The sequence below is a fragment of the Streptomyces sp. NPDC001880 genome, from assembly GCF_053594575.1.
Map to the genome: position 1 here is coordinate 1 of NZ_JBSFET010000021.1, position 98,756 is coordinate 98,756.

Annotated in this window: 90 protein-coding genes, 1 pseudogene and 2 riboswitches; of the genes and pseudogenes, 46 read left to right on the forward strand and 45 right to left on the reverse strand. The window is 70.9% G+C overall.

The window, feature by feature from the left end; translation table 11 throughout:
* Positions 1–923 (reverse strand): annotated as a pseudogene (locus ACWCQ6_RS14910) (hypothetical protein); the annotation flags it as partial.
* 208 nt (positions 924–1,131) lie between these two features.
* Between ACWCQ6_RS14910 and ACWCQ6_RS14915 the strand changes: the two are divergent.
* Entirely contained in the window at positions 1,132–2,043 is a 912-nt protein-coding gene (locus ACWCQ6_RS14915; RefSeq protein ID WP_451089131.1) for a Gfo/Idh/MocA family protein, read from the forward strand.
* A 113-nt stretch (positions 2,044–2,156) separates the two neighbouring features.
* Here the strand turns inward: ACWCQ6_RS14915 and ACWCQ6_RS14920 are convergent, their stop codons facing one another.
* On the reverse strand, positions 2,157–2,516 hold the full coding sequence (locus tag ACWCQ6_RS14920) for an arsenate reductase family protein (protein ID WP_326765197.1): 360 nt from the start codon (positions 2,514–2,516) through the stop codon (positions 2,157–2,159).
* A gap of 120 nt (positions 2,517–2,636) precedes the next feature.
* Between ACWCQ6_RS14920 and ACWCQ6_RS14925 the strand changes: the two genes are divergently transcribed.
* On the forward strand, positions 2,637–2,906 hold the full coding sequence (locus tag ACWCQ6_RS14925) for a hypothetical protein (protein WP_451089133.1): 270 nt from the start codon (positions 2,637–2,639) through the stop codon (positions 2,904–2,906).
* Positions 2,907–3,184: 278 nt separating this feature from the next.
* Positions 3,185–3,670, forward strand: coding sequence for a hypothetical protein (locus ACWCQ6_RS14930; RefSeq protein WP_451089135.1), 486 nt, complete (start codon positions 3,185–3,187; stop codon positions 3,668–3,670).
* 92 nt (positions 3,671–3,762) lie between these two features.
* On the opposite strand, the gene ACWCQ6_RS14935 is transcribed toward ACWCQ6_RS14930, so the two are convergent.
* Positions 3,763–4,101 carry a hypothetical protein gene (locus ACWCQ6_RS14935; protein WP_451089137.1) on the reverse strand — a complete coding sequence of 113 codons (339 nt, stop codon included), beginning with the start codon at positions 4,099–4,101 and terminating at the stop codon, positions 3,763–3,765.
* A 1,276-nt stretch (positions 4,102–5,377) separates the two neighbouring features.
* Positions 5,378–6,787 (reverse strand): type I glutamate--ammonia ligase, encoded by a 1,410-nt coding sequence (gene glnA / locus ACWCQ6_RS14940; RefSeq protein WP_451089139.1) that lies wholly within the window; start codon positions 6,785–6,787, stop codon positions 5,378–5,380.
* A gap of 253 nt (positions 6,788–7,040) precedes the next feature.
* Here glnA and ACWCQ6_RS14945 point away from each other — a divergent pair, with 253 nt between their 5' ends.
* Complete coding sequence (locus ACWCQ6_RS14945) at positions 7,041–7,508, forward strand: RDD family protein (RefSeq protein ID WP_451089141.1); 468 nt, start codon at positions 7,041–7,043, stop codon at positions 7,506–7,508.
* 153 nt (positions 7,509–7,661) lie between these two features.
* Here ACWCQ6_RS14945 and ACWCQ6_RS14950 read toward each other — a convergent pair whose 3' ends face one another.
* From ACWCQ6_RS14950 to lipB, 4 genes are all read right to left on the reverse strand, one after another.
* Positions 7,662–8,369, reverse strand: coding sequence for a DUF4191 domain-containing protein (locus tag ACWCQ6_RS14950; protein WP_451089143.1), 708 nt, complete (start codon positions 8,367–8,369; stop codon positions 7,662–7,664).
* Between the two features lie 19 nt (positions 8,370–8,388).
* The gene (locus tag ACWCQ6_RS14955; protein ID WP_451089145.1) at positions 8,389–8,589 is read right to left on the reverse strand and encodes an SCO2195 family GlnR-regulated protein; all 201 of its coding nucleotides are present in this window, start codon (positions 8,587–8,589) and stop codon (positions 8,389–8,391) included.
* Positions 8,590–8,929: 340 nt separating this feature from the next.
* Positions 8,930–9,895, reverse strand: a complete 966-nt coding sequence (lipA, locus tag ACWCQ6_RS14960; protein ID WP_451089147.1) for a lipoyl synthase — start codon at positions 9,893–9,895, stop codon at positions 8,930–8,932.
* A gap of 132 nt (positions 9,896–10,027) precedes the next feature.
* A complete protein-coding gene (gene lipB, locus ACWCQ6_RS14965) occupies positions 10,028–10,840 on the reverse strand; it encodes a lipoyl(octanoyl) transferase LipB (protein ID WP_451089149.1) in 813 nt (270 codons plus the stop codon).
* A gap of 264 nt (positions 10,841–11,104) precedes the next feature.
* On the opposite strand from lipB, the gene ACWCQ6_RS14970 reads away from it, so the two are divergent.
* Positions 11,105–12,823, forward strand: a complete 1,719-nt coding sequence (locus ACWCQ6_RS14970; protein ID WP_451089151.1) for a regulator — start codon at positions 11,105–11,107, stop codon at positions 12,821–12,823.
* Between the two features lie 36 nt (positions 12,824–12,859).
* On the opposite strand, the gene ACWCQ6_RS14975 is transcribed toward ACWCQ6_RS14970, so the two are convergent.
* Both ACWCQ6_RS14975 and ACWCQ6_RS14980 read right to left on the reverse strand, forming a co-directional pair.
* Positions 12,860–14,167, reverse strand: coding sequence for an NAD(P)/FAD-dependent oxidoreductase (locus ACWCQ6_RS14975; protein WP_451089153.1), 1,308 nt, complete (start codon positions 14,165–14,167; stop codon positions 12,860–12,862).
* A 205-nt stretch (positions 14,168–14,372) separates the two neighbouring features.
* Complete coding sequence (locus ACWCQ6_RS14980; RefSeq protein WP_451089155.1) at positions 14,373–15,272, reverse strand: TIGR01777 family oxidoreductase; 900 nt, start codon at positions 15,270–15,272, stop codon at positions 14,373–14,375.
* Between the two features lie 106 nt (positions 15,273–15,378).
* On the opposite strand from ACWCQ6_RS14980, the gene ACWCQ6_RS14985 reads away from it, so the two are divergent.
* Complete coding sequence (locus tag ACWCQ6_RS14985; protein WP_451089157.1) at positions 15,379–15,906, forward strand: N-acetyltransferase family protein; 528 nt, start codon at positions 15,379–15,381, stop codon at positions 15,904–15,906.
* A gap of 346 nt (positions 15,907–16,252) precedes the next feature.
* Here ACWCQ6_RS14985 and ACWCQ6_RS14990 read toward each other — a convergent pair whose 3' ends face one another.
* The 8 genes from ACWCQ6_RS14990 to ACWCQ6_RS15025 all read right to left on the reverse strand — a co-directional run bounded on the left by ACWCQ6_RS14990 (position 16,253) and on the right by ACWCQ6_RS15025 (position 27,958).
* Entirely contained in the window at positions 16,253–16,774 is a 522-nt protein-coding gene (locus tag ACWCQ6_RS14990; protein ID WP_451089289.1) for a DUF4240 domain-containing protein, read from the reverse strand.
* Positions 16,775–16,835: 61 nt separating this feature from the next.
* Positions 16,836–17,807: a helix-turn-helix transcriptional regulator gene (locus ACWCQ6_RS14995; RefSeq protein ID WP_451089159.1), complete on the reverse strand. Its 972-nt coding sequence runs from the start codon at positions 17,805–17,807 to the stop codon at positions 16,836–16,838.
* A gap of 60 nt (positions 17,808–17,867) precedes the next feature.
* Positions 17,868–20,537: a pyruvate dehydrogenase (acetyl-transferring), homodimeric type gene (aceE, locus tag ACWCQ6_RS15000; RefSeq protein WP_451089161.1), complete on the reverse strand. Its 2,670-nt coding sequence runs from the start codon at positions 20,535–20,537 to the stop codon at positions 17,868–17,870.
* 256 nt (positions 20,538–20,793) lie between these two features.
* Positions 20,794–21,417 (reverse strand): GntR family transcriptional regulator, encoded by a 624-nt coding sequence (locus ACWCQ6_RS15005; protein ID WP_451089163.1) that lies wholly within the window; start codon positions 21,415–21,417, stop codon positions 20,794–20,796.
* A 311-nt stretch (positions 21,418–21,728) separates the two neighbouring features.
* Positions 21,729–23,528, reverse strand: coding sequence for a 2-oxoglutarate dehydrogenase, E2 component, dihydrolipoamide succinyltransferase (gene sucB, locus ACWCQ6_RS15010; RefSeq protein WP_451089165.1), 1,800 nt, complete (start codon positions 23,526–23,528; stop codon positions 21,729–21,731).
* Between the two features lie 62 nt (positions 23,529–23,590).
* Positions 23,591–24,979, reverse strand: a complete 1,389-nt coding sequence (lpdA, locus tag ACWCQ6_RS15015; protein ID WP_451089167.1) for a dihydrolipoyl dehydrogenase — start codon at positions 24,977–24,979, stop codon at positions 23,591–23,593.
* A gap of 329 nt (positions 24,980–25,308) precedes the next feature.
* Positions 25,309–26,868 carry a leucyl aminopeptidase gene (locus tag ACWCQ6_RS15020; protein ID WP_451089169.1) on the reverse strand — a complete coding sequence of 520 codons (1,560 nt, stop codon included), beginning with the start codon at positions 26,866–26,868 and terminating at the stop codon, positions 25,309–25,311.
* Between the two features lie 310 nt (positions 26,869–27,178).
* Complete coding sequence (locus ACWCQ6_RS15025; protein ID WP_451089171.1) at positions 27,179–27,958, reverse strand: adenosylcobinamide-GDP ribazoletransferase; 780 nt, start codon at positions 27,956–27,958, stop codon at positions 27,179–27,181.
* A gap of 88 nt (positions 27,959–28,046) precedes the next feature.
* On the opposite strand from ACWCQ6_RS15025, the gene ACWCQ6_RS15030 reads away from it, so the two are divergent.
* Positions 28,047–28,808: a hypothetical protein gene (locus ACWCQ6_RS15030; RefSeq protein ID WP_451089173.1), complete on the forward strand. Its 762-nt coding sequence runs from the start codon at positions 28,047–28,049 to the stop codon at positions 28,806–28,808.
* On the opposite strand, the gene ACWCQ6_RS15035 is transcribed toward ACWCQ6_RS15030, so the two are convergent.
* From ACWCQ6_RS15035 to ACWCQ6_RS15055, 5 genes are all read right to left on the reverse strand, one after another.
* Entirely contained in the window at positions 28,715–29,470 is a 756-nt protein-coding gene (locus ACWCQ6_RS15035) for a hypothetical protein (RefSeq protein ID WP_451089175.1), read from the reverse strand. The two genes, ACWCQ6_RS15030 and ACWCQ6_RS15035, sit on opposite strands and share 94 nt — an antisense overlap.
* Positions 29,467–31,272, reverse strand: coding sequence for a phosphatidylglycerol lysyltransferase domain-containing protein (locus tag ACWCQ6_RS15040; protein ID WP_451089177.1), 1,806 nt, complete (start codon positions 31,270–31,272; stop codon positions 29,467–29,469). Before ACWCQ6_RS15040 ends, ACWCQ6_RS15035 begins: the two co-directional genes overlap by 4 nt.
* 87 nt (positions 31,273–31,359) lie before the next feature.
* Positions 31,360–32,466 (reverse strand): nicotinate-nucleotide--dimethylbenzimidazole phosphoribosyltransferase, encoded by a 1,107-nt coding sequence (gene cobT, locus ACWCQ6_RS15045; protein ID WP_451089179.1) that lies wholly within the window; start codon positions 32,464–32,466, stop codon positions 31,360–31,362.
* Between the two features lie 95 nt (positions 32,467–32,561).
* Positions 32,562–33,401, reverse strand: a complete 840-nt coding sequence (locus ACWCQ6_RS15050; RefSeq protein WP_451089181.1) for a class I SAM-dependent methyltransferase — start codon at positions 33,399–33,401, stop codon at positions 32,562–32,564.
* 32 nt (positions 33,402–33,433) lie between these two features.
* On the reverse strand, positions 33,434–34,636 hold the full coding sequence (locus ACWCQ6_RS15055; protein ID WP_451089183.1) for a bifunctional adenosylcobinamide kinase/adenosylcobinamide-phosphate guanylyltransferase: 1,203 nt from the start codon (positions 34,634–34,636) through the stop codon (positions 33,434–33,436).
* Between the two features lie 117 nt (positions 34,637–34,753).
* Here ACWCQ6_RS15055 and ACWCQ6_RS15060 point away from each other — a divergent pair, with 117 nt between their 5' ends.
* Positions 34,754–34,963, forward strand: coding sequence for a hypothetical protein (locus ACWCQ6_RS15060; RefSeq protein WP_072483289.1), 210 nt, complete (start codon positions 34,754–34,756; stop codon positions 34,961–34,963).
* A gap of 192 nt (positions 34,964–35,155) precedes the next feature.
* Here ACWCQ6_RS15060 and ACWCQ6_RS15065 read toward each other — a convergent pair whose 3' ends face one another.
* The 3 genes from ACWCQ6_RS15065 to ACWCQ6_RS15075 form a co-directional block, all read right to left on the reverse strand.
* The gene (locus ACWCQ6_RS15065; RefSeq protein ID WP_451089185.1) at positions 35,156–36,232 is read right to left on the reverse strand and encodes a S1C family serine protease; all 1,077 of its coding nucleotides are present in this window, start codon (positions 36,230–36,232) and stop codon (positions 35,156–35,158) included.
* 97 nt (positions 36,233–36,329) lie between these two features.
* A complete protein-coding gene (locus ACWCQ6_RS15070) occupies positions 36,330–37,064 on the reverse strand; it encodes a class I SAM-dependent methyltransferase (RefSeq protein ID WP_451089291.1) in 735 nt (244 codons plus the stop codon).
* 113 nt (positions 37,065–37,177) lie between these two features.
* Positions 37,178–37,777, reverse strand: coding sequence for a DUF3043 domain-containing protein (locus ACWCQ6_RS15075; RefSeq protein WP_451089293.1), 600 nt, complete (start codon positions 37,775–37,777; stop codon positions 37,178–37,180).
* A 297-nt stretch (positions 37,778–38,074) separates the two neighbouring features.
* Between ACWCQ6_RS15075 and ACWCQ6_RS15080 the strand changes: the two genes are divergently transcribed.
* From ACWCQ6_RS15080 to ACWCQ6_RS15100, 5 genes are all read left to right on the forward strand, one after another.
* Positions 38,075–38,857, forward strand: a complete 783-nt coding sequence (locus tag ACWCQ6_RS15080) for a PspA/IM30 family protein (RefSeq protein WP_451089187.1) — start codon at positions 38,075–38,077, stop codon at positions 38,855–38,857.
* A gap of 9 nt (positions 38,858–38,866) precedes the next feature.
* Positions 38,867–39,145 carry a PspA-associated protein PspAA gene (pspAA, locus tag ACWCQ6_RS15085; RefSeq protein WP_451089189.1) on the forward strand — a complete coding sequence of 93 codons (279 nt, stop codon included), beginning with the start codon at positions 38,867–38,869 and terminating at the stop codon, positions 39,143–39,145.
* A 136-nt stretch (positions 39,146–39,281) separates the two neighbouring features.
* The gene (locus ACWCQ6_RS15090) at positions 39,282–40,499 is read left to right on the forward strand and encodes a sensor histidine kinase (RefSeq protein WP_451089191.1); all 1,218 of its coding nucleotides are present in this window, start codon (positions 39,282–39,284) and stop codon (positions 40,497–40,499) included.
* A gap of 52 nt (positions 40,500–40,551) precedes the next feature.
* Entirely contained in the window at positions 40,552–41,247 is a 696-nt protein-coding gene (locus ACWCQ6_RS15095; RefSeq protein ID WP_451089193.1) for a response regulator, read from the forward strand.
* Between the two features lie 327 nt (positions 41,248–41,574).
* Positions 41,575–44,730, forward strand: a complete 3,156-nt coding sequence (locus tag ACWCQ6_RS15100; RefSeq protein WP_451089195.1) for an efflux RND transporter permease subunit — start codon at positions 41,575–41,577, stop codon at positions 44,728–44,730.
* A gap of 137 nt (positions 44,731–44,867) precedes the next feature.
* Here the strand turns inward: ACWCQ6_RS15100 and nadA are convergent, their stop codons facing one another.
* Positions 44,868–46,076 (reverse strand): quinolinate synthase NadA, encoded by a 1,209-nt coding sequence (nadA, locus tag ACWCQ6_RS15105; RefSeq protein WP_451089197.1) that lies wholly within the window; start codon positions 46,074–46,076, stop codon positions 44,868–44,870.
* Between the two features lie 235 nt (positions 46,077–46,311).
* On the opposite strand from nadA, the gene ACWCQ6_RS15110 reads away from it, so the two are divergent.
* On the forward strand, positions 46,312–46,668 hold the full coding sequence (locus ACWCQ6_RS15110; RefSeq protein ID WP_005318559.1) for a HesB/IscA family protein: 357 nt from the start codon (positions 46,312–46,314) through the stop codon (positions 46,666–46,668).
* Positions 46,669–46,773: 105 nt separating this feature from the next.
* Here ACWCQ6_RS15110 and ACWCQ6_RS15115 read toward each other — a convergent pair whose 3' ends face one another.
* The gene (locus ACWCQ6_RS15115; RefSeq protein ID WP_451089199.1) at positions 46,774–48,258 is read right to left on the reverse strand and encodes a hypothetical protein; all 1,485 of its coding nucleotides are present in this window, start codon (positions 48,256–48,258) and stop codon (positions 46,774–46,776) included.
* Positions 48,259–48,420: 162 nt separating this feature from the next.
* On the reverse strand, positions 48,421–48,618 hold the full coding sequence (locus ACWCQ6_RS15120; protein WP_451089201.1) for a hypothetical protein: 198 nt from the start codon (positions 48,616–48,618) through the stop codon (positions 48,421–48,423).
* Positions 48,619–48,776: 158 nt separating this feature from the next.
* On the opposite strand from ACWCQ6_RS15120, the gene ACWCQ6_RS15125 reads away from it, so the two are divergent.
* Positions 48,777–49,751: a carbohydrate kinase family protein gene (locus ACWCQ6_RS15125; protein WP_451089203.1), complete on the forward strand. Its 975-nt coding sequence runs from the start codon at positions 48,777–48,779 to the stop codon at positions 49,749–49,751.
* Between the two features lie 14 nt (positions 49,752–49,765).
* On the opposite strand, the gene ACWCQ6_RS15130 is transcribed toward ACWCQ6_RS15125, so the two are convergent.
* Entirely contained in the window at positions 49,766–51,148 is a 1,383-nt protein-coding gene (locus ACWCQ6_RS15130) for an aminotransferase class V-fold PLP-dependent enzyme (protein WP_451089205.1), read from the reverse strand.
* A gap of 270 nt (positions 51,149–51,418) precedes the next feature.
* Here ACWCQ6_RS15130 and ctaC point away from each other — a divergent pair, with 270 nt between their 5' ends.
* From ctaC to ACWCQ6_RS15150, 4 genes are all read left to right on the forward strand, one after another.
* Entirely contained in the window at positions 51,419–52,381 is a 963-nt protein-coding gene (gene ctaC / locus ACWCQ6_RS15135) for an aa3-type cytochrome oxidase subunit II (protein ID WP_451089207.1), read from the forward strand.
* Entirely contained in the window at positions 52,378–54,114 is a 1,737-nt protein-coding gene (ctaD, locus tag ACWCQ6_RS15140; protein WP_451089209.1) for an aa3-type cytochrome oxidase subunit I, read from the forward strand. Before ctaC ends, ctaD begins: the two co-directional genes overlap by 4 nt.
* The gene (locus tag ACWCQ6_RS15145) at positions 54,111–54,509 is read left to right on the forward strand and encodes a cytochrome c oxidase subunit 4 (RefSeq protein ID WP_451089211.1); all 399 of its coding nucleotides are present in this window, start codon (positions 54,111–54,113) and stop codon (positions 54,507–54,509) included. Before ctaD ends, ACWCQ6_RS15145 begins: the two co-directional genes overlap by 4 nt.
* Positions 54,510–54,628: 119 nt before the next feature.
* On the forward strand, positions 54,629–55,885 hold the full coding sequence (locus ACWCQ6_RS15150) for an Ig-like domain-containing protein (RefSeq protein ID WP_451089213.1): 1,257 nt from the start codon (positions 54,629–54,631) through the stop codon (positions 55,883–55,885).
* Positions 55,886–55,943: 58 nt separating this feature from the next.
* Here ACWCQ6_RS15150 and ACWCQ6_RS15155 read toward each other — a convergent pair whose 3' ends face one another.
* Entirely contained in the window at positions 55,944–56,345 is a 402-nt protein-coding gene (locus ACWCQ6_RS15155; RefSeq protein WP_189540696.1) for a response regulator transcription factor, read from the reverse strand.
* 187 nt (positions 56,346–56,532) lie between these two features.
* Between ACWCQ6_RS15155 and ctaE the strand changes: the two genes are divergently transcribed.
* From ctaE to ACWCQ6_RS15185, 6 genes are all read left to right on the forward strand, one after another.
* Positions 56,533–57,153, forward strand: a complete 621-nt coding sequence (gene ctaE / locus ACWCQ6_RS15160; protein ID WP_451089215.1) for an aa3-type cytochrome oxidase subunit III — start codon at positions 56,533–56,535, stop codon at positions 57,151–57,153.
* A gap of 62 nt (positions 57,154–57,215) precedes the next feature.
* Positions 57,216–58,025 (forward strand): cytochrome bc1 complex diheme cytochrome c subunit, encoded by an 810-nt coding sequence (qcrC, locus tag ACWCQ6_RS15165; protein ID WP_451089217.1) that lies wholly within the window; start codon positions 57,216–57,218, stop codon positions 58,023–58,025.
* A complete protein-coding gene (qcrA, locus tag ACWCQ6_RS15170; protein WP_451089219.1) occupies positions 58,022–59,074 on the forward strand; it encodes a cytochrome bc1 complex Rieske iron-sulfur subunit in 1,053 nt (350 codons plus the stop codon). The genes qcrC and qcrA overlap by 4 nt, the downstream gene beginning before the upstream one ends.
* A complete protein-coding gene (gene qcrB, locus ACWCQ6_RS15175; protein ID WP_451089221.1) occupies positions 59,071–60,696 on the forward strand; it encodes a cytochrome bc1 complex cytochrome b subunit in 1,626 nt (541 codons plus the stop codon). The genes qcrA and qcrB overlap by 4 nt, the downstream gene beginning before the upstream one ends.
* Before the next feature lie 125 nt (positions 60,697–60,821).
* Entirely contained in the window at positions 60,822–61,886 is a 1,065-nt protein-coding gene (trpD, locus tag ACWCQ6_RS15180) for an anthranilate phosphoribosyltransferase (protein ID WP_451089223.1), read from the forward strand.
* Between the two features lie 85 nt (positions 61,887–61,971).
* A riboswitch (SAM riboswitch) is annotated at positions 61,972–62,089 on the forward strand.
* A 176-nt stretch (positions 62,090–62,265) separates the two neighbouring features.
* A complete protein-coding gene (locus tag ACWCQ6_RS15185; RefSeq protein ID WP_451089225.1) occupies positions 62,266–63,678 on the forward strand; it encodes an aminotransferase class V-fold PLP-dependent enzyme in 1,413 nt (470 codons plus the stop codon).
* Positions 63,679–63,756: 78 nt separating this feature from the next.
* Here the strand turns inward: ACWCQ6_RS15185 and ACWCQ6_RS15190 are convergent, their stop codons facing one another.
* Positions 63,757–64,038 carry an Lrp/AsnC family transcriptional regulator gene (locus tag ACWCQ6_RS15190; RefSeq protein ID WP_093543818.1) on the reverse strand — a complete coding sequence of 94 codons (282 nt, stop codon included), beginning with the start codon at positions 64,036–64,038 and terminating at the stop codon, positions 63,757–63,759.
* Entirely contained in the window at positions 64,035–64,787 is a 753-nt protein-coding gene (locus tag ACWCQ6_RS15195; RefSeq protein WP_451089227.1) for a rhomboid family intramembrane serine protease, read from the reverse strand. The genes ACWCQ6_RS15190 and ACWCQ6_RS15195 overlap by 4 nt, the downstream gene beginning before the upstream one ends.
* A 164-nt stretch (positions 64,788–64,951) precedes the next feature.
* Here ACWCQ6_RS15195 and ACWCQ6_RS15200 point away from each other — a divergent pair, with 164 nt between their 5' ends.
* The 5 genes from ACWCQ6_RS15200 to ACWCQ6_RS15220 all read left to right on the forward strand — a co-directional run bounded on the left by ACWCQ6_RS15200 (position 64,952) and on the right by ACWCQ6_RS15220 (position 70,446).
* Complete coding sequence (locus ACWCQ6_RS15200; protein WP_014156692.1) at positions 64,952–65,194, forward strand: hypothetical protein; 243 nt, start codon at positions 64,952–64,954, stop codon at positions 65,192–65,194.
* A 36-nt stretch (positions 65,195–65,230) separates the two neighbouring features.
* Positions 65,231–66,592: an NYN domain-containing protein gene (locus ACWCQ6_RS15205; RefSeq protein WP_451089229.1), complete on the forward strand. Its 1,362-nt coding sequence runs from the start codon at positions 65,231–65,233 to the stop codon at positions 66,590–66,592.
* A 284-nt stretch (positions 66,593–66,876) separates the two neighbouring features.
* Positions 66,877–67,905, forward strand: a complete 1,029-nt coding sequence (locus ACWCQ6_RS15210; RefSeq protein WP_451089231.1) for an NlpC/P60 family protein — start codon at positions 66,877–66,879, stop codon at positions 67,903–67,905.
* A 236-nt stretch (positions 67,906–68,141) separates the two neighbouring features.
* Positions 68,142–69,173 (forward strand): NlpC/P60 family protein, encoded by a 1,032-nt coding sequence (locus ACWCQ6_RS15215; protein WP_451089233.1) that lies wholly within the window; start codon positions 68,142–68,144, stop codon positions 69,171–69,173.
* A gap of 16 nt (positions 69,174–69,189) precedes the next feature.
* Complete coding sequence (locus ACWCQ6_RS15220; RefSeq protein WP_451089235.1) at positions 69,190–70,446, forward strand: hypothetical protein; 1,257 nt, start codon at positions 69,190–69,192, stop codon at positions 70,444–70,446.
* A 462-nt stretch (positions 70,447–70,908) separates the two neighbouring features.
* On the opposite strand, the gene ACWCQ6_RS15225 is transcribed toward ACWCQ6_RS15220, so the two are convergent.
* Positions 70,909–72,156, reverse strand: a complete 1,248-nt coding sequence (locus ACWCQ6_RS15225) for a glycosyltransferase 87 family protein (RefSeq protein ID WP_451089237.1) — start codon at positions 72,154–72,156, stop codon at positions 70,909–70,911.
* A 118-nt stretch (positions 72,157–72,274) separates the two neighbouring features.
* Here ACWCQ6_RS15225 and ACWCQ6_RS15230 point away from each other — a divergent pair, with 118 nt between their 5' ends.
* Entirely contained in the window at positions 72,275–73,417 is a 1,143-nt protein-coding gene (locus ACWCQ6_RS15230) for a glycosyltransferase family 4 protein (protein ID WP_451089239.1), read from the forward strand.
* Positions 73,418–73,476: 59 nt separating this feature from the next.
* Here ACWCQ6_RS15230 and ACWCQ6_RS15235 read toward each other — a convergent pair whose 3' ends face one another.
* Positions 73,477–75,273: an AMP-dependent synthetase/ligase gene (locus tag ACWCQ6_RS15235; RefSeq protein ID WP_451089241.1), complete on the reverse strand. Its 1,797-nt coding sequence runs from the start codon at positions 75,271–75,273 to the stop codon at positions 73,477–73,479.
* Positions 75,274–75,553: 280 nt separating this feature from the next.
* Between ACWCQ6_RS15235 and ACWCQ6_RS15240 the strand changes: the two genes are divergently transcribed.
* The 6 genes from ACWCQ6_RS15240 to ACWCQ6_RS15265 all read left to right on the forward strand — a co-directional run bounded on the left by ACWCQ6_RS15240 (position 75,554) and on the right by ACWCQ6_RS15265 (position 80,860).
* Positions 75,554–76,348, forward strand: coding sequence for a metallophosphoesterase family protein (locus tag ACWCQ6_RS15240; protein ID WP_451089243.1), 795 nt, complete (start codon positions 75,554–75,556; stop codon positions 76,346–76,348).
* A gap of 112 nt (positions 76,349–76,460) precedes the next feature.
* Positions 76,461–76,910 (forward strand): SRPBCC family protein, encoded by a 450-nt coding sequence (locus ACWCQ6_RS15245; protein WP_451089245.1) that lies wholly within the window; start codon positions 76,461–76,463, stop codon positions 76,908–76,910.
* A 4-nt stretch (positions 76,911–76,914) separates the two neighbouring features.
* Positions 76,915–78,231, forward strand: coding sequence for an ArsA-related P-loop ATPase (locus ACWCQ6_RS15250; protein ID WP_451089247.1), 1,317 nt, complete (start codon positions 76,915–76,917; stop codon positions 78,229–78,231).
* 83 nt (positions 78,232–78,314) lie between these two features.
* Positions 78,315–78,773, forward strand: coding sequence for a DUF5304 domain-containing protein (locus ACWCQ6_RS15255; RefSeq protein WP_451089249.1), 459 nt, complete (start codon positions 78,315–78,317; stop codon positions 78,771–78,773).
* A gap of 74 nt (positions 78,774–78,847) precedes the next feature.
* On the forward strand, positions 78,848–79,789 hold the full coding sequence (locus ACWCQ6_RS15260) for an ROK family glucokinase (RefSeq protein WP_451089252.1): 942 nt from the start codon (positions 78,848–78,850) through the stop codon (positions 79,787–79,789).
* A gap of 312 nt (positions 79,790–80,101) precedes the next feature.
* The gene (locus ACWCQ6_RS15265) at positions 80,102–80,860 is read left to right on the forward strand and encodes an endonuclease/exonuclease/phosphatase family protein (RefSeq protein ID WP_451089254.1); all 759 of its coding nucleotides are present in this window, start codon (positions 80,102–80,104) and stop codon (positions 80,858–80,860) included.
* A 36-nt stretch (positions 80,861–80,896) separates the two neighbouring features.
* Here the strand turns inward: ACWCQ6_RS15265 and ACWCQ6_RS15270 are convergent, their stop codons facing one another.
* Entirely contained in the window at positions 80,897–81,577 is a 681-nt protein-coding gene (locus ACWCQ6_RS15270) for a hypothetical protein (RefSeq protein ID WP_451089256.1), read from the reverse strand.
* On the reverse strand, positions 81,570–82,349 hold the full coding sequence (locus ACWCQ6_RS15275) for an alpha/beta hydrolase (RefSeq protein ID WP_451089258.1): 780 nt from the start codon (positions 82,347–82,349) through the stop codon (positions 81,570–81,572). The genes ACWCQ6_RS15270 and ACWCQ6_RS15275 overlap by 8 nt, the downstream gene beginning before the upstream one ends.
* Positions 82,350–82,544: 195 nt before the next feature.
* Here ACWCQ6_RS15275 and ACWCQ6_RS15280 point away from each other — a divergent pair, with 195 nt between their 5' ends.
* From ACWCQ6_RS15280 to ACWCQ6_RS15290, 3 genes are read left to right on the forward strand one after another with little or no spacing between them, the layout of a single operon-like run.
* Complete coding sequence (locus ACWCQ6_RS15280) at positions 82,545–83,288, forward strand: lysophospholipid acyltransferase family protein (protein WP_451089260.1); 744 nt, start codon at positions 82,545–82,547, stop codon at positions 83,286–83,288.
* Positions 83,289–83,339: 51 nt separating this feature from the next.
* A complete protein-coding gene (gene macS, locus ACWCQ6_RS15285; RefSeq protein ID WP_451089262.1) occupies positions 83,340–84,563 on the forward strand; it encodes a MacS family sensor histidine kinase in 1,224 nt (407 codons plus the stop codon).
* Positions 84,560–85,252, forward strand: a complete 693-nt coding sequence (locus ACWCQ6_RS15290) for a response regulator (RefSeq protein ID WP_451089264.1) — start codon at positions 84,560–84,562, stop codon at positions 85,250–85,252. Before macS ends, ACWCQ6_RS15290 begins: the two co-directional genes overlap by 4 nt.
* Before the next feature lie 46 nt (positions 85,253–85,298).
* On the opposite strand, the gene ACWCQ6_RS15295 is transcribed toward ACWCQ6_RS15290, so the two are convergent.
* Positions 85,299–87,287: an anthranilate synthase family protein gene (locus ACWCQ6_RS15295; RefSeq protein WP_451089266.1), complete on the reverse strand. Its 1,989-nt coding sequence runs from the start codon at positions 87,285–87,287 to the stop codon at positions 85,299–85,301.
* Between the two features lie 93 nt (positions 87,288–87,380).
* Positions 87,381–87,437 carry a trp operon leader peptide gene (locus ACWCQ6_RS15300; RefSeq protein ID WP_148835614.1) on the reverse strand — a complete coding sequence of 19 codons (57 nt, stop codon included), beginning with the start codon at positions 87,435–87,437 and terminating at the stop codon, positions 87,381–87,383.
* Between the two features lie 103 nt (positions 87,438–87,540).
* Here ACWCQ6_RS15300 and ACWCQ6_RS15305 point away from each other — a divergent pair, with 103 nt between their 5' ends.
* Entirely contained in the window at positions 87,541–88,887 is a 1,347-nt protein-coding gene (locus ACWCQ6_RS15305; RefSeq protein ID WP_451089295.1) for a class II 3-deoxy-7-phosphoheptulonate synthase, read from the forward strand.
* 169 nt (positions 88,888–89,056) lie between these two features.
* Positions 89,057–89,365 (forward strand): (2Fe-2S)-binding protein, encoded by a 309-nt coding sequence (locus ACWCQ6_RS15310; protein ID WP_451089268.1) that lies wholly within the window; start codon positions 89,057–89,059, stop codon positions 89,363–89,365.
* An 88-nt stretch (positions 89,366–89,453) separates the two neighbouring features.
* Here the strand turns inward: ACWCQ6_RS15310 and bfr are convergent, their stop codons facing one another.
* Positions 89,454–89,933: a bacterioferritin gene (gene bfr / locus ACWCQ6_RS15315; protein ID WP_451089270.1), complete on the reverse strand. Its 480-nt coding sequence runs from the start codon at positions 89,931–89,933 to the stop codon at positions 89,454–89,456.
* 155 nt (positions 89,934–90,088) lie between these two features.
* Between bfr and ACWCQ6_RS15320 the strand changes: the two genes are divergently transcribed.
* On the forward strand, positions 90,089–90,721 hold the full coding sequence (locus ACWCQ6_RS15320) for a sulfite oxidase-like oxidoreductase (RefSeq protein WP_451089272.1): 633 nt from the start codon (positions 90,089–90,091) through the stop codon (positions 90,719–90,721).
* 37 nt (positions 90,722–90,758) lie between these two features.
* On the opposite strand, the gene ACWCQ6_RS15325 is transcribed toward ACWCQ6_RS15320, so the two are convergent.
* The 5 genes from ACWCQ6_RS15325 to thiO form a co-directional block, all read right to left on the reverse strand.
* Complete coding sequence (locus ACWCQ6_RS15325) at positions 90,759–91,613, reverse strand: deoxyribonuclease IV (protein ID WP_451089274.1); 855 nt, start codon at positions 91,611–91,613, stop codon at positions 90,759–90,761.
* Between the two features lie 6 nt (positions 91,614–91,619).
* On the reverse strand, positions 91,620–93,536 hold the full coding sequence (gene pknB, locus ACWCQ6_RS15330; RefSeq protein WP_451089276.1) for a Stk1 family PASTA domain-containing Ser/Thr kinase: 1,917 nt from the start codon (positions 93,534–93,536) through the stop codon (positions 91,620–91,622).
* A gap of 111 nt (positions 93,537–93,647) precedes the next feature.
* On the reverse strand, positions 93,648–94,442 hold the full coding sequence (locus tag ACWCQ6_RS15335; protein WP_451089278.1) for a thiazole synthase: 795 nt from the start codon (positions 94,440–94,442) through the stop codon (positions 93,648–93,650).
* 3 nt (positions 94,443–94,445) lie between these two features.
* Positions 94,446–94,697 (reverse strand): sulfur carrier protein ThiS, encoded by a 252-nt coding sequence (gene thiS, locus ACWCQ6_RS15340; RefSeq protein WP_451089280.1) that lies wholly within the window; start codon positions 94,695–94,697, stop codon positions 94,446–94,448.
* Positions 94,694–95,878, reverse strand: coding sequence for a glycine oxidase ThiO (gene thiO, locus ACWCQ6_RS15345; protein WP_451089282.1), 1,185 nt, complete (start codon positions 95,876–95,878; stop codon positions 94,694–94,696). The genes thiS and thiO overlap by 4 nt, the downstream gene beginning before the upstream one ends.
* Positions 95,876–95,987, reverse strand: a riboswitch (TPP riboswitch). (Overlaps the previous gene by 3 nt.)
* Positions 95,988–96,037: 50 nt before the next feature.
* Between thiO and ACWCQ6_RS15350 the strand changes: the two genes are divergently transcribed.
* From ACWCQ6_RS15350 to ACWCQ6_RS15360, 3 genes are all read left to right on the forward strand, one after another.
* A complete protein-coding gene (locus tag ACWCQ6_RS15350; RefSeq protein ID WP_451089284.1) occupies positions 96,038–96,382 on the forward strand; it encodes a hypothetical protein in 345 nt (114 codons plus the stop codon).
* A gap of 28 nt (positions 96,383–96,410) precedes the next feature.
* Positions 96,411–97,667: an NAD(P)/FAD-dependent oxidoreductase gene (locus ACWCQ6_RS15355; protein WP_451089286.1), complete on the forward strand. Its 1,257-nt coding sequence runs from the start codon at positions 96,411–96,413 to the stop codon at positions 97,665–97,667.
* A gap of 595 nt (positions 97,668–98,262) precedes the next feature.
* Entirely contained in the window at positions 98,263–98,628 is a 366-nt protein-coding gene (locus ACWCQ6_RS15360) for an Rv2175c family DNA-binding protein (RefSeq protein ID WP_451089287.1), read from the forward strand.
* The last annotated feature ends 128 nt before the right edge of the window (positions 98,629–98,756 follow it).

A 98,756-nucleotide genomic window follows, 5' to 3' on the forward strand; every position in this document is an offset into this window, starting at 1 on the left:
GAGGCCCGCGGCTGGGCACGCGAGATCGAACGACACCAGCGGATCGCCGACCGCATCTCCAGACTCCTCGACGACCTCGATGAGCCCTCGGGCTCGAAGCCGAGCGACAGGACGTACAGGGCGAGCCGGGTCAGCGGCATCACGGTCAGGTCCACATCCGCGGGCAGCCGCGCGTCGTCTCCGGCACCGCGCTGCCCCAGGGTCCGCAGCCGCTCCAGCCGGGTCATCCGCGGTGCCATCCGCTCCAGGAACACCTCACGCTTCATCCCGCGCCGGGCGGCGAAGCCCTCGGCGACGGTGAACGGCAGCTCCTCGACGGCCCCCTGCTCGTAGTGGGCGCGCCGCCAGGCGTCGAGCAGGCCGTGCCGGTAGCTGGTCCGGTGTCCCGGCCGGAACAGGAAGTCCCCCGTCTCGCCCGCACCTCCGGTCCCGTCGAACCGGAGGTGGACATGGCGGGCGGCGGTCTTCAGCCCGGAGCGGTACTTCACCGCGTCGTGCGCCGGGTCGGGACGGGCGGTCAGCCATTCCCGCATGATCGCGCGGGTGCGCCGGTTGTTCACCCCGGCCGCGCGCAGCGCCCGGAACATCCGGTACACGCGCTGCGGCGGAAGCTTCGCCAGCCGGGCGGCGATCAGCCGGCCCTCGGTGCGCTTCTCCTCGGCGCTCGCGTCGGCGGCGTGCTCCAGCAGGCCCCGGACGATGAGCGCGGCATTGTGGTCGTTGATGTCCAGGGCGAGCGCGGCGGCGTACACCCGGCGGTAGTTGACCCGTACGTACTCGTGGAGGAAGTCCAGCGAGAGCTGCTGCTGATACGCGGTCGAGCGGAACTCGCGCTGCCCGGTCGCGGTGATCGCGGCGTTGACGAAGAGCAGCACGTCCTCGGCGGCCACGAGGCCGGCGTCGGTTCCGGTGCTGGTGGTCATGGTTCCCCCGTGGAGTCGCGCGCCGCCGTACGCCCGGACGGAGCGCCGGCCGGGGAATGGGGGCGCGAACAGCGAAATCAGTGCTTCAGAGGCAAGTCCCGGAAGTCGCAGCCGGAGTCCCGCGGCCGGCCCCGCAAACGTAGCCATCGACAGCGCCCCGCGCCAACTCAATACGAGGCAGGCCCGGCCGACCCGGCAGACTTGCCCCATGACGACACTTCCCCCGACCCCCCTGCGCATCGGCCTCGTCGGTACGGGCCCCTGGGCCCGGAACACCCAGGCCCCCGCCCTCGCCGCCCACCCCGGCGTCGTACTGAGCGGTGTCTGGGGCCGCCGCCCCGAGGCCGCACAGGAGTTGGCCGCCGCGCATGGCACCACGGCGTACAGCGGCGAGGCGGGCATCGACGAACTCTTCGCCGCCAGCGACGCCGTCGCGTTCGCCCTGCCGCCGGACGTCCAGGCCCCGCTCGCCGCCCGCGCCGCGGCCACCGGCCGTCATCTGTTGCTGGACAAGCCGGTCGCGACCACCGTCGCGGGCGCCCGCGAGGTCGTCCGGGCCGCCGAGCAGAGCGGGGTCGCCTCCGTCGTCTTCTGCACCCTGCGGTTCACGGCCGAGACTTCCGCCTGGATCGACGAACAGGCCGCCGTGGACGGCTGGTTCACCGCCCGTGCCGAGTGGATCGGGGCACTGTTCGCCCCGGGCACGACCAACGAGTACGCCGCCTCGCCGTGGCGCCGCGAGAAGGGCGGCCTGTGGGACATCGGCCCCCACGCCCTGTCGGTCCTGATCCCGGTGCTGGGCGACGTGACCCGGCTGACCGCGGCCCGTGGCCCGTCCGACACCACACATCTCGTCCTGCGCCACTCCTCCGGCGCGTCCAGCACGGTGACGCTCGCACTGGGCGCGCCCGTGGGCGCGGCCGGCACGGAGATCGAGCTCAGGGGCGAACAGGGAAGGGCCACCCTGCCGCGGTGGACCGACCCGGTCGGCGGTTTCCGGGCGGCGGTCGACGCGCTGATCCACTCGGTGCGTACGGGTGACCCGCACCCCTGCGACGTACGGTTCGGGCTGCGCCTGACGGAGCTGCTGGCGGAGGCGGAGAAGCAGACGAGGGCGTAGATCGGTAACGGTTCCGCCGCCGCGCCCGCCATACCGGCGTCCGGCGGAGCTCCAGCCGACCCCGGCCTCGGGCGCATGGTCGTGGGGCCGTCGCACGGGCCGCCCGTGGACGCTCAGCGTTCCAACGCGTCGCGTACCGCCTCGTCCGTGCGCGCCACGACGGCGGTTCCGTCGTCCGCGGTGATGATCGGCCGCTGGATGAGCTTCGGGTGCTCGGCGAGGGCCGAGATCCACCGCTCACGCGAACCGGCCTCGCGCGGCCACTCCTTGAGCCCGAGCTCCTTCGCATCGGCTTCCTGCGTGCGCGTGATGTCCCACGGTTCCAGCCCGAGCCGGTCGAGCACGGCCCGGATCTCGTCCGGCGACGGCACGTCCTCCAGATAACGGCGCACGGTGTATTCGGCACCCTCCGCATCGAGCAACTGCACCGCACTGCGGCACTTGGAACAGGCGGGATTGATCCAGATCTCCATGGGGCCAAAGGTACGCGAGGGACGGCCCGAAAGCCCTTCTGGCCAGCTCCGATTGTCAGTGCCGGGCAGTAAAATAAGGGCAGTTGGTGAGGGTTCCACAACCATGCCAGGAGGTTGCCCATGGCCGTTGCCGCAGTCACGACCGAGCCGCTGCACAAGCCCCTGATGAAGAAGCCGCTCCCCGCGGGCCGGCCCCGCGAGTGGTACATCTCCCACAACCGCCGTCTGAAGGCCATGCGCCTGGCGATCGCCCTGCTCGACACGGGCGTCTACTACCCGTCGACCGCGACCAACGACAGGATATGCGCGACTGCCGAGAGCATCGGTATCCACCCTCCGTCCGACACGACCTGCCGCATGGTCCGCGCCCTGATCCGCAACGGCCGCTGACGGCCGGAGCACCCGATGACCGTGTCCCCGAGCCCTCCGCGGCCCGGGGACACGGCCACGTACGGGACGGCCACGCACGGGCAGCGGGACGTCACCGGGGCACCGCCCGGCCTCTGGTCGCTCATGCCCCCAGCCTCGTCCGCCCCGTGCCGCACCGCGAATCGCCGCCACCCCCGCGCTCACCCGTCCGGCATACACCGCATGCGGCCCGCGCCGCCGCCCCTTTGACTGAAGCGATGGGCGAAGGAGGGGGGAAGTGGCGAGTGCTGGGAGGCACGATGACGAGGAAAGCCGCGCGAGGTCTGTGGGCCGTACTGCTGACGGCGACCGTGATGTCCACGGCTGCCGCCTGCTCCGACGACGGCGGCAGCGCCTCCAGTACGGCGTCCAAGGCCGCGTCCGCCGCAGCGTCGGCGGCGTCCCGGGGCGCCGAGGTGCTGGCATCGGCGACGGCCTCCGCGGGCGAGAAGCTGAACAACTTCAAGAACGGCGTGAACGCCAAGGGCGACGTCACGCTGGGCAAGCCGAGCACCGACGGCGACGGCCGCGTCATGGTGAAGGTCACCGTGAAGAACAGCTCCGACTCGGCGAAGTCGTACGCGGTGCAGGTCAACTTCGATGACGCGAGCGGTAATTTGCTCGACACGGTCGTGGTGACAGTCGACGGCGTCGGCCCCAAGGCGTCCAAGGACGCCACGGCCCGCAGCAACCGCAAGCTGTCCGGAGACGTCAAGGCAGACGTGGCAAACGCCCTGCGGCACTGATCGCTCCGCGACAGCGCTCCTCGGCCCGCCGTGGGCGCACGCCAAGGCGGTCTCAGCCAGTTGCGACTGGAGCGACTGTCGCGTGCCGACGACTATCGCGTGCTGTTGAAGGGAACCCCTGGAGGTAGATCCGGAGGCAGAACATTCACGATGACCGGAGCCGGGGGATTCGAAGGCGTGGGCACCTGGATGAGGAAGGGGAAGAACACGATCTGGCTGCCCGTATTCAGAGCCCGCTGCGAAAGCTGATAGCAAACGATCTCGCTCGGATCGTCAATGAGTGTGTAGCACTTGAGCACCGACGGCGCGACCTGGGAATTCTGCTGCGAGGCAATGGAGGAACTCGCTGATGCACCCAGGACGCCGGCCGCCAAAAAGGAAGCCGCCGCTGCGACACGGATTTTCCGCAAGGTTGTCTTCGTCATGTTCATCAGCCCAAAGGCTCGAGGTGAACTGGAGTGCCCCATCAGCGTGCTGGGGCTTCAGCGGCCCCAGCATCATGACTCGACGGGGACGATTCTCGTAGAACGAGAACTGGGCATTGACCACCATCGTATCGTTCGGCCCGGTCTGCTGCCGGTTCGTCTCGTTCAACTGCGTCAGGTTCTCCGGAGTGCGTCTCGTGCGGCACCTGTCTCAGAAACTCTTCAGTCATCACTGCTTGAATCCGGAAATTCTTTCGGCGCGACAACCGCAAGGAGAACGCGCAAGGTGGATGACGAGGCTCCGGGATTCCACCCGGAGTTGCTGCTGCCAGTCCCGTCATCGCGTCGGCGTCACGCCGGAGTCACGCCGTGGCCATGGCCTGCGGCTCACGATGACACCTGACTGGAACGGCAAGAAAGCACAGTGCCCGAAAGGGGAAAACCGTGAGAGGAAAAGTCGTCCTGAGTTCTGCCGCGACAGTGGCGCTTGTCGGGGGTCTGGCTGCGACCGCTGTCGCGCCTGCTTCCGCTGCCCCGGCACAGACGTGTCGGGTAGTGGCAAACACCTTGACAGGGGAGAACTTCGACCCCAACGCGACCTTCACAGTCTCCCCCGGGGGGATGACGCTGCGCCCCGGTGCTGACGGTCGTATAGGACCGTTCGCTGTAACGGGCACAGGTAGCGTCGCCGTGGGCTCTGTGGCCTGCGCCGGAGGGGAATCATCGGCCGGAGGTGCAGCCGCTGCTGCGGCTGCCGGAACGAACGCAGCACGAGCGGCGATAAGCAGGGGTGCCACCCCGCAACAGGCGGCGGCGCAGAGCGCGGCGGCCGTGCAAGCCACGGGGAGAAGCCTCGGTCTGTCGCAGACGGTGATAAACCAAGTCAGCAATCAGACAATCAACAACCTGAACCAAGTCATTGGTTCCACCGTCGGTGGCTCCGTCACCGCGGGCAGTGGTAACACGGTTCCTGCGGGCCAGCCGCCGGCAGGTCAGCCGCCGGCAGGTCAGCCGCCTGCGGGCCAGCCGCCTGCGGGCCAGCCGCCGGCAGGTCAGCCGCCTGCGGGTACGTCCACGACGGGTACGTCCACGACGCCGACAACGACGGGCCAGACGCCGACAACGGCTAGCACCATGCCGACGAACCTGTAGCCCGGCGAGCGATTAGTGACATGACGAGAGCCGCTGCCCCGAGGTATGGGGCAGCGGCCCTCGCTGCTGTTTGTGAGATCAAGTTGATCCCATTTCCGAGCCCTGGGGCCGGCTCGGCCAACCCCGTCTCCTAGAGGTCGAAGTACAGCTCGAACTCGTGCGGGTGCGGGCGCAGCTGGATCGGGGCGATCTCGTTGGTGCGCTTGTAGTCGATCCAGGTCTCGATCAGGTCCGACGTGAAGACGCCACCGGCCTGGAGGTACTCGTTGTCCGCCTCCAGCGCGTCCAGGACGGCCGGGAGCGAGGTCGGGACCTGCTGGACGTTCGCGTGCTCCTCGGGAGCCAGCTCGTACAGGTCCTTGTCGATCGGCTCGGCGGGCTCGATCTTGTTCTTGATGCCGTCGAGGCCCGCCATCAGCAGCGCGGAGAAGGCCAGGTACGGGTTGGACGACGGGTCCGGGGCGCGGAACTCGACGCGCTTGGCCTTCGGGTTGGAACCCGTGATCGGGATACGCATCGCGGCCGAGCGGTTGCGCTGCGAGTACACCATGTTGACCGGGGCCTCGAAGCCGGGGACCAGGCGGTGGTAGGAGTTCACCGTCGGGTTGGTGAACGCCAGCAGCGACGGGGCGTGCTTGAGGATGCCGCCGATGTAGTAGCGGGCGAGGTCCGAGAGGCCCGCGTAGCCCTGCTCGTCGTAGAACAGCGGGTCGCCGCCGGCCCACAGGGACTGGTGGACGTGCATGCCCGAGCCGTTGTCGCCGAAGATCGGCTTCGGCATGAAGGTCGCGGTCTTGCCGTTGCGCCAGGCGACGTTCTTCACGATGTACTTGAAGAGCATCAGGTCGTCGGCCGCGGCGAGCAGCGTGTTGAACTTGTAGTTGATCTCGGCCTGGCCGGCGGTGCCGACCTCGTGGTGCTGGCGCTCGATCTGCAGGCCGCTGTTCTCCAGCTCCAGGGACATCTCGGCACGCAGGTCGGCGAAGTGGTCGACCGGCGGGACCGGGAAGTAACCGCCCTTGTAGCGGACCTTGTAGCCGCGGTTGTTCTCGATCGCACCGGTGTTCCAGGCTCCGGCCTCGGAGTCGATGTGGTAGAAGCTCTCGTTCGCCGACGTCTGGAAACGGACGTTGTCGAAGACGTAGAACTCGGCCTCGGGACCGAAGTACGCGGTGTCGGCGATGCCGGTGGAGGTGAGGTACGCCTCGGCCTTCCTGGCCACGTTCCGCGGGTCACGGCTGTACTGCTCGCCGGTGATCGGGTCGTGGATGAAGAAGTTGATGTTGATGGTCTTGTCGCGGCGGAAAGGGTCGACACGGGCGGTCGACAGGTCTGCGCGCAGCGCCATGTCGGACTCGTGGATGGCCTGGAAGCCGCGGATCGACGAGCCGTCGAAGGCAAGCTCCTCGGCCGGGTCGAAGGTCGCCGCCGGGACGGTGACGTGCTGCATCACACCGGGCAGGTCACAGAACCGGACATCGATGAACTTGACGTCATTGTCGGCGATGTACTTCTTCGCGTCGTCGGCGTTCTGGAACATCCAACTCCTCCTACTCCCGGCCCGGAGGGACGGGGTTGTGGCTCGTGGTGCGGCCGGTGCGGTGGCACACGCTGGACCCGACCATAGGCAGACCGGATTTCTCAAGCATGACCCATTTGTTTCGCAGAAGTTAACCGAGCCGGGTGTGACCGGCGCCTCACGACCGGTTATGGGCCCGTGATCCGGCCGTTCCGGGGGCCTGTAGCGGCACCCGCCCGGCCGGTTCGGAAGGCTGGCGCAGTACCGTGTTCGGGTGGACAACAGGCAAGCAATCGGATCGTGGCTCTCCGGGCCGCGCGCGGCCGCCGAGGAGATGGGGGCCGACTTCGGCTACCGGGGCAAGCGGCTCGGCCTGCCCGAGCAGGGGCCCGGTTCCGTGGCACCGCTCGGCCGGCGGTTCGGCGCGATCTTCATCGACTGGGCCCTGTGCCTGCTGATCGCAAACGGGCTGTTTGCTCACGGTGACCAGCAGGCGGCCGGAAACTGGGCCGTGGGCATCTTCCTCGTACTGAGCGTGCTCACCGTCGGGACCATCGGCTGTACGCCGGGCAAGCGCATCCTGGGCCTCAGAGTCGTCGCCGAGAACGGCGGCCGGCTGGCGTTCGGGCGGGTGATCGTCCGGAGCGTGCTGCTGTGCCTGGTGATCCCGGCCCTCGTCTGGGACCGCGACGGCCGCGGCCTGCACGACCGGCTCGCCCGCGCCGTCCAGGTCCGTATCTAGGAATCCAGGACCGGGCCCCGCACCCGAGGCGAAGAGGCGAACGGGCAAAGAGGCAGACGAAGAGGCGGGGTGCGAACCGATCCGGTTCGCACCCCGCCTCTTCGTACGTCCGACGTCTCTTCGTACGTCCGACGCCTCTTCGGGTGGCCGGCGTCAGCGCATCTTTCCGCCGCGCGGCATCCGCATGCCCTTGGGCATGGGTCCCTTCGGCAGCGGCATGTTGCTCATCAGGTCACCCATCGCGCGCAGCCGGTCGTTGGCGGCCGTCACCTGCGGGCCGGTGAGGACGCGCGGCAGCTTCAGCATCTTGGTGCGCAGCTTCTTGAGCGGCACCTGGCCCTCGTCGTTGCCGACGATGAAGTCGTGCACCGGTACGTCGACCAGGATGCGCGCCATCTTCTTCTTCTCGGCCGCGAGCAGCAGCTTCACGCGGCTCGCGTTGCCCTCGCCGACCAGCACGATGCCCGCCTTGCCGACGGAGCGGTGGATGACGTCCTGGCTGCGGTTCATCGCGACCGCGGGCGTCGTGGTCCAGCCGCGGCCCACACGGTCCAGCACCGCCGCCGCGGCACCCGGCTGCCCCTCCATCTGCCCGAAGGCGGCACGCTCGGCACGCCGTCCGAAGACGATCGCCATCGCGAGGAGGGCCACGACGAAGCCCAGGATGCCCAGATAGACCGGGTGGCCGATCAGGAAGCCGACTCCGAGGAGGACACCGAAGGTGACAATTCCCACGCCCGCGACGACAAGGCCGACCTTCGGGTCGGACCGCTTGGCCATCTTGTAGGTCAGGGCGATCTGCTTGAGCCGCCCCGCGTTCTCGGCGCTGTCCGCGCCTTCAGTTTTTGCCTTCCTCGCCATGCGAAGAAGTTTACGTGGCCTAGGAACGGTGGTCGGCCGCGGCCTCCAGTACGTGCTCGGCCTCGACCCTGTCCTTGGCCCGCCGCCGGTCCTCCAGGACGGCGGTCCAGGCGTTGCGGCGGGCGGTGCGCTGGCCGCTGCCCAGGACCAGCGACTCGACGGCGCGGAGAGCATCGGTGACGGAAGGGATGGCGGTGGCGCGTACCGGCACGGCCTGCATCGTGGAAATCTCCTCGGAGCGGATGTGCGGACTGAGTTGCGTGGACTCAGCTGCCCGGGGCGAAGTGCCCGGGACTGCGTTGCGCGGAGTAGGTGGCGTGCGCTGGGGTGCGGGAAGCGGGGCGGCAGCGGCCCGGACGGCTGCTGCCGGCCACCGCGCCGTGTGCACCCAGCGTCACTGCTCGGTGTTACCAGCGCATGACCGGTCGGTCAAACACCAATGAAACCTTGATACGGGCGCCGCGCACGCCGAAGCGGCCCATACGCGCCCCCGACCGGCGGGGAGCGTACGGGCCGCTTCGAAACAGCTATTACCGAGCGGTAGCTTCTTGTGCTCGGATTCACACGGTGGGCGCCGCCGCGACGGCGCCGCGGCGCTCGATCGCCTGCTGGAAGAGGCGGCCCGCGCGGTACGAGGAACGGACCAGCGGCCCGGACATCACGCCGGAGTAGCCGATCTCGTCGGCCTCCTCCTTCAGCTCCACGAACTCCTGCGGCTTCACCCAGCGCTCGACCGGGTGGTGGCGCACGGACGGCCGCAGGTACTGAGTGATGGTGATGAGCTCGCAGCCCGCGTCGTACAGGTCCTGGAGCGCCTCGCTGACCTCCTCGCGGGTCTCGCCCATGCCGAGGATCAGGTTGGACTTGGTCACCAGTCCGGCCTCGCGGGCCCGCGTGATGACCTCGAGGGAGCGCTCGTAGCGGAAGCCGGGGCGGATCCGCTTGAAGATCCGCGGCACCGTCTCGACGTTGTGCGCGAGCACCTCGGGGCGCGCGGAGAAGACCTCGGCGAGCTGCTCGGGCTGCGCGTTGAAGTCGGGGACCAGCAGCTCGACCTTGGTGCGGCCGGCCTCCCGCTCCGCGGTCAGTGCGTGGATCTGGCGCACGGTCTCCGCGTACAGCCAGGCACCGCCGTCCTCCAGGTCGTCGCGCGCGACGCCGGTGATGGTGGCGTAGTTCAGGTCCATCGTGACGACCGACTCGCCGACGCGGCGGGGCTCGTCCCGGTCCAGCGCCTGCGGCTTGCCCGTGTCGATCTGGCAGAAGTCACAGCGCCGGGTGCACTGGTCACCACCGATGAGGAAGGTGGCCTCGCGGTCCTCCCAGCACTCGAAGATGTTGGGGCAGCCGGCCTCCTGGCACACCGTGTGCAGACCCTCGCTCTTCACGAGTTTCTGCAGCTGGTTGTACTCGGGGCCCATCTTCGCCCGGGTCTTGATCCACTCGGGCTTGCGCTCGATGGGGGTCTGGCTGTTCCGGACCTCAAGGCGCAGCATCTTGCGCCCGTCGGGTGCGACAGCGGACACTCCGGCACTCCCCTTTGCTTTCACTGCATTGGATTCTTCGGCGAACACCAGGGTACGCCCGTGGTTCAAACGGCTTTACCTCTGCCCAACCTGTGGCCGACAGGGCCTATTCCCGGAGAGGTGCTCCGGGCGTCACGCCGTGGCCACGGCGTCGTCCGTGCACCCGATGGTGCGCGGGGCGAGCTCGGCGTTCTCCAGGATGTCCGTGAGGTGCTTCTCGACGACCGGGAGCACGTCCGCGATGGTGATGTCGCGGCCGAGCTCGTACGCCAGCGAGGTGACGCCCGCGTCCCGGATGCCGCACGGCACGATCCGGTCGAACCAGGTGTTGTCCGGGTTCACGTTGAAGGAGAAGCCGTGCATGGTCACGCCCTTCGCCACCCGGATGCCGATCGCCGCCAGCTTGCGGTCCTCGCGGCGCTGGCCGGCGTTGGACGGGGCGTACTCGGGGCCGTTCAGCCGGGCGTCGAACTCCTCGTCGTGCAGCCGCGGGTCGAAGTCCAGGGAGAGTCCGCCGACGGCCGGGCGCTCCTCGACCGGGTCGCCGAGCACCCAGACGCCGCTGCGGCCCTCGACCCGGGTGGTCTCCACGCCGAACTCGGCGGCGGTACGGATCAGCGCCTCCTCCAGCCGGCGCACGTGCGCGACGACGTCCACCGGGCGGGGCAGCTTCTGGATCGGGTAGCCGACCAGCTGCCCGGGGCCGTGCCAGGTGATCTTGCCGCCGCGGTCCACGTCGATGACGGGGGTGCCGTCCAGTGGGCGTTCGCTGTCGGTCGTGCGCCGCCCGGCCGTGTAGACGGGCGGGTGTTCCAGCAGCAGACAGGTGTCCGGGACGGAGTCCTCGAATCTGGCCGCGTGCACCTCGCGCTGCTTCTGCCAGGCCTCCTGGTAGTCGACGGCTTCCTCGCCGAATCCCAGCCGGACGAACCGAAGCTCAGCCACGACAGATGCCTTCCTACTCGCGGTGCCGGGAGCCGGGGGATGCCCGGAGCCGCGTCACCATGCACTGAATCACGCCCCGGGCCACTGTACGACCGGCCCCCGGGCGGTGGCCCGGCAGGTGCTCCCGTCAGCGCCGAATTCAATCCTCACACGATCGGATGAAAGTGAAGCGAAGGTGGCTGTGACCGCTGCGGAGGCCGCTAAATTCGCGCCGTTCCATTAGGGCTGCCCGCCCGGCCCCGAAGGCAGGAGACCGTACAGCAGATGTCGGAACGACCTCCGCAGCGCACCCCCAACCGCCGACTCGCCTCGCTCATCACGGAGGCCGGCTTCTCCAATGCAGGCCTCGCCCGAAGGGTGGACCAACTAGGCCTCGAACACGGCCTCGACCTGCGGTACGACAAAACTTCCGTGACCCGCTGGCTGCGTGGTCAGCAGCCCCGCGGGACCACCCCCGCGCTGATCGCCGAGGTCTTCACCCGGCGGCTCGGGCGCCGCCTCTCCGCGCAGGACCTGGGCCTGGACGCGTGCGCCCCGGTCTACGCGGGCCTGGAGTTCGCGGCCACGCCCGCGGAGGCGGTCGACATCGTCAGCGGGCTGTGGCGGAAGGACTCGGGCAGCCATGCGGAGCTCCGCAAGATCGCCTTCACTCCGGCCGGGCTCGTCGTCCCCAGCAGGGACTGGCTGATCGGACGGGCCGACGAGTGGGTGGGCCGGGGCTGCGAGCCCTCGCCCCAGCTGCGCGGCGGGGCCGGTGGGGCCACCGAGGCCGGTGGGATCACCAGGTCCGTCGGGGCCAGTGGGGTCACCGGGGCCAGAGGAGCCGCCGAAGCCGGTGGTTCCGCGCGGCCCGGCAGCCCCGGCCCCGGCGGGGCGCGTGGAGTGCCCGGGGCGCACGGCTCGTACGGGGCGCACGGCGGCCCGGCGGCGCCCGGTGTCGGCGGCCGGGCCCGTGGGCCCGTGCCCTCCCGGCCCTCCGGACCGTCCGCGCCCCCCGGCCCGCCCGCGCTTTCGGGCGGCACGGGACTGCCGGGCGCCCCCGGTGTACCCCGGCAGCGGCAGTCCGACCGCAGCCCCGGCCAGCGGGTCAGCGGCGGCGACGTCGCGGCCCTGCGCTCGGTCGGCGAGCTCTTCCGCACCCTCGACAACGCCTACGGCGGCGGCCACGCCCGCCAGGCCCTCGTCCGGTACCTGGAGCACGAGGCGGAACCCATGCTCCGCGGGACGTACGGGGAGGCCACCGGGCGCCGGCTCTTCTCCGCCGCCGCCGACCTGACCCGGCTGGCGGGCTGGACCTCGTACGACATCGCGGCCCACGGCCTGGCCCAGCGGTACTTCGTCCAGGCGCTGCGGCTCGCCCAGGCCGCCGGGGACCGCGCCTACGGCAGCTACGTCCTGATCACCATGAGCCGGCAGGCGGTCTACCTCGGCCACGGCAGGGAGGCCGTGCAGCTGGCCCGGGTGGCCCAGCAGGGCATCGGCTCGTCGGCGCCGCCCATCGTCCAGTCCCTGCTGCACGCCGTCGAGGCACGTGGCCACGGGGTGCTCGGCGAGGCCAGGCACTGCACCGCCTCGCTGGCGCGGGCCGAACACGCGCTGGAGATCGCCAGGCCGGGGGACGAGGTGCCGTACTGGGCGCGGTACTTCGACGAGGCCCAGCTCGCCGACGAGTTCGGGCACTGCCACCGTGACCTCCAGCAGTACCGCGCCGCGGCGCAGCACGCCGAGCGCTCCCTCCAACTGCGCTCCCCGGCGTACGCCCGCAGCCGGCTGTTCTGCCGGGTGGTACTGGCCTCCGCCCGACTCGGGCTCGGCGAGCTCGATCAGGCGTGCGCGCTCGGCGTCGAGGCCGCCCAGCAGGCCGCGGAGATGCGGTCGGTGCGGGCGACGGAGTACGTACGGGACTTCGAGCGGCGCCTGGAGCCGTACCGGGACGCCGCAGCGGTACGGAGCTATCGCGACCGGGTCGCCGCCCTGGGGTGAACCCGGGTCGCGCCGTCGAACTGCCCAGGACGGCCCCTACGCCGCCTCGGGCAGCGCCGTCCCGCTCCCGCTCCCCGGCCGAACCCCCAGGTCGGTGAGGATCGCCTCGGCGGCGCGGCGGCCCGAGACCAGGGCGCCCGCCACCGTGCTGGTGTCGCGGTGGTCGCCGCACACGTACAGACCGGCGAGCAGCCGCACCGGGCGGCGCGGATCGTGCGGAGCCGGCATCGCGGGGACCGCCTCGGGGTCGTGGTGGGTGGCCAGCAGCTCCCAGTCGTCGGTGGTGGTGCCGTACAGAGCGGCGAGATGGGTGCGGACCGTGCGGTCCAGCTCGGGAGGAGGGGCGCCGAGTACCGTCGAGCTGATCAGCGTACGGCCGCGCGGGGCGCGCGAGGGGTCGACCGCGCTCATCACCGCGGTGTGCGCGACCGGGCCCGAGCGGTCGGCGTCCAGCAGCAGAGCGGCGCCGGTCGGCGGGGGAGCGGGGGCGGTGTGGTGAAGGACCGTCACGGGGTGGAAGGACGGCATCCGCAGACCGGGCAGCAGTGCGGCGGCGGCGCCCGCACCGGTCGCCACCAGCAGGGAACGGCAACCCAGTTCGCCGTGCTCCTCGGTGCGGACCGAGGTGATGTCGGCAGCCGTGACATGCACACCTGTGCGTACGGTGCCCGGCGGCAGCGAGGCCGCGAGGAGCTCGGGCAGCGTTGCCGCGCCGCCCTCGGGCACGCACAGCCTGCCGCGCGCGTAGCCGCGCAGGACGAGATCGGCGCACCGGCTGGACGTGCTGAGCCCGGGGTCGCTGAGCAGCGCGGAGAGCAGCGGGCGCAGGAAGCCGTTGACCGTACGGGAGGGCAGGCCGCGAAGGGACAGGGCGGCGAGCGCCGTCTGTTCGGGCCGGGCCAGGATGCGGGCGGACGGGGTGGCGGCGAGCCGGGACAGGGCGGCGCCCAGCCGGGCCTGGTCGATCGGCCCGCCCATCGGAGGCCGGGGGGCGCTTGCGAGGGCGCGCGCTGCTTTGAATGCGCCCCGGGCGCCCCGTACATCGCCGGTCCGGTACTGCCGTCCCCCGCTGTGGACGAGGACCCCCGGAGCGAAGCTGCGCAGCACCAGCCCTTCGAGACCGGGTGTCATGCGCAGCTGCGGGCAGGAGGTGTTGAGGAGCGGTCCGAGGTGGTCGAGCCGGAAGCCGTCCAACTCCGCGGTGGTCATCCGGCCGCCGACCCGGGGGCCGGCCTCCAGGACGCTGACGCTCACTCCTGCGCTGGTCAATCGGTGGGCGGCTGACAGGCCGGCGATCCCGGCCCCGATGATGACGACGTCCGCGTGGTGTGCCGAGCTGAGCACGTGCCCCTCCCCGAGTCGGCGCAACTGCTGGGAGGCTCTTGCCCCCGACAGGCCCCCGGAATGCCCGAGTTCGCAAGGAGGGTAGGAGGATGGCCGGCGAAGGCGCAGTCGCGCGCACCCGGGGCACCGTTGCACGGGGTCGCACATCCGCCCGAATACACGGAAGGGGTGCACTGCTCGCAGGGTGCGCCGGCCGGTGCGGGGCTCAGCGCAGCGCCGCGCGGATCGCCGCGTCGATCCCGGGGAAGGCGAACACGAAGCCCGAGTCCAGCAACTGACCCGGCAGCACCCGCTGGCTGGCCAGCACTTCCTGGGCGAAGTCCCCCAGGACGATACGCAGGGCCGGTGCCGGGGCGGTGCAGAGCGTGGGGCGGTGCAGTACCCGCCCCATGGCGGCCGTCACCTCGCTGTTGGTGACCGGGTCGGGGCCGGTCAGGTTCACCGGGCCCGACAGCGACTCGGTGTCCAGGATGTGGCGCAGCGCCGCGACTTCGTCGTGCAGCGCGATGAAGCTCCAGTACTGGCGTCCGTTGCCCAGCCGGCCGCCGAGCCCCGCCCGGAACAGCGGGAAGAGCCGGCCCCAGGCCCCGCCCCCGCGGCCGACGACCAGACCGGTGCGCGCGTGCACCGTCCGTACGCCCGCCTCCTCGGCGGCGGCCGTGGCGGCCTCCCACTCCACGCAGACGGACGGCAGGAAGCCCTCGCCGGCCGGGGCGCTCTCGTCGACGGCGCGGTCCCCGGTGTCGCCGTAGTAGCCGATCGCCGACCCGGACAGCAGGACCTTCGGCGGTACGTCCAGCGAGGCGACGGCCTCCGCGATCGCCGCGGTCCCGAGCACCCGGCTGTCCCGGATCTCCCGCTTGTACGCGGTCGTCCAGCGGTGGTCGCCGACCCCGGCCCCGGCCAGGTGGACGACGGCGTCGCAGCCGACCAGGCCCGCCACGTCGACGTAACCCCGTTCGGGGCCCCACTCCACCTCGTCGCCGGCCCGCGCGGGGTGCCGTACGAGGCGCACCACCTCGTGCCCGTCGGCGCGCAGCGAACGCACCAGCGCCGCTCCGATGAGTCCGGATGCTCCGGTGACAGCGATACGGGAGTGCAGCATGGGTCCATCCTGCCCCAGCGGCCCGGCAGGTCCTCGTGTCATCGGTGCGTGCCGAGCGGCGAAACCGGGCTGACCCGGCCGGGGGCGCCGTGGCACAGTGACGCTCATGCCCGAGATATCCACGCACCCGGCCTGCCCCGTCCGTCCCGCCACCCTTTCGGACGAAGCCGCGCTCGGCGAACTCGACCGCGCCACCTGGTCGACGCTGCACGCCGTGGCACCCAGGCCGCAGCCGCCGTACGCGCCGTTCTTCGACGACCGCCACGGGCCCGAGGACTTCCTGGTGGCCGAGGCGCGGGACGCGGGGGGTGAGCTGTGCCCGGCCGGATACATCAGGCTGGTCCCGCCGACCCCGCTGGCCTGCAATACGCATGTCCGGCAGATACAGGGCCTCGCCGTGGCCGACTGGGCGCGCGGCCGCGGTGTCGCCAGGGCCCTGCTGCGGGCCGCCTTCGCGGCGGCGCGCGACGAGGGGGCGAACCGGATGACCCTGCGGGTGCTCGGCCACAACACGCCCGCGCGCGCCCTGTACGAGTCCGAGGGGTTCGTCGTCGAGGGGGTGCTGCCCGGTGAGTTCTTCCTGGACGGGCGTTACGTCGACGACGTACTGATGGGCCGCTCGCTCGCCCCGTGACATGACTTCTGCGGCTTGAACACGCGCATGCCGCCCACGAGTTGGTGCAGGCAGCGCACCGCCGGATCGGCGGGTGGGCCGCCGGGCAGTCGGTGCGTCCGTCTCCGCCCAGGCCTCCAGCGCGACCCGTACCGCGTCAGTGGTGGCGGCCGCGGCGAGGCGGATCTCCAGCGGGTCCGCCCCGTCGCCCGCCGGCCGGGTCAGCACCGGCAGCAGCCGCTCCTCCGAATCCTGATCGACCCGGTGGCGGACGGCCCGCAGCGCCGGGTCGTCCGCCGCTGCCCGCCGCAGGCAGCAGCCCGCGCGCCCGGCCGAGCTGCTCGGCGCGACGGCGCGGCAGTACCACTCAGCCCGGCCCGAACCGCTCCCAGAGCGAGGGGAAACGCACCGCCAGGGCCGCGTCGTCCTCGAAGTTCACAGGGGTCCCCTCGGGCTCGGCGGCCTGGGGCGGCAGGCCGAGATCCGGGGCGACCACGCCGGTGAGCTGTTCGTACGCCTCGTCGGCGGCGTACCCGAGATCCTCGCCGTCCCCGTCGATCTCCTCGTCGAAGTCGTCGAGGAGACCGGCGAGGCCGTCCGGGTCGTGCAGGGCGCCTTCGAAGATCTCCCGGCCCTGGCCGATCAGCCAGCATCGGAAGAAGTCGAAGGCGTCGTCGCTCGCGCCGCCGAGCAGCACGGCGGCGGCGCCCCACAGGTCCCAGCGGTAGGCGCGGTTGAAACGGGCCTCGAAGTGCCGGGCGAAGTCCAGCACCGCGTCGGGATCGAGCCGCACCAGCCGTTCGACGAGCAGGTCGGCCTGGTCCTCGGGGTCGCCCTCGGCGGCCACGCGGGTGCTGTCGATGATCTCCCAGAACTCCGTCTCGTCCATCACGGGACAAGCATCGGCTCTGGCAGGAGGCGACGCACGCGGACGCGGGGAAAAGAAACCCTCAGCGATAGAGCTCGCCCAGACGTTCGGCGGCAGCGACGAAACGGTCCCGCAGAGCGGCCGGCTCCAGGATCTCCGACTCCGGCCCCAGGGACAGCAGTTGACTGTAGGCGACCTCGTCGGACTCGACCGGCAGGGTGAGTGTGAGCCATCCCTCGGCATCGGGCGGACCGGCCGCCTCCAGGGCGTCGTGGACCGCCGAACGGTCCATGGTGTGCGGCAGTCGGCGTACGCCCTCGGGTGACACCCGCACCGTCACCTCGGTCCGCAGCAGCGACCGGGCGAACTGAGCGGCCCGCTCCGCCCAGAAGCCCGGCAGATCGAACCGCTGGTCGCGCTCGAACCGCTCGTCGGAGACCGCCACGGCCGAGAACCGGTCGATCCGGTACACCCGGAAGCCGTCCCCCACGCGGGCGCAGACGTACCAGACCCCGGCCTTCAGAACGAGCCCGTGCGGTGCCAGCTCCCGCTCCACGTCGCCGTCCCCGCCGCCCCGGCGGTAGCGCGCACGGACGATCCGGTCGTCCCAGACGGCCTCGGCGACGGCCGGCAGCAGTTCGGGGGTGACCGGCTCCTGGTACCAGCCGGGAGCATCCAGATGGAAGCGCCGGCCGGCGCTCTCCGAGGCGTCCCGCAGCGAGGGCAGCAGGGCCGCCGACACCTTGAGCCGTGCGGCGGACGCGGCGTCCTCCAGACCCATCTCGCGCAGCGCGGACGGCAGTCCGGAGAGGAAGAGCGCCTCCGCCTCGTCACGGGCCAGGCCGGTCAGTCGCGTGCGGTAGCCGCCGACCAGCCGGTAGCCCCCGGCCCGGCCCCGGTCCGCGTACACCGGAACGCCCGCCTCCGAGAGCGCCTGCGCGTCCCGGGTCACGGTCCGCTCGGACACCTCCAGCTCCCTCGCGAGGTCGGCGGCGGTCATGACGGGACGGGACTGCAGGAGCAGCACCATTCTGATGAGACGGGCAGCGCGCATGCGGCCATTGTGGCCGTACGCCGCGCGAGGCGGCCGGGCGAGTGCCCGGCCGCCGTCACCTCACAGCCCGTACCGCTCCCGGGCCTCCTTGACCGAGGCCGCGGCCACCTCGCCGCGGCGGGCCAGCTGGGCCAGGGCAGCGACCGTGATCGAGCTGGCGTCGACGCCGAAGTGGCGACGGGCCGCGTCGCGGGTGTCGGAGAGGCCGAAGCCGTCCGTGCCGAGCGAGGACCAGTCCTGCTCCACCCACTGGCTGATCTGGTCCGGGACCTGACGCATCCAGTCGCTGACCGCGACGACCGGACCCGGTGCGCCCTCCAGCGCCTGGGTCACGTACGGCACCCGCTGCTCACCGCGGAGCAGCGCCTCGTCGCACTCCAGCGCCTCGCGGCGCAGCTCGCCCCAGGAGGTGGCGGACCAGACGTCGGCCGTGACCCCCCAGTCCGCGGCCAGCAGCTCCTGCGCCTCCAGCGCCCAGTGGATCGCCGTGCCGGAGGCCAGCAGCTGGACCCGCGGGGCGTCGGCCGAGGCCCCGGTGCCCTCCTTGAAGCGGTACAGGCCCTTGACGATGCCCTCCTCGACGCCCTCCGGCATCGCGGGCTGCGGCTTCGGCTCGTTGTAGACCGTCAGGTAGTAGAAGACGTTCTCGGCCTCGGGGCCGTACATCCGGCGCAGACCGTCCTTGACGATCACCGCGATCTCGTACGCGAACGCCGGGTCGTAGTTGAGCGACGCGGGGTTCGTGGCGGCGATCAGCTGCGAGTGGCCGTCCGCGTGCTGGAGGCCCTCACCGGTCAGCGTCGTACGGCCCGCGGTGGCACCGACGATGAAGCCCTTGCCGAGCTGGTCGGCGAGCTGCCACATCTGGTCGCCGGTCCGCTGCCAGCCGAACATCGAGTAGAAGATGTAGAAGGGGATCATCGTCTCGCCGTGCGTCGCGTACGACGTCGATGCGGCGATGAAGTCGGCCATGGCCCCGGCCTCGGTGATCCCCTCGTTGAGGATCTGGCCGTCCTTGGCCTCCTTGTAGTACATCAGCTGGTCGCGGTCGACCGGCTCGTACGTCTGGCCCAGCGGGGAGTAGATGCCGGCCGACGGGAACAGCGACTCCATACCGAAGGTACGGGCCTCGTCCGGGACGATCGGAACCCAGCGCCTGCCGGTCTCCTTGTCCCGCATCAGGTCCTTGACCAGACGCACGAAGGCCATCGTGGTGGCCATCTCCTGCTTGCCGGAGCCCTTCTTCAGCGCGGCGAACGCGCGCTCCTCGGGCTGGGGCAGGGCCACTGCGTGCACCCGGCGGGCCGGAGCGGGACCGCCGAGGGCGGCACGGCGCTCCTGGAGGTAGCGGACCTCGGGGGAGCCGGCGCCCGGGTGGCCGTAGGGCACCAGGCCGTCGGCGAACGCGCTGTCCGGGATCGGGAGTCCGAGCAGCTCGCGCATGTCCTTGAACTCGTCGACGGACAGCTTCTTCATCTGGTGGTTGGCGTTCTTGGACTCGAAGCCCTTGCCGAGCGTGAAGCCCTTCACCGTCTGGGCGAGGATCACGGTCGGCGCGCCCTTGTGCTCCAGCGCCGCCTTGTACGCCGCGTACACCTTGCGGGCCTCGTGTCCGCCGCGCGAGGTGTAGAAGCACTCGGCGATCTTCGCGTCGGTGAGCAGCTTCGCCAGCTCGGCGAGCGCGGGCTCGGCGCCGAAGAAGTGCTCGCGGATGTACGCGACGTCGCGGGTGGCGTACGTCTGGAACTGCGCGTCCGGGACCTCCCGGAGCCGGCGTACCAGCGCACCGGTGGTGTCCAGCCGGAACAGCTCGTCCCAGGCGTTGCCCCAGAGCGTCTTGACGACGTTCCAGCCGGCGCCGCGGAAGGCGCCCTCCAGTTCCTGGACCACACGGAAGTTGGCGCGGACCGGGCCGTCGAGTCGCTGCAGATTGCAGTTGATGACGAAGGTCAGGTTGTCGAGCCGCTCACGGGCCGCGAGGGCGAGGGCGGCGGTCGACTCGGGCTCGTCCATCTCGCCGTCGCCGAGGAAGGCCCAGACGTGCGAGTTCGACGTGTCCTTGATGTTGCGGTTGGCGAGGTAGCGGTTGAAGCGCGCCTGGTAGATCGCCGAGAGCGGGCCGAGGCCCATCGACACGGTGGGGAACTCCCACAGCCAGGGCAGCCGCCGCGGGTGCGGGTAGGACGGCAGGCCGTTGCCGCCCGCCTCCTGGCGGAAGTTGTCGAGCTGCTGCTCGCTCAGCCGGCCGTCGAGGAAGGCGCGGGCGTAGATGCCGGGGGAGGCGTGGCCCTGGATGTAGAGCTGGTCGCCGGAGCCGTCCCCCTCCTTGCCGCGGAAGAAGTGGTTGAAGCCGGTCTCGTACAGCCAGGCCGCCGAGGCGAAGGTGGCGATGTGACCGCCGACGCCGAAGCGGGAGCCGCGGGTGACCATCGCGGCCGCGTTCCAGCGGTTCCAGGCGGTGATCCTGGACTCCATCTCCAGATCGCCGTCGAAAGCGGGCTCGGCGGCGGTCGGGATGGAGTTGACGTAATCGGTCTCCAGCAGCTTGGGCAGCGCGAGACCGGCGCCCTCGGCGTGCTCCAGCGAGCGGCGCATCAGATACGCGGCGCGGTGCGGGCCCGCGGCCTTGGTGACGGCATCCAGGGAGGCCGCCCATTCGGCGGTCTCCTCGGGGTCACGGTCCGGGAGCTGGTCGAGCTCGCTCGGAAGCTTTCCTACGGGGTCGGTCATGATCGCCGCCTTCCGGAGTGGAGGGGGGTGGAGAAGGCCCTGACTGGCAGGACAGGGCGATGGGGCCGGTGGGCCCGCGGAGTGAACTGTAAGTCGCCGATCGATGATCGATCAAAGGGGGAGGAGCAAAACTTCTCGATATGAAGAAATTGGCATGCGGTGCCGCGAAACAGGGCACGGAGTGACGGGATTTAGCAGGCAAAAAGGGCGCCCGCCTGTGCAGGTGAGCGCCCTCTGCGACACATGTGTACGACCCTCAGGCGCGCGGCGCACAGCCCAGCACGTGCGCCTTGACCAGTACACCGATGTCCGGGTCCTTGCGCAGGAACGCCTCGATGAGAGCCTCGTGCTCCTCCGCGTACGACTTCTGCACCGTGCCCAGCCACCGGATCGACAGGGCGGTGAACACCTCGATGCCCAGCCCCTCCCAGGTGTGCAGCAGCACCGCGTTCCCGGCGGCCCGCACCATCTCGCGGTGGAAGGCCACCGTGTGCCGCACCTGCGCCTCGCCGTCGGCCAGCCGGTCCGCCTCGTAGAGCGCCGTCACATGCGGGGTGAGGCGCGAGCAGTCCTCGCCGAGGGCCGGGGCCGCCAGCTCCGCCGCGATCTGTTCCAGACCGGCCCGTACCGGGTAGCTCTCCTCCAGGTCGGCGGCGGTGAGATTGCGGACCCGTACGCCCTTGTTGGGCGCCGACTCGATCAGCCGGAGCGTCTCCAGCTCCCGCAGCGCCTCGCGCACGGGCGTCTGGCTGACCTCCAGCTCGGTGGCGATCCGGCGCTCCACGATCCGCTCACCGGGCTTCCAGCGCCCGCTGACGATCCCGTCCACGATGTGCTCGCGGATCTGTTCGCGCAGCGAGTGGACGACGGGCGGGGTCATGAGGGGCTCCTTCGGGGCAAACCGGTGCTGTCCGCACCATCACGATTGCCGGGGTGACCGGTGGTGTCCAGGGTCTGTCCGGCGGATCACGGCCGGGATCACGGCGTCCGGCACGGCACGGCGCCGCGTTGCCGGACCGCCCGAACAGCCTCCGCGGTCAGGACGATCCGGCGCCTTGCGATGCACCGCACGGACGTCGCGCCCCGTCCGACCTGATCCGCCGGACAGACCCTAGACAATACGGCGGCGCCCCCGTCCGGAAGTGTTCCGGACGGGGGCGCCGCTGGTGAGGCTGGTTACAGCCGCGGTGCTCAGAGGCCGAGCTCGACCTCGAACTCACCGGCCTCCAGGATCGCCTTGACCGACGTCAGGTAGCGGGCGGCGTCCGCGCCGTCCACCAGACGGTGGTCGTAGGAGAGCGAGAGGTACGTCATGTCGCGGACGCCGATGACGGTGCCCTCCTCGGTCTCGATGACCGCCGGACGCTTGACCGTGGCACCGATGCCCAGGATGGCTGCCTGGTTCGGCGGCACGATGACGGTGTCGAACAGGGCGCCGCGCGAGCCGGTGTTGCTGATGGTGAAGGTCGCACCGGACATGTCGTCCGGCGTCAGCCCGCCACCACGCGCCTTGCCGGCCAGCTCGGCGGTCTTCTTCGCGATACCGGCGATGTTCAGGTCGCCCGCACCCTTGATGACCGGGGTCATCAGACCCTTCTCGGCGTCCACGGCGATGCCGATGTTCTCCGAGTCGAAGTACGTGATGGTGCCCTCGTCCTCGTTGATCCGGGCGTTGACGACCGGGTGGGCCTTCAGCGCCTGGGCCGCCGCCTTCACGAAGAACGGCATCGGGGACAGCTTGACGCCCTCACGGGCCGCGAAGGCTTCCTTCGCCTGGTTGCGCAGCTTCATCAGCTTGGTGATGTCGACCTCGACGACCGTGGTCAGCTGGGCCTGCGAGTGCAGCGCCTTCATCATGTTCTCGCCGATGACCTTGCGCATGCGGGTCATCTTGACCGTCTGACCGCGCAGCGGGGACGCCTCCAGCTTCGGCGCCTTCGAGGCGGCACGGCCTCCGGCAGCGGCAGCGGGAGCCGGGGCAGCGGCGGCGGCCCTGGCGGCCTCCGCGGCGGCGACGACGTCCTGCTTGCGGATGCGGCCACCGACACCGGTGCCCTTGACCGCGCCCAGGTCGACGCCGTTCTCGGCGGCGAGCTTGCGGACCAGCGGCGTGACGTACGCGCCCTCGTCACCGGAGGTCGCGGCCGGGGCGACCGGGGTGACCGGAGCCGGGGCGGCGACCGGAGCCGGAGCGACCGGTGCCGGAGCGACCGGTGCCGGAGCCGGAGCAGCGGCCGGGGCGGCGGGCGCCGGAGCAGCGGGCGCCACCGGGGCCGGAGCCGGAGCGGGGGCGGCCGGAGCGACCGGGGCCGGAGCGGGCGCAGGGGCGGCGGCGGGCGCCGGAGCGGCCGGGGCCGGGGCAGCGACCGGAGCGGCACCGGCGGCACCGATGACGGCGAGCTTGGCGCCGACCTCGGCGGTCTCGTCCTCGGCGACGACGATCTCCAGCAGCACACCGGAGACCGGGGCCGGGATCTCGGTGTCGACCTTGTCCGTGGAGACCTCCAGGAGGGGCTCGTCCTCCGTGACCTCCTCGCCGACCTCCTTCAGCCAGCGGGTGACGGTGCCCTCGGTGACGCTCTCGCCGAGCGCCGGAAGGGTGACGTCGGTACCGGCGGCGCCACCGGCCGGTGCGGCCGCCGGAGCCTCGGCCGCGGGGGCCGGAGCGGCGGCGGGGGCCTCGGCGACCGGCGCCGGGGCCGGGGCGGCCGCGGGCTCGGCGGCCTGAGCCGCGGCGGCGGCCGGGGCGCCCGTGCCGTCGTCGATGACGGCCAGCTCGGCACCGACCTCGACGGTCTCGTCCTCGGCGACCTTGATGGAGGTCAGGATGCCGGCCGCGGGGGCCGGGATCTCGGTGTCGACCTTGTCGGTCGAAACCTCGAGCAACGGCTCGTCGGCCTCGACGCGCTCGCCCTCGGCCTTCAGCCAGCGGGTGACAGTGCCCTCGGTGACGCTCTCGCCGAGCGCCGGAAGGGTTACGGAAACCGACATGGTTTCAGTTGCTCCTTACGAAAGTGCGGAAGTGGGTCGGTCGTCGCGCCCGGTCGACTGGATCAGTCGTGGGAGTGCAGCGGCTTGCCGGCGAGGGCCAGGTGGGCCTCACCCATCGCCTCGTTCTGCGTCGGGTGGGCGTGGATGAGCTGCGCGACCTCGGCGGGCAGCGCCTCCCAGTTGTAGATCAGCTGGGCTTCGCCGACCTGCTCGCCCATACGGTCACCGACCATGTGGACGCCGACCACGGCACCGTCCTTGACCTGGACGAGCTTGATCTCGCCCGCGGTCTTGAGGATCTTGCTCTTGCCGTTGCCCGCGAGGTTGTACTTCAGAGCGACGACCTTGTCCGCGCCGTAGAGCTCCTTGGCCTTGGCCTCGGTGATGCCCACGGAGGCGACCTCGGGGTGGCAGTACGTCACCCGCGGGACACCGTCGTAGTCGATCGGAACGGTCTTCAGACCTGCCAGCCGCTCCGCCACCAGGATGCCCTCGGCGAAACCGACGTGCGCGAGCTGGAGCGTCGGGACCAGGTCACCCACGGCCGAGATGGTCGGAACGTTGGTCTGCATGTACTCGTCGACGAGGACGTAACCGCGCTCCATCGCGACGCCGGCCTCCTCGTAGCCCAGGCCCTGCGAGACCGGGCCGCGGCCGATGGCGACCAGCAGCACCTCGGCCTCGAAGGTCTTGCCGTCGGCGAGGGTCACGCGGACGCCGTCCTGCGTGTACTCGGCGCTCTGGAAGAACGTACCGAGGTTGAACTTGATGCCGCGCTTGCGGAAGGCGCGCTCAAGAAGCTTCGAGCTGTTCTCGTCCTCGACCGGGACGAGGTGCTTCAGGCCCTCGATGATCGTCACGTCGGTACCGAAGGACGTCCACGCCGAGGCGAATTCGACGCCGATGACGCCGCCGCCCAGCACGATCGCGGACTTCGGGACGCGGTCCAGCTTCAGCGCGTGGTCCGACGAGATGATGCGGTTGCCGTCGATCTCCAGGCCCGGCAGCGACTTCGGCACGGAGCCGGTCGCGAGCAGCACGTGGCGGCCCTGGACGCGCTGGCCGTTCACATCCACCGAGGTGGGGGAGGAGAGCCGTCCCTCACCCTCGATGTAGGTGACCTTGCGCGAGGCGATGAGACCCTGCAGACCCTTGTACAGGCCCGAGATCACGTCGTCCTTGTACTTGTGGACGGCGTCGATGTCGATGCCCTCGAAGGTGGCCTTGACACCGAACTGGGCCGACTCGCGCGCCTGGTCGGCGATCTCGCCGGCGTGCAGCAGGGCCTTCGTGGGGATGCAGCCGTTGTGCAGGCAGGTGCCGCCGACCTTGCCCTTCTCGATCAGAGCGACGTCCAGGCCCAGCTGCGCTCCGCGCAGGGCCGCGGCGTAACCGCCGCTACCACCGCCGAGGATCACTAGGTCGAAAACGGTGCTGGCGTCGTTCGCCACGTCACGTCCTCCATGCATGTGCGCCGTACGCCGGGCCCCGTCGCTGGGGGATGACCGGCCGGTCGGCTGGTGTTCGGCCGCTTTGTTGTTCGGCCCTGTGGTGGGGGCCCTGTCCTGCCGAGAACCCATCTTCGCACTTGTTGACGGTGAGCGGGACGCGGGGCCCGGGTCTGAGACGGATGATCATCCGTCTCAGGGGGTTACCGCCGCGTAGGCGCCTGCTGATTTCGTCGAGAGCGAAACCGGCCGGATCCGTGCGGCGATGCCATCGGCGTAACACGTACGGCCCCGGGCCTGTGCCCGGGGCCGTACGTCGCGGTCGGCAGACCTCAGCCGAGGTCTCCGGCGGCGGTGCGCTCGGCCAGCTTGACCAGCGTGCGGACCGCGGAGCCCGTGCCGCCCTTCGGCGTGTAGCCGTACGGCGCACCCTCGTGGAAGGCCGGGCCGGCGATGTCCAGGTGCGCCCAGGCGATGCCCTCGCCCACGAATTCCTTCAGGAACAGACCGGCCACCAGGCCGCCGCCCATCCGCTCGCCCATGTTGGCGATGTCGGCGGTCGGGGAGTCCATGCCCTTGCGCAGGTCGGCGGGGAGCGGCATCGGCCAGGAGGCCTCGCCGACCTCCTCGGCGATCTCGTGGACGGAGGTACGGAAGGCGTCGTCGTTCGCCATGATGCCGAAGGTGCGGTTGCCCAGTGCCAGCACCATCGCGCCGGTCAGGGTCGCCACGTCGACGATCGCGTCCGGGTTCTCCTCGGAGGCGCGGGTCAGCGCGTCGGCGAGGACGAGCCGGCCCTCGGCGTCCGTGTTGAGGACCTCGACGGTCTTGCCGCTGTACATGCGCAGCACGTCACCGGGGCGGGTGGCGTTGCCCGACGGCATGTTCTCGGCGAGCGCCAGCCAGCCGGTGACGTTGACCCGGAGGCCGAGACGGGCGGCCGCGACGACGGCCGCGAACACGGCGGCGGCGCCGCTCATGTCGCACTTCATCGTCTCGTTGTGGCCGGCCGGCTTCAGCGAGATGCCGCCCGAGTCGTAGGTGATGCCCTTGCCGACCAGGGCCAGGGTCTTCTCCGCCTTCGGGTGCGTGTAGGCGAGCTTCACCAGGCGCGGGCCGTGGGTCGAGCCCTGGCCGACGCCGAGCAGACCGCCGTAGCCGCCCTTGACGAGCGCCTTCTCGTCCAGGACCTGCACCTTGATGCCGTGCTCCTTGCCCGCGGCGGTGGCCACGGCGGCGAAGGACTCGGGGTACAGGTCGTTCGGCGGGGTGTTGATCAGGTCGCGGGCGCGGTTGATCTCCTCGGCCACCGCGACGGCACGCTCGGCGGCCGCCTTGAAGGCCTTGTCGCGCGGCTTGGCGCCGATCAGGGCGACCTCGCCGAGCGGGAGCTTCGCGCCGTTGCCGTTCTTCTTGCCCTTGGGGGCGAGCTTGTTCTCGCCGCCCTGGTACGCGGTGAAGGCGTACGCGCCCAGGAGCGCGCCCTCGGCGATCGCCTCGGCGTCCTCGGCGGATGCGACGGGCAGCGCGAAGCCGGCCTTCTTCGAGCCGGCCAGGGCGCGGGCGGCCGAGCCCGCGGCGCGGCGCAGCGCCTCGGTGCCGTACGCCTCGTCCTTCTTCTCCGGGACGGAGCCGAGCCCGACCGCGATGACGACCGGGACCTTGAGGCCGTCGGGCGCGGGGAGCTTGGTCACCTCGCCCTCGGCACCCGCGGCGCCCAGGGCCTCCAGGACGGTGGCGAGCTTTCCGTCGAACGCCTTGTCCACGGCCTCGGCGCCCGGTGCGAGGACCAGGTCCCCAGACTTGGATCCAGCGCCCTTGGCGACGCCGACGACGAGTGCGTCGGCGCGCAGCGTCGCCGCACTCGCAGTGCTGAGAGTGAGAGCAGTCACGGTGGTGAAATCTCGCTTCCGTTGAGTTCGTTGTCGGTCGAGGGGTGGGCCGACCGCGCCCGGCGCATCGTAGACGTCGCCGCAATGTGCCGGGAATGAGCCTACGCGCGCCATTGCTGCGGTATCACGGCGGCGGGCCGTCGGTGGCCTGTTGTGGACCCACGGGGCCGGTCCGGGGTGTCCGGGCCGGGGGCGGTGGGGCCGGAACCGGGCGTGGACGTAGGGTCGTTGGCGGTGCCGGACCGAGAGGGGGGAGATCCATGCACGCCCGTGGGGACGCACGCGTGAGGCGAGCAGGCCGGAACCCGCCCTAACCGATCGTCAGGGCCACCAGGGCCGTCGTCGCCGCCGTCTCCGCCAGCGCGCCGAAGACATCGCCGGTCACCCCGCCGAAGCGCCGCACGCAGTGCCGCAGCAGGAGCTGGGCGACGCCGAGCGCGGCCAGCGCGGCCAGCGCATGGCGCAGCGCCCCGTACCCGCCGAGGAGCGCCCCGGCGCCCGCGCACCCCGCGACCGCCACCATTGCGACCGCCACCGCGCCCCCTGCCGTGACCGTGCCCGCCACCGCCGCACCCAGCCCCTCCGGACGGGCCGGCAGAACGCCCCGGCGGGAAGCCAGGGTGAGCGCGAGCCGGGCGGTGACCGCGGCGACGGCCGCCGCCACCGCGCCGTACGCCCAGCCCCGCCCGTACAGCTGATGGAGCGCCGCGACCTGGGCCAGCAGCACGAACAGCAGGGTGATCACACCGAACGGCCCGATGTCCGACTGCTTCATGATCCGCAGCGCGTCGTCGGCGGGCTTGCCGCTGCCCAGGCCGTCGGCGGTGTCCGCGAGACCGTCCAGATGCAGGCCCCGGGTCAGCACGGCGGGAACGGCCGCCGAGGCGACCGCGGCGAGCAACGGCCCCGAGCCGAGCAGCAGCAACAGGACGCCGGGCACCGCGGCGAGCAGCCCCACGACGAGGCCGGCGAGCGGGGCGCACAGCATCCCGGCGCGGGCGGCCGCACGGTCCCAGCGGGTGACGCGGACGGGGAGCACCGTCAGGGTGCCGAAGGCGAATCGGATGCCGTGGCTGTTCAGGGAGGTCACGGCGCGCAGGCTAATCGGTGGGCCCGGCCGATAGATTGCCCGTAACGCAACAGACCATGACAGAAGCGGCTTATCGGGAGTGGGTGGCATGGGTCACTGGTTCGATCAGAACATCGTCGAGCCGGGAAAGCTGCCGCTGCTCCTCGCCCTGGCCGCCTTTGTGCTCACCTTCGCGATCACCCGGTTCATCACCCGGATGATCCGGGCGGGGAAAGGCCCTTTCCGCAACTTCACTCCCGGCGGGATGCACATCCACCATGTGGTCCCCGGTGTGGTGCTGAGCGTCGTCGGCGGCTTCGGCGCGGTCGCCAGCGGACGGCAGGGCGTCACCGCGGGGATCTGCGCCGTGATCTTCGGTACGGGTGCGGGGCTGGTGCTGGACGAATTCGCCCTGATCCTCCACCTCGACGACGTGTACTGGACCGAGGAGGGCCGCCAGAGCGTGGAGGTGGTGGTCCTCACCGCGGCGCTGGTACTGCTGGTGCTGGGCGGGTTCTCACCGCTCGGAGTGAACGAACTGAGCAGCGACCAGCAGCAGGGCAGGCTCGGCGTCGTCCTGACCCTGGTCGTCAACTTCTGCTTCGTACTGATCTCCCTCTTCAAGGGCAAGGCGCGGCTCGCGGTCGTCGGTACGCTCGTCCCGTTCGTCGCGCTGATCGGGGCGATCCGGCTGGCCCGGCCGGCCTCGATGTGGGCGAGGCACTTCTATCGCAACCGTCACCGGGCGCGTGCCCGGTCGGTGCTGCGCGCCTACCATCACGACGTGCGCTGGGTGGGCCCGCGGCGCAGATTCGAGGACCTGATCGGCGGCGCACCGGACCGGGCGCCGCTCCCCGGACGCAAGTCCTGATCCCGGAGCCGGTCCCGGCGGGGCGCGCGGACGCACACCAGGAGGACCGCGGCGATCGCCACCAGGTGCTCCTTGCCCGCCAGATTGTTCTTCAGCACCACCTCGACCACCATCGCCACGATCACCAGCGCCCCGGTGAAGAGGGCTCGGTGGACGTAACAGAGATGGACGGCGAGGCCGACCACCGCCGCCGACGGGCCGGTGTCGACGACCTGGGCGTCGGAGGCCGGCAGCCCGAACAGCCCGTCCGGGCCGAGCGCGACACCGATCCGTGCGTACAGCGTCCCGGCCAGCGTCGCCGCGTACGCGATCAGCAGCGTGCGCCACCGGCCCAGACAGATCTCGGCGGCCCCGAACACCACCAGGATCTGCGCCAGCGCTCCCCAGACCGGCAGATCCGGCGCCGGTACGAACAGAGACAACGGCGTACGCAGCAGCGCCGCCCACCACGGATCCTCGGCCCGCACCGCCCCGAGGCCGTGCACCGCCCCGAAGCCCCACGGCCGGTTCTGCACCACCTGGAGCAGCGCCGTCAGGCAGACCGCGGCGATCGTCATCGGGATCGCCCGCGACCGCTGGGCGGCGAGCGTGCCGCCCACGGCCGCCAGCAGCGGGCCCCACTCCCGGTGAGCCGCCCTGCGCAGCACGTGTGCGGGTCTCATCCATCGGTCCCGAGGTGCGAGCGGTGCAGCCACTTGGGCAGACCGGGCGCCTCCAGGAACCCTTCTGCGCGACCAGCCGCGAGGCCGATGCGCGGCAGGTCCGAGCTCTTCTCGAACAGCATGAAACGCGGCTCCCAGATCGGTCGGTACTTCGCGTTGGCGCGGTACAGCGATTCGATCTGCCACCAGCGCGAGAAGAAACCGAGCATCGAACGCCACAGCCTCAGCACCGGTCCGGCACCGAGCCGTGAACCGCGCTCGAAGACGGACCTGAACATGGCGAAGTTCAGCGAGACCTGGGTGATCCCGATCTCCTCGGCGCGCCGGAGGAGTTCGATGACCATGAACTCCATCAGTCCGTTCTCGGCGTCCCGGTCACGGCGCATCAGGTCCAGCGAGAGGCCGTTCGGCCCCCAGGGGACGAAGCTCAGCAAGGCGCGCAGCGCGCCCGGCGCGCCGCCCTCCTCGGCCGGGGCATCCCGGCATTCGAGCATCACGCACTGCCCGTCGGCCGGATCGCCGAGCCGGCCGAGCGCCATCGAGAAGCCGCGTTCGGTAGCCCCGTCGCGCCAGTCGTCGGCGTGCCGCACCAGTTCGGCCATCTCCTTCTCGGGGATGTCCGCGTGGCGGCGGACGGTCACCTCGTACCCGGCGCGCCCGACCCGGTTGTACGCCTGGCGGACGGTCCGCATCGCCCGCCCCTGAAGGGTGAACTCCGCGGTCTCCACGATCGCTTCGTCGCCCAGCTCCAAGGCGTCCAGGCCGTGCCGCGCGTAGATCGTCCCGCCCTCCTCGCTCACCCCCATCACGGCCGGGATCCAGCCGTGCTCGCGGGCCTCGGCCAGCCACGGCCCGATCGCCCCGGGCCAGGCCTCCGGGTCTCCGATGGGGTCACCGGAGGCGAGCGAGACCCCGCCCACCACCCGGTAGGCGACGGCGGCCTTCCCGGTCGGGGACCAGATGACGCTCTTCTCCCGGCGCAGCGAGAAGTAGCCGAGCGAGTCGCGGTCGCCGTGCCTGTCGAGCAGCGCCCGGAGCCGGGCCTCGTCCTCGGGGGTGATCGGGTCCACGGCCCGGCGGGCCCGGAACGCCGCGTACACGACGGCGATCAGCAGCAGCGTGGAGAGCACGTTGATGGTGACGTCGACCCAGCCGGGGGTGGTGATCCCGGGGAAGGCGGCATCGTTGTCGGCGACCGAGACGAGCCGCAGCGCCCCGTAGCGCCAGCGGTCCAGGAAGGAGGCGCGGTAGTCGTCGGTCGCGGTGTTGGTGAGAGTGACCAGTCCTGCGGCGATCAGCGAGGTGACCAGCAGCCCGCCGGCCGCGACGGCGGCCGCCAGCTTCGGGTTGGACCGGTCGCCCTTCGCGTAGAACTCGCGCCGCCCGAGGAGCAGCGCGAGGACGAAGGCGGCGGTCAGCGCCAGCGAGATCCAGTTCTGCGGATGGCGCCGGACCTCCGGGAAGGCGATCACCAGGGCGAAGAGCAACAACAGCAGGCCGCTCACCACCGTGTTCACGATCCACGCGGCCCGCTTGCGGCGGCGCATGGTGACGGCCAGGAAGAGCGCGACGACGCCGGAGGAGAAGCCCGCGGTGAGCAGGTAGGGAGTGAAGTAGTTCGCGGTGTTGTGGCGGCGCAGGTCATTGCCGAGAGTGACCCAGACGGCACTCAGGAAGTTGATGAACGACACGATGCGCAGGTACCAGATGGCGAATGCCGCGCCGCGCCGTGACCGGACGGTGCTCGGTGCCCGGACGGCGCCCCGCCCGGAATCCTCGGTGGCCAATCGGACCTCTCCCATGAAAGCGAGCATATGGTGCATCGCTCTGCATGAGGGACTGTGCTGCGGCCGGTGTTCAAGGGCCGCAGCCCCGCCGGTCCGTGAGCCTCAGGTCGCGTCGTCGTACGCGGCGCCCGCCTCGGCTTCCTCGTCGGCGCCGTCCTTCTCCTCGGCGACGCAGTCGCGTTCGGGCAGCTCGGCCGCGAGTGCGGCAGCGGCCCGGACGAGCGGGAGCGCGAGCAACGCCCCGCTTCCTTCCCCCACGATGACGCCGTGGTCCAGCAACGGGTTGAGTGCCATCCGGTCCAGCGCCTTGGACTGCGCCGGCTCACCGCTCGCCTGGCCCGCCAGCCACCAGTCCGGCGCCCGGAAGGCCGCCCGCTGGCCCACCAGCGCACACGCGGCGGAGACCACACCGTCCAGGATCACCGGCAGCCTGCGCACCGCGCACTGGAGCAGGAAGCCGGTCATCGCCGCCAGGTCCGCACCGCCCACCGTGGCCAGCAGCTCCAGCTGATCGCCCAGGACCGGCCGGGCCCGCCGCAGCGCGTCCCGGATCGCCGCGCACTTGCGCATCCACGCCAGATCGTCGATCCCCGCACCGCCGCGCCCGGTGACCACCGAGGCGTCCGTGCCGCACAGCGCCGCGATCAGCGTGGCCGCTGCCGTCGTCCCGCCCACGCTCAGATCGCCGAGCACCACCAGATCGGTGCCCGAGTCGGCCTCCTCGTCGGCGATCGCCATGCCGAGCCGCACCGCCTGCTCGGCCTCCTCGGCCGTCAGCGCGTCCTCGACGTCGATCCGGCCGCTGCCGCGCCGCACCCGGTGACGTACCACCGACTCGGGCAGCAGCTCCGGGGCGCAGTCCAGGCCGGCGTCGACGATCCGGACCGGTACGGAGAACTGTCGGGCCAGCACCGCGAGCGGCGTCGCGCCGTCCAGCGTGGCCCGCACCAGCTCGTGCGCGGTGCCGGCCGCGCGCCCGGAGACGCCCAGCCCGGCCACCCCGTGATCACCGGCGAAGAGCACCACGCGCGGCTGCTCGATCGCCCTGACCGGTACGGACTGCTGCGCGGCCGAGAGCCATTCGCCCAGCTCGTCCAGGCGGCCGAGGGCGCCGAAGGGAACGATCATGCGCTCCCGGCGTTCCTCGGCGTCGCGCCGTACGCCGCCGTCGGGGCGTTCGATCAGATCGGAGAAGTCGTCCAGATTCACGGGGGTCTGCCTCGCGGGTCGATGCGTCGAGTGGGCCGGTGAGCCCGGCGGCGGGCTCACTGCGGAACAGTACCCGCCACCCTTCTGACGCCCGGTCAGTGCGAGGTCCATCCCCCGAACCGCAGCTGCGTCACCGCGGGCGTCAGGGTCCGCAGCCCCGGAAGCAGCGACTGGATCCGGATCAGCTCGCCCATCGCGCCCCGCCCCCGCGGCAGCCGCAGCGCGCGCACCTCGGTGATCGCCGGATGTGCACCGCGCAGCTTCGGCCGCTCACCGGGGTTCATGGCCCAGCGCATCGGCGGAACGGCCATCGTGCCGGTCTTCGAGCGGCCGGCCACGGTGCACCTGGCGAGCCAGCGCGCCACCGTGTCCAGGACCAGGACGCCGCCGGGCAGCCGTTCGGCGCAGGCCGCCAGGATCTCCCGGACCTCCGCGGGGTGCAGATACATCAACAGCCCCTGCGTCGTGACGACGACGCCGCGGCTCTGCGGGTCCTCGATCTCGTCCAGCCAGGACAGATCGGTCGCCGGCCGCGACAGCGTGCGCAGCCGGTCCGAGGCGGGCAGCAGCCTCCGGCGCAGCTCGGCCACCTCCGGCAGATCCACGCTCAGCCAGTTCAGCCGACCGTTGTCGACCCGCCAGAAGCCGGTCTCCAGACCGTCGCCGAGCGCGACCACGGTGGCCCGCGGCCGGTCGGCGAGATACTCCTGCACGGCCAGGTCGAAGCAGCGCGAGCGCAGCCCCTGGGCCTGCGAGTGGAACGGGCTCGGCCGCCCGAACCGCTCCTCGAAGGGGTAGTCCAGGTCCTTCAGCAGCCGCAGCGCCACCGGATCGTCCAGCACCGGATAGGGCCCGCCCGCCTCGTGGGCCCGGTTGTAGAACGTCCACAGCAGGGTCTCCGGGACCCCGCTCGGCATCGGTCGCACGCCTGCCATGTCCGCTCCTCCTGTTCTCCGTGTGCCTCCGCTCAGCCGCGCAGGCTCAGCGCCTGCCCGGCCACCACCAGCAGCACCTGTTCGCACTCGTCGGCGAACGCGGCGTTCAGCCGGCCCAGCTCGTCCCGGAACCGCCGCCCGGCAGCCGTCGCGGGCACCACGCCCGAACCGGCCTCGTTGGTGACGGCGACGACCGTACGGCGCGTACCGCGGACCGCCGCGACCAGCTCGGCGGTCCGCTCCCGCAGGGCGTCCTCGCCACCGCCCGCCCACGCCGCGTCGTCCCAGGCGCCCACCCGGTCCATCGCGTCGGTCAGCCACAGCGACAGGCAGTCGATCAGCAGCGGAGGCCCGTCCGACTCCAGCAGCTCCACCAGCTCACAGGTCTCCTCGGTGCGCCAGGCGGCCGGTCTGCGATCCCGGTGCAGGCCGACCCGGGCCGCCCACTCGGCGTCCCCCTCCCTGCCGCCGCCGGTCGCCACGTACACCACCTCGGGGAACGTCTCCAGGCGCCGCTCGGCCTCCACCGACTTGCCCGACCTGGCCCCGCCCGTCACCAGCGTGCGCCGCGGCACCTCCGGGGTCACGTGGTACTCGCCCACCACCAGCGTCGTCCCGTCCGGTACGGCCCGCGCTCCGGCCGCCGCGAGCCGCCGGTCCAGTTCGGCGCCGGGCGGCGCGTCATGGTCCAGGTGGACGGCCACGACCTCGGTGTCCGGGCCGATCGCCGCCACGGCCCGCAGCCGCGCCACCGCGTCCGGCCGCCCCACCACATCGCCGACCACCATGTCGTACGGCTCCGCGACCCGGTCCGTGAGACCGGCGGGCGCGGCCCCCGGCGGCAGGTAGAGCAGCCGGGGCCCCGCCGGACCCGTGACCTCGTATCCCGTCCCCGGCGCGTCCATCGGCACCGCCCGCACCCGGTGCCCGCTGATCAGCGTCAGCACCCGCCCGTCCGGCACCCGCCCCGCCGGGGGCAGCCCCGCGGGCAGCTCCACGGCGGGCCCGTCGTGCGGATGGGTGAGCAGCACCTGCCGCACCGCGGTGAGCGAGTGCCCCGCACGGGCCGCGGCGAACACGGCTCCCGGAGTGAGGTCGAGCAGCAGCGCGCCGTCGACCAGCAGCGCGGTCGACGCCCGCGAGCGCGCCCCGCGGGCGACGGCGCAGGCGGCGCAAGGGCATTCGGGCCGCGGCAGCCCGTCGGGGGCTCCGGTGCCGAGCAGAGTCAGTTCCACGCTTCCGATCCTCCCGCGTCCGTGCAACCGGTGCGCGACGTGGGGGCGTCCGGACCGGGTCCCCGCACCGGGCTCAGGCACTAGGCTGCGGGCAGCAAAGCGACCCAGGAGGCGGACATGGCGTGGACGTGGCGGTTCGAGAAGTCCGACGGCACGGAGACGGAGCCGGCCCTGCAGCCGGAGGAATTCACCACCCAGGGCGACGCGGAGTCCTGGATCGGTGAGTACTGGAAGGAACTCCTGGACGGCGGGGCGGACCAGGTGACGCTCTTCGACGACTCGACGAAGATCTACGGCCCCATGAGCCTCCAGGCCGACCAGGGCTGATCCGCCCCGGGGCGGCGGGGCGCCGCCGTACGGGCCCGTACGGCGGCGCCGTTCCCAAGGTCTTGCGCTTGGACCAGGACGCGGTGCGGAGGCACGCGAGCCCGGCGGGATCCGAACGAACGAACCGGTGCCGCGGCAGGCGCCCCCGACCCCGCCCTCCGGGCGGACGACGCCACTTTCGAAACACGCGCCCTAGATCTCGCCCAGGGTGACCTTCGCCGTCATCTCCTCCCCGTTGCGCAGATAGGTCACCGTGACCTTCTGATCCGGCTTGTCCGAGGCCAGCGCCTCCGACAGGGAGGTCATCGTCGTGACCGGCTGGTCGTCGATCTTGGTGATGATGTCGCCGGGCCGCAGCCCCGCCTTGTCCGCGGCGCCGTCCTTCGTCACGCTGACCAGCGCCACCCCGGCCGGCTGGTAGTTGTTGTCGACGACCGTGCGGCCGGTGATGTTCAGTGCCGCCCGGCCCGAGTCGATGACCCTGCCGCTCTTGATGATCTGATCGGCGACCGTCCTCACCATCGACACGGGGATCGCGAACCCGATCCCCGGCGCCGCGCTGCCGCCCAGCTCCGGGTCCGTCGCCGCCAGCGTCGGGATGCCGATCACCTCGCTGTTCAGGTTGACCAGCGCGCCTCCGCTGTTGCCCGGGTTGATCGCGGCCGAGGTCTGCACCATGTTCGCGATCGTCGCGCCGGTGCCGCCGCCCGCACGGCTCTCGCTGACGGTCCGGCCGAGCGCCGAGACGATGCCCTGGGTGACGCTGGAGGACAGGCCGAGCGGCGAGCCCATCGCCAGCACGATCTGGCCCACCTCGACCTTCTCCGAGTCGCCGAACTTCGCAGGCTTCAGCCCGGCCGGCACTCTGTCGAGCTTGATGACGGCCAGGTCCTGCTCCGGATAGGTGGAGACCAGCACGGCGTTCTGCGCCTTCTCGCCGGTGGCGGCGGTGACCTTGAACGTCCGGTCGTTGCCGACCACATGGGCATTGGTGACGATATGGCCCTTGGTGTCGTAGACGACGCCGGAGCCCAGGCCCTCGGAGGTCTCGATCTGCACCACCGACGGCAGCACGTTCTCGATCACGGTCTGGTAGTCGCTCTGCAGATCGCTTGCGGTCCGGGTGGCGGAGGCCGAATCGCTGGGTTCGGCCTTCGGTGCTTCGGAAGTGGCGTCCGAACAGCCGCTCACCAGGGCGATCGCACAGACACCTGCGGTCAGAGGCAGCAGCAGTCGGCGCGCACGGCCGCGGAAGTGGGATGCGTCCATGTTCGAATTATTGCTTTTGGTGCCATTCGTGGCCTGTCGGGTTCGGCCGGGCGGGGCACGCCGTCGGACAGCCCCGGCGGCCCGCTCCCGTGTCCGCTCAGCCCCGTACCCCGCACAGGTGCAGCAGCGCGGCCACCCGGCGGTACGGATCGGTCCGCCCGGCCCGGTCCTCCGCGGCCAGCACCAGCTCCAGCTCGGCGGCGGCCGGCAGCTCCACGTCGTTGCTCACGTTGTCCGTGAAGACGCGCACCCCGTACCAGGCGTGCAGCGGCGCCGCGATCCCGGCGAGCGTGGACGTGAGGGCGTCCAGCCGGTCGGCCCGTACCGTCAGGCCCAGCCGGTTGGTGTACGTGTCCGTGTCGAAGGCGCCCAGTGCGGCGCTCCAGTCCCCGGCGGTCCCGGGACGCATCGCCAGCGCGTCGGCGTTCCGTACGAGCAGCGACAGCAGTCCGCCCGGAGCCAGCATCCGGGCCAGGCCCGCCAGCATCGCGTCCGGCTCCCGGACATACATCAGCACACCGTGGCAGAGCACCACGTCGAAACTGCCGGGCAGGAAGTGCACCCCGGTCTCCAGGCCGTTGCCCTCGATCAGCCGGACCCGCTCGCGGATGCCCGCGGGCTCGCTGCCGAGCGCTTCCCTGGCCACCCGCAGCATCTCGGCATCGGACTCCAGGCCCGTCACCGTGTGACCGGCCCGCGCCAGGCGCAGCGCCTGGGTGCCCTGGCCCATGCCCACATCGAGCACGCGCAGCCGCTGGCCGACCGGGAAGCGTGCCGCGATCTGCTCGTCGAGCTGCCGGGCCACGAGTTCCTGGCGGACGGTGTTGCGCAGCCCGCCGAGGCCCTTCAGCCAAGCGGAGGAGGCGCCGGAGAACCCCGTGACGGGCACGGCATCGTCCGGCCGGCCGGCGGACGGACCGCCGGCCGGGCCGGAGATGTGCGTACTCAGGGCCGCTCTCCTCGCTTGACCTGCGGCTTCGGGAGCCGGAGGCGACGCATCTGAAGCGTGCGCATCAGGCCGTAGGCGACCGCGCCACGCTTGGGCGTATCGGGGAAGCGCTGGTTGAGCTGCTTCTTCAGGCGGAACGAGAGCCCGATCGAGTCGACGACGATCAGCCCGATCACGAGGAGCCAGAGCAGCAGCGAGATGGTCTGGATGTTCTGCACCTGGATCACGCTGAGGATCAGAATGATCACGGCGAGCGGCAGGAAGAACTCCGCGATGCAGAAGCGCGAGTCCACGTAGTCGCGAACGAAGCGCCGCACCGGGCCCTTGTCGCGCACCGGTAGATAGCGCTCGTCACCACTGGCGAGCGCCTCGCGCTGCTTGGCCAGGTCCACACGGCGCGCTTCGCGCTGCCGCTTCATGGCCGCCTTGCGGTCGAGCGGCGCGCCACTGGAGGCGCGACGGCGCTGCGACTGGGCTTCGCTGCGCTTGGGGGTGGGGCGACCCTTGGGGGCCTGCGGGTCGCGGGGCTGCTTGGAGAGGTCCGCCGTCACCTTGCCGGTGGGCGCCTTCTCTTCCTTCGAACGGCTACGGAACACAAGGCCCAAGGGTACGGGGTCGATCGCCACGACCCCAGGCCGGTCGGGAACGATCCGGCAACGGCCTGCGTCCTCGCCGGTGTACCGACGTGTCCGGTACGCCCGGCGGCACCGGGTTTCCCCGGCCTGCACCTACTCCCTGGGCCGGAGTGGTGACCTGGTGCAGTCGTCCTTGGGTAGGAGCACATCCGTGCTCGAACAGTGCGGTAATAGAGGCAGGGCCCGTACTGTGGGTTCTGTTGGAGTGCTGGAGCTCAGTCCGTCAGAAGGGGGCGCGCGAAGCCCATGAGCGGTGTCATGAAGCGTATGGGGATGATCTTCCGCGCGAAGGCAAACAAGGCCCTTGACCGGGCCGAGGATCCGCGCGAGACCCTCGATTACTCGTACCAGAAGCAGCTCGAGCTGCTTCAGAAGGTACGCCGCGGTGTCGCCGATGTGGCGACCTCGCGCAAGCGGCTGGAGCTGCAGCTGAACCAGCTGCAAGGACAGTCGTCCAAGCTGGAGGACCAGGGCCGCAAGGCGCTCGCGCTCGGCCGCGAGGACCTGGCACGCGAGGCGCTGTCCCGGCGCGCCGCACTCCAGCAGCAGGTCACCGACCTGGAGACGCAGCACACCACGCTGCAGGGCGAGGAGGAGAAGCTCACCCTCGCGGCGCAGCGGCTGCAGGCCAAGGTCGATGCCTTCCGCACGAAGAAGGAGACCATCAAGGCCACCTACACCGCCGCCCAGGCACAGACCCGGATCGGCGAGGCCTTCTCCGGCATCTCCGAGGAGATGGGCGATGTCGGCCTGGCGATCCAGCGGGCCGAGGACAAGACCCAGCAGATGCAGGCGCGGGCCGGTGCGATCGACGAGCTGCTCGCCTCCGGCGCCCTGGACGACCCGACCGGCACGGCGAAGGACGACATCGCCGCCGAGCTCGACCGGATCTCCGGCGGCACGGACGTGGAGCTGGAGCTCCAGCGCATGAAGGCCGAGCTGGCCGGCGGCTCCACCCCGCAGCAGGCGATCGAGGGCGGCCCGCAGGACGCCGCCCAGCAGCAGTCGTCGCAGTCCCCGCACAGGTTCGACAAGAGTTGAGGCGGCGTCATGATCGTACGGATCATGGGGGAGGGCCAGGTCGCACTGGCCGACAGTCATCTCGCCGAGCTCGACGGGCTCGACGACGAACTGCTCGCCGAGATGGAGAGCGGTGACGGACCGGGCTTCCGCGCCACTCTCCAGGCGCTCCTGGTCAGGGTGCGCGAGCTCGGCACAGCACTGCCGGACGACTCCCTGGAGCCGTCCGAGCTGATCCTGCCGTCGTCCGACGCGACCCTCGAAGAGGTGCGCGCCATGCTCCGCGACGACGGTCTGATTCCCGGCTGACGCCGGTCGTCTCTCCAGCACCCGCACGAACCCGTGCCCCGCGTCCGGTCCGCCGGACGCGGGGCACGGCCGTGTCCGGGCCCTTCGCGTGGAACCCGGTCCGATTCCCGCGCGACACGCCGTAACGTAGCTTGACGTGACCACCCTCGGAACCGGGGTCCGGCGCGTCAGGCACTGGCTGCGCGACCACCCCCTCGCGCTGGACGCCGCGCTGGCCCTGGCCGTACTGATGGCCATGACCATCGGGTCCTTCGCCCACTCGGGCGCGGGGGAGAGGCCCACCTTCGGCACCCGCGTGCCCGAGGTGGCCAGCCTGCTGCTGATGGTGGCCAGTGCCGTGGTGCTCATCTGGCGGCGGCGCAATCCGATGGCGGTGCTCGCGGTCACCGTCGGGCTGACGGTCGTCGAGCTGGTGTGGGCCGATCCGCCCACGCCCGTGGTCATGAGCGCCGTCATCGCGCTGTACACCGTCGCCGCCCGCACCGACCGGCCCACCACCTGGCGGGTCGGTCTGCTGACGGTGGCCGTGCTGACGGCCGCGGCGATGTTCTTCGGCACGGCGCCCTGGTACAGCCAGGAGAACTTCGCCGTCTTCGCCTGGACCGGCATGGCCGGTGCCGCGGGGGACGCCGTCCGATCCAGGCGTGCCTTCGTCGACGCGATCAGGGAACGGGCCGAACGGGCCGAACGCACCCGCGACGAGGAGGCCAGGCGGCGGGTCGCCGAGGAGCGGCTGCGGATCGCCCGCGACCTCCACGACGTCGTCGCCCACCACATCGCCCTGGTCAACGTGCAGGCCGGGGTCGCCGCCCACGTCATGGACAAGCGCCCCGACCAGGCCAAGGAGGCGCTGGCCCACGTCCGGGAGGCCAGCCGCTCCGCGCTCGACGAACTGAGGGCCACCGTCGGGCTGCTGCGCCAGTCGGGCGACCCGGCGGCGCCGACCGAACCCGCCCCGGGGCTCGCCGTCCTCGACGAACTGGTCGACACCGTCCGCCGGGCCGGGCTCCCCGTCGAGCTGGCCTGCACCGACCGGCGGCCTCCGCTGCCCGCGGCGGTGGACCTGGCCGCGTACCGGGTCATCCAGGAGGCGCTGACCAACGTCCGCAAACACGCGGGCCCCGGGGCGAAGGCCGAGGTGAGCGTCGTACGGGTCGGGAAGACGGCCGAGATCACCGTGATCGACAACGGCTTCGGCGAGGGCGAGGGCGAGGGCGGCGGCCACGGCCTGCTCGGGATGCGCGAACGCGTCACCGCGCTGGGCGGCATCCTCACCGCCGGGCCCCGTTACGGCGGTGGATTCCGGGTCCATGCGATCCTGCCCGTCGAGGCCCGCACGGCGGATTCCGGGTGACCGGGCGCGGTGGGCCGGACGGGGGAGAACGCATGACGACGGGGGAGAACGCATGACACCGCCCATCAGGGTGCTGCTCGCCGACGACCAGGCACTGCTGCGCAGCGCCTTTCGGATCCTGGTCGACTCGGAGGCCGACATGGAGGTGGTCGGCGAGGCGGCGGACGGTGCACAGGCCGTGGAGCTCGCCCGCTCGTCGCGTGCCGACGTGGTGCTGATGGACATCCGGATGCCGGGCACGGACGGACTGACCGCGACCCGCATGATCAGCGCCGATCCGGAACTGGCCGGCGTACGGGTCGTCATGCTCACCACCTTCGAGGTGGACGAGTACGTGGTGCAGTCGCTGCGGGCCGGGGCATCCGGCTTCCTCGGCAAGGGGGCGGAACCGGAGGAACTGCTCAACGCCATCCGTATCGCCGCGGGCGGCGAGGCGCTGCTCTCACCGGCCGCGACCAAGGGCCTGATCGCCACCTTCCTTGCGCAGGGCGGCAGTTCGGACAGCGGCGGACCGAGCGCCGCGGAGTACTCCGAGCGGCTCGCCGCACTCACCGGCCGCGAGCGCGAGGTGCTCGTCCTGGTCGCCGGCGGCCACTCCAACGACGAGATCGCCGAGCGGCTCGTCGTCAGCCCGCTCACCGTCAAGACCCATGTGAACAGGGCGATGGCGAAGCTGGGCGCCAGGGACCGGGCCCAATTGGTGGTAATCGCCTACGAATCCGGCCTGGTGCGCCCCAGGGTGGAGTGACGGGTGGAGAAACGGCGTACTCCACCTGCGGTATGCGCGGCGTAAGAAAGCGACCTGGGACCGACGCTTTCGCCCTTGCCGGCAGGCGATCGTACAAGGGCTGTCCCGTAATCCCCGGCGGGCGCGCGACGACAGCTGCGGCATCTCGCCGCGTTGTCGGAACGTCCGCATACATCCAGTGTGCGGACGTCCCTCCGCCTTGCGATGCACCGCATCTGACGCCGCGCGCTGATCCACCGGGGATTACGGGACAGCCCTCAGCCGGGCCGGGCCTGCCCCGAGTCACCCGCCCACCTGCCGCGTACGCCACAGAAGAGAGACCCACCCATGTCCTGGCTGTCCAGATTCAGCCTCGCGCAACGGGCCCTGATCGGACTGATCTCGATCGTCGCGCTCGTGTTCGGAGCGATAGCGATCCCGCAGCTCAAGCAGCAGCTGCTGCCCACCATCGAACTCCCGATGGTGTCGGTAATCGCCCCCTACCAGGGTGCGTCCCCCGATGTGGTCGAGAAGCAGGTGGTCGAACCGCTGGAGAACTCCGTCAAGGCCGTCGACGGCGTCACCGGCATCACCTCGACCGCCAGCGAGGGCAGCGCCGTCGTCATGGCGACCTTCGACTTCGGCAGCGAGGGCACCAAGCAGCTCGTCGCCGACATCCAGCAGGCGGTGAACCGCGCCCGCGCCCAGCTTCCCGACGACGTCGACCCGCAGGTCATCGCCGGTTCGACCGACGACATCCCGGCCGTCGTCCTCGCCGTCACCTCCGACAAGGACCAGCAGGCGCTCGCCGACCAGCTGGACCGCACGGTCGTCCCCGCCCTGGAGGACATCAGCGGCGTCGGCCAGGTCACCGTCGACGGTGTGCAGGACCTCCAGGTCTCCGTCACCCCCGACGACAAGAAGCTCGCCGCCGCCGGGCTGAACGCCATGACGCTCTCCCAGGCGCTCCAGGCGGGCGGTGCGACCGTCCCCGCCGGTTCCTTCTCCGAGTCGGGCAAGAGCCGCACCGTCCAGGTCGGCGGCGCCCTCACCTCCCTGAAGCAGATCGAGGACCTGCGGGTCACCGGTCAGGACCCGGCGACGGGCAAGCCCGGCCGGCCGGTCCGCGTCGGTGACGTCGCCACGGTGAAGCAGGAGCCGTCCACCGCGGTCTCCATCACCCGTACGAACGGCAGGCCGAGCCTCGCCGTGATGGCCACGATGGACAAGGACGGCAGCGCCGTCGCCATTTCGGACGCGGTCAAGGACAAGCTCCCCGGCCTCCGCAAGGACCTCGGCGCCGGCGCCGAACTGACCGTCGTCTCCGATCAGGGCCCCGCGGTCTCCAAGGCGATCTCCGGCCTGACCACCGAGGGCGCGCTCGGTCTGCTCTTCGCCGTCGTCGTGATCCTGGTCTTCCTGGCGTCGCTGCGCTCGACCCTGGTCACCGCGGTCTCCATCCCGCTCTCCGTGGTCCTCGCGCTGATCGTGCTCTGGACCCGTGACCTCTCGCTCAACATGCTCACGCTGGGCGCGCTGACCATCGCCATCGGCCGTGTCGTCGACGACTCGATCGTGGTCCTGGAGAACATCAAGCGCCACCTCGGCTACGGCGAGGAGCGCCAGTCGGCGATCATCACCGCGGTGAAGGAAGTGGCCGGTGCGGTCACCTCCTCGACCCTCACCACGGTCGCCGTCTTCCTGCCGATCGGTCTCGTCGGAGGCATGGTCGGCGAGCTCTTCGGCTCCTTCTCGCTGACCGTCACCGCGGCCCTGCTGGCATCCCTGCTGGTCTCGCTGACCGTCGTCCCCGTCCTGTCGTACTGGTTCCTGCGCGCCCCCGAGGGCGCCACGCAGGACCCGGACGAGGCCCGTCGCAAGGCCGAGGAGAAGGAGGCCCGCAGCCGGCTGCAGCGGCTGTACATCCCGGTGCTGCGTTTCGCGACCCGGCGCCGTGTCACCAGCATCGTCATCGCCGTCGCCGTGCTCCTCGGCACCTTCGGCATGGCCCCGCTGCTGAAGACCAACTTCTTCGACCAGGGTGAGCAGGAAGTCCTCTCCATCAAGCAGGAGCTGATCCCCGGCACCAGCCTGGCGGCCGCCGACGCGGCGGCCAGGAAGGTCGAGAAGGTCCTCGCCGACGACCAGGGCGTCAAGGACTACCAGGTCACCGTCGGCTCGTCCGGCTTCATGGCGGCCTTCGGCGGCGGCACCGGCTCCAACCAGGCCTCGTACCAGGTCACCCTGAAGGACTCCGGCGACTTCGAGGCCACCCAGAAGCGCATCGACACAGCGCTCGGCAAGCTCGACGGCATCGGTGACACCACCATCTCCGCGGGCGACGGCTTCGGCAGCCAGGACCTCAGCGTCGTGGTCAAGGCCGCCGACGCGGACGTGCTGAAGAAGGCGTCCGAGAAGGTACGGGCCGAGGTCGCCGGACTGAAGGACGTCACCGATGTCCAGAGCGACCTCGCGCAGAGCGTCCCGCGGATCTCGGTCGAGGCCACGCCCAAGGCCGCGGAGGCCGGCTTCGACCGGACCACGCTCGGCGCGGCCGTCGCCGGAGCGGTGCGCGGCACCCCGTCCGGCAAGGCGATCATGGACGACACCGAGCGGGACGTCGTCATCAAGTCCGCCCACCCGGCCACCACCATGGCCGAGCTGAAGAACCTCCCCCTCGGCCCGGTGAAGCTCGGACAGATCGCCGACGTCGAACTGGTCCCCGGACCGGTCTCGATGACCCGGATCGACGGCCGGCGCGCCGCGACCGTCACCGCGAAGCCCATCGGTGACAACACCGGTGCGGTCAGCGCCTCGCTCCAGAAGAAGATCGACGCCCTGGACCTCCCGGACGGCGCCACCGCCACCATCGGCGGTGTCTCCGAGGACCAGAACGACGCCTTCCTGAACCTCGGCCTGGCGATGCTGGCCGCGATCGCGATCGTCTTCATGCTGCTGGTGGCTACCTTCAAGTCGCTGGTACAGCCGCTGATCCTGCTGGTCTCCATCCCGTTCGCGGCCACCGGCGCGATCGGCCTGCTCGTCCTCACCGGCACCCCGATGGGTGTCCCGGCGATGATCGGCATGCTGATGCTGATCGGCATCGTGGTCACCAACGCGATCGTGCTGATCGACCTGATCAACCAGTACCGGGCCCAGGGCATGGGCGTCGTCGAAGCGGTCGTCGAGGGTGGCCGTCACCGGCTCCGCCCGATCCTGATGACCGCACTCGCGACGATCTTCGCCCTGCTCCCGATGGCACTCGGCGTCACCGGCGAGGGCGGCTTCATCTCGCAGCCGCTCGCGGTGGTCGTGATCGGCGGCCTGGTCACCTCGACGCTGCTCACGCTGCTCCTGGTGCCGACGCTCTACGCGATGGTGGAGCTCCGCAAGGAGCGCCGCGCGAAGAAGAAGGCGGTCAAGCGGGCGAAGAAGGCGGGTCAGCCCGTTCCGCCCCAGCCGGCGCAGACCGCCTCCGAGGAACCGGAGCCCGCGAAGGGGTGACGCGCAGGGCACACGGCAGGAGGCCCCGGCACCCGCTCAACGCCCACGGTCCTCGCAACTCCCACACATCGCGGGTGTTGCGAGGACCGTTGGAACCCAAGCACGGTGCCGGGGCCTCCTGCCGTGCACGGCCCCCTTTACGGCAGCGCCAGCATCCGCTCCAGCGCGAGCTTCGCGTACTTCTCCGTCTCCGGGTCGACCTCGATCCGGTTGACCGGGTTGCCCTCGGCCAGCGACTCCAGCGCCCACACCAGGTGCGGCAGGTCGATGCGGTTCATCGTCGAGCAGAAGCAGACCGTCTTGTCGAGGAAGACGATCTCCTTGTCCTCGGCCGCGAACCGGTTCGCCAGCCGGCGCACCAGGTTCAGCTCGGTGCCGATCGCCCACTTCGAGCCGGCCGGGGCCGCCTCCAGAGCCTTGATGATGTACTCCGTCGAGCCGACGTGGTCCGCCGCCGCCACGACCTCGTGCTTGCACTCGGGGTGGACCAGGACGTTGACGCCCGGTATCCGCTCGCGGACTTCGTTGACGGACTCGACCGAGAAGCGGCCGTGCACCGAGCAGTGCCCACGCCACAGGATCATCCTCGCGTCGCGCAGCTCCTGGGCGGTCAAACCGCCGTTCGGCTTGTGCGGGTTGTAGACGACGCAGTCCTCCAGCGACATCCCCATGTCCCGGACCGCGGTGTTCCGGCCCAGGTGCTGGTCGGGCAGGAAGAGGACCTTGGCTGCCGAGGGCTCCCTCTGCTCGAAGGCCCACTCCAGCGCCCGCTTCGCATTGGACGAGGTGCAGATCGTGCCGCCGTGCCGACCGGTGAAGGCCTTGATGTCGGCGGAGGAGTTCATGTACGAGACCGGCACGACCTGCTCGGCGACCCCGGCCTCGGTCAGCACGTCCCAGCACTCGGCGACCTGTTCGGCGGTGGCCATGTCGGCCATGGAGCAGCCCGCGGCCAGGTCCGGCAGCACGACCTTCTGGTCGTCGGTGGTCAGGATGTCCGCGGACTCGGCCATGAAGTGCACACCGCAGAAGACGATGTACTCGGCCTCGGGCCGCGCGGCCGCGTCCCGGGCGAGCTTGAACGAGTCGCCGGTGACGTCGGCGAACTGGATGACCTCGTCGCGCTGGTAGTGGTGGCCGAGGACGAACACCCTGTCCCCGAGCTTCTCCTTGGCCGCGCGGGCGCGCTCCACCAGGTCCGGGTCGGACGGGGATGGCAGGTCGCCGGGACACTCGACGCCACGCTCGCTCCTCGGGTCGGCCTCACGGCCGAGCAGGAGCAGGGCGAGGGGCGTGGGCTGGACGTCGAGATCCTGGACGGGGTGGGCCGTGGTCACGTCACGCACCCTTTCTTCTCTGCTGAAAGCTTCCGCGAAAGCCTTTTCGTCTAATTGACGCTATCTATGATATCCGGTTCACGTCACTTTGACGATGGCCATAGTGTCGATGTGACGCATATGCTCCGACCGGCCTGTGTGCGAGCATGAATGGAACAGGCAAGCGCTCGGCCCGGAATGAATCCGCGGTCCCGACGGTTGCAACGTCGGCAAGCAGTCTCCGTACAACCCGGGAGAGAAGCAGATGTCCGTATCGGACGAGACCACCACCGTGAGCGACGGCATCCTCCTGTCCGACGCCGCCGCAGCCAAGGTCAAGGCCCTGCTGGACCAGGAAGGCCGCGATGACCTGGCGCTGCGCGTCGCCGTCCAGCCCGGCGGCTGCTCGGGCCTGCGCTACCAGCTCTTCTTCGACGAGCGTTCGCTCGACGGTGACGTCGTGAAGGACTTCGACGGCGTCAAGGTCGTCACCGACCGGATGAGCGCTCCGTACCTGGGTGGCGCCTCCATCGACTTCGTCGACACCATCGAGAAGCAGGGCTTCACGATCGACAACCCCAACGCCACGGGCTCCTGCGCCTGCGGCGACTCCTTCAGCTGAGTCCTGAAGGCGGCGCGCACGCCCAAGAGCGCTGCGCCGGAACGACACGACGGCGGCGGCCCGGAATCCGGGCCGCCGCCGTCGTCGTGTCCGAGGGGACGGCGCTCAGCCGCGCGGTACGTCACCGCCCGACACCGCGTCGACCACCGTCCGGTCGCCGAGCGGCGCGTCGAGCGTCACCGTCCGGGTCAGCTCCTTGGCGATCATGATGCAGACCTTCTTCCCGGGCTGCTTCGTCTCCGTCACCTTCACGGTCACCCGGTCCGGGCTCTCGGTCGCGCTCGCGGTGTACGTACTGCACACCCCGCCCCAGAACGTCACCGACAGGTTCCGCCCGTCGGCGCGGTACGACAGCGGCTGCGGCCCGGACTTCTCCGGGGTGCCCGGGGCAGTCGTGGGGGCCGGTGCGGGGACGGTCGCGGAGGGTGCGTCCTTCGCCAGGTGCGAGGGGGCCACGGCGACCTGGGACACCGTGGTGCCCCGGCCGTCGGCGGCCGGCCGCACGGAGAAGATCCAGGACGGTACGAGTGTCCGCTTGCCCGCCACGTACTGCGCCGACAGGCCGAACACCGCCTTCTCGACCGTCACCGTCGTCGTCGGCCGCTCGGCCCCGGTCGGCGTCCCGCAGTCGACCTTCGGTGTATTCCGGCCTTCGTCCAGCGGCACGGGGGTGGCGCATCCGCCGATGTCCGCGCGCGCATGCGTCCCGGGAGCCGAAGCGTTCAGCTGCTTCAGCGCCTCGGCCGCGCTGATCACCGGATAGCTGTCGCCCTTCTCCAGGCCCTTCAACTGCCCGCTGCCGCCGACCACTTCACCGTCCGGCCCGACCTGGATCCCGGTCGACCAGCCGTACGTGGGAAGGCCGTCCACCTTCGGGTCGGCGTTCACCACCCGTACCGAACCCATGAGTTGACGGCTGTCGAGTGCGGCGCCGTCCTGCCCCGCCGCCTTCAGCACCGGTGTCGCGGCGGCCCTGGCGGCGCTCTCGCTCACCGGGGATCCGTTGCTGCCCGCAGCCGGGTTCTCACCCGAACAGACCGCCTTCTTCGGGCAGTTGTCCGTACCGCCGGAGCCGTACCGGGCGAAGCTCCAGGTGCCCGGGGCCTGCTTGTCCACCCGCAGGGCCGGTCCCGAGCCGTCGCCGTCGGACCCCACCTTCCAGTACGTGCCCTCCGTCTGCGGCGTGCCCGCCAGACCCAGTGCCTTCGCCAGCCGGGCCACCTCGGCCGCGGAGACGGTCCCCTCCGCGCGCTGCACAGCGGCCGTGCGCGGCCCCTCGGGCAGCTTGCCGGAGACGCGGTAGACCACCCGGCCGCCGTTCGGGTCGGGCTCGCCCGGCGCGATACCCCGGGAGGGGACCTCGGGCGCCGTCGGAGCGCCCGCCCGTCCGTCCAGGGCCAGCGGGGGCGGGGTGTGCCGCCCGCCGCTGTCCGCGCCGCCGTCGGACCTGCCGTCGCCGTCCGCCGCGGTCGCCGCCCAGTACGCGCCACCGCCACCGGCCAGCAGTACGGCTGCAGCCACCGAGGCCACGGCGAGCGGCGAACGCCGCCGATGACCGGTCACGTCGTTGTCGGGTCGCTCGGTGCTCACCGGTTCGCTCCTTCGCCTGCATTGCCGTCACATGCCGTCGCCCGGCCTGTCCGCCCGCCCCCGGGAACGGGGACAAGGGTGGGACGGGGCAGCGGCACGCGCGGTTCCCGCACGCTTTGCGCGCGGGGCGTCAGGCGCGATGGGTGCCGGTCCTCGGGTTTTTCAGTCGCCGTAGTCGGACATGGCGTCGACCAGCCGGGCGGAGGAGGCGGGCACGGTGACCCCGTGAATCCGGGACGGCGCGACCGGAACGGGGGCAGACTTCGTGGGGGCCACCCAGTGCGGAGCCATCCGGGCGCAGTCCCCGCGCAGCTCGGCCAGGCTGATCTCGGACTCGCGCGTGGCGATGTTGTTCGACATATCCGCACCGTAGGCATCACAGGCATCAGGAAGAAAGCCCTACTATCGGGTAGTTTTTACCCTTCAGGGCGGTCCGGGGAACCGGTAGCGTGAACTGTCACGCCGCCCCGGGAACACAGCCACCCGTTCCCCCCGATCTCCGCAGGAGCAGTTTCCCCGTGCGAATCGCAGTCACCGGCTCCATCGCCACCGATCACCTCATGACCTTCCCCGGCCGTTTCGCCGACCAGCTGGTCGCGGATCAGCTGCACACGGTCTCGCTCTCCTTCCTGGTCGACAACCTCGACGTGCGCAGGGGCGGTGTCGCCGCCAACATCTGCTTCGGCATGGGCCTGCTGGGCACGGAGCCGATCCTGGTCGGCGCCGCAGGCTCCGACTTCGACGAGTACCGCGCATGGCTCGACCGACATGGGGTCGACACCGGGTCGGTCCGGATCTCCGAGGTCCTGCACACCGCCCGCTTCGTCTGCACGACGGATGCCGACCACAACCAGATCGGCTCCTTCTACACCGGCGCGATGAGCGAGGCCCGGCTCATCGAGCTGAAGGCTGTCGCCGACCGGGTCGGCGGCCTCGACCTGGTCTCGATCGGCGCCGACGACCCCGAGGGGATGCTCCGCCACACCGAGGAGTGCCGCTCCCGGGGCATCCCGTTCGCCGCGGACTTCTCGCAGCAGATCGCCCGGATGGACGGCGACGAGATCCGAACCCTCCTGGACGGCGCCACCTACCTCTTCTCCAACGAGTACGAGAAGGGGCTCATCGAGTCCAAGACCGGCTGGACCGACGAGGAGATCCTGGCCAGGGTCGGCCACCGGGTCACCACCCTCGGCGCCCGTGGTGTGCGCATCGAGCGCGCCGGCCAGGAGCCGATCGAGGTCGGCTGCCCGGAGGAGGAGATCAAGGCCGACCCGACCGGCGTCGGCGACGCCTTCCGGGCCGGTTTCCTCTCCGGCCTCGCCTGGGGCGTCGGCCTGGAGCGCGCCGCCCAGGTCGGCTGCATGCTGGCCACCCTGGTCATCGAGACGGTCGGCACCCAGGAGTACACCCTGCGCCGCGCCCACTTCATGGACCGCTTCACCAAGGCGTACGGCCACGACGCCGCCGCCGAGGTCCGCACGCACCTGGGCTGATCCGGCGGACGGGCTCAGACGAGCCGGCGGACCACATAGGCCGAGCCACGGTCCGCCGGCTCCTCGCCCACGTACTCCTGCTCCCGCATCGCGCACCAGGCCGGGATGTCCAGACGCGCCGCCTCGTCGTCGGAGAGCACGGTCACCGTCCCGCCCACCGGCACCTGCCCGATCACCTTCGCGAGCTCGATCACCGGGATCGGGCAGCGCTTCCCGAGCGCGTCGACCACCAGGGACGCGGCCGGTGCGGCCTCCCGGGGCGCGGAGACGGGCGCGCCCAGCCGCTGCCGCACCTGGGCCACCACCTCGGGCAGCACCTCCAGGAACCGGTCGACGTCCTCCTCGGCGGTGCCGTTCGGCAGCGACACCCGTACGTTCCCCTCCGACAGCACCCCCATGGCCCTGAGCACATGGCTCGGCGTCAGCGTGCTGCTGGTGCAGGAGGAGCCGGACGACACGGAGAACCCCGCCCGGTCCAGCTCCTGCAGCAGTGTCTCCCCGTCGACATAGAGACAGGAGAAGGTCACCAGATGCGGCAGCCGCCGCACCGGATCGCCGACCACCTCCACATCGGGCACGAGCTCCGGCACCGAGGCCCTGATGCGGTCCACCAGGGCCCGCAGCCGTACGGACTCCGCCGCGGCCTCGGCCCGTACCGCCCGCAGCGACGCCGCCGCCGCGACGATCGCCGGAATGTTCTCGAAGCCCGCCGCCCGCCCCGACTCCCGCTCGTCGGCCGGTCCTTGAACGGCGAACCGCACCCCCTTGCGCACCACCAGCAGCCCGACGCCCGAGGGCCCGCCCCACTTGTGGGCGCTGCCCGTCAGCAGCGACCAGCCGTCCGGCACCGGCTCCCGGCCCAGCGACTGCGCGGCGTCCACCAGCAGCGGAACCCCCGCCGCCCGGCAGAGCTCCGCGACGGCGGCCACCGGCTGCACGGTGCCGACCTCGTGATTGGCGGACTGCAGACAGGCCAGCGCGGTGTCCTCGCGCAGGGCGTCCGTGTACGCCGCCGCGCTCACCGCCCCCGACCGGTCCACCGGGACCTCGAAGACCGATCCGCCCTGCGCCTCATGGGCGGCCGCCGAATGGAGCACCGAGGAGTGTTCGACCGCGGAGACGACCAGATGGCGGCCGACACGCCGCCGTCCGGCGAGAGCTCCGGAGATCCCCGAATGCAGCGCCCGGGTCCCCGAAGGAGTGAATGTGAGCTCGTCCGGCCGGCAGCCGACGGCCTCGGCGGCGGCCTCCCGGGCGGCGTCCAGCAGCAGCCGGGCCCGCCGCCCTTCGCGGTGGAGCCTGGCCGGGTCGGCCCAGCCCTCGTCCAGCGCTGCAAGCAGGGCCTGGCGCGCGACGGGGTGCAGGGGGGCGGCGGATGCGGTGTCGAAGTAGGGCACGCGGCCACGCTAGCCCGAGCCGGACCCCGGCCCGGGGACGGGCGGCCCGCAGGGCGGGGAGAGGGGGCGTCAGATGGCTCTCGGAGGCCGGTATTCCACCCCTTCGGGGAGTCGGACGGCGCGTTGGGCACCCTCCCCGCGCGACCCCAAATGGCGTCCAGTAGGGTTTGGTCCGCATAAACATCCAAACCCCTGCCCGCGTCAGGGCGGCGACCGACCAGAAAGACGGCCGCGCCGACCGCGCGGGCGAGACTCTCGGGAAGGCGCTACGTGAGTCCCAACGGCTCCGACCGCTCGTCGCGGCGCCCGATGCGGCGGAAGCTGCCGCAGGTGCTGACTGCGGGCCTGATCCTGGCGACCGCCACCGGTTGCACATACGAGGACTTCCCCCGCCTTGGTATGCCCACGCCGGTAACAGAAGAGGCACCACGGATCCTTTCCCTCTGGCAGGGCTCGTGGGCGGCAGCGCTCGCCACGGGCGTGCTGGTCTGGGGCCTGATCCTGTGGAGCGTCTTCTTCCACAGGCGCAGCCGCACCAAGGTCGAGGTTCCTCCGCAGACCAGGTACAACATGCCCATCGAGGCGCTGTACACCGTGGTCCCTCTGATCATCGTCTCGGTGTTGTTCTACTTCACCGCGCGCGATGAATCGAAGCTCCTCTCGCTCTCCGAGAAGCCTGATCACACTGTCAACGTGGTCGGCTACCAGTGGAGCTGGGCCTTCAACTACATCGAGAACGTGGACGGCTCGGCCGCCACGGGCAACGAGATCCCCAAGGAGCTCGACGCCATCCCCAACCGGTACCGGAAGGACTTCCCGAAGGCAGCGGAGGGCGTCTACGACTTCGGCGTTCCGGGGACGCGGAACCCGCAGAACGGCAACCCGGGTCCGACCCTGTGGCTGCCGAAGGGCGAGACGGTCCGTTTCGTGCTGACTTCGCGTGACGTCATCCACTCCTTCTGGGTGGTGCCGTTCCTCATGAAGCAGGACGTCATTCCGGGCCACACCAACGCCTTCGAGGTGACTCCGAACCAGGAGGGCACCTTCATGGGCAAGTGCGCCGAGCTCTGCGGCGTCGACCACTCCCGGATGCTCTTCAACGTCAAGGTCGTCTCCCCGGAGCGCTACCAGGCGCACCTGGAGGAGCTGGCGAAGAAGGGCCAGACGGGCTACGTGCCGGCCGGCATCGAGCAGACTGACCCGGCCAGGAATGCGGAGACGAACAAACTGTGAGCATCCTCAACGAACCTCAGGGTGCCGCGGCAGCAGACGACTCGTACGAGGACGAGCTGCCGGTCCGGCGCAAGAAGCCGGGAAACATCGTCGTCAAGTGGCTGACCACCACTGACCACAAGACGATCGGCACGATGTACCTGGTCACATCGTTCGCGTTCTTCTGCATCGGCGGTCTGATGGCGCTCTTCATGCGCGCCGAACTGGCCCGTCCCGGCACGCAGATCATGTCGAACGAGCAGTTCAACCAGGCGTTCACGATGCACGGCACGATCATGCTGCTGATGTTCGCGACGCCGCTGTTCGCCGGATTCGCGAACTGGATCATGCCGTTGCAGATCGGCGCGCCCGACGTGGCGTTCCCGCGGCTGAACATGTTCGCGTACTGGCTGTACCTCTTCGGTTCGCTCATCGCGGTGGCCGGCTTCCTCACCCCTCAGGGTGCGGCGGACTTCGGCTGGTTCGCCTACTCCCCGCTCTCGGACGCGGTCCGGTCGCCGGGTATCGGCGCCGACATGTGGATCATGGGTCTGGCCTTCTCCGGCTTCGGCACGATCCTCGGTTCGGTCAACTTCATCACCACGATCATCTGCATGCGCGCTCCCGGCATGACGATGTTCCGCATGCCGATCTTCGTCTGGAACGTCCTGCTGACCGGTGTGCTGGTCCTGCTGGCCTTCCCGGTTCTCGCCGCCGCGCTCTTCGCACTGGAGGCGGACCGTAAATTCGGTGCGCATATCTTCGACGCTGCCAATGGCGGCGCATTGCTCTGGCAGCACCTCTTCTGGTTCTTCGGCCATCCAGAGGTGTACATCATCGCCCTTCCATTCTTCGGAATCATTTCCGAGGTGATTCCGGTGTTCAGCCGGAAGCCGATGTTCGGATACATCGGTCTGATCAGCGCGACGATCGCCATCGCGGGCCTCTCCGTGACCGTGTGGGCGCACCACATGTACGTCACGGGCGGTGTGCTCCTGCCATTCTTCTCGTTCATGACATTCCTCATCGCGGTGCCAACCGGTGTGAAGTTCTTCAACTGGATCGGCACGATGTGGAAGGGATCGCTGTCGTTCGAGACACCGATGCTCTGGGCCATCGGCTTCCTGATCACCTTCACCTTCGGTGGTCTGACCGGCGTGATCCTCGCGTCGCCCCCGCTGGACTTCCACGTCTCGGACTCGTACTTCGTCGTCGCGCACTTCCACTACGTCATCTTCGGCACCGTGGTCTTCGCGATGTTCTCCGGATTCCACTTCTGGTGGCCGAAGTTCACCGGCAAGATGCTGGACGAGCGGCTCGGCAAGATCACGTTCTGGACGCTGTTCGTGGGCTTCCACGGCACGTTCCTGGTGCAGCACTGGCTGGGTGCCGAGGGCATGCCGCGTCGATACGCGGACTACCTCGCCGCGGACGGCTTCACCGCGCTGAACACGATCTCGACGATCTCCTCGTTCCTGCTCGGTCTGTCGATGCTGCCGTTCTTCTACAACGTGTGGAAGACCGCCAAGTACGGCAAGAAGATCGAGGTCGACGACCCGTGGGGCTACGGCCGTTCGCTGGAGTGGGCGACCTCCTGCCCGCCGCCGCGGCACAACTTCCTCACCCTGCCGCGGATCCGTTCCGAATCCCCGGCCTTCGACCTGCACCACCCGGAGATCTCGGCGCTCGAACAGCTGGAGCACCACTCCGAGGATGACAAGGCCCTCGCTGGTGGCAAGGAGGCCGGCAAGTGAAGATCCAGGGCAAGATGTTCATCTGGCTGAGCGTCTTCATCCTCGTCATCGCCATCACGTACGGCGTGTGGTCGAAGGAGCCGGCCGGTACCACCGCACTCGTCCTGGCCTTCGGGCTGAGCGTCATGATCGGCTTCTACCTGGCCTTCACGGCCCGGCGGGTCGACGCCATGGCGCAGGACAACAAGGAGGCCGATGTCGCGGACGAGGCCGGCGAGGTGGGGTTCTTCTCCCCGCACAGCTGGCAGCCGCTCTCGCTGGCCGTCGGCGGTGCCCTGGCCTTCATGGGCGTCATCTTCGGCTGGTGGCTGCTTTACTTCTCGGCCCCGATGATCCTGATCGGCCTGTTCGGCTGGGTCTTCGAGTACTACCGCGGTGAGAACCGCACCCAGTGACACAGCGTCACCGCTCCACCTGAACGGGGGGCCCGCACTTCTCCACCGAGAGGAGTGCGGGTCCCCCGTTCGCATGCACACCGCGCGCCGGTACGGGCGAACCTCCATAGCGTGGGTCCATGAACCACACGCCGAGCATCCGCCCCGCAGTGGGCTGCACTCTGCTGGTCGTGACCCTGGTCGCAGGTGTGACCGCCTGTGGCGGGTCCGGCGGCCATCCGCTCGCGGAGAAGCCGTACGACGCGGTGGACGAGATCTCCTCCAACGCATCCGACGGTGACGAGAAGGTCGACCCCGGCAAGCCGCTGGAGGTCACCGTCAACGGCGACGACGGCCGGATCACGGACGTGTCGGCCGTCGACACGACCGGCCGCCACCTGGCGGGCGAGCTCGACGCCGACGGGAAGCGGTGGCACTCCTTGCTCCCGCTCGCCGCCGGCACCCGGTACACCGTCCGGGTCAGCACGGAGGACGACGACGGCGCCCCGGGCAGCCGTACGCTCTCCTTCGGAACCACCTCCGCCAAGAAGCTCCTGAAGGTCGCCTTCGGCCCTCAGGCGGGCACGTACGGCGTCGGACAGCCCATCACGGCGGAACTCAGCGCTCCGGTCAAGGACAAGGCGTCCAGGGCCAACGTCGAGCGCGCCCTCAGGGTCCGCTCGACCCCCGCCGTGACCGGCTCCTGGTACTGGGTCGACGACAAGACCCTGCACTACCGCCCCAAGGACTACTGGCCCGCCAGGGCCACCATCGACGTCACCAGCGGCCTGGCCGGGGTGAAGGTCACCGACGGCCTCTACGGCGCCCCCACGAAGCCCCTGAGGCTCACCACGGGTGATCGCATCGAGGCCATCACGGACGCCGCGGCGCACACGATGACGGTCAAGCGCAACGGAAAAGTGATCAAGGCCATTCCGGTCACCACCGGCAAGCCCGGCTTCTCCACCCGAAACGGCGTCAAGGTCGTGCTGAGCAAGGAGTACAACGTACGTATGCGCGGGGAGACGATCGGCATCGCGGAGGGCTCCTCCGACTCGTACGACCTGATGGTCTACTACGCGACGCGCGTCACCTGGAGCGGTGAATACGTGCACGCCGCCCCCTGGTCCACCGGCTCGCAGGGGTACGCGAACGTCAGCCACGGCTGTACGGGCATGAGCACCGGCCAGGCCGAATGGTTCTACAACACCGTGCGGCCGGGCGACATCGTCACGGTCGTGGGCAGCCAGGGCGAGACGATGACGCCGTTCGACAACGGCTACGGGGACTGGAACCTGTCCTGGGCCAAATGGCTGAAGGGCAGCGCCCTGCAGAAGAACACCACCCCGGACCGTACGGACACGATCCAGGCGGCGCGACTGCGTCCCGAGGTCTGACCGGACCGGGGGAGTGCGCTGCCCCTCAGCGGAACCGCGGGCGGGGCCGCGGCGGGGCTCAGGCGTTCACGCAGTCCCTGCTGCGCAGCAGGGCGGCCAGGGCGTCCGCGAACTCGACCGGTTCGACCGGCAGGGTCACCGCGGCGTCCGCACGGCTCCAGGTGGCCAGCCAGGCGTCCTGCGGACGCCCGATCAGCAGCAGCACCGGCGGGCAGCGGAAGATCTCGTCCTTGATCTGCCGGCAGACGCCCATGCCGCCCGCAGGCGCCGTCTCGCCGTCCAGCACGCAGACGTCGACGCCGCCGCGGTCCAGCGCCTCCAGGACGGCGGGCAGGGTGGCGCATTCCAGGAATTCCACCGGTGGCACATCAGCCGCGGGCCTGTGCCCGGCTGCCAGCCTCACCTGCTCACGGGTGTTGGCGTCGTCGCTGTAGACCAGGACCGTGGCGGTCGGCTGCATTGTTCCTCCGTGACATCTGTGTCTTCGGGGCTTTCCGGGCATGAACCGATGCGCGGATCGTACTCCGCCCGACGGCCAGTCAGCACTGCTCGGGACAGTGCTTCCATGGGCCGTTCGGGGAGGACACACCCGCCTGACACACCGAACGGCACCCCCCGGGGTGAGGGCGGGATAAGCGACCGACATAATGTCGGTCGTGGCGACAGCAACGACAGTAGAAACCGGGCACGCGCACCCGTCGGTCAATCGACCGAACCTCACCAGCGTCGGAACCATCATCTGGTTGAGTTCCGAGCTGATGTTCTTCGCGGCCCTCTTTGCGATGTACTTCACCCTGCGATCGGTGACGGGACCGGATCACTGGAAGGAGATGGCCGAGCACCTGAACTTCCCGTTCTCGGCGACGAACACCACGATCCTGGTGCTCTCCTCACTCACCTGCCAGCTCGGCGTCTTCGCCGCGGAGCGGGGTGATGTGAAGAAGCTCCGCACCTGGTTCATTATCACTTTCGTGATGGGCTCGATCTTTATCGGAGGTCAGGTCCTCGAGTACACCGAGCTGGTCAAGGAAGCGGGTCTCACGCTGTCCTCCGACCCGTACGGCTCGGTGTTCTACCTGACCACCGGCTTCCACGGTCTGCACGTGACAGGCGGTCTCATCGCCTTCCTGCTCGTTCTGGGCAGGACGTACGCAGCCAAGAGGTTCACCCACGAACAGGCGACCTCCGCCATCGTCGTGTCCTATTACTGGCACTTCGTCGATGTCGTGTGGATCGGCCTCTTCGCCACGATCTACATGATCAAGTAACCGGGTTCGAACCCGAACCACATCCAGCATCGACGCAGAAGATCCTGACACCGGGGTAATCCGTGAAAAAGCTCTCCGCACGACGACGCCATCCGTTGGCGGCGGTCGTCGTACTACTCCTCGCGCTGGCGGCCACTGGGGGGCTGTACGCCGCGTTTGCGCCCGCGAGTAAGGCGCAGGCCGACGAAACCGCCCAGTCCCTCGCCATCGATGAGGGCAAGAAGCTGTACTCCGTCGGTTGCGCCAGCTGCCACGGAACCGGCGGTCAGGGCACCACCGACGGGCCGAGCCTGGTCGGCGTGGGCTCCGCCGCCGTTGACTTCCAGGTCGGTACGGGCCGTATGCCGGCGCAGCAGCCCGGCGCCCAGGTGCCGAAGAAGAAGGTCATCTACAGCCAGGCGCAGATCGACCAGCTCGCGGCATACGTCGCGTCGCTCGGCGCCGGCCCGATCACTCCGAACAAGAGCCAGGTCAGCCCTGAGGGTGCGGACATCGCCAAGGGTGGCGATCTGTTCCGTACCAACTGCGCGCAGTGCCACAACTTCACCGGCGAGGGCGGCGCGCTGACGAATGGCAAGTACGCGCCCAGCCTTGAAGACGTGGACCCGAAGCACATCTACGAGGCCATGCAGACCGGCCCGCAGAGCATGCCGTCCTTCCCGGACACGACGATGCCCGAGCAGGAGAAGCGGGACATCATCGCGTACATCCAGACCGTCAACAGCGGTCAGTCGGAGAACCCGGGTGGTCTGCAGCTGGGCGGCCTCGGGCCGGTCAGCGAGGGGCTGTTCGCCTGGATCTTCGGGCTCGGCGCACTGATCGCAGTTGCCATTTGGGTCGCGGCCCACACCGCTAAGGCCAAGAAGTCATGAGTAGCCAAGAGATTCCAGAAGAGAACCTGCCCGCCGAGCAGGCCCCCGCGCACGGCGCGGTAGAGGTCGCGGACGACCCGTTCGCCGACCCGGGGCTGCCGGCCCACAAGCCGCGCATCCAGGACATCGACGAACGGGCCGCGAAGCGCTCCGAGCGCGCCGTCGCGTTCATGTTCACGCTGTCCATGCTGGCGACGATCGGCTTCATCGCCTCGTACGTCATCTTCCCGGTCGACAAGATCGTGTACATCTGGCCCTTCGGCCACGTGAGCGCGCTCAACTTCTCCCTGGGTCTGACCCTGGGCGTGGCCCTCTTCGCGATCGGCGCCGGCGCCGTCCACTGGGCGCGCACGCTGATGTCCGACGTGGAGGTCGCCGACGACCGGCACCCCATCGAGGCGACGCCCGAGGTCAAGGCGAAGGTCCTGGCGGACTTCGCGGCAGGTGCCGAGGAGTCCGCGTTCGGACGGCGCAAGCTGATCCGCAACACCATGTTCGGCGCGCTTGCCCTGGTGCCGCTCTCCGGTGTGGTGCTGCTGCGCGACCTCGGTCCGCTGCCGGAGAAGAAGCTCCGCACCACCCTGTGGGCCAAGGGCAAGCAGCTCATCAACATGAACACGATGGAGCCGCTGCGTCCCGAGGACGTCACCGTCGGTTCGCTGACCTTCGCCATGCCCGAGGGCCTGAAGGAGGACGCTCACGACTTCCAGAACCAGATCGCCAAGGCCGCGCTGATGATCATCCGCATCGAGCCTGAGAACATCAAGGACAAGCGCGAGCGCGAGTGGGCGCACGAGGGAATCGTGGCCTTCTCCAAGATCTGCACCCACGTCGGCTGCCCGATCAGCCTGTACGAGCAGCAGACGCACCACGTGCTCTGCCCGTGCCACCAGTCCACCTTCGACCTCTCCGACGGCGCCCGCGTCATCTTCGGTCCGGCCGGCCACGCCCTTCCGCAGCTGCGGATCGGTGTGAACAGCGAGGGCAACCTCGAGGCGCTCGGTGACTTCGAAGAGCCCGTCGGTCCTGCATTCTGGGAGCGCGGATGAGTACTGCGACCGACACACAGCGCAAGGCGCCCGCCGGTGAGCGGGTGGCCGACTGGGCGGACGGCCGACTCGGGATCTACTCCCTGGCCAAGGCCAACATGCGCAAGATCTTCCCGGACCACTGGTCCTTCATGCTCGGTGAGATCGCCCTCTACAGCTTCATCATCATCATCCTCACGGGTGTGTATCTGACGCTGTTCTTCCAGCCGAGCATGAACGAGGTCGTGTACCACGGCTCGTACGAGCCGATGCAGGGCATCCGGATGTCCGAGGCCTACGCCTCGACGCTGGACATCAGCTTCGACGTCCGCGGTGGTCTGCTGGTTCGCCAGATCCACCACTGGGCCGCGCTGATCTTCCTGGCCGGCATGTTCGTGCACATGATGCGCGTCTTCTTCACGGGTGCGTTCCGCAAGCCGCGTGAGATCAACTGGCTGTTCGGCTTCCTGCTGTTCGTGCTGGGCATGTTCACCGGCTTCACCGGCTACTCGCTCCCGGACGACCTGCTGTCCGGTACGGGTGTCCGCTTCACCCAGGGCGCGATCCTGTCGATGCCGATCGTCGGCACGTACATCTCGATGTTCCTGTTCGGCGGGGAGTTCCCCGGTCACGACTTCGTCGCCCGGTTCTACTCGATCCACATCCTGCTGCTGCCGGGCATCATGCTCGGTCTGCTGGTGGCGCACCTGATCCTGGTCTTCTACCACAAGCACACGCAGTTCGCGGGTCCCGGCCGCACCAACAAGAACGTCGTCGGCATGCCGCTGCTGCCGGTGTACATGGCGAAGGCCGGCGGCTTCTTCTTCCTGGTCTTCGGCATCATCGCGATCATCGCGGCGATCGCCACGATCAACCCGATCTGGAACATCGGCCCGTACCGCGCGGACCAGGTGTCCACCGGCGCCCAACCAGACTGGTACATGGGCTTCGCCGAGGGTCTGATCCGAGTGATGCCTGGCTGGGAGATCAACCTCTGGGGCCACACGCTGGTCCTGGGCGTGTTCATCCCGCTGATGGCCTTCGGACTGGTACTCGCGATCATCGCGGTCTACCCGTTCGTCGAGTCCTGGATCACCGGCGACAAGCGCGAGCACCACATCCTGGACCGCCCGCGCAACGCGCCGACCCGGACGGCCTTCGGTGTCGCCTGGATCACCGAGTACGTCATCGTCTTCATCGGTGGTGGCAACGACCTGTGGGCCACGCACTTCCACCTGTCGATCAACGCCATTTCCTGGTTCGTCCGGATCTTCATCTTCGTCGGCCCGGTCATCGCGTTCATCGTCACCCGGCGGATCTGCCTCGGCCTCCAGCGCCGCGACAAGGAGAAGGTGCTGCACGGGCGCGAGTCCGGCATCATCAAGCGCCTGCCGCACGGTGAGTTCGTCGAGATCCACGAGCCGCTCGGTCCCGAGCAGCTGCACACGCTCACCGCGCACGAGCAGTACAAGCCGGTCGAGATCGGCCCGACGGTCGACGAGAACGGTGTCGAGCGCAAGGTGTCGGCCCTGCAGAAGCTGCGGGCCCGGCTCAGCAAGGGCTACTACGGCGAGAACAACCAGATCGCCAAGCCCACCGTCGAGGAATACAAGGAGATCACCAGCGGCCACGGTCACCACTGATCGCCTGAACTGATCGCCACAGCAGGAGCCCCGTCCATCCGATGGACGGGGCTCTTCGCTGTCCCCGGCGCTCGATAGGGTGGAGGTGATCCCTTTTCTACCGGCTGTGGACCCAGGAGCGGACCATGAACGTTGTGACCCCGATCGGCGGCGACAGCGTGGCGGACCGTACCTGGCCCGGCGTGCTGAATCCCCTGCTGCGCGGCGAGAACCTCACCGCCGACGACACCGCGTGGGCGATGGACCGCATCATGAGCGGCGAGGCGACCGATGTGCAGATCGCCGGATTCGCGGTGGCCCTGCGGGCCAAGGGCGAGACGATCGACGAGGTGTCCGGCCTGGTACGGGCGATGTACGAGCACGCCAACACCATCCACGTGCCCGGTCGCACGGTCGACATCGTCGGCACCGGCGGCGACCTCGCCAAGACCGTCAACATCTCCACCATGTCGGCGATCGTCATCGCCGGCACCGGCGCCAAGGTCGTCAAGCACGGCAATCGCGCCTCCTCGTCGGCGAGCGGCTCCTCCGACGTGCTGGAGAAGCTCGGCGTCAATCTGGATCTCTCCGCGCAGCGGGTGGTCGAGGTCGCCGAGGAGGCGGGCATCACCTTCTGCTTCGCGGTGAAGTTCCACCCCTCCCTGCGCTACGTCGCCAGGGCCCGCAAGGAGCTCGGCGCGCCGACCACGTTCAACATCCTCGGGCCGCTCACCAATCCGGCCCGAGTGCGCTCCCAGGCCGTCGGCGTGGCCGACCTGAAGATGGCGCCCATCGTTGCCGGTGTCCTCGCCGAGCGCGGAAATTCGGCGTTGGTCTTCCGCGGCGACGACGGTCTGGACGAGCTGACGACGACCGCGACCTCGCGGGTCTGGGTGGTCCGGGACGGGGCGGTGCGCGAGGAGACGTTCGACCCGCGCGACATCGGCCTGGAGCTGGTGCCCCTGCAGGCCCTGCGCGGTGCGGAAGCCTCGTACAACGCCGATGTGGCCCGCCGGGTGCTGGCCGGCGAACGGGGGCCGGTGCGCGATGCCGTGCTGCTCAACTCGGCGGCGGCGCTGGTGGCCTTGGACGCGGCGGACGGCACGCTGAACGAGCAGCTCGCGGCCGGGATGGCGAAGGCCGCCGAGTCCATCGACTCCGGGGCGGCGACACGCGCGCTGGAGCGCTGGGTGGCGGCCAGCAACGCCTGAGACAGGCACACATCGGGCGCAACGCGCAGTCCGGATCACGGACTGCGCGTTGCGCGCCTTCGTACGTATGGCAAGATGCTGCGCAGGTCATGAGTGACAGCGACTACGGCCCCGGCCCGCTGTCCGGCAACCCTCCGTCCGTGGCGGGGTGCCCCGGGTGAAGACCAGGCCGTAGGCAGCGAGGTCTGCGGCAAGCGCGGGCCCTGCGGCATCTGTGAATGCCAGCCCCCGGGGTCCTGGTCCCTAGGGAGTCTCTTGTGAGCACGCGAATGCGATAGGGCTGTCAGCCCTCCTCCGCACACCCCTTTTCTCTTTTTCCGCTGTGCTGCCGCGTATGCGTCGGCGCATGCAATTCGCCTGCCTCTTACGGGAGTTCGCCATGTCTGCCTTCACTGCTGCCGCCGACCAGTCGCTTTGTCCCCCGCTGCCGGTTCTGGGCAAGGATGTGACAGTTCCGCTGGTCACGGGTGGTGAGGTCACCTACGCAGCTCTCGACTACGCCGCCAGCGCCCCCGCCCTCCAGCGCGTCTGGGACGACGTCGCCGCGTACGCCCCGTACTACGGCAGTGTCCACCGCGGGGCCGGGTACCTCTCGCAGCTCTCGACGGACCTCTTCGAGAACAGCCGCGCGACCGTCGCGGAGTTCCTCGGCTGCCGCGCCGACGACCAGGTGATCTTCACCCGCTCGACCACCGACTCGCTGAACCTGCTGGCCGCGGTCGTCCCGGCCGACTGCCAGGTCTTCGTGTACGAGACCGAGCACCACGCCTCGCTGCTGCCGTGGCGCGATGCCCGGGTGACCTACCTGAATGCCCCGCGCACCCCCGCCCAGGCCGTCGGGACACTGGAACGCGCGCTCGCCGACCGCGAGCCCCACGGCCCCGCGCTGGTCTGTGTCACCGGCGCTTCCAACGTCACCGGTGAGCTGTGGCCGGTGAAGGAGCTGGCCGCCGCGGCACACGCGCACGGTGCCCGGATCGTGCTGGACGCGGCGCAGCTCGCCCCGCACCACCCCGTCGACATCGCCGATCTGGACGTCGACTGGGTCGCCTTCTCCGGACACAAGCTGTACGCGCCCTTCGGCTCGGGTGTCCTGGCCGGCCGGGCCGACTGGCTCCAGGAGGCCGAGCCCTACCTCGCGGGCGGCGGCGCCTCGCGCAAGGTGGCCCGCCGCACCGACGGCGGCGTGGACGTCGAGTGGCACTCCTCCGCCGCCCGCCACGAGGCCGGTTCCCCCAACGTCATCGGCGTGTACTCCATCGCCTCCGCATGCAAGGCGCTCACCGAGGCGGGCTTCGACGGCCTGGTCGCCCGGGAGCAGCACCTCGTGAGCACGGTCCGGGCCGACCTCGCCGACATCCCCGAGGTCAAGGTGCTCTCACTGTTCGGCGACGACGCCCCGCGGGTCGGCGTCATCTCCTTCGTGGTGGAGGGCTGGAACAGCTCGCACTTCGCCGCCGCGCTCTCCGCCGAGTACGGCATCGGGGTCCGCGACGGACTCTTCTGCGCCCACCCGCTGGTCCGCACCCTGCTGGGCAGCGACCCGCAGGAGGTCGGCGAGTGCGGCGCGCAGGAGGCCGGGCCGGGGGAGCTTCCTCGGTCCCGGGCGGACTCGACCGGGGGGACCCCCTCGCTCAACGCGATCAGGGTGAGCTTCGGCGCCGGTACGCCGGACGAGCACATCGAGCGATTCGTCCGCGCGGTCAGGGAGCTGGTGAGCAAGGGTGCCCGGTGGAAGTACCGCACCGAGGACGGCCGCTGCGTTCCGGACCGGGGCGCGGCGCAGCTCTGACGGGCACACAGCACTTCGGCGGAGGACGGCCGGCCCGGCCCGTCCCCCGCCGAAGTGTCGCGCAGTGAAGAAACGGCCCTACGCGTCGAGGCCGATGGCGAAGGCGGCCTCCAGGTCGTGCTGCGAGTAGGTACGGAACGCCACATGCGTGTCGGTGGCCTCGACGCCGGGGATCTTGCTGATCCGGCCGGGGATGACGTCGGCCAGGTCGTCGTGCTTGGCCACCCGGACCATGGCGATCAGGTCGTACGTACCGGTGACCGAGAAGACCTCGCTGACGCTGTCCAGCGCCGCGATGGCCTCGGCGATCTCGGGAATCCGGTCCACGCTGGTTTTGATGAGCACGATCGCGGTGATCACGGCTGGCTTTCTCCCTCGGTGGCCGCGGCTGGTGTCTTCACTCTATCCGTACGCCGGAAACGCCCCCAGGCGTAGACGAAGCCCAGGGCGAAGCCCACCACGTGGGCCAGATAGGCCACCCCCGGCCCCCCGTCGCCCGCGCCCCGGAACGCCAGCCACTGCAGGACGAACCAGAAGACCAGCACGATCCAGGCGGGGAAGCGCAGCGGCAGGAAGAAGAGGAACGGGAACAGGCTGGTGACCCGGGCCCTGGGGAACAGGTACAGAAACGCCCCGAGCACCGCCGAGATCGCCCCCGACGCGCCCACCAGCGTCTGGTCGGAGGCGGCGTGGGCGGCAGCGTAGGCCACCAGGGCGAGATAGCCGCAGATGACGTAGAAGAAGGTGAACCCGGCCCGGCCCATGCGCTCCTCGGTCATCGCCCCGAAGACGTACAGGAAGAGCACGTTGCCGAGCAGGTGCAGCCAGCTGCCGTGCACGAACAGGGCGGTGAGCGGGGTGAGCAGGGCGCGCGCGGAGCCGTCCCACAGCTCGCTGGGGATCACGCCCCAGCGTTCGAAGTACCCGGCCTGGGCGGCGAGCAGGGCGTCGGCGGTTCCGGGCACCGGGGCGAGGCCGGACAGCGGGCTGATCACGAAGACCAGGACGCAGACCGTGATCAGGGCATGGGTCACCAGCGGCCCGTCCCCGGTGACCGTCCGTAGCAGTCCGCCGGTCAGCCTGCCGGTCACAGCTCGCCGATCGATCATGAACAGAGCATGACGCAAGCGGAGGGAACGGGACAGACCGCCTCGCCGTGTCGGGGGGACGCGGCAAGGCCGTAGGGTTACGGCAGGACATCCGCAGTTCGACGGCGCACCGCGAGATCCTTGAAGGCAAGGCAGCACGAGGCTCGACGAAAGAGGACGCAACGATGACGACGGTTCCCCAGCCGACCGACGGGACTCGCTGGCGCTGCACGCTCTGCGGCAATCTCACACGCTTCGACGTGACGCGCTCCTCGAAGGTCGTCGAATATGTCCATCTCGACCTGGCCGGTGAGTCCAGCGTGGAGGAGCGCGAGGTGGTCAGTGAGACCATCGAGTCGGTGCGTTGCCGTTGGTGCAACGCGGTGGACCAGATCGAACTGGTGGACAGGCCGGGTGCCGACTCCTGACGGAGCCGCGCCCACAGACATTTGGGGTGACGGATGGTGGAGCAGCCCGATAACGGCGCCGAGTCGGCCGAGGCGGCCGGCGACGCCGTCGAGGCGCTCGACCGCCCGCTGCCCGAAAGTGTACGGCGGCGGGTCGTCGCGCTGGTCTCGGATGCGTTCGGTGGCCTGACGGTCACCGAACTCCCCGCCCAGCTGCGGCAGTACGCCCGCTTCACCCCGACCCGGCGAGCCAAGTTCGCCGGGAACGCGATGGCGGCCGCCCTGGAGGGCGACGCCCTGTTCCGGCAGCGCATCGGTGAGCGGCTCAGGGAGGAGCAGCCGGAGCTGGCCGCCGCCCTGGAGGCCGGTGCTCCGCCCGCCGCCGCCGACCCCGTCGACGTGGCCGCGGCGGCCTATGTGCTGCGCCCGGCGGGCTGGGTGAAGCTGGTCGCCGCCGCGGGCGAGGAGGCCCAGCGCGCCGACGCCGAGCGTGCCGACGAGGAGAGCCGCCGCGAGCTGGACCGGCTGCGCGAGGAGCTCGTCCGGGCCCGCTCGCAGACGAAGAGCGAGACGGAGCGGCTGCGCGGCGAGCTGGAGGCGGCCCGCAAGGAGGCCGAATCCCTTCAGCGCAAGCTGCGCAGCGCCGTCAACGAGGTCAGGCGCGGCGAGGCGGCGCTGCGCCGCAGCCGGGCCGAGACCGACGCGGTACGGTCCGAGGCGGCCGCCCAGGTCTCCGCGGCCGAGAGCGAGAGCCGTCGGCTCAAGGCGCGGCTCGGGGAGGCCGAGGCGTCCGTGGAGGCGGGCCGCCGGGCCGCCAGGGAGGGCCGCTCGGTCGAGGACATGCGGCTGCGGCTGCTGCTGGACACGGTGCTCGACGCGGCGAGCGGGCTCCGCCGCGAACTGGCCCTGCCGCCCGCCTCGATCCGCCCCGCCGACAGCGTCGACGCGGTCGAGCCGGGCCGGATGTCGCCCAAGGACATTGCCGCCAGGGCCCTTTCGGAGACCGACCCGGCCCTGCTCGACCAGCTGCTCGCGCTGCCGCAGGCGCATCTGATCGTCGACGGCTACAACGTCACCAAGACCGGCTATCCGCAGCTGCCGCTGGAGAAGCAGCGGTTGAGGCTGCTGGGCGGGCTCTCGGTGCTCGCGGCGCAGACCGGCGCCGAGATGACCTGTGTCTTCGACGGGGCCGAGCTGGCGGCCCCGGTGCTGCTCGCACCGCCCCGCGGCGTCCGGGTGCTGTTCAGCAAGCCAGGGGTGACCGCCGACGAGCTCATCCGTCAGCTGGCGCGTGCCGAACCTCCGGGCAGGCCCGTCGTGGTGGTCTCCACCGACCGTGAAGTCGCCGACGGAGTGGCGAAGTCGGGCGCCAGGCCCGTTGCGTCCGCCTTGCTCCTGAAGCGCCTTTCACGCGTCTAGTGGCACTTGCCGGGTCTCGGCGGAAATCAGGGAACGGACCGTCAGGTCGCCGCTACGCCCCGTGTGTCGTGGGTAAAGAAGTGCGGCCCGCGACGATAATTTTCGGGTGAGGATTTGAACTGATCACAAGTTGGTCACTAGGGTCAGGCCTCGAACCTTCGCACGGTTGATCACCCATCCGGGGTGACGGTGAAGGCACCGCCGAGTCCGTGACATGCACGGAGCCGGGGATTCGCATCCCCCACAGCCCGGTAGGCGGCTCGAGGAAGAAGGAGCTCGCCTCCGTGGCGTCCCACCGTCGTCCCAAGCAGCCGAGCCGCGCCCGTGTGACCGTGCTCACCGCGACCGCAGCCGCGGCCGTAGCCCTGTCCTCCCAGGCGGCCCACGCCGACCCGAAGCCCTCCAAGGACGAGGTCAAGGCGAAGGTCGAGAAACTCAGCCATGACGCGGGCGACGCCAACGAGCAGTACTACGGCGCCAAGGAGAAGCAGCAGAAGCTGGAGAAGGAAGTCAGCGCGCTGCAGGACAAGGTGGCCCGCGGCCAGCAGGAGATCAACACGCTCCGCAACGGCCTCGGTTCGCTCGCCGCGGCGCAGTACCGCTCCGGTGGCATCGACCCGTCGGTGCAGCTCTTCCTCTCGTCCAACCCGGACACCTTCCTCGACGAGGCCTCCGCCCTCGACCAGTTGACGGCCAAGCAGACCGAGACCCTGGGGAAGATCCAGGAGAAGCAGCGGGTCCTCGCGCAGCAACGCAAGGAGGCCCAGGACAAGCTCGGCGACCTCGCGGACGTACGCAAGACGCTCGGCGAGAAGAAGAAGAAGCTCCAGAACAAGCTGGCCGAGGCGCAGCGCCTGCTCAACTCGATGACCGAAGCCGAGCGCGCGAAGATACGCGAGGAGCAGCAGCGTGCCAGCCGCTCCGCGGGCGACCGCGTCAAACTGGGCAACGAGGCCCCCGCCTCCGCCTGGGGTGCCGCCGCCCTGAACGCCGCCAAGACCCAGGTGGGCAAGCCGTACCGATCGGGCGGCACCGGCCCCAGCGCCTTCGACTGCTCCGGGCTGACCCAATGGGCCTACGCCCAGGCCAACGTCCAGATCTCCCGGGTCACTTACACCCAGGTCAACGACGGTGTCCACATCGGGCGCAGCGAGCTGAAGCCGGGTGACCTGGTCTTCTTCAACAACACCTCGCACGTGGGGCTCTACGCGGGCAACAACACCCTCCTGCACGCCCCGTACCCGGGCACGGTCGTCCGCTTCGAGTCGATGGACACCATCGGCAGCTTCCAGTTCGGCGTGCGCGTCGGCTGACGATGCCCGAACGGGCGAATTCCCGCGCCCGCGCAGATCGTCCGCCCCGCCGGAGACCACAGGTCACCGGCGGGGCGTCGCCGTTTCTTTTGCCTTTCGCCCGGCGCGGCCGTTCGCCGCTCCGTGATCGTCCGACTACTGTCTGCCTGCTGTGCGGCTCCCCGTCGTCGGTCCGCCCGCCCCGGGCGGCAGGGGCTGCGCGCGTCTGCGTACAGCGGAAGGGAGTGCGGCGTCCTGTGGTGTCCCATCGCCGTTCCACACAGCCCGGCCTCAGTCCGAGCGTCCGGGCCACCGTTCTGTCGGCCGCGGCGGCGACCGCCGCCGCCACCCTCGGGGCGGCCACCGCGAACGCCGACCCGCAGGACGCGCCCCGGGCCGCCAAGGCCCGCATCGACCTGCTGTACACCCAGGCCGAGCGGGCCACCGAGCAGTACAACAAGGCCGGTGAGAACGCCGACCGGCTGCGCGGCGAGGTCGACCGGGCCCGGGACCGGGCGGCCCGCGGCCAGGAACAGGTCAACCGGATGCGCACGGTGCTGGGTTCGGCGGCGAGCGCGCAGTACCGTTCCGGCGGCATCGACCCCTCGCTCGCCCTTTTGCTCTCCTCCGACCCGGACAGCTATCTCGACCGGGCCGCCGCGCTGGAGCGCCTGACCGACCTTCAGGCCACCGAGCTGCGGCAGCTCCAGCAGGTCCAGCGCGGGCTCGCGCAGACCCGGGCGGAGGCGGACCGTGCGCTGGCCGAACTGGAGCGCAACCGGGCGGCCGCCACCCGGCACAAACGGACCGTCGAGCGCAAGCTCACCGAGGCCAGGAAGCTGCTGGCCACGCTGCCCGGCGCCGACCGGGCGCAGTTCGAGCGGGCCTCGCGCTCCGGCCGGGACGACGCGTTCCCGGCGACGGCCGATCTGCCGGCCGGCTCCGCACGCGCGGCGGTGGCCGTCGCGGCGGTCCGGCAGGCACTGGGCCGCCCGTACATCTGGGGGGCCAACGGGCCCGCCGGATTCGACTGTTCCGGGCTGATGCAGTGGGCGTACGCCCAGGCCGGGGTCAGCCTGCCGCGGACCTCGCAGGCCCAGCGGTACGCGGGACGCGTGGTGCCGCTCTCCGAGGCCCGCCCCGGAGACCTGGTCGCCTACCGCGCGGACGCCGGCCACATCGCGATGTACGTCGGCAACGGCCAGGTGATCCACGCCCCGTACCCCGGGGCCCCGGTGCGCTACGACCCCGTCGGCATGATGCCCGTCTCGTCGGTCACCCGCGTCTGACCGTACCCTCGTCCGGGTGAGCGGCAGACGGGGACGGAACGGAGGGCGGCGAGCGGCGGGGGCGCTGCTCGCCGGGCTGCTGCTCGTCTCCGGCTGCGCGGCCCCCGACCACGACGCCGCCCCCGGGGCCACCGCCCGGGGCATCCGCGCCACGCTGGACCGCAGGGCCGCCGCCGTGCTCGACCACGACACGGACGCCTTGCTGGCCACGACGGACCCCGGGGCCACCGGGCTGCGCACGGCCCAGCGCCGGGAGCTCGCCAACCTCGCGGACATACCGCTCGGCTCATGGACGTACCGGCTGCGCGACGTGACCGGGCGGGGCGCCGACCGGGCCACCGCCGACGTCGAGCTGCGCTACCGGATCAAGGACTACGACGCCGCCCCGGTCGCCGCGGACCGGGTGCTCGACCTGAGACGGGACCGGGCGGACGGCCGCTGGTACGTCGTCGGGGACCGGGCCGGCGGAGACGGCGCCCGCCAGCTCTGGCAGCAGGGCGACGTACGGGTGGTGCACGGGACGCACAGCCTCGTGCTCGGCGTCGGCCGCACGGATCAGGAGCTGCGCGCCATCGCCCGGACCGCGGACCGCGCGGTACCCGCCGTCTCCCGCGCCTGGCCGGAACGCTGGGCGGGCCGCGTGGTGGTGCTCGTGCCGCGCACGGTGGACGAGATGGCGGAGCTGCTGGGGTCGGCGGCGGACTACCGGGGCATCGCAGCCGTCACCACCGGGCAGACCGGCGGCGCGGGCCGGGCCCCCGCCGACCGGGTGATCGTCAACCCGCAGGCATACGGCACGCTCGGCACCTTCGGGCAGCGGATCGTCCTCACCCACGAGACCACCCATGTCGCCACCCGCACCCGCACCTCCGCCGCGACTCCGACCTGGCTCTCCGAGGGCTTCGCGGACTGGGCGGCCTACCGCTCCGAGGACCGCGCCCCGGTACGGATCGCGCCCGGACTCGCGGATGCCGTCCGGCGCGGCGACCCGCCCGCCGAGCTCCCCGCGGACGAGGACTTCGGCTTCGCGGGCGACCCCGCGCGCCTGGCGAGGGCGTACGAGGGCGGCTGGGCGGCCTGCGAGCTGATCGCCGACCACTGGGGCGAGAAGCAGCTGTTCGCCTTCTACCGGGCCGTCGGTGGGCACCGGGGACGGGACGGAGCGGTGGAGCAGGCCATGCACGAGGTGCTCGACACGCCCCCGCAGGACTTCACCGCACTCTGGCGGGAGTATCTGCGCTCCGAGCTCGGTCAAGGCCTGCCCGACGGATAAGGGCCTGGCCGGCCGGACGCCCCGGCGACCGACGACAACGCGGCGGGCGTGCGTGCCGGGCGTTCCCGGCCGGGCGGGACTTCCGAAACGCGCCCTGGGGTCTGTCCGGCGGATCATGGCCAGGGTCGCGGCGTCCGGCACGGCGCCGCGCCGCGTTGCCGAATCGCCCGAACAGCTCCGCCGTCAGGACGATCCGGCGCCTTGCGAGGCACCGCAGTGGACGCCGCGCCCTGTCCGACTCCGATCCGCCGGGCAGACCCTAAGAGCTGTCCCGTGATCCCCGGCGGGCGCGCGACGACAGCTACTTCCCCAAGCTCTCGGCTGCGCTCGAGCAGGGGAGACCCCACTCCTCGCCGCGTTGTCGGAACATCCGCATACATCCCGTATGCGGACGCCCCTCCGCCTTGCGATGCACCGCATCTGACGCCGCGCGCTGATCCACCGGGGATTACGGGACAGCCCTTAGCCGACCGGCTCCGCCTCCCGCCCGAGGACCGGCCGGACGGCGGACTCACGGGCGTCGCGCGCCGCCCCCGGCACCGTCTGCCGCCACAGCCGACGGCAGGCGATCAGCGTCGCCGCGACCAGCAGGCCGTTGCGCAGGAACATCAGCGTCACGCCGGTCGCGTCGCTGGTCACCACATGGGTGAACCCGAGCGGGAACTCCAACTGGGTGACGCCCGTCGCCAGCAGCACCAGACAGGCCGGCAGCACCATCCGGCTGTCGCGGAAGACCAGGCAGACCGCCGCCAGGCCGACCAGCCACAGCATGTACTGGGGGCTGATCACCCGGCTCGTCGTCGTGAACAGCAGCACCGCCGCGAAGGCCGCGTCCGCCGGGGTGCCGGCGCCGAAGTCACGGGCCCGCAGCCGCCACACCAGCAGCCAGCCGAACGCGAGCACGGACAGACCGAGGGCGAGCGTGCTCACCAGCGGCACGTACGGTCCCAGGAACTCCATGGAGCCGTAGTGCAGTTCCACCCGGCCCTGCCAGCCGAACTGCCGCGCCACATGGAAGACCAGCGCGCCCAGCGACTCGACCTCGGTGCCCCGGTCGCGCTGGAAGCCGAGGAAGGCCAGCGCCCCCGGCATCGCCACGGTGCACCCCACCAGCAGCCCGGCCGCCGTCACCGCCGCGGCCGTCCATGCCAGCCGCGTCTGCCGGCCGCGCGCCGTACCGGCCAGGATCAGCGCCGGCCACACCTTCAGCAGCGCACCGACGGCGGCCAGCGCCCCCATCACCCGCGGATGCCGCAGCCCCGCCAGGAGCGCCGCCACCGCCACAGCCGTGACCATCACGTCGTATCGGGCGTACGCGGTCGTGCCGAGCAGCGGCACCCCCGCCACCCACACCCAGGCGCCCGCCAACGACCGGCCGCCGCCCCGGCCCGCGTACAGCAACAGCCCCAGCACCAGCCCGTCGCACACGAACGCGAGGACGAAGAAGGCCGAGGCGTAGTCCAGGAACGGCAGCAGCGCGGGCGAGAGGATGGCGAGCGCGGCCAGCGGCGGGTACTGCCAGGTGACGTCGGACTCCGGATACGTACCGGTCCTCAGGACCTCGGACCAGCCGTGGTAGATCACCGAGACATCACTGGTCACGTCCGGGCCGGGCAGCGTGATCACCTTGGTGACGAAGAGCAGCAGCACGACCCTGGTCAGGGCCCACACCGCCGCGGCGGCGAGCCGTGCGCCGGTCGATCCTGTCATGACCGTGTCATCCGTTCTCATCAGGGGCCACCCGGTGGGGTGGGTACGAGGAGCCATGATGCCCGCACGGCCGGTGCGGGAGCCATCGGGCCCGGACCGCGCGGTACTGTCGGCCGGGATGGACAAGACCCTGATCGTGACAAATGACTTCCCGCCCCGCCCCGGCGGCATTCAGGCATTTCTGCACAATATGGCGCTGCGCCTGGACCCCGGGCGGATCGTCGTCTACGCCTCCACCTGGAAGCGGACCCCCGAAGGCATCGCGGCCACCGCCGCCTTCGACGCCGAGCAGCCGTTCACCGTCGTGCGCGATCCGACGACGATGCTGCTGCCGACCCCGCGGGTCACCCGGCGCGCGGTACGGCTGCTGCGCGAACACGGCTGCACCTCCGTCTGGTTCGGTGCCGCGGCCCCGCTCGGGCTGATGGCACCGGCGCTGCGCAGGGCCGGCGCCCGCCGCCTGGTCGCCACCACCCACGGCCACGAGGCGGGCTGGGCGCAACTGCCCGCGGCCCGGCAACTGCTGCGACGGATCGGCGAGGGCACCGACACGATCACCTATCTGGGGGAATACACCCGCTCCCGGATCGCCCCCGCGCTCAGCCCCGGGGCCGCGGCGCGCATGGCTCAACTGCCGCCCGGCGTCGACGAGAAGACCTTCCACCCGGACTCGGGCGGGGACCGGGTCAGGGCCGGGCTCGGCCTCGCGGACCGGCCCGTCGTCGTCTGTGTGTCACGGCTCGTGCCGCGCAAGGGCCAGGACACGCTGATCCTCGCGATGCCCGCGATCCTGGCGCAGGTGCCGGACGCGGTGCTCCTGATCGTCGGCGGCGGACCGTACGCCGAGGAGCTGAAGCGGCTGGCCGCTCGGACCGGGGTCGAGCAGTCGGTGCGGTTCACCGGACCGGTGCCGTGGGAGGAACTGCCCGCCCACTACGGCGCGGGCGACGTCTTCGCCATGCCGTGCCGGACTCGCCGCGGCGGTCTGGACGTGGAGGGCCTCGGCATCGTCTTCCTGGAGGCCTCCGCGACCGGTCTGCCGGTGGTGGCGGGCGACTCGGGCGGCGCGCCCGACGCGGTGCTCGACGGCGAGACCGGATGGGTGGTGCGCGGCGGCAGCGTCGAGGAGACGGCCGACCGGATCGTCACCCTGCTCCACGACCCGGAGCTGCGGCAGCGGATGGGGGAGCGGGGCCGGGCCTGGGTCGAGGAGAAGTGGCGCTGGGACCTGCTCGCCGAACGGCTCCGGGCGCTGCTCTGAGCCACCTGCGCGAGAGGGCCCGCACACGCCGTGCGGGCCCTCTCGCGTACGGGTGCCGGTCAGCCCCGGTAGATCGACTCGATCTCGTCCGCGAAGTCCTTCGCCACCACACTCCGCTTCAGCTTCAGCGACGGCGTGATGTGGCCCGCGTCCTCGGTGAACTGCGAGTCCAGGATGCGGAACTTGCGCACCGACTCCGCCTTGGAGACGGCCGCGTTCCCGTCGTCCACCGCCCGCTGCACCTCGGCCAGCAGCTCCGGGTCCTCGCGCAGCGAGCGGGCCGTCGAGCCGGACGGCTTGCCGTGCTCCTCGGCCCAGCGGCCCAGGAACTCCTCGTCCAGGGTGACCAGCGCCCCCACGAACGGCCGCCCGTCGCCGACCACCATGCACTCGGCGACCAGGGCGTGGCCCCGGATCCGGTCCTCGATCACCGCGGGAGCGACGTTCTTGCCGCCCGCCGTGACGATGATCTCCTTCTTGCGGCCGGTGATCGCGAGATAGCCGTCCTCGTCGAGCGTGCCGATGTCACCGGTGTGGAACCAGCCGTCGGCCAGCGCGTCGGCCGTCGCCGCCTCGTTGTTCCAGTAGCCGGTGAACAGGTGCTCGCCGTGCAGCAGCACCTCGCCGTCGTCCGCGATCCGCACGACCGAACCGGGCAGCGGCTGGCCGACCGTACCGATCTTCTGCCGGTCCCACGGGTTGAAGGCGGTGGCCGCGCAGGTCTCGGTCAGGCCGTAGCCCTCCAGGACCGTGAAGCCGATCCCGCGGTAGAAGTGGCCGAGCCGCTCGCCCAGCGGCGCGCCGCCGGAGATCGCGTACTCGCCGCGCCCGCCGAGCACCGCGCGCAGCTTGCGGTAGACCAGCCGGTCGAAGACTTTGTGCTTCAGCTTCAGACCCAGGGGCGGGCCCTGGGGGGTGCTCAGCGCGCGGCTGTACGCGATCGCGGTGTTCGCGGCCTTGTCGAAGATCCTGCCCTTGCCGTCGGCCTGCGCCTTGGCGCGCGCCGCGTTGTAGACCTTCTCGAAGACCCGTGGCACACCGAGGATCAACGTCGGCCGGAACGCGGCCAGTTCGTCGGTGAGGTGCTTGATGTCCGGTACGCAGCCGAGCTTGATCGGGGCCATCACCGAGGCCACCTCGACCAGCCGTCCGAAGACATGCGCGGCGGGCAGGAAGAGCAGCACGGAGCAATCGCCGGTACGGAAGAGCGGCTTCAGCCGCTCCACCACGTTGCCGCACTCGGCGAAGAAGCTGCGGTGCGTGAGCACACAGCCCTTGGGGCGGCCGGTGGTGCCCGAGGTGTAGACGATGGTGGCCGGGTCGTCCGCCTTGGCGCTCGCCATCCGCAGGTCCAGCGTCTCGTCCGAGACGTCCTCCCCGAGCGCCGTCAGCCGGCGGATCGCGTCGTCCTCGATCTGCCAGATGCCCTTCAGGGCCGGCAGGTCCGCCTGGACGGAGACCACGGAGGCCTGGTGCGCCTCGGACTCCACGAGGCACAGGGCGGTGCCGGAGTCACCGAGGATCCACTGGATCTGCTCGGGCGAGCTGGTCTCGTACACCGGGACGGTGACCGCGCCGGCGCTCCAGATCGCGAAGTCGAGCAGCACCCACTCGTAGCGGGTGCGCGAGAGCAGGGCCACCCGGTCGCCGACTTCGATGCCCGCGGCGATCAGACCCTTGGCGACGTCTCTGACCTCGGCCAGGAACTGCGTGGCGTCGACATCGGTCCACACGCCCCCCACCTTGCGGCTCATCAGCGCGACATCGGGATGCTGAGCGGCATTGCGGCGGATGAGATCCGTCAGGTTGCCGTCCGAAGGGACCTCGTACAGGGCCGGAAGGCTGAACTCGCGCAAGACTGCTGCTCCTCATCGGGCTCCGGTGCCACGGCTCTGTGCGACGCACCGGCTGCGGTCCAAGATTGGCAGGTGCTCAGTGGGGCGAGCACGACTGGACTGCCCGGACGTTACCCACCAGTACTCGGTTCCCGATAGGGGGTTCCGGCCAGATGTCTTATGCGTCACACACAACGGTGATCCTTGGGCGCACAGTAGTCCACCCGTGTGACCGGACGACGATATTCGCAGGTCCGGCGGCCTCTACCCAGGGGACCGGCGGGGTTCTAGGGTGATCGTCATGCGAGCCGGACCGGACAACACCCGACAGCGCACGCGCATCCACGTGGTCAGTGACGTGCACGGCAACACCGAGGCCCTGGCCCGCGCCGGGGACGGTGCCGACGCGCTGGTCTGCCTCGGTGACCTGGTGCTCTTCCTCGACTACGCCGACCACTCGCGCGGCATCTTCCCCGACCTCTTCGGTGTGGAGAACGCCGACCGCATCGTCGCGCTGCGCACCGCGCGCCGCTTCGAGGAGGCCCGTGAGTTCGGCCGCGACCTGTGGGCGGGCATGGATCGCAACGCCGCGATCGTCTCGGCGGTCCGCAAGCAGTACGCCGCACTTTTCGCGGCCTTCCCCACACCGACGTACGCCACCTACGGCAACGTCGACATCCCGGACCTGTGGTCCGAGTACGCACACCCCGGCACCACCGTCCTGGACGGCGAGCGGGTCGAGATCGGCGGCCGGGTGTTCGGCTTCGTAGGCGGCGGCCTGAAGACCCCGATGAGGACCCCGTACGAGATCGGCGACGAGGAGTACGCGGCGAAGATCGAGGCGATCGGCCCGGTCGACGTGCTCTGCACCCACATCCCGCCCGAGGTGCCGGAGCTGACGTACGACACGGTGGCGCGCCGCTTCGAGCGCGGCAGCCGGGCCCTGCTGGACGCCATCCGCCGGACCCGCCCCCGGTACGCCCTGTTCGGCCACGTCCACCAGCCGCTGGTCCGCCGGATGCGGATCGGCGCCACCGAATGTGTGAACGTCGGTCACTTCGCGTCCACCGGCAGGCCCTGGGCCCTGGAATGGTGACCGCACCGCACCGGTACCGGACCCTGGGCCGAGGCGCCGCGCGCACGCGATAGCCTTCTGGCGGCAGGCCTCTGCCGACGCACCGGTACACCGCACTGGAGGAGCCACGGCGATGGCTGAACACACCAGCTCGAGCATCACGATCGAGGCGGCGCCGGCCGACGTCATGGGAGTGATCGCCGACTTCGCCCGCTACCCGGAGTGGACCGGCGAGGTCAAGGAGGCCGAGGTCCTCTCCACCGACGACCACGGCCGCGCCGAGCAGGTCCGCCTCGTCCTCGACGCCGGAGCGATCAAGGACGACCACACACTCGCCTACACCTGGATCGGCGACTACGAGGTCGGCTGGACCCTCGTCAAGTCCCAGATGCTGCGCGCCATCGACGGCTCCTACGCACTGGCTCCGCTCGGCGACGGCGACCGCACCGAGGTCACCTACCGGCTGACGGTCGACGTCAAGATCCCGATGCTCGGCATGATCAAGCGCAAGGCGGAGAAGGTCATCATCGACCGGGCCCTGGCCGGCCTGAAGAAGCGCGTCGAGTCCGTCCCGAAGGTCTGACCCGATGCGTACGGTCCTCGTCACCGGCCCCGGCGGCGCCGGCCGTACCACCGTCGCGGCGGCGACCGCGCTGGCCGCCGCCCGCCGCGGCCGGCGCACCCTGCTGCTGACGGCCGACTGCATACCCGGCTTTCCCGACAGCACGGAACCCACCGAGGTCACCGACGGGCTGTGGTCCGCCCGTATCGACTCCGGCGAGCACTTCCGCGAGGAACTCCTCGCCCTCCAGGACCAGGCCTCCGCCGTACTCGACCTGCTCGGCGGGAACCGGCTGGACGGCGAGGAACTGACCGAACTCCCCGGCAGCTTCGAGCTGGCCCTCCTGCATACCCTGCGCCGCGCCGCCGGGGGCGACTGGTCACGCCGCGGCCATGAGCTCCTCGTCGTCGACCTGCCACCGCTGCGCGAGGCACTCGCCCTGCTCGCCCTCCCCGAGCAGCTGCGCCGCTATCTGCGCCGACTGCTTCCCCCCGAACGCCAGGCCGCCCGAGCCCTGCGCCCGATGCTCGCCCAGCTCGCCGGCGTGCCCATGCCCGCCCAGTGGCTGTACGAGGCGGCCGCCCGCAGGGACGCCGAGCTGGCCGCCGTCCAGGCCCTGATCGAGGACCGCAACACCACGCTCCGGCTGGTCGCGGAGCCCGGCCCCGCCGGCGAGGACGCCCTGCGCACCGCCCGCACCGGCCTCGCCCTGCACGGACTGCGGGTCGACACCCTCGCGGTCAACCGGGTGCTGCCCAGGCACTCGGCCGACCCCTGGTTCGCGGAGCTCGCCGCGCAGCAGGAGAAGACCGTCGACCGCTGGTACGAGCAATGGGTGCCCGAGACCGCGCTGTGCGAGGTGCCCCACCTCGGCCGCGACCCGAGGGGCCTGGACGACCTCGCCCGCCTCGACACCACGGCCGCCCGCACCGGTATCGAGGCGGCGGGCACCGGCGGCGGCCTCATCGAGGGCGACGGACTGGCCTCGGAACTCGACGGGCAAAGCCGCGGCCGGGCCGACGACCCCTGGTGGATCGAGAGCCCCGGCGCCCCGGACGGCCTCGGCGCACTGCTGCCCGGTGCCCGGATCGTGACCGCCCCGTCGTCCGGCGACGGCGACCCGGTCCTCGTCTGGTGCCTGCCGCTGCCCGGCGCGGTCAAGAAGGACCTCCAACTGGTCCGCCGGGGCGACGAACTGCTGCTCACCGTGGGCCCGTTCCACCGGATCGTCCCGCTGGAGTCCGGACTGCGCCGCTGCACCGTCTCCGGCGCGGCCCTCACCGACGGGGTGCTCCGGGTCCGGTTCACCCCGGACCCGGGGCTGTGGCCGAGGACGGACTGAACGACGCCCCACGGTTCGGGTAACGTCGGTAGTGGGTGCCCCGTACGCCGGGTCGCCGGTACACCACGTCGCAGGAGTCCGCCATGAGCGATGCCACCGATCGTCCCGTCGACGACGACGCGTGGGCGAAGGCCTGCGCCGAGGACCTCGAAGCGGAGAAGGCCCGCCGCCGCACCCAGTACGGCCCGCCGCCCGGCTCCGCCGCCGAGGAACTGCGCAAGCTGGTCGACGCCGTGGCCGACAAGGTCTCGTCCCTCCAGACGCCGCTGTTCGGCGCGGCGGCGCAGGGCACCGTGCAGCAGATCATCAAGCAGGCGAAATCCGTGGTCGAGCCCGTCATCGAGCGCAATCCGGATGTCTTCGACCACATCGCCGCGGCCGGAAACGAACTCCTCGCCGCCTACCGCTCCGCCGTCGAGGGCCAGGAACGCCGCTGGACCCAGGGTGCCGGGGACCCCGCGGGCAGCGAGAAGAAGGCCGACGACCCCTCCGACCCCCGTGACGAGGGCCCCGCCACCGGCGAGCACATCGACCTGGACTGACCGGCACCGAAAGGGCCGGGCCCCGGCTCGGGTACGGTTGGCCCCAGCGGGGCTCGACCGGAACTGAGGGATTCATGGGACTCACCATCGGCGTCGACATCGGCGGCACGAAGATCGCGGCCGGAGTGGTCGACGAAGAGGGCCGCATCCTCTCCACGTTCAAGGTGCCGACCCCGCCGACGGCTGAAGGCATCGTGGACGCGATCGCGGCGGCGGTGTCCGGCGCGAGCGAGGGCCACCGGATCGATGCCGTCGGCATCGGCGCGGCCGGATACGTCGACGACAAGCGCGCCACCGTCCTGTTCGCGCCGAACATCGACTGGCGGCACGAGCCGCTGAAGGACAAAGTCGAACAGCGCGTCGGTCTTCCCGTCGTCGTCGAGAACGACGCCAACGCCGCGGCCTGGGGCGAATACCGCTTCGGCGCCGGACAGGGCCATGACGACGTCATCTGCATCACGCTCGGCACCGGCCTCGGCGGTGGCATCATCATCGGCAACAAGCTGCGCCGCGGACGCTTCGGCGTGGCCGCCGAGTTCGGCCACATCCGGGTCGTCCCGGACGGTCTGCTCTGCGGCTGCGGCAGCCAGGGCTGCTGGGAGCAGTACGCGTCCGGACGCGCGCTCGTCCGGTACGCCAAGCAGCGCGCCAACGCCACCCCCGAGAACGCCACGATCCTGCTGTCGCTCGGCGACGGCACGGTGGACGGCATCGAGGGCAAGCACATCAGCCAGGCCGCCCGGCAGGGCGACCCGGTCGCGGTCGACTCGTTCCGCGAGCTGGCCCGCTGGGCCGGCGCCGGACTCGCCGACCTCGCCTCGCTCTTCGACCCCTCGGCGTTCATCGTCGGCGGCGGTGTGTCGGACGAGGGCGAGCTGGTGCTCGACCCGATCCGCAAGTCGTTCCGGCGCTGGCTGATCGGCGGCGAATGGCGCCCGCACGCCCAGGTGCTCGCGGCCCAACTGGGAGGCAAGGCCGGACTGGTGGGCGCGGCCGACCTGGCCCGCCAGGGCTAGGGCGTGTTTCGAAAGTCCCGCCTGGTCGGGGGCGTCCGGGCGGACAACGCCACTTTCGAAACACGCCCCAGGGCCTGGCCGGCTGGATCCTGTCCGGGGCGCGGCGTCCGGCACGGCACTTCGCGGCGTTGCCGAAACGTCCGAATGGCTCCGCTGTCAGGACGTCCCGGCGCCTTGCGATGCACCGCACCGGACATCGCGCCCTGACCGCCCCTGATCCACCGGCCAGGCCCTGGCCGAACGGACCGGACCGAACCGGACGCCCGTCGCGCCCCTGTGGGAGCGGCGGGCGTCCGTCGTATCGTGAGCCACATGGTCCTGACGCCACTGCCCGACTCCCGTACCGAGCCGGATGGTTCGGCCGTCATCCGAGTGCTCAGCTACAACGTCCGGTCGATGCGCGACGACCGCGAGGCGCTGGCCCGCGTCATCAGCGTCTGTGCCCCCGACCTGGTCTTCATCCAGGAAGCCCCGCGCTTCTTCCGCTGGCGCAAGCGAGCCGCCTGGCTCGCGGCCCACACCGACCTGGTCCTCCTCAGTGGCGGCGCCACCGCGGCCGGACCGCTGCTGCTCTGCTCGCTGCGGGCCACCGTGGAGCGGACACAGGACGTGCTGCTGCCGCTCACCCCAGGACTGCACCGCAGGGGCTTCGCCACATCGGTGGTACGGATCGCGGGCACCCGGATCGGTCTGCTGAGCTTCCATCTGAGCCTGCAGCGGGACGAACGCCTGGCCCAGACGGAGCTGTTGCTGGAACGGCTGGACGCGATGGGCGTCGAGCACGCCATCGCGGCCGGCGACCTCAACGACGTACCGACCGGCAGCGCGTTCCGGCGGCTGGCCGAGCGGCTCCAGGACTGCTGGGCGGTCCGGCCCTGGGGCGGGGAGAACACCTTCGCGCCGGACCACCCGCGACGGCGCATCGACGCGGTCTTCGCGACCGCCGGCATCGAGGTACTCGGCTGTGGTGTCCCCGCCGGCCTGCCCGGTGTCACCGACGCGGACCTGCGGGCCGCCACCGACCACCTGCCGGTGCTGGCGGCGCTGCGGGTGCCCGCGATTCTGCCCTGAACCGGACCGGACCGCCCGCCGCAGCGCCCCCTTCTTTCAGACCACCGCCCCGCGCCCCGGGTCGTCGTCGTCCTCGTCGTCGTCGTTCATCCGGGCCACCAGCGTGACGAAACCGCCCAGGAAGCCACCGACACAGACCGTCGTGAGCCACCAGGTCATGTCCCACCGCAGCACCACCGCGAGGAGCATCAGCACCGGACCGCCGACGACCGCGAGCCAGGCGAACTTCGCCGTGACATCGGCCTCCGGCAGCGGCGGCGGCTCCGGGGGGACGAAATGCCCCTCGTCGCCGTCGTCGAGGTCGTCGTCCTTCGGCTCCGCGACCTCGTAGTCGCGCGGGCCCGCGACGCCGGGGGCGAACACGATCGAGCTGCCGAGCGGCTTCTCCGGCGGCTTCGCGGACTTCTTCCCCAGCCCCTTGTCGGGATCCAGGACGCCGGGCTGACCGTCCTCCAGCAGCGCGAGATCCTCGACCGACCGGAACGGCTTGGTGCCCGGCGGGTCCGGCGGCTCCTCGCCGTACCCCGCGACTATCGCCTGCCACGCCGCGTCCTCGTCGACCGACGGCCCGGACCGGTCACCGTCGGCGCCCGGCGACGCCTCCCGGGCAGCGGCGTCCTGCGGAACCGTGCCGTCGTCGGGCACGGCGGCCCCCTCCGCGGGAAGGGGCTCGCGCCCCTCCTCGCCACCCGCGCGCTCCGCGTCGTGCTCAGCCACCTGACGTGCTCCCCTTCTTTCCGACGCTCGGGGCGAGGCGGCCGATGAACCGATAGCTCTCGTCGAAGATCCGCTCCGCATCGTGGTCCAACGTCGCCACGTGGTAGCTCTGTTCCAGCAGGATCTCCTCGACGTCCGTCGACGACACCCGGCCGAGGATGCGGGCCGAGTCGGCGGGCGGCACCACATGGTCCTGCGGGCTGTGCAGCAGCACGATCGGCTGGGTGACCTGGGGGAGTTCGGCGTCGACCAGACGGAAGAAATTCCGCAGCGAATGCGCCGCGTGCAACGGCACCCGGTCGTACCCCACCTCCTCGGAGCCCGGCAGGGCGATGTCACTCGCCAGACCCTTCGTCGTCCGCACCAGATGCCGGGCCACCGGCAGCGCGTACGCCGACAGGCCGTGCACCTTGTTCGCCGGATTGACCAGCACCAGGCCGCTGATCGCGTCCCCGTGCTTCGCCGCCAGCCGCAGCGTCAGCGTGCCGCCCATGGACAGCCCGAAGACGAAGACCTGGCCGCACCGCTCCAGCAGGGCGCGCAGCTCCCGGTCCACCTCCGCGTACCAGTCCCGCCAGCCGGTGAGCTGCATGTCCTCCCAGCGGGTGCCGTGTCCCGGCAGCAGGGGCAGCGAGACGGTGAGCCCGCGCTCCGCCAGATACTGCGCCCAGGGGCGCAGCGACTGCGGGGAACCGGTGAATCCGTGACAGAGAAGGACGCCGACCTCTCCGCCCTCGTGGCGGAACGGCTCGGCTCCAGGAAGGACCGGCACCGGGGTCTCCTGTTCGTGAGGCTCGAAGGGGAGCGAAAGGGGGGAGTACAGAAGGATTACTTCACCGTACGCGACCGGGCTGACACCGACCAGGGCCGTCACCGCCTCCGGCCGCCGCACCGGCTCCGTGCCGGGCGGAAGCGCGGGAGGCCCACGGGTTAAGGTCTGTCCGACAGCACACAGGAGGCACCCGAGTTGATCTACGGCGCAATGAAGTTCTCCATCGGCGGGGGTCTGAAGCTCGCCTTCCGGCCATGGGTGGAGGGCCTGGAGAACATTCCCGCGCAGGGACCGGCGATCCTCGCGAGCAACCACCTGTCGTTCTCCGACTCGTTCTTCCTGCCGGCCGTCCTCGACCGCAAGGTCACCTTCATCGCCAAGTCCGAGTACTTCACCGGACCCGGCGTGAAGGGCAAGCTGACCGCGGCCTTCTTCAAGGGCGTCGGCCAGCTCCCGGTGGACCGCTCGGGCGCCCGCGGCGCCGGTGAGGCGGCCATCAAGGCGGGCATCGCGGTCATCGAGAGCGGCGGCCTCTTCGGCATCTACCCGGAGGGCACCCGCTCGCCCGACGGCCGTCTCTACCGCGGCAAGCCCGGCGGGCTCGCCAGGGTGGCGCTGGCCACCGGAGCGCCCGTCATCCCCGTTGCAATGATCGACACGGAGAAGATCCAGCCACCCGGCCAGGTGATGCCCAAGCTGATGCGTCCGGGGATCAGGATCGGCAAGCCGCTCGACTTCAGCCGCTACCACGGCATGGACGGGGACCGTTTCATCCTCCGCTCGGTCACCGACGAGGTGATGTACGAGATCATGAAGCTCTCCGGCCAGGAGTACGTCGACATCTACGCGACGGCGGCCAAGCGGCAGATCGCGGAAGACGCGAAACGCCGCGCCGAGGCGGAGAAGCACAAGGGCACCGAATCCGGAACGCAAGGCTGAAGGAACGGTACGGCGCGTGAGTGCGCCGGTGCTGTCCGGGGGGTGGGGGAAGTGGCCAGGCGCGAGCGCGTCGTACGGATGTCGGTCGAGCAGCCGCTGTGGAGTGCGCTGAGGGCGTACCGCATCCTGACGATGGTGTACGCGGTCCTGCTCTCCGTCTTCGGCCGGGAGAAGTACGACCGGCCGTGGGTGGCCATCGCCTTCCTGGTGGTGATGGTGGTCTGGACGCTCGCCACCCTTCCGAAGGTCGCGGGCGCCGCCGCCTGCACCAAGCGTTTCCTGGGTGCCGACCTGACCATCGCCCTGGCCGGGATACTCCTCACCCCGCTCGCCGACTTCGAGGCCCAGCAGGTCGACGGCCCGACGCTGCCGTCGATCTGGACCGCGGGTTCCGTGCTGGCCTTCGCGGTCAAGGGCGGCTGGCGCTGGGCGGCCTTCGCCTCCACCTTCGTCGCCCTCGTCAACATCGTCGAGCGCGGCGACCCCAGCCGGGAGACCTTCCACAACGTGCTGCTGGTCTGGGTCGCCTCCATCGCGATCGGGTACGTCGTCGAAGTCGCCAGGGCCAGTGAGCGCACACTCGCCCGCGCCCTGGAGATCGAGGCCGCCACCCGCGAGCGGGAACGGCTGGCCCGGGACATTCACGACAGCGTGCTCCAGGTCCTCGCGATGGTGCAGCGCCGCGGCACCGCGCTGGGCGGGGAGGCAGCCGAGCTGGGCAGGATGGCCGGCGAACAGGAAGTCGCTCTGCGCACCCTGGTCTCCAGCGGTCTTGTGCCCGCAACCCGGGTCTCCGAGGACGCCGCCCAGGGCGCCGTGGTCCGCAGCGTGGAGGTCGACGACGAACCGCCCGGCCGTGCCGACTGCGATCTGCGCTCCCTGCTCGCCCCGCACGCAGGCGCCCGGGTCAGCTTCGCGGAGCCGGGCGCTCCGGTGTTGCTGGCCCCGGCGGCCGCGAGGGAGCTGGCGGCCGCTGTCAGTGCCGCCCTGGACAATGTCAGGGTTCACGCGGGGGAGAATGCCCAGGCATGGATCCTGGTCGAGGACTGGCCGGACGAGGTGATCGTGACGGTCCGGGACGACGGCCCCGGAATCCCGGAGGGAAGGCTCGCCCAGGCCGAGGGGGAAGGGCGGATGGGGGTGGCCCTGTCGATCCGGGGGAGGTTGCGTGACCTGGGCGGCACGGCGGAATTGGTCTCGGTGCCCGGCCAGGGCACCGAGGTCGAGTTGAAGGTTCCGAAGGTTTCACGGGGGAAGGCAGGATCAGCGAGATGAGCACGGAGAACACCCGGACCGCCGAGGAGCGGACCATCAGGGTGATGGTGGTGGACGACCACCCGATGTGGCGCGACGCCGTCGCCCGTGACCTTTCCGAGTCGGGCTTCGAGGTGGTGGCGACCGCCGGTGACGGACCGCAGGCGGTCCGCAGGGCGAAGGCCGTCACCCCCGACGTCCTCGTACTCGACCTCAATCTGCCCGGCATGCCCGGCGTCCAGGTCTGCAAGGAGCTCGTCGGCTCCCACCCGGGGCTGCGGGTGCTCGTGCTCTCCGCGAGCGGCGAGCACGCCGACGTACTGGAAGCGGTCAAGTCCGGCGCCACCGGCTATCTGCTCAAGTCGGCCAGCACCCAGGAGCTGACCGAGGCCGTGCGCTCCACCGCCGTCGGCGACCCCGTCTTCACCCCGGGCCTGGCCGGACTCGTCCTCGGCGAATACCGCAGGCTCGCCTCCGACCCCGCGCCCGTCGCCTCCGACGAGCCCAAGGCCCCGCAGCTCACCGAGCGCGAGACCGAGGTGCTGCGGCTGGTCGCCAAGGGCCTCTCGTACAAGCAGATCGCCGAGCGGCTGGTCATCTCGCACCGCACCGTGCAGAACCACGTGCAGAACACCCTGGGCAAACTCCAGCTGCACAACCGCGTGGAGCTCGTGCGGTACGCGATCGAACGCGGCCTCGACGACGCCTGAGCACCCCGTTCGGCCGAGCGGCGGGGCAGCGGCCTGGGCCGTATGTTCAGCCGGCCACCGGCAGCCCCGCCAGCAGCTGGGCCACGATCCCCGCGCCGCGCAGCGTCAGCACCGACTCCGGGTGGAACTGCACCGAGGCGAAGCCCGGTCCGCGCAGTGCGTGCAGCTCACCGGTCGCCGCGTCCACACTCGCCTCGACACCGTGCGCCGCGAGCTCGGTGACCACCGCCTCGTCGCAGCGCGCGGTGAAGCTGTTGTAGAAGCCCACCGTCTCCGGCCGCCCGAACAGCTCGATCCGGGTCTGCGCGCCCTGGTGAGGCACGGTCTTGCGGACGATCTCCAGCCCCAGCTCCGCCGCGATCAGCTCATGGCCGAGGCAGACCCCGAGCAGGCCGTGCCGGTGATCGCGGACCAGCTCGGCGGCCAGCCCGCGCATCAGGCGCATCTTCGGATCGGCGGTGTCGCCCGGATTCCCCGGCCCGGGACCCAGTACGACAGGACCCTCGTGCGCCCGCACCAGCTCGCGCAGCCCCGGCTCGTCATAGCGGCAGACCGACACATCCAGGCCCGAGGAGCGCAGCAGATGCGCCAGCATCGCGGTGAAGGTGTCCTCCCCGTCGATCACCAGCGCCCGCCCCGTCAACGCGTGGGTGCGCTCCTGCATCCGCAGCCAGAACGGCGCGAGACCGTCCCGCCGGGCATCCAGCGCCGCCTGCGCCCGAGGGTCGCCCGCCAGCCGCGGCCGGGCCGCCTCGTCCACCGGCCGGCCGGGCCGCACCCCGAGCGCGGTGAGCACTCCGGCCGCCTTCGCGTGGGTCTCGGCGACCTCGCCGTCCGGATCGGAGTGACGTACGAGCGTCGCCCCGACCGGCACCCGCAGCGCGCCGTCGGCCGAGATGTCGGCGGTACGGATCAGGATCGGCGAGTCCAGGGTCTGTGCCCCGCCCGGTTCCTGCCGCAGCAGCGCCAGGGCCCCCGCGTAGTAGCCGCGCCCGCCGGGCTCGTACCGCTCGATGACCCGGCAGGCGTTCTGCACCGGGGAGCCGGTGACCGTCGCCGCGAACATGGTCTCCTTCAGCACCTCCCGCACATCCAGCGAGGAGCGCCCGCGCAGCTCGTACTCCGTATGGGCGAGATGGGCCATCTCCTTGAGCCGCGGCCCGATCACCACCCCGCCCATGTCGCCGACGGTGCACATCATCTTCAGCTCCTCGTCGACCACCATGGAGAGCTCCTCGGTCTCCTTGCGGTCGGCGAGGAAGGCCAGCAGGCTCTCCGCGGTCGGGCCCTCGGCGGGGTAGCGGTACGTCCCGCTGATCGGGTTCATCACGACCGTCCCGCCGGACATCCGCACATGCACCTCCGGGCTGGCGCCGACCAGCGTCCGCCCACCCGTCACCCTCCGCCGCCCCGATGAGGAAGGCCCTTCGGGCCCGCCGTCACCCGTCGCCCTCCGCCGCCCCGATGAGGAAGGCCCTTCGGGCCCGCCGTCACCCGTGTGCACGACGAAGGTCCAGTACGCGCCGCGCTCACCGGCCAGCAGCCGCCGGAAGAGAGCCAGCGCGTCGGCCCGGCCGAAGCCGGGGATCTCCCCCCGGAAGGTCCGCCGGACGACGAAGTTCGCGCCCTCACCCTGCCCGATCTCGTCCTCGACGACCCGCCGGACGATCCCGGCGTACTCCTCGTCCCCGACATCGAACGCGCCGCCCTCGACCCGCACGTCCCGGACCGGCAGGTGGTCCAGCACCTCGGCGAGCGGCAGCTCGTACGTCTCCTCCGCGACCAGCACGGACAGCGGTGTCCCGTCGTCGCGCACATCGAAACCGCGCTCCGCGATCTGCCGGAACGGAACCAGGGCGAGCGAGGGCAGCTCACCGACGGGGAGATCGGCGAGCCGGTCCGCCTCCCGCACCGGGCCGATCAGCACCTCGACGGTGTCCTGGTCGCGGCCGGGGGTGCGCCTGCGCAGCAGCGCGAACGGTGGGCAGTGGTCACTCAGGAGTCGCCGGACGACGGCTGCGGTGCGGTGGGGCATGGGGGTGTTCCTTCCGGATGGAGGAACGGCTCCCCAGAACGCGGAGAAGGCCGCCCCTCGGGCGGCCTTCGCGTGGTCTGTCGCGCGCGATTGTCAGTGGGCCGCCGGATGAGCGGTCCACCACCAGTTCTGGTTCTTCTGCGCGAACATGTCCAGAACCCTAGCGGACACCGGCAACGTCCGAGCGCGTGTCTCAACTATTGAGCGCACGGATGGACCTACCGCCAAAACCCGTAGTGTTGGGGTCGTGACCGTGAACGCCAATACCTCCGTCGCCGGTGGCAACACCTGGCGAGACCTTCCCGCGGCGCAGCAGCCCGAGTACCCCGATGCCGAGGCTCTGCGCGATGTACTCGCGGACCTCGCGTCGTATCCGCCCCTCGTGTTCGCGGGCGAGTGCGACCAGCTGCGCGCCCGCATGGGAGCCGTCGCCAAGGGCGAGGCGTTCCTGCTGCAGGGGGGTGACTGCGCCGAGGCCTTCGACGCCGTGTCGGCCGACCACATCCGGGCCAAGCTGAAGACGCTGCTCCAGATGAGTGCCGTCCTGACGTACGCGGCCTCCGTGCCCGTCGTCAAGGTGGGCCGGATCGCCGGTCAGTACTCCAAGCCCCGCTCCAAGCCGACCGAGACCCGTGACGGCGTCACCCTGCCGACCTACCGCGGCGACTCCGTCAACGGCTTCGCCTTCACGGAGAAGGACCGCGTCCCGGACCCGGAGCGGCTGAAGCAGATGTACCACGCGTCCGCTTCCACGCTGAACCTGGTCCGCGCCTTCACCACCGGCGGTTACGCCGACCTGCGCCAGGTGCACGCCTGGAACCAGGACTTCGTGAAGTCGTCCCCGTCCGGCCAGCGCTACGAGGCGCTCGCCCGCGAGATCGACAACGCGCTGAACTTCATGAAGGCGTGCGGCACGGATCCGGCCGAGTTCAAGGCGGTCGAGTTCTACTCCTCGCACGAGGGCCTGCTGCTGGACTACGAGTCGGCGCTGACCCGTACCGACTCGCGCACCGGCGAGCTGTACGACACCTCCGGCCACATGGTCTGGATCGGTGAGCGCACCCGCCAGATGGACGGCGCGCACATCGAGTTCGCCTCGAAGATCCGCAACCCCATCGGCATCAAGCTCGGCCCGACGACCACGGTCGACGAGGCGCTCGGCTACATCGAACGCCTCGACCCCGAGCGCGTGCCCGGCCGGCTGACCTTCATCGTCCGCATGGGCGCCGACAAGGTCCGCGACAAGCTCCCGGCCCTGGTCGAGAAGGTCACCGCCTCCGGTGCCACCGTGGCGTGGGTGACCGACCCGATGCACGGCAACACCTTCGAGGCCGCCTCCGGCCACAAGACCCGTCGCTTCGACGACGTCCTGGACGAGGTCAAGGGCTTCTTCGAGGTGCACAAGGCCCTCGGTACGCACCCGGGCGGCATCCATGTCGAGCTCACCGGTGACGACGTCACCGAGTGCGTCGGCGGCGGACACGAGATCTTCGTGGACGATCTGCACCAGCGCTACGAGACGGCCTGCGACCCGCGGCTCAACCGCAGCCAGTCGCTCGACCTGGCGTTCCTCGTCGCCGAGATGTACCGGAACCAGTAGGCACCGCCGCAGGTGGCGCGCGTACGACTGTGGGGCACGGATCGATGTGATCCGTGCCCCACAGGGCGTTCGGGGGCTTTCAGCGCCTTCCGCGCCGGGTAAGGTTAGGTTAGCCTCACCGTTAGACGGGGTGGCAGTGAACGACCGAACCCGCCGGGAGGTGAACCGCGTGTACGTCTGCTCTTGCTTCGGCATCACGGAGAAGCAGGTCAAGGAGCATGCGGACGCCGGGGCCTGCACGCCCAGGCAGATAGCCTCCGCCTGCAAGGCGGGCACCGACTGCGGCAACTGCGTCCGGGCCATCCAGGCCGTGCTCGGCCGCGGCACCTGTCCGCGCCGCGAACTGCTCGACCGGAAGCGGACGCCCGGCACTGCCGCCGACATCACCTCTCAGGCCGCGCCCGGGACCGCCCCGGGCATCACTCCCGGTATCGCCCCGGGCGTGGCTCCGGGAATCCCACTCCCCGACGCGGCCTGATCCGAACGAAGGCCCTGGGGCGTGTTTCGAAGGTACCGCCTGGCCGGGGGCGCCCTCCGGGCGGACGACGCTGCCTTCGAATCACGCCCTAGCTGTCCGGCTGCTCGATCTGCTGGGCGATGTAGAGCGGCTCGCCGAGCTTCTCGATCAGTTCCAGCTGGGTGTCGAGATAGTCGATGTGGTGCTCCTCGTCCTCCAGGATCGACTCGAAGATGTTCGCGGACGTGATGTCGCCCTTGCCGCGCATCAGCTCGATCCCGCGCTTGAGGCGGTCGATCGCCTCCACCTCGACCTGACGGTCTGCCTGGAACATCTCGGTGACGGTCTGGCCCACCCTCACATGGAACAGCCGCTGGTAGTTGGGGAGTCCTTCGAGGAAGAGGATGCGGTCCGTGAGGATCTCGGCGTGCTTCATCTCGTCGAACGACTCGGAGCGGGTGTACTTCGCGAGCTTCGTCCAGCCGAAGTTGTCCTGCATCTTCGCATGCAGGAAGTACTGATTGATGGCCGTCAATTCTGCGGTCAGCTGCTCGTTCAGGAACTCAAGGACCTCGGGGTCGCCCTGCATCGCAGAGGCTCCTTCCAACCGGTGAACTGGGCAAGTTGGCCGCATCTTGTCATCGCACCCGATGGCCGTCCAGTAAGTACAGGCTTACTGTGAGTTGTCCTGATTCTTCCCTGCCCTGGTCGGGACCACCCCTGCCTGTCTGTCACCATGGAGTCATGGGTCAGCCGGAAAGCCGGGAACACCGCGCGTCAGAGCAGTCCGAGCTACCGCCGGGACAGCGACTCCAGCGTGGTTGGCCGGTTACCCACTACGGACCCGTGCCCAAGTTCAAGCCCGACCGCTGGGAGTTCCGGGTCTTCGGGGCCACCGCGGACGGCGAGAAGCACTGCTGGAACCATCAGGAGTTCTCGGTGCTGCCGTTCGTCTCGATAGTCGCCGACCTGCACTGCGTCACGAAATTCAGCATGATCGGTGCCGAATGGGGCGGGGTTCTGGCCCGTACGGTACTTGAGCTGGCGCCGCCCGCGCCGAACGTCACCCATGTGATGGTCTGGGCCGAGTACGGCTTCAGCTCCAATCTGAGGCTCTCCGACTTTGCCTCGGACCGAACACTTTTCGCCACTCACAAGGGCGGCGAACTGCTCACCGCCGAGCACGGTTTTCCGCTCCGCCTCGTCGTGCCGCACCTCTACGCCTGGAAGGGGCCCAAGTGGGTCCGGGGCGTCGAATACATGACGGCCGACCGCCGCGGCTTCTGGGAGGAGCGTGGCTATCACAACATCGGTGACCCGTGGAGCGAGCAGCGCTACTCCTACCAGGAAGAGTCAGGGGACGGCCCCGAGCTCTGACCGTATACCCCCATGGGGTATTCCTCAACGGGGGGAATCAGTTGTCGCGCAGCCCCTTCAGCCGGGCCACGTCCGACGCGTGGCCCTCCTTGCCGCCCGGCGTCTCGATGATCAGCGGTACGCCCGCGGTCGCCGGATGCGAGAAGAGCTCACGGAACGGTCCCTCGCCGATGTGCCCGGCGCCGATGTTCTCGTGCCGGTCCTTGTGAGCCCCCACCACGTCCTTGGAGTCATTGGCGTGGATCAGTTTCAGCCGGCCCTCGCCGACCGTTGAAACCAGCAGATCCAGGGTCTGCCGCATGCCTGCGGGGCCGGTCAGATCGTGACCCGCCGCGTAGATGTGACAGGTGTCGAGGCAGATACCGAGCTTGGGGTGGGCGTCGAGCGCGTCGAAGTACGGGCCGAAGTCCCAGGTCCGCGAGCAGAGCGAGAATCCCTGCCCGGCGGTCGACTCCAGCAGCAGATACGGGTCGTCGTCGTGGGTCAGTTCGTCCAGGAGCGGCCGCATGTGCGTGCGTACCTGCGCCAGGGCCTGCTCGCGCGGCCGTCCGCCGGTGGCCGATCCGGTGTGCACCACGACGCCCAGGGCGCCGATCTCGCGGGCCCGGCGCAGCGAGTGGCGCAGCGACTCCACGGACTTCTCGACCGTCGCCTCGGTGTGCGATCCGAAGTTGATCAGGTACGGGGCGTGGACGTACGCCGGGATGGATCCGGCGGTGCACTCCGCACGGAACTGCTCGTCCTGGGCCGGGTTGCCGGCGGGGGTCGCCCAGCCGCGCGGGTTGGCGACGAAGACCTGGACGGCCTCCGCCCCCATCTCGCGGGCGTAGGGGAGGCCGGCCTTGGCGAGGCCGCCGGCCACCGGAACATGGCCGCCGACTGGGTTTCGCATGTGGATCTAGAGTCCCCTGGTCTTGATGGTGATGGTGCTGCCCTCGGGCGCCTGCTTGCCGCCGTCCACGGACTGGCTCGCGACGGCGTCGCTGAAGGACAGGAACGGGCGGTCGACCTTGACCTCGAAGCCCGCGTCCTCCAGTTCGCTCGTGGCCTCGTCGACGTCCTTGCCGGTGACGTCCGGGACGTCGATCATGCGCGGCCCGTCGGAGACCGTCAGCTCGACGGTGTCGCCCTCGGCGGCCTCGGTCCCATCGCCCGGCGACTGCCGGGCGATGTCGCCGGCGACCTCCGGGGAATTGACCCGGCCGGGCAGCACCTTGGCCTTGAGCCCCTCCTCCTCCAGCGCGGCGGTGGCGTCCGCCACCGACAGCCCGGTGACATCGGGGACGTCCACCGGAGTGCCCTTGCTGACGACCATGGCGATCGCTGAGTCCGAATGGCGCTCGGTGCCCGCCACGGGGTCCGTACGGATCACGTCGCCCCGTACCGTCTCCTCGCTGAACTCCTTGGTGACCATGCCGGGCACCAGGCCGGCCTTCTTCAGCTCGGCCCTGGCATCGGCGACCGAGAGGTCCTTGAGGTCGGGTACCTCCACGATCTCGGGGCCGCGCGAGACGACGAGCGTCACCGCGTCGTTGTCCCTGACGCGGGTGCCGGACTCCGGGTCGCTGCTGATGACCTTGCCGCGCTCCACGGTGTCGCTGTAGGACCGTTTGACGCCCTTGACCTCCAGACCGGCGTCCGAGAGCCGCCGCTCGGCGTTCTTCTCGGTCTGTCCGAGCAGCGAGGGCACCTGGGTGAACTGCCCGGAGTTGATGTACCAGACACCGGTGCCGATCCCCAGCGCCAGCAGCACGGCGACGACCACGGCGATCACGGAGCGCCGCGGCCCGAGAGGACTCCGGTCCCGCGCCGCGGTCCGCGGCGGCTCGGGCGGGGGCATCTCCAGCCGGCTGGTGTGGTGCGTGACGCCCTGGCCGGCCGGGAGCAGCCGGGGGATCACGCTGGTGCGGTCCTCGGCGGCGTCGCGCACCTCGGCGGTGGCCTGCGGCGGTACGGCGTCCAGCTGGGCGTCGGTGAGACCGGAGCGGGCCTCACGGGTCTCGGCGAGCAGCGCCACCGCGTCGAACGGGCGGAGCTCGGGGTCACGGGCGGTGGCGCTCGCCACCAGGTCGTCGAGCGCGGCCGGGAGCCCCGGGACATTGGCCGACGGAGGCGGGACGGCCTCGTTGAGGTGCTGGTAGAGGACGTGGGCGGGGGTGTCGCCGCCGTGCGGTTTGGACCCGGTCAGCATCTCGTACAGGACGACGCCGCAGGCGTACACATCGGTGCGGGTGTCCGCCGTGCCGTCCTCTATCTGCTCGGGGGCGAGATAGGAGACCGTGCCCAGGACGGACCCGGTGGTGTTGGTGACGGTGCCCACCGCCCGCACGAGACCGAAGTCGGCGACCTTGACCCGGCCGTCGTCCCCTATCAGGACGTTCTCCGGCTTCATGTCGCGGTGCACGAAGCCCGCCCGGTGCGCCGCGCCCAGGGCGGCGAGGACCGGCTCCAGGATGTCCAGGGCGGCCCTCGGCTGGAGCGCGCCGCGATCGCGCAGCACATCGCGCAGAGTGCAGCCCGCGACGTACTCCATCGCCAGGTAGACGTACTGCCCCTGGGCGCCCTGGTCGAAGACCGCGACCACGTTGGGGTGCGCGAGCCGGGCCACGGACTTGGCCTCCCGGATGAAGCGCTCGACGAACGAGGCGTCGGTCGCCAGCGCCGGGTGCATCACCTTGAGGGCGAGCACCCGGTCCAGCCGGGTGTCCACGGCCCGGTAGACCGTGGCCATGCCGCCCACGGCGATGCGGGCATCGACGCGGTAGCGGCCGTCGAGCAGCTGCCCGACAAGAGGGTCCTGGAGGGTCGTATCCACGCAGGTGAGTCTACGAGCCGCCGCGGGACACGGCCCACGGCCGGGCACTCGTGAGGCAGTACCGCAGCCGAGTCGTGACAGGGACACGCACTCCACGCCCGTGCCGACGGCTCAGAAGGCCGGGCGTTCCGGGTCCAGCACCGCGAGCCCCTCCACCGGCGACGACGCCTCGGCGAAGTGGCGGCGCGGAATCCGGCCGGCCCGGTACGCCAGCCGCCCGGCCTCCACCGCGTGGCGCATCGCCGAGGCCATCAGCTCGGGCTCCTGGGCCCGGGTCACCGCGGACGCCAGCATCACCGCCGAGCACCCCAGCTCCATCGCGAACGCCGCGTCGGAGGCCGTCCCGGCGCCCGCGTCGAGGATGACCGGCACCCGGGCCTGCTCGACGATCAGCCGGAAGTTGTGCGGATTGCGGATACCGAGCCCGGAGCCTATGGGGGAGCCGAGCGGCATGACCGCCGCGCACCCCACGTCCTGGAGCCTGCGGGCCAGCACCGGATCGTCATTGGTGTACGGCAGCACGGTGAAGCCGTCGTCCACCAGGATCTCCGCAGCGTCCAGCAGCTCGACCGGATCGGGCAGCAGGGTCCGCTCGTCGGCCACCACCTCCAGCTTGATCCAGTCGGTGCCGAGCGCCTCGCGGGCCAGCCGGGCGGTCAGCACGGCCTCGCCCGCGGTGAAGCAGCCCGCCGTGTTCGGCAGCACGCGGATGGAGAGCCGTCGCAGGACGGAGAGCACCGAGCCCTGCACGGTCGGATCGAGGCGGCGCATCGCGACGGTGGTCAGCTCGGTGCCGGAGGCGGTCAGGGAGCGTTCCAGCACGTCGAGGCCGGCCGCCCCGCCCGTACCCATGATCAGCCGGGAGCCGAAGGTGGCGTCGCCGAGGGCGAAGAGGTCGTCCGGCATGGTTCAGCCTCCCTGGACCGCGGTCAGGACCTCGACGCGGTCGCCGTCGAGGAGCGCGGCGGCGGACCATCGGCCGCGCGGTACTACGGTCTCGTTGACGGCGGCCGCGACGCCGGAGCGCGCGGTGGTCAGGGTGGCGACCAGGGCGTCCAGGGTGGTGCCCGGGGCGAGGAGCCGGACCTCGCCGTTCACGGACACGGAGAGGGGCGCGGGCTCGGACGGGGATGCGGGCTCGTGGGACACGGGCTCGGTCATGCGGGCTGCTCCTGACGTACGGAGACGGCGGGGGACGGGAAACGGCGCGGAGTGAAGGGACGGGCCGGCTCGGGCGGCTCGCCCCCGGTGAGGAGCTCGGCCATGACGTCACCGGTGATGGGGGTGAGCAGGACCCCGTTGCGGTGGTGGCCGGTGGCGAGGTGGAGACCGGGCAGAGTGGTGGGGCCGAGCAGCGGGCCGTTGTCGGGGGAGGCGGGGCGCAGGCCGGCCAGGGTCTCGGTGAGCGGCAGCTCGGTGATGCCGGGCACCAGCTCGTGGGCGTCCCGCAGCAGCTCGTAGACGCCGCCCGCGGTGACGGTGGTGTCCCAGCCCATCTCCTCGCTGGTGGCGCCGACGACCAGTTCGCCGTTCTCGCGCGGCACCAGGTAGACGTGGCTGCCCCGGACCAGGGCCCGTACCGTCCGGCTCAGGAACGGCGCGTACGGCGCCGGTACGTTCAGCCGCAGCACCTGGCCCTTCACCGGCCGGACCGGCGGCACGACCTCGTCCGGCAGCCCCGCCAGCCTGCCGCTGAGGCTGCCGGCAGCGAGTACGACCTGGTCGGCCGAGAGCTCCGTACCGCCGGCGAGCACCGCCCCGGCGGCCCGGTCGTCCACCACGCTCAGGCGCTCCACCCAGCCGCGGTGGAAGACCACTCCGGCCCGCTCGCAGGCGGTCAGCAGGGCGGCGGCCAGCCGGCGCGGATCGATCTGGTGGTCGCCGTCGACCCGCAGACCACCCCGGACGCCCGGCGCGAGCATCGGCTCCAGACGGCGGCACTCACGGCCGGTGAGCCACTGCGACTCAAGCCCCGAACGCCGCTGGAGGGCGTGCAGGTCCCGCAGATGGGCGCGGTCGTCGGAGTCCAGCGCGACGGCCAGGGTGCCGCAGGCACGGAAGCCGGTCTCCACCCCGCTCGCCGCCTCCAGCTCGGCCGCGAAGGCCGGATAGCGGGCGGCGGAGGCGAGATTGAGGCCCAGCAGCAGCTGTTCGCCGTAATGGAGTTCGGTGACGGCGGCCAGCATGCCGGCCGCCACCCGGGCGGCGCCGCCCCCCGGTTCGGGGTCGGCGACCGCGGTGCGCAGTCCGCGTTGCGCGGCCCGCCAGGCCGTCACCAGGCCGATGATCCCGCCCCCGACGACCAGGACATCGGATCCGTTTCCGTTCCGAGAAGAACGCATGGGCTTCCAGCCCCTCCCTTCGCCGGCATGACCCGGATCAGGTTCGTACGGTCGGAGGCCGCCAGCCTCCCTCTCAGCCCGGTGCGTCCGGGCTCCCGCGAGTGCTTTACGTCGGCCACCCTAAACCCCGTTCCCCGGACCGGTGAGGGAGCAGTCACCGTGGCCCGTTCGCTCGACGGACTCGTCCTGTCACCGGTGGCCGACCAGGCGCCCGGCCAGGTCGGCACCCGTACCCGCTTCACGTACCACGAGGAGGACGGCCGTATCTGGGCCGAGTACGCGGGCGGCGACGTGGTCCGCGGCCACCTCGTCGGCACCCGGACCGGCGACGTGCTCGACTTCCGGTACGTCCAGCTCGAGCAGGACGGAACGACGTCCTGCGGCCACTGTGTCTCCACCGTCGTCGACCTCGCGGACGGCCGGGTCCGGCTGGACGAGCGGTGGGAGTGGGAGTCGCAGGAGGGCAGCGGGACGAGCACGGTCGAGGAACTCGCCCTTTCCTGACGTTCCGTCAGGTGATTAAGGTGTACGGGTGAGCGAGCAGCAGCAGTCAGAGCAGCCGGGCCGGCGGGCAGGACGCCGCGTCGTCGTCGTCGGAGCCGGCATGGCCGGGGTGCAGACCGCGGTGGCCCTGCGCGAACAGGGCTTCACCGGCTCCCTGACCCTGATCGGCGCCGAACCGCATCAGCCCTACGACCGGCCCCCGCTGTCCAAGGCGGTGCTGCTCGGCAAGGCCGAGGGCTCCGCCTTCGACATCGACTTCGAGGCGCTGGAGATCGATCTGCAACTGGGCCGGGAGGTCACCGGTGTGCGCCCCGCGGCGCATGAACTGGACACCCCGTCGGGCCCCGTTCCCTACGACGTCCTGGTGATCGCGACCGGCGCCGAACCCGTCGTCCTGCCCGGGGCGGAAGGCGTACCCGGCGTCCATCTGCTGCGCACCCTCGACGACGCGGCACGGCTGCGGCCGGTCCTCGACGAGCAGCACGGCGTCGTGGTCGTCGGCGCGGGCTGGATCGGCGCCGAGTTCGCCACCGCGGCCCGCGCCGCGGGCTGCGCGGTCACCGTCGTCGAGGCCGCCGACCGGCCCCTCGCGGGTGCGATGCCCGCGGAGGTCGCCGCCCCGATGGCCGCCTGGTACGCGGAGATCGGCGCCGAACTCCTCACCGGCGCCCGGGTCGACCGCGTCGAGCCGGGCCGGGTGGTCCTCGCGGACGGCCGCACGGTCCGGGCCGGAGCGGTCGTCGTCGGAATCGGCGCCCGGCCCGCCACCGGCTGGCTGGCCGGCTCCGGCATCGAGCTCGGCCCCGACGGATCGGTGACCGCGGACGGGGCGCTGCGCACCTCGCTGCCCGATGTGTACGCGGTCGGCGACTGCGCCTCGTTCCCCTCCGCCCGGTACGGCGAACGCCTGCTCGTCCACCACTGGGACAACGCGCTCCAGGGTCCGCGCACCGCCGCCGCCAACATCATCGCGGCGCTCGCCGGGGACGGCGCGCCGCCGGTGGCCTACGACCCCGTGCCGTACTTCTGGTCGGAGCAGTTCGACCGGTTCGTGCAGTACGCGGGCCACCACGGGAGCGCCGACACCCTGCTGTGGCGCGGTGATCCGGCCGAGCCCGCCTGGTCGGTGTGCTGGCTGCGCGACGGCGTGCTGGTCGCGGTGCTCGCCGTCGGCCGGCCGCGCGATCTGGCACAGGGGCGCAAGCTCATCGAGGCGGGGGCGCGGCTCGATCCGGCGCGGGCCGCCGACCCCTCCGTACCGCTGAAGTCGGCAGTCCGTCAGTAGCGCGCCGCCGGGCGCGCGGAGCGTCCGGCATGCGGGCAACCCCTTGAGTGGCGGCCGAAGTCGGTGTATCGTGCATCTTTTGGATGGCTCTCTCGTTCCCGAAGGAAGTACATGTCCTGACACGGATGGGTCCGTGCCCTGCGCAGGATCTCCGTGGCCCCGGCCTCGATCACCCTGGCCGGCGGCACGCTCGCCGTACCGACGGACGCGGGCACCGCTCCGAAGCCCGGCTCCGATCCGGCCGCCGACCACCAGGACCCGGTCGACGCGCTGCCGCCGGTCCCGTCGGCCCTGGGCGTGTTTCGAAAGTCCCGCCCGGTCGGGGCGCCAGGTGCGCACGCCTGCCGCGTTGTCGGTCGTCGGCGCAGCGCGCTGTGTTCTCCACCCTCCGCCTTGCGATCGCACGCACCAAACGCCCCCTCCGGGTGGACGACGCCACTTTCGAAACACGCCCTGCGCGCGTTCCCTGACGACCGCGCACGGCTGGGTCACCGGCGACCGGCGGAGCCACTGCCGGGTCTCCGACGTGGTCCGGGAGGCCCTGAAGGGCTGAGTCCGAGTGTCGGCTGTCAGTGCGGGATGGCAGGCTTGTCCTGTGACCGAGATTGACGCAAAGATCGATGCTCTCGTCCCCGCCTGGCTCCACCTGCCCGACATCGCCGAAATGCTCGATGTCGAGGTGACGCGCGTGCGGCAGCTGGTCAAGGAGGGCCAGCTGATCGCCGTACGACGTGGTGAGAACCGGACGCTCCAGGTGCCTGCCGGCTTCATCGACGGCAACAAGGTGGTCAAGGGCCTCTCCGGCACCCTGACGCTCCTGAGGGACGACGGCTACAACGACGCAGAGATGCTGGAGTGGCTCTTCACTCCCGACCCGACCCTGCCGGGCACCCCCGCCCAGGCGCTGAGTGAGAATCGTGGCACGGAGGTGAAGCGCCGCGCCCAGGCGCTCGCCGTCTGACTGCCGGCCGCAGGTGAGGGGACGGGCCGCGCGACCCTGCCCCTGAAAGGCGCCTCAGGCCTCGCGCTTGCACGCTCGCTCAACCCACCACTTACCCCAGCTCCCATCCCGTCCGCCTTCGACCCACA

What these genes read in the sequence shown, in the direction of transcription:
- ACWCQ6_RS15035 (WP_451089175.1), bottom strand. Translation starts at nt 29,470, where the DNA reads ATGAGACCCGCACACGTGCTGCGCAGGGCGGCTCACCGGGAGTGGGGC.
- ACWCQ6_RS15295 (WP_451089266.1), bottom strand. Translation starts at nt 87,287, where the DNA reads ATGCCCCACCGCACCGCAGCCGTCGTCCGGCGACTCCTGAGTGACCAC.
- ACWCQ6_RS15080 (WP_451089187.1), top strand. Translation starts at nt 38,075, where the DNA reads ATGAAGCGTATGGGGATGATCTTCCGCGCGAAGGCAAACAAGGCCCTT.
- ACWCQ6_RS15185 (WP_451089225.1), top strand. Translation starts at nt 62,266, where the DNA reads ATGTCTGCCTTCACTGCTGCCGCCGACCAGTCGCTTTGTCCCCCGCTG.
- ACWCQ6_RS15060 (WP_072483289.1), top strand. Translation starts at nt 34,754, where the DNA reads ATGGCGTGGACGTGGCGGTTCGAGAAGTCCGACGGCACGGAGACGGAG.
- ACWCQ6_RS15250 (WP_451089247.1), top strand. Translation starts at nt 76,915, where the DNA reads ATGCGTACGGTCCTCGTCACCGGCCCCGGCGGCGCCGGCCGTACCACC.
- qcrA (WP_451089219.1), top strand. Translation starts at nt 58,022, where the DNA reads ATGAGTAGCCAAGAGATTCCAGAAGAGAACCTGCCCGCCGAGCAGGCC.
- ACWCQ6_RS15325 (WP_451089274.1), bottom strand. Translation starts at nt 91,613, where the DNA reads ATGCGAAACCCAGTCGGCGGCCATGTTCCGGTGGCCGGCGGCCTCGCC.
- ACWCQ6_RS15255 (WP_451089249.1), top strand. Translation starts at nt 78,315, where the DNA reads ATGAGCGATGCCACCGATCGTCCCGTCGACGACGACGCGTGGGCGAAG.
- bfr (WP_451089270.1), bottom strand. Translation starts at nt 89,933, where the DNA reads ATGCAGGGCGACCCCGAGGTCCTTGAGTTCCTGAACGAGCAGCTGACC.
- ACWCQ6_RS14935 (WP_451089137.1), bottom strand. Translation starts at nt 4,101, where the DNA reads ATGAACATGACGAAGACAACCTTGCGGAAAATCCGTGTCGCAGCGGCG.
- ACWCQ6_RS15155 (WP_189540696.1), bottom strand. Translation starts at nt 56,345, where the DNA reads ATGCAGCCGACCGCCACGGTCCTGGTCTACAGCGACGACGCCAACACC.
- ACWCQ6_RS15230 (WP_451089239.1), top strand. Translation starts at nt 72,275, where the DNA reads ATGGACAAGACCCTGATCGTGACAAATGACTTCCCGCCCCGCCCCGGC.
- ACWCQ6_RS15050 (WP_451089181.1), bottom strand. Translation starts at nt 33,401, where the DNA reads ATGGCAGGCGTGCGACCGATGCCGAGCGGGGTCCCGGAGACCCTGCTG.
- ACWCQ6_RS14970 (WP_451089151.1), top strand. Translation starts at nt 11,105, where the DNA reads ATGTCGGAACGACCTCCGCAGCGCACCCCCAACCGCCGACTCGCCTCG.
- ACWCQ6_RS15005 (WP_451089163.1), bottom strand. Translation starts at nt 21,417, where the DNA reads ATGACCCCGCCCGTCGTCCACTCGCTGCGCGAACAGATCCGCGAGCAC.
- ACWCQ6_RS15195 (WP_451089227.1), bottom strand. Translation starts at nt 64,787, where the DNA reads ATGATCGATCGGCGAGCTGTGACCGGCAGGCTGACCGGCGGACTGCTA.
- ACWCQ6_RS15065 (WP_451089185.1), bottom strand. Translation starts at nt 36,232, where the DNA reads ATGGACGCATCCCACTTCCGCGGCCGTGCGCGCCGACTGCTGCTGCCT.
- trpD (WP_451089223.1), top strand. Translation starts at nt 60,822, where the DNA reads ATGAACGTTGTGACCCCGATCGGCGGCGACAGCGTGGCGGACCGTACC.
- thiS (WP_451089280.1), bottom strand. Translation starts at nt 94,697, where the DNA reads ATGACCGAGCCCGTGTCCCACGAGCCCGCATCCCCGTCCGAGCCCGCG.
- ACWCQ6_RS14990 (WP_451089289.1), bottom strand. Translation starts at nt 16,774, where the DNA reads ATGGACGAGACGGAGTTCTGGGAGATCATCGACAGCACCCGCGTGGCC.
- qcrB (WP_451089221.1), top strand. Translation starts at nt 59,071, where the DNA reads ATGAGTACTGCGACCGACACACAGCGCAAGGCGCCCGCCGGTGAGCGG.
- ACWCQ6_RS15335 (WP_451089278.1), bottom strand. Translation starts at nt 94,442, where the DNA reads ATGCCGGACGACCTCTTCGCCCTCGGCGACGCCACCTTCGGCTCCCGG.
- ACWCQ6_RS14930 (WP_451089135.1), top strand. Translation starts at nt 3,185, where the DNA reads ATGACGAGGAAAGCCGCGCGAGGTCTGTGGGCCGTACTGCTGACGGCG.
- ACWCQ6_RS15245 (WP_451089245.1), top strand. Translation starts at nt 76,461, where the DNA reads ATGGCTGAACACACCAGCTCGAGCATCACGATCGAGGCGGCGCCGGCC.
- ACWCQ6_RS14980 (WP_451089155.1), bottom strand. Translation starts at nt 15,272, where the DNA reads ATGCTGCACTCCCGTATCGCTGTCACCGGAGCATCCGGACTCATCGGA.
- ACWCQ6_RS14950 (WP_451089143.1), bottom strand. Translation starts at nt 8,369, where the DNA reads ATGGCGAGGAAGGCAAAAACTGAAGGCGCGGACAGCGCCGAGAACGCG.
- ACWCQ6_RS15100 (WP_451089195.1), top strand. Translation starts at nt 41,575, where the DNA reads ATGTCCTGGCTGTCCAGATTCAGCCTCGCGCAACGGGCCCTGATCGGA.
- ACWCQ6_RS15260 (WP_451089252.1), top strand. Translation starts at nt 78,848, where the DNA reads ATGGGACTCACCATCGGCGTCGACATCGGCGGCACGAAGATCGCGGCC.
- ctaE (WP_451089215.1), top strand. Translation starts at nt 56,533, where the DNA reads ATGTCGGTCGTGGCGACAGCAACGACAGTAGAAACCGGGCACGCGCAC.
- ACWCQ6_RS15200 (WP_014156692.1), top strand. Translation starts at nt 64,952, where the DNA reads ATGACGACGGTTCCCCAGCCGACCGACGGGACTCGCTGGCGCTGCACG.
- ACWCQ6_RS14925 (WP_451089133.1), top strand. Translation starts at nt 2,637, where the DNA reads ATGGCCGTTGCCGCAGTCACGACCGAGCCGCTGCACAAGCCCCTGATG.
- ACWCQ6_RS14985 (WP_451089157.1), top strand. Translation starts at nt 15,379, where the DNA reads ATGCCCGAGATATCCACGCACCCGGCCTGCCCCGTCCGTCCCGCCACC.
- ACWCQ6_RS15320 (WP_451089272.1), top strand. Translation starts at nt 90,089, where the DNA reads ATGGGTCAGCCGGAAAGCCGGGAACACCGCGCGTCAGAGCAGTCCGAG.
- ACWCQ6_RS15120 (WP_451089201.1), bottom strand. Translation starts at nt 48,618, where the DNA reads ATGTCGAACAACATCGCCACGCGCGAGTCCGAGATCAGCCTGGCCGAG.
- ACWCQ6_RS14920 (WP_326765197.1), bottom strand. Translation starts at nt 2,516, where the DNA reads ATGGAGATCTGGATCAATCCCGCCTGTTCCAAGTGCCGCAGTGCGGTG.
- ACWCQ6_RS15030 (WP_451089173.1), top strand. Translation starts at nt 28,047, where the DNA reads ATGGGTCACTGGTTCGATCAGAACATCGTCGAGCCGGGAAAGCTGCCG.
- ACWCQ6_RS15095 (WP_451089193.1), top strand. Translation starts at nt 40,552, where the DNA reads ATGACACCGCCCATCAGGGTGCTGCTCGCCGACGACCAGGCACTGCTG.
- ACWCQ6_RS15040 (WP_451089177.1), bottom strand. Translation starts at nt 31,272, where the DNA reads ATGGGAGAGGTCCGATTGGCCACCGAGGATTCCGGGCGGGGCGCCGTC.
- ACWCQ6_RS15225 (WP_451089237.1), bottom strand. Translation starts at nt 72,156, where the DNA reads ATGACAGGATCGACCGGCGCACGGCTCGCCGCCGCGGCGGTGTGGGCC.
- aceE (WP_451089161.1), bottom strand. Translation starts at nt 20,537, where the DNA reads ATGACCGACCCCGTAGGAAAGCTTCCGAGCGAGCTCGACCAGCTCCCG.
- ACWCQ6_RS14915 (WP_451089131.1), top strand. Translation starts at nt 1,132, where the DNA reads ATGACGACACTTCCCCCGACCCCCCTGCGCATCGGCCTCGTCGGTACG.
- ACWCQ6_RS15150 (WP_451089213.1), top strand. Translation starts at nt 54,629, where the DNA reads ATGAACCACACGCCGAGCATCCGCCCCGCAGTGGGCTGCACTCTGCTG.
- ACWCQ6_RS15240 (WP_451089243.1), top strand. Translation starts at nt 75,554, where the DNA reads ATGCGAGCCGGACCGGACAACACCCGACAGCGCACGCGCATCCACGTG.
- ACWCQ6_RS15265 (WP_451089254.1), top strand. Translation starts at nt 80,102, where the DNA reads ATGGTCCTGACGCCACTGCCCGACTCCCGTACCGAGCCGGATGGTTCG.
- ACWCQ6_RS15290 (WP_451089264.1), top strand. Translation starts at nt 84,560, where the DNA reads ATGAGCACGGAGAACACCCGGACCGCCGAGGAGCGGACCATCAGGGTG.
- ACWCQ6_RS14995 (WP_451089159.1), bottom strand. Translation starts at nt 17,807, where the DNA reads ATGCGCGCTGCCCGTCTCATCAGAATGGTGCTGCTCCTGCAGTCCCGT.
- ACWCQ6_RS14955 (WP_451089145.1), bottom strand. Translation starts at nt 8,589, where the DNA reads ATGCAGGCCGTGCCGGTACGCGCCACCGCCATCCCTTCCGTCACCGAT.
- sucB (WP_451089165.1), bottom strand. Translation starts at nt 23,528, where the DNA reads ATGTCGGTTTCCGTAACCCTTCCGGCGCTCGGCGAGAGCGTCACCGAG.
- pspAA (WP_451089189.1), top strand. Translation starts at nt 38,867, where the DNA reads ATGATCGTACGGATCATGGGGGAGGGCCAGGTCGCACTGGCCGACAGT.
- glnA (WP_451089139.1), bottom strand. Translation starts at nt 6,787, where the DNA reads ATGTTCCAGAACGCCGACGACGCGAAGAAGTACATCGCCGACAATGAC.
- ACWCQ6_RS15110 (WP_005318559.1), top strand. Translation starts at nt 46,312, where the DNA reads ATGTCCGTATCGGACGAGACCACCACCGTGAGCGACGGCATCCTCCTG.
- thiO (WP_451089282.1), bottom strand. Translation starts at nt 95,878, where the DNA reads ATGCGTTCTTCTCGGAACGGAAACGGATCCGATGTCCTGGTCGTCGGG.